108 protein-coding genes, 1 tRNA gene and 3 pseudogenes are annotated in these 110,724 nt (G+C 63.6%); 62 read left to right on the top strand and 50 right to left on the bottom strand.

Annotation, left to right across the window (positions count from 1 at the left end; translation table 11 throughout):
* Positions 1-86: 86 nt before the first annotated feature.
* Both uvrB and CK222_RS20805 read right to left on the bottom strand, forming a co-directional pair.
* On the bottom strand, positions 87-3,164 hold the full coding sequence (gene uvrB / locus CK222_RS20810) for an excinuclease ABC subunit UvrB (protein ID WP_095801653.1): 3,078 nt from the start codon (positions 3,162-3,164) through the stop codon (positions 87-89).
* A 118-nt stretch (positions 3,165-3,282) separates the two neighbouring features.
* Entirely contained in the window at positions 3,283-4,536 is a 1,254-nt protein-coding gene (locus CK222_RS20805) for a hypothetical protein (protein ID WP_095801652.1), read from the bottom strand.
* A gap of 118 nt (positions 4,537-4,654) precedes the next feature.
* On the opposite strand from CK222_RS20805, the gene CK222_RS20800 reads away from it, so the two are divergent.
* Positions 4,655-5,698 carry a CapA family protein gene (locus CK222_RS20800; protein ID WP_095801651.1) on the top strand — a complete coding sequence of 348 codons (1,044 nt, stop codon included), beginning with the start codon at positions 4,655-4,657 and terminating at the stop codon, positions 5,696-5,698.
* A gap of 75 nt (positions 5,699-5,773) precedes the next feature.
* On the opposite strand, the gene CK222_RS20795 is transcribed toward CK222_RS20800, so the two are convergent.
* Complete coding sequence (locus tag CK222_RS20795; protein WP_095801829.1) at positions 5,774-6,265, bottom strand: DUF2314 domain-containing protein; 492 nt, start codon at positions 6,263-6,265, stop codon at positions 5,774-5,776.
* Between the two features lie 282 nt (positions 6,266-6,547).
* Here CK222_RS20795 and CK222_RS20790 point away from each other — a divergent pair, with 282 nt between their 5' ends.
* Positions 6,548-7,036, top strand: coding sequence for a hypothetical protein (locus CK222_RS20790; RefSeq protein WP_245433111.1), 489 nt, complete (start codon positions 6,548-6,550; stop codon positions 7,034-7,036).
* Between the two features lie 56 nt (positions 7,037-7,092).
* On the opposite strand, the gene CK222_RS20785 is transcribed toward CK222_RS20790, so the two are convergent.
* On the bottom strand, positions 7,093-7,614 hold the full coding sequence (locus tag CK222_RS20785; RefSeq protein WP_095801650.1) for a hypothetical protein: 522 nt from the start codon (positions 7,612-7,614) through the stop codon (positions 7,093-7,095).
* An 831-nt stretch (positions 7,615-8,445) separates the two neighbouring features.
* Here CK222_RS20785 and CK222_RS20780 point away from each other — a divergent pair.
* On the top strand, positions 8,446-9,384 hold the full coding sequence (locus CK222_RS20780; RefSeq protein WP_066994447.1) for a diacylglycerol kinase family protein: 939 nt from the start codon (positions 8,446-8,448) through the stop codon (positions 9,382-9,384).
* 72 nt (positions 9,385-9,456) lie between these two features.
* Here CK222_RS20780 and CK222_RS20775 read toward each other — a convergent pair whose 3' ends face one another.
* Genes CK222_RS20775 through CK222_RS20765 form a run of 3 tightly spaced genes read right to left on the bottom strand, consistent with a single transcriptional unit; the run spans position 9,457 to position 13,201 of the window.
* Positions 9,457-10,380: an NAD(P)-dependent oxidoreductase gene (locus tag CK222_RS20775; protein WP_095801649.1), complete on the bottom strand. Its 924-nt coding sequence runs from the start codon at positions 10,378-10,380 to the stop codon at positions 9,457-9,459.
* The gene (locus CK222_RS20770; protein ID WP_095801648.1) at positions 10,377-11,588 is read right to left on the bottom strand and encodes a mandelate racemase/muconate lactonizing enzyme family protein; all 1,212 of its coding nucleotides are present in this window, start codon (positions 11,586-11,588) and stop codon (positions 10,377-10,379) included. The genes CK222_RS20775 and CK222_RS20770 overlap by 4 nt, the downstream gene beginning before the upstream one ends.
* Positions 11,585-13,201 (bottom strand): GMC family oxidoreductase N-terminal domain-containing protein, encoded by a 1,617-nt coding sequence (locus tag CK222_RS20765; RefSeq protein ID WP_095801647.1) that lies wholly within the window; start codon positions 13,199-13,201, stop codon positions 11,585-11,587. The genes CK222_RS20770 and CK222_RS20765 overlap by 4 nt, the downstream gene beginning before the upstream one ends.
* Positions 13,202-13,388: 187 nt before the next feature.
* On the opposite strand from CK222_RS20765, the gene CK222_RS20760 reads away from it, so the two are divergent.
* Positions 13,389-13,784 (top strand): acyl-CoA thioesterase, encoded by a 396-nt coding sequence (locus tag CK222_RS20760; protein ID WP_095801646.1) that lies wholly within the window; start codon positions 13,389-13,391, stop codon positions 13,782-13,784.
* Positions 13,785-14,262: 478 nt separating this feature from the next.
* Here the strand turns inward: CK222_RS20760 and CK222_RS20750 are convergent, their stop codons facing one another.
* Complete coding sequence (locus CK222_RS20750) at positions 14,263-14,631, bottom strand: helix-turn-helix domain-containing protein (protein WP_095801645.1); 369 nt, start codon at positions 14,629-14,631, stop codon at positions 14,263-14,265.
* Positions 14,632-14,723: 92 nt separating this feature from the next.
* On the opposite strand from CK222_RS20750, the gene CK222_RS20745 reads away from it, so the two are divergent.
* On the top strand, positions 14,724-15,329 hold the full coding sequence (locus CK222_RS20745) for an NADPH-dependent FMN reductase (RefSeq protein WP_067326641.1): 606 nt from the start codon (positions 14,724-14,726) through the stop codon (positions 15,327-15,329).
* Between the two features lie 175 nt (positions 15,330-15,504).
* Here CK222_RS20745 and CK222_RS20740 read toward each other — a convergent pair whose 3' ends face one another.
* Positions 15,505-15,915, bottom strand: coding sequence for a gamma-glutamylcyclotransferase family protein (locus CK222_RS20740; protein WP_066994922.1), 411 nt, complete (start codon positions 15,913-15,915; stop codon positions 15,505-15,507).
* A gap of 69 nt (positions 15,916-15,984) precedes the next feature.
* Here CK222_RS20740 and CK222_RS33395 point away from each other — a divergent pair, with 69 nt between their 5' ends.
* Positions 15,985-16,407 carry a GNAT family N-acetyltransferase gene (locus CK222_RS33395; protein WP_095801643.1) on the top strand — a complete coding sequence of 141 codons (423 nt, stop codon included), beginning with the start codon at positions 15,985-15,987 and terminating at the stop codon, positions 16,405-16,407.
* Positions 16,408-16,442: 35 nt separating this feature from the next.
* Here the strand turns inward: CK222_RS33395 and CK222_RS20730 are convergent, their stop codons facing one another.
* From CK222_RS20730 to CK222_RS20710, 5 genes are all read right to left on the bottom strand, one after another.
* Entirely contained in the window at positions 16,443-17,756 is a 1,314-nt protein-coding gene (locus CK222_RS20730) for a hemolysin family protein (RefSeq protein ID WP_095801642.1), read from the bottom strand.
* A 94-nt stretch (positions 17,757-17,850) separates the two neighbouring features.
* The gene (locus CK222_RS20725; RefSeq protein WP_095801641.1) at positions 17,851-18,558 is read right to left on the bottom strand and encodes an LssY C-terminal domain-containing protein; all 708 of its coding nucleotides are present in this window, start codon (positions 18,556-18,558) and stop codon (positions 17,851-17,853) included.
* A 72-nt stretch (positions 18,559-18,630) separates the two neighbouring features.
* Positions 18,631-19,383, bottom strand: a complete 753-nt coding sequence (locus CK222_RS20720; RefSeq protein ID WP_245433161.1) for an extensin family protein — start codon at positions 19,381-19,383, stop codon at positions 18,631-18,633.
* Positions 19,384-19,568: 185 nt separating this feature from the next.
* A complete protein-coding gene (locus CK222_RS20715; RefSeq protein ID WP_095801828.1) occupies positions 19,569-20,603 on the bottom strand; it encodes an extensin family protein in 1,035 nt (344 codons plus the stop codon).
* A gap of 193 nt (positions 20,604-20,796) precedes the next feature.
* Positions 20,797-21,222 carry a DUF3775 domain-containing protein gene (locus tag CK222_RS20710; RefSeq protein ID WP_067326696.1) on the bottom strand — a complete coding sequence of 142 codons (426 nt, stop codon included), beginning with the start codon at positions 21,220-21,222 and terminating at the stop codon, positions 20,797-20,799.
* Between the two features lie 179 nt (positions 21,223-21,401).
* Between CK222_RS20710 and CK222_RS20705 the strand changes: the two genes are divergently transcribed.
* Positions 21,402-21,941, top strand: coding sequence for a tetratricopeptide repeat protein (locus tag CK222_RS20705; RefSeq protein ID WP_095781311.1), 540 nt, complete (start codon positions 21,402-21,404; stop codon positions 21,939-21,941).
* Between the two features lie 276 nt (positions 21,942-22,217).
* Positions 22,218-22,691, top strand: a complete 474-nt coding sequence (greA, locus tag CK222_RS20700) for a transcription elongation factor GreA (protein ID WP_027168132.1) — start codon at positions 22,218-22,220, stop codon at positions 22,689-22,691.
* A 3-nt stretch (positions 22,692-22,694) separates the two neighbouring features.
* On the opposite strand, the gene waaC is transcribed toward greA, so the two are convergent.
* The 3 genes from waaC to rfaD are packed head-to-tail and all read right to left on the bottom strand — an operon-like array spanning position 22,695 to position 25,596.
* Positions 22,695-23,669: a lipopolysaccharide heptosyltransferase I gene (gene waaC / locus CK222_RS20695; RefSeq protein WP_095801639.1), complete on the bottom strand. Its 975-nt coding sequence runs from the start codon at positions 23,667-23,669 to the stop codon at positions 22,695-22,697.
* Positions 23,666-24,673 carry a lipopolysaccharide heptosyltransferase II gene (gene waaF / locus CK222_RS20690; RefSeq protein WP_095801638.1) on the bottom strand — a complete coding sequence of 336 codons (1,008 nt, stop codon included), beginning with the start codon at positions 24,671-24,673 and terminating at the stop codon, positions 23,666-23,668. The genes waaC and waaF overlap by 4 nt, the downstream gene beginning before the upstream one ends.
* The gene (gene rfaD, locus CK222_RS20685; RefSeq protein WP_095801637.1) at positions 24,646-25,596 is read right to left on the bottom strand and encodes an ADP-glyceromanno-heptose 6-epimerase; all 951 of its coding nucleotides are present in this window, start codon (positions 25,594-25,596) and stop codon (positions 24,646-24,648) included. Before rfaD ends, waaF begins: the two co-directional genes overlap by 28 nt.
* A 316-nt stretch (positions 25,597-25,912) precedes the next feature.
* Here rfaD and CK222_RS20680 point away from each other — a divergent pair, with 316 nt between their 5' ends.
* The 5 genes from CK222_RS20680 (at position 25,913) to CK222_RS20660 (ending at position 29,796) form a co-directional block, all read left to right on the top strand.
* Positions 25,913-26,272: a thioesterase family protein gene (locus CK222_RS20680; RefSeq protein ID WP_210201936.1), complete on the top strand. Its 360-nt coding sequence runs from the start codon at positions 25,913-25,915 to the stop codon at positions 26,270-26,272.
* Between the two features lie 47 nt (positions 26,273-26,319).
* The gene (locus CK222_RS20675) at positions 26,320-26,952 is read left to right on the top strand and encodes a LysE family translocator (protein ID WP_095801635.1); all 633 of its coding nucleotides are present in this window, start codon (positions 26,320-26,322) and stop codon (positions 26,950-26,952) included.
* 148 nt (positions 26,953-27,100) lie between these two features.
* A complete protein-coding gene (gene rfaE1, locus CK222_RS20670) occupies positions 27,101-28,591 on the top strand; it encodes a D-glycero-beta-D-manno-heptose-7-phosphate kinase (protein WP_095801634.1) in 1,491 nt (496 codons plus the stop codon).
* A 7-nt stretch (positions 28,592-28,598) separates the two neighbouring features.
* Complete coding sequence (locus tag CK222_RS20665; protein ID WP_067326675.1) at positions 28,599-29,171, top strand: SIS domain-containing protein; 573 nt, start codon at positions 28,599-28,601, stop codon at positions 29,169-29,171.
* Positions 29,164-29,796: an HAD family hydrolase gene (locus CK222_RS20660; protein ID WP_095801633.1), complete on the top strand. Its 633-nt coding sequence runs from the start codon at positions 29,164-29,166 to the stop codon at positions 29,794-29,796. The genes CK222_RS20665 and CK222_RS20660 overlap by 8 nt, the downstream gene beginning before the upstream one ends.
* A gap of 68 nt (positions 29,797-29,864) precedes the next feature.
* On the opposite strand, the gene CK222_RS20655 is transcribed toward CK222_RS20660, so the two are convergent.
* A complete protein-coding gene (locus tag CK222_RS20655; protein WP_066994506.1) occupies positions 29,865-30,341 on the bottom strand; it encodes an Lrp/AsnC family transcriptional regulator in 477 nt (158 codons plus the stop codon).
* 220 nt (positions 30,342-30,561) lie between these two features.
* Between CK222_RS20655 and trxB the strand changes: the two genes are divergently transcribed.
* Together trxB and CK222_RS20645 are read left to right on the top strand one after the other, a co-directional pair.
* Positions 30,562-31,536, top strand: coding sequence for a thioredoxin-disulfide reductase (gene trxB, locus CK222_RS20650; protein WP_095801632.1), 975 nt, complete (start codon positions 30,562-30,564; stop codon positions 31,534-31,536).
* Positions 31,537-31,608: 72 nt separating this feature from the next.
* On the top strand, positions 31,609-32,505 hold the full coding sequence (locus CK222_RS20645) for a LysR family transcriptional regulator (protein WP_095777339.1): 897 nt from the start codon (positions 31,609-31,611) through the stop codon (positions 32,503-32,505).
* A gap of 821 nt (positions 32,506-33,326) precedes the next feature.
* Here the strand turns inward: CK222_RS20645 and CK222_RS20640 are convergent.
* Positions 33,327-35,378, bottom strand: coding sequence for an elongation factor G (locus tag CK222_RS20640; protein WP_067326663.1), 2,052 nt, complete (start codon positions 35,376-35,378; stop codon positions 33,327-33,329).
* Positions 35,379-35,651: 273 nt separating this feature from the next.
* Here CK222_RS20640 and CK222_RS20635 point away from each other — a divergent pair, with 273 nt between their 5' ends.
* The gene (locus tag CK222_RS20635) at positions 35,652-36,047 is read left to right on the top strand and encodes a cupin domain-containing protein (RefSeq protein WP_095801631.1); all 396 of its coding nucleotides are present in this window, start codon (positions 35,652-35,654) and stop codon (positions 36,045-36,047) included.
* A 61-nt stretch (positions 36,048-36,108) separates the two neighbouring features.
* Here the strand turns inward: CK222_RS20635 and CK222_RS20630 are convergent, their stop codons facing one another.
* Positions 36,109-37,311 carry a pyridoxal phosphate-dependent aminotransferase gene (locus tag CK222_RS20630; protein WP_095801630.1) on the bottom strand — a complete coding sequence of 401 codons (1,203 nt, stop codon included), beginning with the start codon at positions 37,309-37,311 and terminating at the stop codon, positions 36,109-36,111.
* A gap of 205 nt (positions 37,312-37,516) precedes the next feature.
* On the opposite strand from CK222_RS20630, the gene CK222_RS20625 reads away from it, so the two are divergent.
* The 3 genes from CK222_RS20625 to CK222_RS20615 all read left to right on the top strand — a co-directional run bounded on the left by CK222_RS20625 (position 37,517) and on the right by CK222_RS20615 (position 39,984).
* A complete protein-coding gene (locus CK222_RS20625) occupies positions 37,517-38,416 on the top strand; it encodes an EAL domain-containing protein (protein ID WP_067326657.1) in 900 nt (299 codons plus the stop codon).
* Entirely contained in the window at positions 38,413-39,288 is an 876-nt protein-coding gene (locus CK222_RS20620) for an EAL domain-containing protein (RefSeq protein ID WP_095801629.1), read from the top strand. The genes CK222_RS20625 and CK222_RS20620 overlap by 4 nt, the downstream gene beginning before the upstream one ends.
* Before the next feature lie 87 nt (positions 39,289-39,375).
* A complete protein-coding gene (locus CK222_RS20615) occupies positions 39,376-39,984 on the top strand; it encodes a glutathione S-transferase family protein (protein WP_095801628.1) in 609 nt (202 codons plus the stop codon).
* Positions 39,985-40,542: 558 nt separating this feature from the next.
* On the opposite strand, the gene CK222_RS20610 is transcribed toward CK222_RS20615, so the two are convergent.
* A complete protein-coding gene (locus CK222_RS20610; protein ID WP_066994534.1) occupies positions 40,543-40,755 on the bottom strand; it encodes a cold-shock protein in 213 nt (70 codons plus the stop codon).
* Positions 40,756-41,028: 273 nt separating this feature from the next.
* Here CK222_RS20610 and CK222_RS20605 point away from each other — a divergent pair, with 273 nt between their 5' ends.
* Positions 41,029-41,358 (top strand): hypothetical protein, encoded by a 330-nt coding sequence (locus CK222_RS20605; RefSeq protein WP_067327152.1) that lies wholly within the window; start codon positions 41,029-41,031, stop codon positions 41,356-41,358.
* Between the two features lie 20 nt (positions 41,359-41,378).
* Here the strand turns inward: CK222_RS20605 and CK222_RS20600 are convergent, their stop codons facing one another.
* Complete coding sequence (locus CK222_RS20600) at positions 41,379-41,948, bottom strand: methylated-DNA--[protein]-cysteine S-methyltransferase (protein ID WP_066994936.1); 570 nt, start codon at positions 41,946-41,948, stop codon at positions 41,379-41,381.
* A 176-nt stretch (positions 41,949-42,124) separates the two neighbouring features.
* Here CK222_RS20600 and CK222_RS20595 point away from each other — a divergent pair, with 176 nt between their 5' ends.
* From CK222_RS20595 to CK222_RS20570, 6 genes are all read left to right on the top strand, one after another.
* Positions 42,125-43,099, top strand: a complete 975-nt coding sequence (locus CK222_RS20595; RefSeq protein WP_067326652.1) for a lytic transglycosylase domain-containing protein — start codon at positions 42,125-42,127, stop codon at positions 43,097-43,099.
* A gap of 45 nt (positions 43,100-43,144) precedes the next feature.
* The gene (locus tag CK222_RS20590; protein WP_095801627.1) at positions 43,145-43,642 is read left to right on the top strand and encodes an N-acetyltransferase; all 498 of its coding nucleotides are present in this window, start codon (positions 43,145-43,147) and stop codon (positions 43,640-43,642) included.
* 399 nt (positions 43,643-44,041) lie between these two features.
* Entirely contained in the window at positions 44,042-45,310 is a 1,269-nt protein-coding gene (locus CK222_RS20585; protein WP_095801626.1) for an ABC transporter substrate-binding protein, read from the top strand.
* A 5-nt stretch (positions 45,311-45,315) separates the two neighbouring features.
* Positions 45,316-46,254: a sugar ABC transporter permease gene (locus tag CK222_RS20580; RefSeq protein WP_095801826.1), complete on the top strand. Its 939-nt coding sequence runs from the start codon at positions 45,316-45,318 to the stop codon at positions 46,252-46,254.
* A 1-nt stretch (position 46,255) separates the two neighbouring features.
* Complete coding sequence (locus CK222_RS20575; RefSeq protein ID WP_095801625.1) at positions 46,256-47,080, top strand: carbohydrate ABC transporter permease; 825 nt, start codon at positions 46,256-46,258, stop codon at positions 47,078-47,080.
* A gap of 208 nt (positions 47,081-47,288) precedes the next feature.
* Positions 47,289-47,846 carry a DUF4142 domain-containing protein gene (locus CK222_RS20570; protein ID WP_095801624.1) on the top strand — a complete coding sequence of 186 codons (558 nt, stop codon included), beginning with the start codon at positions 47,289-47,291 and terminating at the stop codon, positions 47,844-47,846.
* Between the two features lie 29 nt (positions 47,847-47,875).
* Here the strand turns inward: CK222_RS20570 and CK222_RS20565 are convergent, their stop codons facing one another.
* The gene (locus CK222_RS20565) at positions 47,876-48,196 is read right to left on the bottom strand and encodes a DUF1476 domain-containing protein (protein WP_066994550.1); all 321 of its coding nucleotides are present in this window, start codon (positions 48,194-48,196) and stop codon (positions 47,876-47,878) included.
* Between the two features lie 224 nt (positions 48,197-48,420).
* On the opposite strand from CK222_RS20565, the gene CK222_RS20560 reads away from it, so the two are divergent.
* On the top strand, positions 48,421-48,810 hold the full coding sequence (locus CK222_RS20560; protein ID WP_067326721.1) for a DUF6152 family protein: 390 nt from the start codon (positions 48,421-48,423) through the stop codon (positions 48,808-48,810).
* Positions 48,811-49,278, top strand: a complete 468-nt coding sequence (locus tag CK222_RS20555) for a hypothetical protein (RefSeq protein ID WP_067326725.1) — start codon at positions 48,811-48,813, stop codon at positions 49,276-49,278.
* A gap of 28 nt (positions 49,279-49,306) precedes the next feature.
* Here CK222_RS20555 and CK222_RS20550 read toward each other — a convergent pair whose 3' ends face one another.
* The 5 genes from CK222_RS20550 to CK222_RS20530 form a co-directional block, all read right to left on the bottom strand.
* The gene (locus CK222_RS20550) at positions 49,307-49,642 is read right to left on the bottom strand and encodes a hypothetical protein (RefSeq protein ID WP_095801825.1); all 336 of its coding nucleotides are present in this window, start codon (positions 49,640-49,642) and stop codon (positions 49,307-49,309) included.
* Between the two features lie 315 nt (positions 49,643-49,957).
* Positions 49,958-53,449 carry a carbamoyl-phosphate synthase large subunit gene (gene carB, locus CK222_RS20545; RefSeq protein WP_095801623.1) on the bottom strand — a complete coding sequence of 1,164 codons (3,492 nt, stop codon included), beginning with the start codon at positions 53,447-53,449 and terminating at the stop codon, positions 49,958-49,960.
* Between the two features lie 380 nt (positions 53,450-53,829).
* Positions 53,830-54,618, bottom strand: coding sequence for an SH3 domain-containing protein (locus CK222_RS20540; RefSeq protein WP_348628812.1), 789 nt, complete (start codon positions 54,616-54,618; stop codon positions 53,830-53,832).
* Positions 54,619-54,801: 183 nt separating this feature from the next.
* On the bottom strand, positions 54,802-55,014 hold the full coding sequence (locus CK222_RS20535; RefSeq protein WP_245307585.1) for a hypothetical protein: 213 nt from the start codon (positions 55,012-55,014) through the stop codon (positions 54,802-54,804).
* Positions 55,014-55,370, bottom strand: coding sequence for a helix-turn-helix transcriptional regulator (locus CK222_RS20530; RefSeq protein WP_067326737.1), 357 nt, complete (start codon positions 55,368-55,370; stop codon positions 55,014-55,016). The genes CK222_RS20535 and CK222_RS20530 overlap by 1 nt, the downstream gene beginning before the upstream one ends.
* Positions 55,371-55,563: 193 nt before the next feature.
* On the opposite strand from CK222_RS20530, the gene CK222_RS20525 reads away from it, so the two are divergent.
* The gene (locus tag CK222_RS20525; protein WP_095801622.1) at positions 55,564-56,742 is read left to right on the top strand and encodes an MFS transporter; all 1,179 of its coding nucleotides are present in this window, start codon (positions 55,564-55,566) and stop codon (positions 56,740-56,742) included.
* Positions 56,743-56,771: 29 nt separating this feature from the next.
* Here CK222_RS20525 and CK222_RS20520 read toward each other — a convergent pair whose 3' ends face one another.
* A complete protein-coding gene (locus CK222_RS20520; RefSeq protein WP_066994945.1) occupies positions 56,772-57,371 on the bottom strand; it encodes a LysE family translocator in 600 nt (199 codons plus the stop codon).
* Between the two features lie 100 nt (positions 57,372-57,471).
* Between CK222_RS20520 and CK222_RS20515 the strand changes: the two genes are divergently transcribed.
* Complete coding sequence (locus CK222_RS20515; protein WP_095801621.1) at positions 57,472-58,338, top strand: LysR substrate-binding domain-containing protein; 867 nt, start codon at positions 57,472-57,474, stop codon at positions 58,336-58,338.
* Positions 58,339-58,387: 49 nt separating this feature from the next.
* Here the strand turns inward: CK222_RS20515 and CK222_RS20510 are convergent, their stop codons facing one another.
* The 3 genes from CK222_RS20510 to CK222_RS20500 all read right to left on the bottom strand — a co-directional run bounded on the left by CK222_RS20510 (position 58,388) and on the right by CK222_RS20500 (position 61,373).
* Entirely contained in the window at positions 58,388-59,038 is a 651-nt protein-coding gene (locus CK222_RS20510) for a dihydrofolate reductase family protein (protein ID WP_095801620.1), read from the bottom strand.
* Between the two features lie 97 nt (positions 59,039-59,135).
* Positions 59,136-59,978 carry a methyltransferase domain-containing protein gene (locus CK222_RS20505; protein WP_095801619.1) on the bottom strand — a complete coding sequence of 281 codons (843 nt, stop codon included), beginning with the start codon at positions 59,976-59,978 and terminating at the stop codon, positions 59,136-59,138.
* Between the two features lie 45 nt (positions 59,979-60,023).
* Positions 60,024-61,373, bottom strand: coding sequence for an Nramp family divalent metal transporter (locus CK222_RS20500; protein ID WP_095801618.1), 1,350 nt, complete (start codon positions 61,371-61,373; stop codon positions 60,024-60,026).
* A gap of 228 nt (positions 61,374-61,601) precedes the next feature.
* Here CK222_RS20500 and mntR point away from each other — a divergent pair, with 228 nt between their 5' ends.
* The 3 genes from mntR (at position 61,602) to CK222_RS20485 (ending at position 64,747) form a co-directional block, all read left to right on the top strand.
* Positions 61,602-62,054, top strand: a complete 453-nt coding sequence (mntR, locus tag CK222_RS20495; protein ID WP_066994948.1) for a manganese-binding transcriptional regulator MntR — start codon at positions 61,602-61,604, stop codon at positions 62,052-62,054.
* 365 nt (positions 62,055-62,419) lie between these two features.
* Positions 62,420-63,334 carry a neutral zinc metallopeptidase gene (locus CK222_RS20490; protein ID WP_095801617.1) on the top strand — a complete coding sequence of 305 codons (915 nt, stop codon included), beginning with the start codon at positions 62,420-62,422 and terminating at the stop codon, positions 63,332-63,334.
* Between the two features lie 144 nt (positions 63,335-63,478).
* Complete coding sequence (locus tag CK222_RS20485) at positions 63,479-64,747, top strand: TCR/Tet family MFS transporter (RefSeq protein WP_095801616.1); 1,269 nt, start codon at positions 63,479-63,481, stop codon at positions 64,745-64,747.
* 189 nt (positions 64,748-64,936) lie between these two features.
* Here the strand turns inward: CK222_RS20485 and carA are convergent, their stop codons facing one another.
* On the bottom strand, positions 64,937-66,139 hold the full coding sequence (gene carA, locus CK222_RS20480; protein ID WP_095801615.1) for a glutamine-hydrolyzing carbamoyl-phosphate synthase small subunit: 1,203 nt from the start codon (positions 66,137-66,139) through the stop codon (positions 64,937-64,939).
* A gap of 269 nt (positions 66,140-66,408) precedes the next feature.
* Here carA and CK222_RS20475 point away from each other — a divergent pair, with 269 nt between their 5' ends.
* Positions 66,409-66,858 carry a GatB/YqeY domain-containing protein gene (locus CK222_RS20475; RefSeq protein ID WP_067326768.1) on the top strand — a complete coding sequence of 150 codons (450 nt, stop codon included), beginning with the start codon at positions 66,409-66,411 and terminating at the stop codon, positions 66,856-66,858.
* A 9-nt stretch (positions 66,859-66,867) separates the two neighbouring features.
* Here the strand turns inward: CK222_RS20475 and CK222_RS20470 are convergent, their stop codons facing one another.
* Positions 66,868-67,857 (bottom strand): hypothetical protein, encoded by a 990-nt coding sequence (locus tag CK222_RS20470; RefSeq protein WP_095801614.1) that lies wholly within the window; start codon positions 67,855-67,857, stop codon positions 66,868-66,870.
* A 291-nt stretch (positions 67,858-68,148) separates the two neighbouring features.
* Between CK222_RS20470 and CK222_RS20465 the strand changes: the two genes are divergently transcribed.
* Both CK222_RS20465 and CK222_RS20460 read left to right on the top strand, forming a co-directional pair.
* Complete coding sequence (locus CK222_RS20465) at positions 68,149-68,859, top strand: DNA helicase (protein ID WP_095801613.1); 711 nt, start codon at positions 68,149-68,151, stop codon at positions 68,857-68,859.
* Between the two features lie 51 nt (positions 68,860-68,910).
* On the top strand, positions 68,911-69,468 hold the full coding sequence (locus CK222_RS20460; RefSeq protein WP_095801612.1) for a GNAT family N-acetyltransferase: 558 nt from the start codon (positions 68,911-68,913) through the stop codon (positions 69,466-69,468).
* 27 nt (positions 69,469-69,495) lie between these two features.
* On the opposite strand, the gene CK222_RS20455 is transcribed toward CK222_RS20460, so the two are convergent.
* The gene (locus CK222_RS20455; protein ID WP_245322256.1) at positions 69,496-69,885 is read right to left on the bottom strand and encodes a DUF983 domain-containing protein; all 390 of its coding nucleotides are present in this window, start codon (positions 69,883-69,885) and stop codon (positions 69,496-69,498) included.
* A 105-nt stretch (positions 69,886-69,990) separates the two neighbouring features.
* On the opposite strand from CK222_RS20455, the gene CK222_RS20450 reads away from it, so the two are divergent.
* On the top strand, positions 69,991-71,367 hold the full coding sequence (locus CK222_RS20450) for a PLP-dependent aminotransferase family protein (protein ID WP_176477686.1): 1,377 nt from the start codon (positions 69,991-69,993) through the stop codon (positions 71,365-71,367).
* A 25-nt stretch (positions 71,368-71,392) separates the two neighbouring features.
* Here CK222_RS20450 and CK222_RS20445 read toward each other — a convergent pair whose 3' ends face one another.
* A complete protein-coding gene (locus tag CK222_RS20445) occupies positions 71,393-72,574 on the bottom strand; it encodes an MFS transporter (RefSeq protein ID WP_095801610.1) in 1,182 nt (393 codons plus the stop codon).
* Between the two features lie 257 nt (positions 72,575-72,831).
* Complete coding sequence (locus CK222_RS20440) at positions 72,832-74,496, bottom strand: Na/Pi cotransporter family protein (RefSeq protein ID WP_095801609.1); 1,665 nt, start codon at positions 74,494-74,496, stop codon at positions 72,832-72,834.
* 362 nt (positions 74,497-74,858) lie between these two features.
* On the opposite strand from CK222_RS20440, the gene CK222_RS20435 reads away from it, so the two are divergent.
* The 4 genes from CK222_RS20435 (at position 74,859) to CK222_RS20420 (ending at position 80,262) form a co-directional block, all read left to right on the top strand.
* Positions 74,859-75,221 carry an RcnB family protein gene (locus tag CK222_RS20435; protein WP_066994606.1) on the top strand — a complete coding sequence of 121 codons (363 nt, stop codon included), beginning with the start codon at positions 74,859-74,861 and terminating at the stop codon, positions 75,219-75,221.
* 138 nt (positions 75,222-75,359) lie between these two features.
* Positions 75,360-77,312: a DNA primase gene (gene dnaG, locus CK222_RS20430; protein ID WP_095801608.1), complete on the top strand. Its 1,953-nt coding sequence runs from the start codon at positions 75,360-75,362 to the stop codon at positions 77,310-77,312.
* 422 nt (positions 77,313-77,734) lie between these two features.
* Entirely contained in the window at positions 77,735-79,765 is a 2,031-nt protein-coding gene (gene rpoD, locus CK222_RS20425; RefSeq protein ID WP_066994612.1) for an RNA polymerase sigma factor RpoD, read from the top strand.
* Between the two features lie 203 nt (positions 79,766-79,968).
* A complete protein-coding gene (locus CK222_RS20420; RefSeq protein WP_066994615.1) occupies positions 79,969-80,262 on the top strand; it encodes a GYD domain-containing protein in 294 nt (97 codons plus the stop codon).
* Here CK222_RS20420 and CK222_RS32960 read toward each other — a convergent pair.
* The gene (locus CK222_RS32960) at positions 80,246-80,470 is read right to left on the bottom strand and encodes a hypothetical protein (RefSeq protein WP_245433169.1); all 225 of its coding nucleotides are present in this window, start codon (positions 80,468-80,470) and stop codon (positions 80,246-80,248) included. The two genes, CK222_RS20420 and CK222_RS32960, sit on opposite strands and share 17 nt — an antisense overlap.
* Between CK222_RS32960 and CK222_RS20415 the strand changes: the two are divergent.
* From CK222_RS20415 to CK222_RS20405, 3 genes and pseudogenes are all read left to right on the top strand, one after another.
* A pseudogene (locus tag CK222_RS20415) lies at positions 80,390-80,711 on the top strand (DCC1-like thiol-disulfide oxidoreductase family protein). The gene CK222_RS32960 and the pseudogene CK222_RS20415 sit on opposite strands and share 81 nt — an antisense overlap.
* Before the next feature lie 140 nt (positions 80,712-80,851).
* Complete coding sequence (locus CK222_RS20410) at positions 80,852-81,523, top strand: PadR family transcriptional regulator (RefSeq protein WP_095801607.1); 672 nt, start codon at positions 80,852-80,854, stop codon at positions 81,521-81,523.
* A 204-nt stretch (positions 81,524-81,727) separates the two neighbouring features.
* On the top strand, positions 81,728-82,021 hold the full coding sequence (locus CK222_RS20405; protein WP_067326794.1) for an HlyU family transcriptional regulator: 294 nt from the start codon (positions 81,728-81,730) through the stop codon (positions 82,019-82,021).
* Between the two features lie 31 nt (positions 82,022-82,052).
* Here the strand turns inward: CK222_RS20405 and CK222_RS20400 are convergent, their stop codons facing one another.
* Positions 82,053-82,985 carry a 3-keto-5-aminohexanoate cleavage protein gene (locus CK222_RS20400; RefSeq protein WP_095801822.1) on the bottom strand — a complete coding sequence of 311 codons (933 nt, stop codon included), beginning with the start codon at positions 82,983-82,985 and terminating at the stop codon, positions 82,053-82,055.
* 362 nt (positions 82,986-83,347) lie between these two features.
* Complete coding sequence (locus tag CK222_RS20395; protein WP_095801606.1) at positions 83,348-83,992, bottom strand: FMN-dependent NADH-azoreductase; 645 nt, start codon at positions 83,990-83,992, stop codon at positions 83,348-83,350.
* A gap of 109 nt (positions 83,993-84,101) precedes the next feature.
* Here CK222_RS20395 and CK222_RS20390 point away from each other — a divergent pair, with 109 nt between their 5' ends.
* On the top strand, positions 84,102-85,049 hold the full coding sequence (locus CK222_RS20390; RefSeq protein ID WP_067326806.1) for a LysR family transcriptional regulator: 948 nt from the start codon (positions 84,102-84,104) through the stop codon (positions 85,047-85,049).
* On the opposite strand, the gene CK222_RS20385 is transcribed toward CK222_RS20390, so the two are convergent.
* Positions 84,991-85,617 (bottom strand): TetR/AcrR family transcriptional regulator, encoded by a 627-nt coding sequence (locus tag CK222_RS20385; protein ID WP_095801605.1) that lies wholly within the window; start codon positions 85,615-85,617, stop codon positions 84,991-84,993. The genes CK222_RS20390 and CK222_RS20385 overlap by 59 nt on opposite strands.
* A 66-nt stretch (positions 85,618-85,683) precedes the next feature.
* Here CK222_RS20385 and CK222_RS20380 point away from each other — a divergent pair, with 66 nt between their 5' ends.
* Positions 85,684-86,109 (top strand): VOC family protein, encoded by a 426-nt coding sequence (locus CK222_RS20380; protein WP_095801821.1) that lies wholly within the window; start codon positions 85,684-85,686, stop codon positions 86,107-86,109.
* 15 nt (positions 86,110-86,124) lie between these two features.
* On the opposite strand, the pseudogene CK222_RS20375 reads toward CK222_RS20380, so the two are convergent.
* Positions 86,125-87,055: pseudogene (locus CK222_RS20375) on the bottom strand (trypsin-like peptidase domain-containing protein).
* A 171-nt stretch (positions 87,056-87,226) separates the two neighbouring features.
* Between CK222_RS20375 and CK222_RS20370 the strand changes: the two are divergent.
* The 3 genes from CK222_RS20370 (at position 87,227) to CK222_RS20360 (ending at position 89,719) form a co-directional block, all read left to right on the top strand.
* On the top strand, positions 87,227-88,099 hold the full coding sequence (locus CK222_RS20370; protein WP_067326816.1) for a S1C family serine protease: 873 nt from the start codon (positions 87,227-87,229) through the stop codon (positions 88,097-88,099).
* Between the two features lie 7 nt (positions 88,100-88,106).
* A complete protein-coding gene (locus CK222_RS20365; protein WP_095801604.1) occupies positions 88,107-88,748 on the top strand; it encodes a LuxR C-terminal-related transcriptional regulator in 642 nt (213 codons plus the stop codon).
* Between the two features lie 104 nt (positions 88,749-88,852).
* Positions 88,853-89,719, top strand: coding sequence for an NAD(P)-dependent oxidoreductase (locus CK222_RS20360; RefSeq protein WP_095801603.1), 867 nt, complete (start codon positions 88,853-88,855; stop codon positions 89,717-89,719).
* A gap of 422 nt (positions 89,720-90,141) precedes the next feature.
* Here CK222_RS20360 and CK222_RS20355 read toward each other — a convergent pair whose 3' ends face one another.
* The gene (locus tag CK222_RS20355; RefSeq protein ID WP_095801602.1) at positions 90,142-92,361 is read right to left on the bottom strand and encodes an OmpA family protein; all 2,220 of its coding nucleotides are present in this window, start codon (positions 92,359-92,361) and stop codon (positions 90,142-90,144) included.
* A gap of 194 nt (positions 92,362-92,555) precedes the next feature.
* Here CK222_RS20355 and CK222_RS20350 point away from each other — a divergent pair, with 194 nt between their 5' ends.
* Together CK222_RS20350 and CK222_RS20345 are read left to right on the top strand one after the other, a co-directional pair.
* Positions 92,556-93,002 (top strand): YcgN family cysteine cluster protein, encoded by a 447-nt coding sequence (locus CK222_RS20350; RefSeq protein WP_066994651.1) that lies wholly within the window; start codon positions 92,556-92,558, stop codon positions 93,000-93,002.
* Positions 93,003-93,223: 221 nt separating this feature from the next.
* Positions 93,224-93,574: a hypothetical protein gene (locus CK222_RS20345; RefSeq protein ID WP_095779689.1), complete on the top strand. Its 351-nt coding sequence runs from the start codon at positions 93,224-93,226 to the stop codon at positions 93,572-93,574.
* Positions 93,575-93,785: 211 nt separating this feature from the next.
* Here CK222_RS20345 and CK222_RS20340 read toward each other — a convergent pair whose 3' ends face one another.
* Entirely contained in the window at positions 93,786-94,496 is a 711-nt protein-coding gene (locus tag CK222_RS20340) for an SIMPL domain-containing protein (protein WP_095801601.1), read from the bottom strand.
* Positions 94,497-94,709: 213 nt separating this feature from the next.
* On the opposite strand from CK222_RS20340, the gene CK222_RS20335 reads away from it, so the two are divergent.
* Positions 94,710-94,785: transfer RNA gene (locus CK222_RS20335), tRNA-Ile, on the top strand.
* Positions 94,786-94,986: 201 nt separating this feature from the next.
* On the opposite strand, the gene CK222_RS20330 is transcribed toward CK222_RS20335, so the two are convergent.
* The 3 genes from CK222_RS20330 to CK222_RS20320 are packed head-to-tail and all read right to left on the bottom strand — an operon-like array spanning position 94,987 to position 97,591.
* A complete protein-coding gene (locus CK222_RS20330) occupies positions 94,987-96,681 on the bottom strand; it encodes a recombinase family protein (RefSeq protein ID WP_095801600.1) in 1,695 nt (564 codons plus the stop codon).
* Complete coding sequence (locus CK222_RS20325; protein WP_210201935.1) at positions 96,678-97,157, bottom strand: DUF2924 domain-containing protein; 480 nt, start codon at positions 97,155-97,157, stop codon at positions 96,678-96,680. Before CK222_RS20325 ends, CK222_RS20330 begins: the two co-directional genes overlap by 4 nt.
* The gene (locus CK222_RS20320) at positions 97,157-97,591 is read right to left on the bottom strand and encodes a DUF3489 domain-containing protein (protein ID WP_095801599.1); all 435 of its coding nucleotides are present in this window, start codon (positions 97,589-97,591) and stop codon (positions 97,157-97,159) included. The genes CK222_RS20325 and CK222_RS20320 overlap by 1 nt, the downstream gene beginning before the upstream one ends.
* 735 nt (positions 97,592-98,326) lie before the next feature.
* On the opposite strand from CK222_RS20320, the gene CK222_RS20310 reads away from it, so the two are divergent.
* The 5 genes from CK222_RS20310 (at position 98,327) to msuE (ending at position 102,833) form a co-directional block, all read left to right on the top strand.
* Positions 98,327-99,277, top strand: a complete 951-nt coding sequence (locus tag CK222_RS20310) for an ABC transporter substrate-binding protein (protein ID WP_245433158.1) — start codon at positions 98,327-98,329, stop codon at positions 99,275-99,277.
* A gap of 60 nt (positions 99,278-99,337) precedes the next feature.
* Positions 99,338-100,132 carry an ABC transporter ATP-binding protein gene (locus tag CK222_RS20305; protein ID WP_095801596.1) on the top strand — a complete coding sequence of 265 codons (795 nt, stop codon included), beginning with the start codon at positions 99,338-99,340 and terminating at the stop codon, positions 100,130-100,132.
* Positions 100,129-100,977: an ABC transporter permease subunit gene (locus CK222_RS20300; protein ID WP_095801595.1), complete on the top strand. Its 849-nt coding sequence runs from the start codon at positions 100,129-100,131 to the stop codon at positions 100,975-100,977. The genes CK222_RS20305 and CK222_RS20300 overlap by 4 nt, the downstream gene beginning before the upstream one ends.
* A gap of 45 nt (positions 100,978-101,022) precedes the next feature.
* Entirely contained in the window at positions 101,023-102,183 is a 1,161-nt protein-coding gene (gene ssuD, locus CK222_RS20295) for an FMNH2-dependent alkanesulfonate monooxygenase (protein WP_095801594.1), read from the top strand.
* 89 nt (positions 102,184-102,272) lie between these two features.
* Positions 102,273-102,833, top strand: a complete 561-nt coding sequence (msuE, locus tag CK222_RS20290) for an FMN reductase (protein ID WP_095801593.1) — start codon at positions 102,273-102,275, stop codon at positions 102,831-102,833.
* Positions 102,834-102,941: 108 nt separating this feature from the next.
* Here msuE and CK222_RS20285 read toward each other — a convergent pair whose 3' ends face one another.
* Together CK222_RS20285 and CK222_RS20280 are read right to left on the bottom strand one after the other, a co-directional pair.
* Positions 102,942-103,169, bottom strand: a complete 228-nt coding sequence (locus CK222_RS20285) for a polymerase (RefSeq protein ID WP_095801592.1) — start codon at positions 103,167-103,169, stop codon at positions 102,942-102,944.
* Between the two features lie 1,374 nt (positions 103,170-104,543).
* On the bottom strand, positions 104,544-104,891 hold the full coding sequence (locus tag CK222_RS20280) for a hypothetical protein (protein ID WP_095801591.1): 348 nt from the start codon (positions 104,889-104,891) through the stop codon (positions 104,544-104,546).
* Between the two features lie 276 nt (positions 104,892-105,167).
* Here CK222_RS20280 and CK222_RS20275 point away from each other — a divergent pair, with 276 nt between their 5' ends.
* From CK222_RS20275 to CK222_RS20255, 5 genes are all read left to right on the top strand, one after another.
* The gene (locus CK222_RS20275; protein ID WP_095801819.1) at positions 105,168-105,389 is read left to right on the top strand and encodes a hypothetical protein; all 222 of its coding nucleotides are present in this window, start codon (positions 105,168-105,170) and stop codon (positions 105,387-105,389) included.
* A gap of 747 nt (positions 105,390-106,136) precedes the next feature.
* Positions 106,137-106,616 (top strand): Hsp20 family protein, encoded by a 480-nt coding sequence (locus tag CK222_RS20270; protein WP_095801590.1) that lies wholly within the window; start codon positions 106,137-106,139, stop codon positions 106,614-106,616.
* Positions 106,617-106,707: 91 nt separating this feature from the next.
* A complete protein-coding gene (locus CK222_RS20265; protein WP_095801589.1) occupies positions 106,708-107,214 on the top strand; it encodes an Hsp20/alpha crystallin family protein in 507 nt (168 codons plus the stop codon).
* A 72-nt stretch (positions 107,215-107,286) separates the two neighbouring features.
* Positions 107,287-108,027 (top strand): ETC complex I subunit, encoded by a 741-nt coding sequence (locus tag CK222_RS20260; RefSeq protein ID WP_176477685.1) that lies wholly within the window; start codon positions 107,287-107,289, stop codon positions 108,025-108,027.
* A 148-nt stretch (positions 108,028-108,175) separates the two neighbouring features.
* The gene (locus tag CK222_RS20255) at positions 108,176-109,501 is read left to right on the top strand and encodes a DegQ family serine endoprotease (protein ID WP_245433155.1); all 1,326 of its coding nucleotides are present in this window, start codon (positions 108,176-108,178) and stop codon (positions 109,499-109,501) included.
* An 833-nt stretch (positions 109,502-110,334) separates the two neighbouring features.
* Here CK222_RS20255 and CK222_RS32705 read toward each other — a convergent pair.
* Positions 110,335-110,724 (bottom strand): annotated as a pseudogene (locus CK222_RS32705) (DUF2243 domain-containing protein); the annotation flags it as partial.

Here is a 110,724-nt window from a genome sequence, read left to right as displayed (position 1 = left end):
CCTCTTGTGGGCAAATTGTGGGGGAGATGTCCGGCAGGACAGAGCGCTGTCCCGCCGGCATGTCAACATATCAATCTCTTCAGAAATCAGTGCCCCGGCCGCCCAGTCTTGCTCGGCCGGCGCTTTTGACGGCGCTCATCGGCTGGGTCTTCGTAAGAGCCGATGCCAGAGCGCTGGCGGACGATGGGTTTATCGTCGCGTTCCTTCGCGCCCCCCTCTGTCCTGCCGGACATCTCCCCCACAAGGGGGGAGATTGGCCGTGGCTTCGTAGGCACCGTTCCTTCGACGGGTTTTTCGGTCCGGCGCACCGTCATCTCGTCGAGCGAGTTCTTGCGGAACAGCGACCCGGTGCGATCGCCCGGGGTGCCGAAGTCGGAGCCATGCGCTTCCTGCGCCGACTGCTTCTTAAACAGCGAGCGCGAGACCGCGCCAGCGGGTGTTGCCATATCGGTGCCCGGTCCCATGTCGTCGATCGAGGGCTTGGCGAAAAGAGGCTTCTTCACCGGCACCGCGCCGTCCGCGCCCATCTCATCGAGATCCGGCTTGCGGAACAGGCCCTTGCCGTCGTCATCGACGGTACGGTGCACCGCACGTCCCTTGTTGTGCTTGCCTTTCTCGCGGCCGGAAACCGGGCTTTCCATGTCGGCGTAGCGGGCGAGCGGATCGTCCGAGATGGACAGCTCCATTTCCCGCAGTCGCTTGATCTCGTCGCGGATGCGGGCGGCCTTCTCGAAGTCGAGATTGGCGGCGGCATCGCGCATCTGCTTGTCCAGCGCCTCGAGATGGGTTTTTAGATTGTTGCCGATCATGGCGCCGGCATCGTCGGTGAACTGCGATATGTCGGCGCGCACGTGGTCCTTCTCGTAGACGGAATCGAGGATGTCGGCGATGCGCGACTTGACCGATTCCGGCGTGATGCCGTTGGCCGCGTTCCACTCCATCTGCTTCTCGCGGCGGCGGTTGGTCTCCGCCATCGCCCGTTCCATCGAGCCGGTGATCTGGTCGGCGTAGAGGATAACCTTGCCGTCGACGTTGCGCGCGGCGCGGCCGATCGTCTGGATCAGCGAGGTCTCGGAGCGCAAAAAACCTTCCTTGTCAGCGTCGAGGATGGCGACGAAACCGCATTCGGGAATGTCGAGGCCTTCGCGGAGCAGGTTGATGCCGACCAGCACGTCGAAGGCGCCGAGGCGCAGGTCGCGCAGGATCTCGATGCGCTCCAGCGTGTCGATATCGGAGTGCATGTAGCGGACTCGAATGCCGTTCTCATGCAGATATTCGGTGAGGTCTTCGGCCATGCGCTTGGTGAGAACCGTGACCAGCGTACGGTAGCCCAGCCTGGTCGTCTCACGGATTTCGCCGACGACATCGTCGACCTGGCTCTTGGCGGGGCGCACCTCGACCGGCGGGTCGATCAGGCCGGTCGGGCGGATGACCTGCTCGGCGAAGACGCCGCCGGACTGGTCGAGCTCCCAGCCGCCCGGCGTCGCCGAGACGGCGATCGACAGCGGGCGCATGGCGTCCCATTCCTCGAAGCGCAGCGGCCGGTTGTCCATGCAGGAGGGCAGGCGGAAGCCATACTCGGCCAGCGTCGCCTTGCGGCGGAAGTCGCCGCGATACATGCCGCCGATCTGCGGCACTGTGACGTGGCTCTCGTCGATGAAGATCAGCGCATTGTCCGGCACATATTCGAACAGGGTCGGCGGCGGCTCGCCCGGCTGGCGACCGGTGAGATAGCGCGAATAATTCTCGATGCCGGCGCAGGAACCGGTCGCCTCGAGCATCTCGAGGTCGAAGCGCGTGCGCTGCTCGAGACGTTGCGCTTCAAGCAGACGGCCAGCCTTTTCAAGCTCTTGCAGGCGGTATTGCAGCTCTTCCTTGATCGACTTGATAGCCTGATTCAAGGTCGGCCGCGGCGTCACATAGTGCGAATTGGCGTAGATCTTGACGCTCTTCAGCTCGCCGGTCTTCTGGCCGGTCAGCGGATCGAACTCGGTGATCGCCTCGATCTCGTCGCCGAACATCGAGATGCGCCAGGCGCGGTCTTCGAGGTGGGCCGGAAAGATCTCGATCGTGTCGCCGCGCACGCGGAACGAGCCGCGCACGAAGTTGATGTCCTGGCGCTTGTATTGCTGGGCGACGAGGTCGGCAAGCAAGGCGCGCTGGTCGAGCCGGTCACCGACCTGCATCTGGAAGGTCATCGCCGTGTAGGTCTCGACCGAGCCGATACCGTAGATGCAGGAGACGGAGGCGACGATGATGACGTCATCACGCTCCAGCAGCGAGCGCGTCGCCGAGTGGCGCATGCGGTCGATCTGCTCGTTGATCGAGGATTCCTTCTCGATATAGGTGTCGGTACGCGGGACGTAGGCTTCCGGCTGGTAGTAGTCGTAATAGGAGACGAAATACTCGACCGCGTTTTCGGGGAAGAATTTCTTGAACTCGGCATAGAGCTGCGCGGCCAGCGTCTTGTTCGGCGCCAGGATCAGGGCAGGGCGCTGCGTTTCCTCGATCACCTTGGCCATGGTGAAGGTCTTGCCGGAGCCGGTCACGCCGAGCAGCACCTGGGTGCGGTCGCTTTGCTCGACACCCTCGACAAGGTCCTTGATGGCGGTCGGCTGGTCGCCGGCGGGCTCGAAATCCGACACCATCTTGATGGCGATGCCGCCTTCCGATTTTTCCGGCCGGGCAGGCCGGTGCGGCGTCCAAAGCTGGCCATCCTTGTGCAGCGGATTGCCGGATTCGATGAGTTTCGACAGCGCGGCGACGGTCGCAGTCACACCGCTCGAGGAAACCTCCTCGGCGTCCTCCAGGCTGATGTCGAGGCCGGCCACCGGGTTGAGGCCGGCGGCGGCGCGTTCCTTCGCCGACGCCGCGCCGCCCATCGAGGTGCCGCGCGCCGTGCGCCCGGGCGCAGCAGAGCGCTCGGGGATTTTCTTCGGCGCTTTGGCCTTCGGCTGCTTTTGCGCCTCGCGCTCGATCTGTCCGGCCCAATCGGAGATCGAACCGGTGAGAGGCGCGCCGGAGAACTCGCTTTGCGGCGCTTCGGCGAAGCCGCCGCGCTCCAGGGGCTCGGCGGCGTCGAGGAATTCGGTCAGCGGACTGCGCCGTTTCGGCGCGCCCTCTTGCGCCGGCGAGGGCGTTTTCTTGTCGGTGCGTTTGGCCATGGCCCGAATATGGGAGGACTCGGCCGAAATGGAAAGAGCGGAGTGAAATGGCGGGTGCGCGCTGCCGAGCCTGCTGACAGAAGGCTGTCAGGAGGCATGTCGCACGCGCCGTTTCGTTTCAGTTGAACCACAGCGCGAATATCAGGAAGCCGGCGCCGCCGAACTCGCGCTGAATCTGATTGAAATCGTCGCTGGTGAGGATTTTTCCACTTTCGAGATAGGGCGCGATGGCCGGGCCGGTGATCGACAGGACGAGGTCGAAAGGTTTCGGCTCGTCGAAGAAGCGCTTCATGTTGATGCCTTTGCCGATGATGCGGAAATGCGGCAGCAGCACGCGGCCTTCAAGAAGGTCCTCTGCCATGGTCAGGGCGGCAAGCCATGCCTGCACTTGCGCCTCGCCGACCTCGAGGCCGGTGAGCGGGTTGACGCCCTTCTGCTGCGGTCCGGGCAGCCATTCGCGGTCATTGTCGGTTTCGGCGCGTATCGCTTTCCAGTCATCGCGCGAAAGCCGGATCATCTCCAGCAGGTGACTGCGCGCCGCCTTCCGGCGCTCCGGCTCGATCACCGGCCAGTTGACGAGATGCACCAGCGAGATGAAGTCGGCAAAGCGCCATTCCGAGGCGAAGATGCTGCCGCTCATGCCGCCATCCGGCGGGACCAGCGCGTCCTGCAACGGCAGTTTCGCGTGCGGAAACAGCATGTGGAAAGAGCCGTCGAACATGGCTTTGAAATCATGCGCCAGCCAGAAATCGGCCTGCGCCATCAGGAACTCGGCGTAACCTTGCAGCCAGAAGCCGTCGGCGCGGTCGAAGCGGAAGGCAAGCGAAGGGGCGGCATCGCTTGTGTCGACGCCGCCGCGTGACAGCGAGGCCATGATCGCGGCGATGCTTTCGTCCGGCGCGATGTTGCCGTCCTCGTTGAGATCGATGGCGGCATGGGCGAGGTCGACCACCATGCCGATATCGGCGTCGGCGGGCACCGAGCCCAGCGTGGCGGCGGATTTCTCCAGACGGTCGCGGAAAGCGATCAGGATGGCGCGGAACTTTTCATAGGTCAGCGGCTCGGGACTGGGATTGTCCGGCACGGGCAGCCGCATCAGCGGCAGCATGAAGGATTGCGGGCTCTCGAAACCGTGCCGATGCAGACGGCTGGCCAGGATTTCCAGCGCGGTAAAGAATTCGCCGGCGCCGGCGGCATAGGCCGATGCCGGATCGCCCGGTGCCGCCGCCTCCAGTGCCGCCAAGGCAGTATTCCGATCCGCTACGGTCTTCGCCTCGAACAGGGCGGCCGGGTCGGGGCTAGCCGCTTTGGCGTAAGCAAACGGCAGGAGCAGCAAGAGTGTGAGTGCCAAAAGGCCCGACAGTCGCTTCACGATGGATCCTCCCGTCCCAATCCCGCCAGCCACAATATACGGATTTGCGGCGCTTCGCCTGCAGCTTTCTCCTGTCGCGTAGACGGTCTACACACGATGGCAAACGGTTGGGCATCGCGTGTCGAATTATCCGCTCTCCTACAAATTGTCGTGGCTGCCGCGTTTTCTGAAGCCGTCGCTTGGCGGCGACAGAAACGGTTTCGCGGCGCCGGCAGCGACGCTGATGGTGCCGGGGCCAACGCAAACTGTGCGGCTTGCCTTCATCGGCGACCTGTCGGCGGTCGCCAATCGCAGGGTGCCGGAATGCGACCCTGCGATCGCGGCGCTGCTCGCTTCGGCCGATCTCGTGGTCGGCAATTGCGAAAGCCCGATCGTCGAGCGGCCGAGCGCGGTGGCGGGCACGCGGCTTGGCACGCATCACGCGATGAGCGAACGCTTCCTGGCGGATTCGCTGGCAGCCGTCGGCATTGCCCGTGACAGTCTCGTGCTGTCGCTCGCCAACAATCATGTCCTCGACCAGGGCGTTGCCGGCTTCGACGAGACGGTCGCGGCGCTGAAGCGGCTCGGCATCCGCACCATCGGCACCGCGGCCGGCGGCCCGGTCCAACACCAGGCCGCCGGGTCGCTGACGATCGGCTTCGCCGCGTTCACGCTTTGGCGCAACGCTGACGAGGCCGAATTTCGGGCGCGGATTTCCATGGCGGGCGATCCGGCCGAATGGCCGCTCGGGATCCTCGCGGACGTCGACTTGCTCTGTGCGGTGCCGCATTGGGACTGGGAGTTCCGACATTTTCCGAGACCTGCGACGCGGGCACTGGCGCGACGGCTGGCGGGTCGCGGCGTCCGGCTGATTGCCGGCCACCACGCCCATGTCGTACAGCCGCTCGAGCGCATCGGCGATGCGCTCGTCGCCTACGGTCTTGGCGACTTCCTCGGCACGGCTTTTGCCAGGCAGCCATGGCCCGGCCGCATCGGTTCGATCCTGGTCGTCGACGTCCGCACGGACGCAGCCGCGCGAGGCAAGATTGCCGCTTACAAACTGCATTTCTTCATGCGCCTCGCCAAAGGCAGCCATGAGCGGCTGGTGCCGGTGGAGGCGCTGGAGGAGGGATTGTTGAAGCGGAAGGTTACCGAACGCCTAAGCGCGATCTTTTCCGGCTGACAGCCGACTTCTGACCCGGACCGACTGGCCGCGGCGAGCTTGCCGCAAAGGCAGCTGTAATGCCTTGGATGCAGTTCAGCAGTCGAAGCCGTATTGGGTGCGCATGTAATCCGCTTCTTCCTTGGACATTTTCTTGAACATCACGCAGACGGTGAAGCTGCCGACCTGATGGCCGTCCCTGGTGTATCCCCAGTCGGAGATATCGTCCTTGGAGAATTCGATGTTCTGGCCGAATACCACGTTGCGGACGAGTTTAGGCTCGTTCGCCAATATGCCGACAAAGGCGGTGGCGGTCCGCTTGAAGGGGAGCCAGAAATGCTCCGTCGCATGTCCGTCGACCACCATGACCTTCAGCTTGAACCTGCCGGTTCCCGGCGGCGGCGCGTCGGACAAAGCCAGGAAGTCGTCCAGGCTGGATCGTGCCTTTGCAATCGCCGCCGCCATTTCGGCATCGTCCGGGGCTACCATCACCGTTTTGTCGTCACCCTGATCGGTGTCCTGCGCTCGAACAGGCAAGGGCGCGAGTGCCAGTAACAAGCTTAGTGTGGCGCGAACGGCAAAGGTCATGAAGCCCCCAACTCCAGGTAGGCGCTCATCTTCCCGCATCGTGCCGGCATTATCAATCAGGCACTGCATTGTTCCGACGCGCCAGCGGCGGCCTTCGTCTGCAGCGTTCCGGTACCCCTATGGTTTTTGCCGGGTGTGGTCAGTCTATCCGTCACGAGCGGATGGTAACGGGAACGGAAGCGCTCTCGGTCGTCAAAGAGTCGAAAGCGCCGACCGCCGGAGAGGACAGGACATGCGAATGAAACTTGGTGCCACGGCGATGATCCCGGCAAGGATGCAGACGTGACCTTGCCCGGCGGTAAGAGGGCCAGGGTGCGGCTCGGCCGCAACGACTTCGACACTTTGTCCGGCGGCAGGTTTTCCTTTGTTCATCCGAGCAGCATTTCCGTCACCAAGACGGATCTCGGCGAGAGCATCACCCAATACCTCGCTGCCTCGGCCCTCGGCACCGTCGTCGTGGTGCAGGAATACGGCAAGATGAATCCGGTGTCGCTCAATCAGCTGATGCTGCAAGAGATGACCAAGGAGTCGGTTCAGGCGGGCGGCACGCTGATACAGGAGCCGACGACCCGCAAGCTCGCCGACGGCAAGCAGTTGACCGGCATCAAAGCCACGGTGAAGACGCGTACCGACAAGGCCGATTTCGAGATCGTCGGCTTCGGTCTTGCCGATCAGGGGCTGCTGTTCATCACGCGCATCGGCGATCAGGACACCGCAACCGAGCAACCGATGATCGACAAATTCTGGCAGACGCTGAAGGTCAAACTGTAAGGCGCGCTGATATTCAAGTGCCTGGAATACCGGTTTCGTGCGCTTCCGGTGCTGGATTACAGCCCGCTCGGCACGAGTCCCGCCAGCCAGTTCGCCGATCGCTTTGCCATGTCCACCGTCGCGTTGGCCGCGCGGCCGAGATCGGTCTTGACCACGGCATAACTAGCCTTGGTGCGATAGAGCACGGCGCTGCCGCCGTCGACCGCGGCCTCGAAGGCAACAGGCCGCGCGGCTTCCGTCTCGCTCGCCGTCACCGTCGTGCCGACCGGGACGCTCGGCCGACGGCTGAGCTCGGGCGGCAATGGGGCAATGGGTTCGACGACGCGGTTCGGCGGCCTCAGCTCCGGCCTTGACGCTTTGGCTGCGAGCTCCGAAGTCGATGCCGACCCTTTGGTGCGGCAGATGCCGGAAACCAGCGGATAATTGAAATTGCGCTGATGCAGCATCTGGCTCTTCATCGCCGCTTCGCAGTCGGCAATCGTCGCCCATTTGGCGGGAGTCTCGCCGATATACTCGCAGAGCTTGGCGTCGCAGTCGCAGCCGACAATGGTCATGGCGACAAGGGCGGTCTTGATCACGGTCTTGTCCCTTTGAACTTCGTTCCCAGGCGATCAATCGCCGGGGAACAAGGCGGGATTTGGCCGCGATTGTGAATTGAGCGTGTCTGCGCGTTGCTTGGCTTGCGACTGTGGCGGGGAAGCATCAGTGGCAGATGCTGGGGAGGTGCAGGACGCTGGGAAAAGGGCCGGTGAAAGGGGCAGCCCAAAAAAACAGTCGGCGCTGGGATTGCTCCCAGCGCCTCCCTGTCAGATCAGGAACCGGTTACGGCAGCAACTTCCGTAAAGTCGTCGCGCCAGGCCGGCCTTGATTTTGACGGTCCTGCCAGTCGCCACCCGAAGGCAGCGTCCGTTCCAGACCACGCCGATCTCCACCCTTGCGGGCTTTGCCGGCGCACCATCGAAGGTTTCACCCGCCTTCATGGCAGCATCGGTCCGCCGTCGGCGTTCGCACGCTTTCCGCGGCACCCGTAGGTCTCGGCATCCGTCCCTCCAGCAGGCGAACCTGCTCTCGTTCTGGGCCGTACGGGCCTCAGGAAATCCGCCTTGCGCTTCTGCCTTTCGGCCGGGGCGTTCGGTAGCCGCCTGAGATGGGTTCAATGTATGCCGGGTAAGGAATTTGCGGAATAGACGCGGACCTGTGGATAGCGGGATTATCGGGGACCGATGCGACAAGTCTCGGAATTTGCGGGCCGAACGCCTTAGACAGCCTGTCCCCATTTTCCGCGGTCCTTTCGACGATGAGCCTTGCCCCGCCAGTCGGCCCGCGTTTGAATGCCGGCAAAGTGCTGTGGCGCTGCATCAGCCGAGTCGCCTTGCGCTTCCACGCAATATGCCTCGGGGGAGATCAGGTTGAAGGTCGGGGTGGTTCTCAATCCGATAGCGGGAGGGGGCAAGCTCAAGCGGCATTGGTCCGAAGCCGCCGCATCGCTCAAGAGGCATTTCGGAGATTTCGAGCTGCGCGAGACGCAGACCAGCGGCGACGCCGAGCGATTGGCAATCGACCTCGCGGCCAGCGGGTGCGATCTGGTGATCGCGGCCGGCGGCGACGGCACCGCCAGCGAGGTGGCGGACGGGCTGCTGCAGGCAGAGCATGAGACCGGCCGGACCAGCGCGCTCGGCCTTTTGCCCTGCGGCACCGGTATCGATTTCGCCAGAGGGCTCGGCCTGCCCGACGAAATCGAGGAAGCACTGGCGCGTATCGCCGGCGCCGGCGCGCGCAAGGTCGATGCCGGCCGCGTCTGCTACATCGACGACCACGGCGCGCTCGCCAGCCGTCACTTCATCAACATCGCCAGCCTCGGCCTCTCCGGCGCCACCGATCGCGCGGTCAATGCGGACAAGCGCAAGGGCAGGGTCTCGGCCAAAGCGCTTTTCTTCTGGCGCACAGTGCTGGAATTCATCCGCTATCGCTTCCAGGAGGTCAGGATCACCATAGACGACGGCGAGCCGGTCGAGGCGCGCATGGCGCTGGTGGCGGTAGCCAACGGGAAATTCTTCGGTGGCGGCATGATGATTGCGCCGGACGCCGATCTGTCCGACGGCCAGTTCGATGTCGTCATCCTGCGCGCCGCCGGCAAGCTTGGGCTGATCCGCGACATCCGTCTCCTCTATGGCGGGCGCCACCGCAACCATCCGGCGATCACCATCCTGCGCGGTCGCAAGGTGCTGGTCGAACCGCTAGGCGACGTTGAGAAGAACGGAGCGCTAGTCGACATAGACGGCGAGTCGCCAGGTCGGATTCCGGCAACTTTCGAGATATTGCCCGGCGCATTGACGCTCAGGTGTTGAATCGCCTGCCTGAAGGTTTGATTCCGCCGGTGTGATTAGGCGATTGAAATAGCTGGCTAAAGTTTTGGCGGATTACAGTTCGAGCTTGGCCGGGAAGCCTGGCGCGCGAAGCTCCGTGCCGACCGCATCCTCCAGAAGCTTGACGATCTGGGTCGACCAGGCGCCACCGCCATACTTCTGCCTGCCGACCTCGAAAATCTGGTTGACGAGTGGTGCCAGTTGCAGCGGCACGCGAAAATCCCTGGCCATGCACAACGCGAAACCGAGATCCTTCAAAGCCAGGTCCATGGTGAAGCCGATGTCGTAGGAGCCGTTCAGGATGAGCTGGCTTTCGGTCTCGTGGACGAAGCTGTTGCCGGAAGAGGCGACGATGGCGTGATAGGCCTGGGCGAGGTCGAGCCCGCCCTGGTTGGCGAGCATCAATGCCTCGCCGGCGGCGACCAGATGGATGAAGGCCAGCATGTTGGTGATGACCTTGATCACCGCCCCCGAGCCGACCGGTCCCATCAGGAACGATTTGGCGCACATTGCCTGGATCGCCGGCCGGTGGCGCTCGTAGAGCGCGGCGTCCCCTCCTACCAGCGCGGTGATCTTTCCTGCCGCCGCCAAGTGCACGCCGCCGGTGACCGGACATTCCAGCGTCTCGACACCTTTCGCCGAAGCAAGTGCGGCCAGCCGCAGGATCTCGTCGCGGCCATTGGTCGACATTTCGATCCAGGTGCCGCCGGCGGCCAGGCCGTCCAGCAATCCGTCAGAACCGGCGAGCACAGCTTCGCTCACTTTCGGCGAGGGCAGGCAGGTGATCGCATTGCCGGCGCGGGTCGCGGCATCCGCCGGGCTCGCCGCCGCCGTAGCGCCGAGCGCGACCAAACGCGCAACCGCCGCTGGGTCACGATCGAAAACGGCAACAGCGAAGCCGTGGCGCAGCAGGCTGGCGGCAAGGTTGCCGCCGAGATGACCAAGGCCGATGAAGGCGTAGGCGAGGCGCGCGGTCACGGCATCAGCGGCGTCTGCATCATCTGCAGATGCAGGTCCTTGCCGCTATAGGGGTGCGCCTCGCAGATTTCCTCGTTGAGCTCGACACCGAGGCCTGGCTCCTTCGATGGGATGACGTGGCCATCCTGCCATTCGATCTTCTTCTTGAGCAGCGTGGCGTGAAAACCGTCCCACTGCTTCAACGATTCCAGGATGAGGAAGTTGGGCAGAGTCACCGCAAGCTGGATGTTGGCGGCGCCGACGATCGGCCCGCAATAGCAATGCGGCGCGACCTGGATGTGGTAGGCCTCGGCCATGGCGGCGATCTTCTTGGTTTCGAGAATGCCGCCGGAGCGGCCGAGATCCGGCTGCAGGATGGTCGCGGCGCGGTTCTCGATGACGCGCGCGAATTCGAATTTTGTCGTCAGCCGCTCGCCGGTGGCGATAGGAATCGAGGTGCCGCGAGCGACCTGCGCCATCACCTCGGGCATGTCCGGCGGCACCGGCTCCTCGAACCACAGCGGATCGTAGGGCTCGATTGCACGGGCCATACGAAGCGCACCGGAGGCGGTGAACTGGCCATGGGTTCCGAACAGGATGTCCGCCCTGGTGCCTACCGCCTCGCGGATCGCCTTGATCATGCGCGCCGAGAGGTCGATGTCGATCAGGCGCGGCTGATGGCCGTCATAGGCCGTGTAAGGCCCGGCCGGGTCGAGCTTGACGGCGTTAAATCCCTGCTCGACATATTCCAGAGCGCAGGCCGCGGCCATGTCGGGATCGTTGTAGACGTTCTGGCCGCGGGCGTCTTCCGAATGGACGCTGCCGGTGTGCGGATAGAGATAGGTGTAGGAGCGCAGCGTCTCGTGCACCTGGCCGCCGAGCAGCTTGTAGGCCGGCTTGCCGGCCTCCTTGCCGATGATGTCCCAGCAGGCCATTTCGAGTGCCGAAAAGCAGCCCATCCCGGAAACGTCGGGACGCTGGGTGAAGCCGGAGGAATAGACGCGGCGGAAGATGTTCTCGATATCGTGCGGATCGCGGCCGATGAGGTAGCGCTCGGCCATATCCTCGATCATCTTGGCAGTGACATGCGCCGAGAAGGTGGCGTTGTAGGCCTCGCCATAGCCGACCACGCCGCCATCGGTGGTGAGCTTGACGAAGATGAAATACTTGCCGCCGATGCCGGGCGGCGGGTTGCCGACAACCCAGGTCTTGACGTCGGTGACTTTCATTTCTGATCCTCCAGAACCCGCTCGGCGCCTTTCCATCCGGTGAGGATTGCGGCGGCGTTGGTGTTGCCCGTGATGTTGTCGGGAAAGATCGATGCGTCGATCACACGCAAGCCCTCGAGCCCATGCACCCGAAGCCGGGGATCGACGACGGCGCGCGAAGCGTCCGGACCCATGCGACAGGTCGAGACGGGATGGTAGACGGTGCCCGAGCGCTTCCTGAAATCCTGAATCAGATCGGCATCGGAAGTAATTGACGGACCAGGCAAAACTTCTTCCTCGATGATCTCGGCCATCGCCGGCATCGAGGCGATCTTGCGCACGAACTTCACCGCCGCCAGCATCTCGTCGACATCGGCGTTGGTGGAATAGGCGTTCGCCGTGATCTTCGGATAGTCGCGCGGATCCTTCGAGCGGATCATGATCTCGCCGCGACTCGACGGCCGGCAATTGGAAAGTCCGATGGAGAAGCCCGGCCACGGATCGGGCGTAAGGATCGGGCGCTCGCCGCTCTTGGGGATGACGGTGGAGAAGGCCTGGAAATAGAGCTGCATGTTCGGCCGCGCCATCGACGGGTCGGTGCGGAAGAAGCCGCCGGCATTGTTCATCGACAACGACAGCGGACCGGAACGCAGCAGGATGTACTGCATGCCCACCAGCAGCTTGCCCCACCATGGCCGCAGGATCTGGTTCAGCGTCGGCAGCTTGCCCTTGAAGGTGTAGTTGATGCCGACATGGTCTTGCAGGTTGGCCCCGACATTGTCGTTGGCGTGGACGACCGGGATGCCGAGATCGCCGAGCAGCGCCGACGGGCCCACACCGGAGAGCTGCAGCAGTTGCGGCGAGTTGACCGAGCCGCCGGAGAGGATCACCTCGCGGCCCGCGCGAACCCTCTTGGTTTCGCCGTTTTGCTGGTACTCGACGCCGACGGCGCGCTTGCCCTCGAACAGGATTTTCGTCGCCAGCGCGTTGGTCTCGACGCGCACATTGTTACGTTTCATCGCCGGGCGCAGGAACGCGCGGGCGGCGGACATGCGGCGGCCGTTCCTGGTGGTGATCTGGTAGACGCCGACGCCCTCCTGGGAGGCGCCGTTAAAATCCGGATTTAACGGCAGTCCGGCCTGCTGGGCGGCCGCCAGATAGCGCTTGGTCAGCGGATGCACCGCATTCGAGCAATCGGTGATGTGCAAGGGGCCGCCGACCCCGCGCCATTGGTCGGCGCCGGCCTCGTTGTCCTCCAACGCTTTGAAAGCGGGGAGCAGGTCGTCAAAGCTCCAGCCCGCATTGCCGGCGGCGGCCCAGGCATCGAAGTCCTCGCGCGCGCCGCGAATGAAGACCATGGCGTTGATCGAGCTCGAGCCGCCGAGCAGCTTGCCGCGCGGCCAGTGGTCGGCATTGTTGCCGAGGCCGGGATCGGGATCGGCCTTGTAGTTCCAGTTGACGGCCGGATCGAAGAAGGTCTTCCCGTAGCCGAGCGGCATTTGGACATAGAAACGGCGGTCGGTTCCGCCTGCCTCCAGCACCAGTACCGAAAAGCGACCGGAAGCCGAGAGCCTTTCCGCGACCACCGAACCGGACGAGCCGGAGCCGACGATGATGAAATCATAAGTCTGCATGATGCACGGGCGGGCTCCGAAATTCGGGCTTACCCTAGACATTGCCGGCTCACGTCGTCGCCGGGGCTTCCGGCATGGCTTGTGAAAAAAGCGACCGGGCGGCGGCGCCGCTTTCGCCTTCAGCAAAGCTTGCGACATCGTGATGGCGTTGGTACGGCTTCAGGAAGCAGCGGCTGGAGGACCCCTCATGGTGCACTACGCAGACGGAAAGCCGCTCGGCGACCTGACATTGAGGACGCTCGCCATGCCGTCGGATGCCAATGCCGCCGGCGACATTTTTGGCGGCTGGGTGATGGCGCAGATGGACCTAGCCTGCGGCATCCGCGCGGCCGAGCGCGCCAAGGGTCGCGTGGTGACGGCGGCAGTGAAGGAGATGTCCTTCGCCAAGCCGATGAAGATCGGCGACACGCTCTGCATCTACACCCATGTTGAACGCGTCGGCCGCACCTCGATGACGCTCAAGGTCGAGGCCTGGGCGCAGCGCCATCTCACCGACCTGATGGAGAAGGTCACCCATGCCGATTTCGTCATGGTGGCGCTCGACGGCGACGGCAAGCCGAAACAGATCCCAGCCGAAAGCTGACGGCGAACGCTTTTCCGGATAGGCAAATTTGTAACAACTCTTGCGCGGGACGTGCGTCCGGCGACATCCGATGGTTGCTTCCGCGCCCGACGGTGCGTGCCGCTGGAGGAAAGACAATGCGTCAACATATGCTGAACGGCTGGCTCGTGGCAGCCCTTCTCGCACTTACCTGCTTGCTCGGCATAACTGCCTATGCAGAAGTGAAAAAAGAGCTCCCGCGCACCGCGTGGGTGCATGGTTTCGGGGCGGACCAGAGTCAGGGAGCGATGTGCGCAGTCTGCTCCTTGGCGCCCCGTGGCAGTACCACGTCAAAAGCCTGAGCGCTCCTCTCAGGCGCGACCAAAGCCGTCAGGGTCGGGCGGGCATCAAGGTTGATGTGCCCTCGAATACGACAAGTCAAAAAGACACAACTGCAGACTCCTTGCTCAGTCAGCAACGCTGCGGAGCGATGCTCGCAACACGTTGCGCTTCAAGGCCTTCAGGGATGGTCGCCATCGAATTTCGCGCGCGCCGCGCGTACTCGATTGGTATTCTTTCGTGCCCATTCGCCGAGCGCGCCAACCGGCACCAGCAACTCGTGGCCGAGCTCGGTCAGCTCGTAATCGACGCGCGGCGGAATGGTCGGGAAAACCTTGCGCGTGACAAAGCCGTCGCGCTCCAGACCGCGCAAGGTGATGGTCAGCATCTTTTGTGAGATGCCGCCGACGGCCGTGCGCAATTCATTGAAGCGCATCGGTCCGCCGCCCAGCTTGCCGACCACCAGAACGGTCCATTTGTCGCCGACCCGTTGCAGGATTTCCGATACGGCCCGGCAGTCCTCAGTGTTGTACGGGTGCCTCGGTAACAAAAATGTGCCTCCTTGCGCGCCACTTTGTCAGTATCACATATAGCGCCGGTATCCAAACGATACCGAAATTCCCCCGCAAGGAGAGCCCCCTTATGTCCAAACCCAAAATCGCCATTGTCGTCGGTTCGACGCGCGCCGCCCGCTTCGCCGACGTCCCGACGCAGTGGATCGCCAAGATTGCCAAGACGCATGCCGATATCGACGTCGAAGTCGTTGATTTGCGCGACTGGCCGCTGCCGTTCTTCGATGAGGTCGCATCCTCGGCCTGGGCGCCGTCGCAGAACGAGGTGGCGCAGCGCTGGCAGAAGAAGGTCGCCGAGTTCGACGGCTTCATCTTCACCGCGGCCGAATACAATCACGCGCCGACCGCCGTCTTGAAGAACGCCATCGATTACGCCGCCAATGAATGGAACAAGAAGCCGGCTGGTTTCGTCGGCTATGGCAGCGTCGGCGGCGCGCGCGCCGTCGAGCAGCTTCGCCTGATCGCCGTCGAGCTACAAATGGCGCCGGTCAAGTCGGCAGTGCACATCGCCTGGGGCGATTTCCTTGCGGTCCGCCAGGGCGACAAGAAGCTGGAAGAGATCGAACATCTGAACCAGGCGGCGGCGGCGCTCATCAATGACGTTGCCTGGTGGGCGAAGGTGCTGAAGGCGGCGCGCGCCGCCGACGCGATCGCCAGTGAAGCCCAGGCGGCTTAAGCCGCTTCATCCTCCCAAAATATCATCTACGGGCGGCGCTTGCGCCGCCCCTTTTATTTGCGGAAGCCTCGGTCGTTCGACAGAGGATCGCTCAAGGATTTCGCTCTGCTGCCGCTTTTATGTCAGGCATACTGGAGAAAGTCGGATTTCAATTGGGCATCCTTCGGGCGCAACCTTAGGCGTTCGCGTGAAGTTTGAAACGCCGATCGTCGTAGAAATCCAGATATCCCGAATGGACGGGATCCGCGAGACGGCGGGATTTCATGTAAGCCTGCGCCAGGACATGCGGACCGCCTTCAATGGGCTCAACCTCGATCGGGACGCGCAGGTTGCCGGGCTTGCCAACGGATTCGATCCGGTCAAGCCCGGCCAGGGCGCGGTCGTCGACCGCGTAGAGCTCGCCCCTGACGTGGAAGCCGAGACCCGGTTCATTGAACATCATCGGAGCGAAGCGAGGTCCGGCAATCAGCATCGGGAAACGCTCACGGGTCCTGCAGGCACCGATGCACGCGGCCCCGGACAAACCCGCCTTGTGAAGAGGAAACCCTCTCTTCAAGGTTCCGAACACGAAGAGGTTGACGAGCATTCTCCGGAACGCCGGCCGAAGCTGGAAGTTCATCCGTTTTCGCCATGTTCAGGGCAGGTGCAAATCCGCATGACTCAAGAATTCTCAATTATCCTGTCTGCGGACGAAGCCGCGAAAGCCGAGGCCGCCGCGGCGCTCTACCGCTATAACGTCGCCATCACAGGGACGGACGACCGCATTCCCATAGGCGCCGTATTGTGTGCTGGCTCGGGCAAAGCTTTGGGCGGCCTATGGGGAAGGACCGAACTCGGCCTTCTGTTCTTGGACATGTTTTTCGTGCCCGCGCATTTGCGCGGTCTGTCTTACGGGGGCCAGCTGCTCGCCGCCGTCGAAGAAGAGGCAAAGGCGCGGGGCTGCAGACGCGCCGTCGTGGAGACAAGCAGCTTTCAGGCGCCTGGATTCTACATCCGCCACGGTTATGTGGAGTTCGGCCGCGTTCCGTTCGGCTTCGATCGGCAGGCCCGCGTCTTTCTTCGCAAGGAACTGGCCTGAATGGACGTTGGGAAAACCCGGCAGATCCAGGCTCGCTATCGGCGCGCCATCGGACGGTGGCCGTCGGGCAGGCGGGTGGCGATCAGCTTGTCGATACGCCGGCCGTCGAGGTCGACCACCTCGAAGCGCCAGCCTTGCGCGTCCACGCATTCGCCGGTAGCGGGAAGGTGGTGCAGATGCGACAGCACATAGCCGGCCACCGTCTCGTAGTCGCGGTTCTCCGGCAAGTCGATGCCCAGCACCTCGGCCATCTCGTCAGCCTGCATGTAGCCGGCAAGCAGCCATGAGCCGTCCTCGCGTTTGACCGCGTTCTCTTCCTCGCCGGCGTCGAGGTCCGAGCGGAAGACGCCGGTGATCGCTTCCAGGATGTCGGCCGGCGTGACGATGCCTTCGAAATGGCCGTATTCGTCATGGACGAGCGCCATGGGCACGTCCGATTCCCGCAGCCTTTGCAGCACGTCGAGCGCGTCGGCCTGATCATGGACGATTGGCGCGGTGCGGACATGCTGGCGCGGATCCAACACTCTGCCGGCAAGAAGGGCGGCCAGCACGTCGCGCGTCTGGATGACCCCTATCATGGCATCGACATTGCCGTCGCCCGCAGGCAGGCGCGAATGCTGGCTCTCCATCAGAAGCCGCTTGATGGCCGCCTCGTCGGATTGCAGGTTGATCCAGTCGACCTCGGTGCGCGGCGTCATCACGGCGCGCACGGCGCGGTCGCCAAGGCGCATGACGCCGGCGATCATGCGGCGCTCGTCGGATTCGATGGTGCCGTGATGCTCGGCCTCGGCGACCAGCATCTTGATCTCCTCGTCCGTGACCTTCTCTTCCGCCTCGCCGGCCTGGCCGAGCAACCACAAAACCGCGCGGCCGGAAATGTCGAGCAGAAAGACGAGCGGCGCCGATACCTTGGCGAGAATGGTCATCGCCGGTGCGGCGCGGACTGCGACGCGCTCAGGATCCCTGAGCGCGATCTGCTTCGGCACGAGCTCGCCGACGATCAGCGAGGCGTAGGTGATGACCGCGACGACAATGCCGACGCCGATGGGGTCGGCGATGTTCTCGCGGATGCCGGTCGAGGCCAAGTATTGAGCCAGTCGCTCGCCGAGCGTGGCGCCGGAAAAGGCGCCGGAAAGGACGCCGACCAGAGTGATGCCGATCTGCACCGAGGACAGAAACTTGCCGGGATTGGAGCCGAGCGCCAGCGCGAGGCCGGCACCCCTGACATTGCGGTCGATCATCGCCTTGAGGCGGGCCGGCCGCGACGAGACGATAGCCAGCTCCGACATGGCCAAAAGGCCGTTCACCAGGATGAGGGCGGCCACAACGGCGATTTCGAGGTATAGCATGCGGCGTCAATAGCATTGCTGCGGTGCATTCGAAAATAGCGGGTTGGGCGTTTTTCGAATTGCGCGGTTTGCTGCTTCGAGAATACCGGATGCGCTAGGGCAATTGCTTCAACACGCCAACCACCGCCATACCGTCGGTGAAATAGGGATCGCCGCCGCCGTTCCTGCCGTTTTTCGTCGCGCCGATCCCCGGGATCTCGCTGGTCGATGTCAGCATGCCTGCGGTGCTGAGGTCGCCGATCAGGAAGTTGCGCTCGGCGTCGATGTCCGGGCCGATATGATGGGTGATGGCACCGGTGTCGTGGCTCAGGCCGACGCCGCGGTCGAAGCTGGCGGCACCCAGCCAGAGCGGGCGGCCGTCGTCGCCGACGGTATTTGTCTGCCAGAAGCGGACGTGGTGGCGCCGGTCGGCGCTGTCGCCGACGGGCTTTTCGAAAACGAGGTCCTGGGCGCGGCCTTCAAACAGCAGGCGGCTGATCGGCGCATCGGGATAGGGTCGGGAGAACAAGACGCTCTCGCCGATGTCGATCACTGTCCTGAGCGTGACGGCGTCGGCCGTGTCCCAGCCGGCCACGGCAAAGGCGCGGACCATCTCCTTCTCGGTGCCGACAAGTCCGACATTGATCGGGTCGCCGGGAATGCCCTGCGGCGTGTGCGTCACCATCTCGAAGCGCTGCGTGCGGAAGCCGCGCTCCCGCCACGTCCAGAATTCCGGCGCGGCAAGGTAGGCAAAGCCAAGATAGAAAGCACAGAAAGCCACCAGCCAGATCGCCGCGCGTCGCCTAAGGCTTCGCTCACCCACGAGAGACCACTCCCAAGCCTGTGCCCGGCCCACTCTATGCGGTGTTGGGCCGGTTGGGCAGTAGGCCGAAGGTCAGCGGCAGGCGCGGTAGCCGTTCTTGCGATTCTTGACGTCGAAGTGAAAGTGGTTGCGGTGGTCGTAATTGTAGCCCGGGCCGAGGACCGTGTTGAAATATTGGCAGCCGTCGGCGCGAACATTGTTGAGGAAGCCGCGGGTGCGGAACGCAAACAGGCCAGGCTTGCGAACGTCGATGTCGTTGCCATTGTTGAGCTCGATGCTCATGACGTCGAGCGCATTGCCCTTGCCGTGCTCCGACAAGACGCCCTCGCCGGCGATCTTGCGGCACGAATAGCTCGAGCCCTGGTGGATCGCCCTGACGCCGGAGAAATAGCGCCAGCGGGCTGCCGGCACGAGCTCGTTCCTGGTCCAGGCGGCGAAGGTCGCGGCCATGTTGCAGGTCAGTGTCGCTGCCGGTTTCATCTCGACGCTGCCGATGGCTGAAACTTTCACCGGGAAGTCGATGCCGCACTGGCCTTCGTGGATAGGCTGGATGTCCTGGTAAACGACGCCAAGCCGTTTCAATTCATTGCGGCAGTCGATCTCGCCGGCCGGCATCTGCTCGGGCGCAGACAAGGGCTCATCCATGCGCGGATAGGCTGCCTGGGTCAGGTAGGGATCGGACGGAACAAGCCTCTGCATGCCGGAATATTGCGGAGCCTCGGGCATGGCGGAGGTCTGGCTGCCGACGTCGACGGCCGGCTGCAGCGAAAAGACATCGCCGGTGGTGCAGGCCGAGACCGCTGTGATTGCGAGCCCCGTTGTCATTCTGACGGCAACGGAGCGCGCACGAGTGCTTGGTCGCGCCAAGGCGAGGCTGGCGCCAAATATTGCGGCCATCGAAAGGCATCCTGTCCCCGGATGGCACAAGTCTAGTCGGCAAGAGTAAAGGAAAGATCAGCGCCGGCATTCACGCCTGGGGCCGAATTGCGGCATCTGTTCTTCGCACCCACTCATTGGCAGAACGTTCCGCCATTCCGTCTCGGTTCGAGGTCGAAGTGGAAGTGCAGCGCATGGTCCGGATCGCTGCCTGGGCCGAGCACCGTCTTGAACGGCCCGCAGGCGGCCTTGCGGATCGTGTTCAGGAAGTTTGCATCTTTTTCGGGCGGCACCGGGCCGACCTCGATCGTCCTGCCGTCGGAGAGTGTGAAGGACGCAATGTCCAGCGCATTGCCGAAGGCGTGCTCCGAAAGCTTTCCACCACCGTTGCGCTGGCGGCAAACAAAGGCGGAGGCCTGGCCGATCGATTTGAGATCGGCGCCAAATTCGGCCTTCGCGGCGGGTTGGATGACTTCGACGGCAAATCGTGCCGCAGCCTCCGCCATTTGGCAGTTGAGTTCGGCTCCGGCGCCGATACTGATCGATTTTCCTAATGTTTTCATGACGATGGGATAGGGAATGGAGCAGCCGATCTCGGCGTCGTGCTCGGCCTTGTGCTCCTCGAATTCGACGCCGAGCGTCTTGAGGCGCTCACGGCAGGCAACCTCCTCCGCCGGCATCTTGTCGGCTGGCAGCTCAGCGGAGCGCGGATCGGGCAGTATTTTGTTGTCGTGGGTATCAGCCGGCTTTTCAGGTGGCTTCGGTGCGGCAGCGGGCGGCTTCGGTTCCGCGATGTCGGGTCGTTGCGTCGGAATCGGCACCGCAGACGGCGCCTCAGGTTCGCCTTCCGTGTCGGTTGACGGCTCGGTGGCCGAAGGCTCGGGATGCTGCCGCTTTCCCTCACGAGACTTTTCCTGATTGATCGGGTCAGATGCGTCAGCGTCCTTTGGACCGGCAGCCTTCTGCTCTTCCAGCGTTGCGGTGCCGGCCTTTTGCGCTTCCGCGGGCCGTGGTTCTGGCACCAGAGCATCGGCGGGCAAGATCGGCTGGTCCTGCGTTTGCTGTTGCGCCAGCTTTGGCGCGACTTGCTGCTTGCCGCGCGGTCTCACGCGGTGCTTGCTCCTCGGCCGCAGTGGTTGATCCGCCCGCTGCGTCAACGGCTGCTCCATGCGCGGTGTCAGCGGCTGCCTGTGACGATGCTTGGCATCGGCCGGCGTGACCAGCAAAATCCCCGCCGCCAAAGGCAGCGCCAGTCTGCAAAATCCGTAAAAGCTCAGCCTCGCCATCGGCCGGAAACGGGCCCGGCATCGCAAGGTTGCCTTGGACGCTGCGGCGCTGCGATCAAAATCGGTTACCGGTTCGTTACGCGCCGATCGCCTCCAGGCCTTCCTCCAGCCAATCGGCGAGCTGCGGCAGTCCGAGCAGGTACTTTGCGGTGCGCTTGTTGGCGCGCTCGCGCGCGGCCGCCACCGCGTCGACCCATTCGGAAGCTTCGTAGTCGCCGCGGCCCACCCAGGCCAACGCTACGAGCTCGGCCGCTTCATCGACATTGAGGTCGTTGATAAGCTCGCGGAATTCCTCCTCGGTGAGGTCTTCCGATGCCTCCTCGACAAGGCCGTCGTGATGATGATTGTCGTGCCTGTCGCCATCGAACTCGACCTCGTGCTCGGCGCCGTCGTCGTAGTCCTCGTTGACGGCTGCGCTCAGCGCCTTGGCCTTCAGGATGAACAGGCGCACGGTATCCGGGTCGATGGAAAGCTCCCATTCCTTCTCGAGGCGCTGCTGCACTGGCCTTTCTCCTCGTCGTGCGCTCGACTGATGATAGCGGATTTGCGGCCCGCGTCACATCCGTTCGCAGAGGCGATGCGCTGCCTGACCTCCAAATAGTTTGGCTTTTGACAGGTTTTCGGGATGAAACCGCATCGAAGCGGCGTTAATCTGCCGTTGTCACGCTCAAGGAGGCTCCGATGCGCAGACGTTTGCTTGTTCAGGTCTTGGCTGCTGCCGTTAGCCTGCCGCTGTTCGCGGCGCCTGCATTCACCGCCGGCGAGGGCGGTGGCGGTGGCAGCCAGACTACCACTCAATGCAAGAAGGGTCAGGTCTGGGACAAGAAAAAGAAGAAATGCGTCGTGCCGCAGTACGGCATGCTGGATGACGACAGCATCTACGAGGCAGGCCACGATCTGGCGATGGCCGGGCGCTACGACGAGGCGATCTCGGTGCTGACGCTCGCCGCCAACAAGCAGGATCCGCGCATTCTCAACTATCTCGGCTATTCGCATCGCCATTCCGGCCGTGTCACGGTCGGCCTCGGCTATTACGAGGAAGCGCTGCGCATCGACCCCGACTACACGCTGGTGCGCGAATATCTCGGCGAGGCCCATCTGCAAATCGGCGATCTTGCCGGCGCGCAGGAGCAGCTCAAGGAAATCGAGAAGCGGACCGGCAAAGGCTCGCGCGAATACGGCATGTTGTCAGAACAGATCGAGCGTTTCCTGAGGAGCTGATTCTTCTCAGATGCTTTTCGAGGCCGGCTGCGAGCAATCGCAGCCGGTTTTTTGCTGCCGGCATTGCGGATTTAGCGCCGGATGGCCTTGCGAAAGCGGTGGTGATTTTACTGAACTTCATTTTTGAGCGTGAAAATCGCGCGGAGATCGCTATATTCAGGGAAATTGTGGTGAAACGGTTCCGTTAGCCCGAGGCTGCCGGACCGTTTTCTTTTTGTACCCAACGACAAGGCTATTCCCGAAAAGCGGGGGTAGTGGCAGGAAAGGTCAGGCATCATGATCAAGGTCCCGATGACAGGCGAGGGGTTCGCGTCATTGAAGGAAGAACTGCGCTGGCGCCAGCAGGAAGAGCGTCCACGCATCATCGAGGCGATCTCCGAAGCGCGCTCGCATGGCGACCTGTCCGAAAATGCCGAGTACCACGCGGCTAAAGAGTCGCAGAGCCACAATGAGGGCCGTATCAACGAGCTCGAGGACTTGATCGCGCGCGCCGAGGTGATCGATGTCTCGAAGCTCAGCGGCGACAAGGTGAAGTTCGGCGCCACGGTCGTGCTGGTCGACGAGGACACCGAGGAAAAGAAGACCTATCAAATCGTCGGCGACCAGGAAGCGGACGTGAAGTCCGGCCGTATCTCGATCTCCTCGCCGATCGCGCGCGCGTTGATCGGCAAAGAAGTCGGCGATGCCATCGAGGTCAACGCCCCGGGCGGCGCACGGGGTTACGAGATCGTCCAGGTGCAATTTATTTGAGGCCTAGACTGGCGTTTCCGATCTGAGCGCCAGCAGCCGCTCCGCTTCAGCCATCACTTCAGCCGGCGTAACTTTGCCGCCGGCGGGCGCCAGCAGTGTCGATGAATAGGGCCCGCGCGGGCCGGTCAGGCCGGGCTCCGTCGCCAGGAATATGGCGACGGTCGGCAGGCCGAAAGCGCTGGCGAGATGGGTGAGGCCGGTGTCGGCGCCGATGACGAGCGTCGACCGGCCGAGGATCGCAGCGACATCCGCTAGCGGCGATTTCGGAACCAGCACCGTTTCCGGCACGGCGCCGGCGATCGCCTCGGCAACACGCTTCTCCGCTTCGTTCGACCAGGTGACGATCGGTGTAAATTGCTGCGACACCAATCGGCGCGCAGTCTCGACCCAGTCTTCGACCGGCCATTTCTTGTCTTCGCGGCTGGTGCCGTGCAGCAGGAAAGCCGTTTTACCTTCGACGCCGGAAAGTCCGCCTGCCGGCGGCACTATGCCGGAGCTGAGCGTCGAGAGGTCCGCCTGATACCCCAGCGCCAGGCCGAACAGGCGTCTGGTGCGCTCGATGGCGTGCAACTCGCGCGGCACGGCGTATTTGCGCTCGTAAAGCAGCGTCGCCGAGGGCTCGCGGGCGCTGGAGCGGTCGAAGCCGGCGATCGGCGCGCCGGATTGCTTGGCGACCACGGCCGATTTCAACAGCCCCTGTGCATCGATAACCAGGTCATAGCGGCGCGAGCGAAGCGCACGTCGCAGGCCGGCCATCTCGCGCCATGTGCCGCCGTCGAACGGCTTCTTGCGCCAGCGCCGGAGCGCCACCTTGTGGATGGTTCCGATCGCCGGATGCAAGGCGACGACGGCGGCAAAGGCCTCTTCCACGCACCAGTCGAAGCTTATGTCCGGGCGATTGCGGAGCGCGTCCTCGACGGCCGGGAAGGTGTGGATGACATCGCCCATCGATGATGTCTTGACGATGAGAACCCTCATGCGGTCGCAGGAATTTCAAGCAACCGGTCGGCGGCGGCGGCGACCCGCGCGACATCGAGCGTCTTAAGGCAGTTGAGATGGCCGAGCGGGCAGACCTTGCTGTGGCAGGGCGAGCAGGAGAGGTGCAGCCAGATCAGTTCCGAACGATCGGTCAGCGGCGGCGTGTTTTCGGGCGAGGTCGAGCCATAGACGGCGACGATTGGCGTGTCGACGGCGGCGGCCACATGCATAAGCCCGCTGTCGTTCGAGACGGCTAGCTTCGCCGCGGCGATCAGGTCGATGGCATCCTCCAGCTTCGTCCTGCCGGCAAGGTCGACGGCGCCCGGCGCAAGCCTCGCGATCTCGCCGGTAACCTCAGCGTCGTTCTTCGAGCCGAGCAAGGCGACGCCCAGGCCTTTTGCCATCATCCCGCGGGCTAGCTCGGCATAGTATTCGCTCGGCCAGCGCTTTGCCGGGCCGAACTCGGCGCCCGGCAACAGGGTGACGAATTCTTTTGCGCTGAGCCCGAACCGCGCCAGCAGATCGGCCTGATTGGTGAGATCGACGGTGAGCTTCGGCGGGCGAAAAGTGCCGCCGCGCGCCAGGCCGAAATAGGCCCGTGCCGTGCGCCGCTTCACCGCATCGGGCAGCGGGACGATGTCGGTCAGCAGGCCGTAGCGCATTTCCCTCAGATGGCCGACGCGGCGCGGAATTCGGGCGAAGAACGGGATCAGCGCCGATTTCCAGCTCCCCGGCAGCACATAGGCCATGTCGTAGCGGCCGCGCAGCAGGCGGCCGAAGCGCCTGCGGCTGCGGAATTCGAGCGTGCCGGGCATCAGTGGAAAGTCGATCTGGGAGCGTATTTCGGACATGCGCTTGACCAGGGGCGCTGCCCAAGCCGGCGCGAGCACGTCGATCGCGGCATTCGGATGCTTTTCCTTCAGCGCCGCGAACAGGCACTGGGCCATGACCATGTCACCCACCCAGCGTGGGCCGATCACGAGGATCGTTGGGCTTTCAGCCATTGGACATAGTCTCTGACGCCGGTTTCGACGGTGCGGAATTGGCCATTGTAGCCGGCCGTGCGTAAGCGGGACATATCCGCCTCGGTAAAACTCTGGTAGCTGCCCTTCAGGTGTTCGGGGAAGGGAATGAACTCGATCTCACCCTTGCCGAGCGTGTCGATTACCGTCTCGGCGATGGCGCGGAACGGCTGGGCGCGGCCGGTGCCGCAGTTGAAGATGCCGCTTGAGCCCCGCTTCCATAGCCACAGATTGACGTCGGCGACGTCGCCGACATGGATGAAGTCGCGGCTCTGCTCGCCGGGGCCGAACCCGCCATAGGCGCCGAACAGCTTCGGGTTCTGGCCCTGCTCGACCTGGTTGAACAAATGGAAGGCGACCGAGGCCATGGCGCCCTTATGCGCCTCGCGCGGCCCGTAGACGTTGAAATAGCGCAGGCCGGCCACCTGCGAGTGATCGGTGTCGAAGACATTGCGGCGGACATAGTCGTCGAACAGCTTCTTCGAATAGGCGTAGACGTTGAGTGGCCGTTCGAATTCGGGCTCTTCGCGAAACTCGCTGCCGCCGCCATAGACCGAAGCCGAGGAGGCATAGAGGAAGGGCACCCGCAGCGCCAGGCAGGCGTGCAGCAGGCGCTTCGAATAAGCGTAGTTCACGTCCATCATGAACTTGCCGTTCCATTCGGTGGTGGTCGAGCAGGCGCCCTGATGGAAGACGGCGTCGATGCGGCCCAGCCCGCCATCCTCGAGCCGGGCCGGAAGCTCGTCCTTGTCGAGATAGTCAGCAATGCGGAGATCGGCCAGATTGGCGATCTTGTGGCCGTCGGTCAGATCGTCGACGACCAAGATATCGTCATGGCCTTCGGCATTCAGCGCGGCGACGATGTTGGAGCCGATCATGCCGGCGCCGCCCGTGACGATGATCATCCTTGTGAGCCTTGTTTCGTTGCCGATTCCGGCCCTTATAGGGGAGGCGCGAGCAGGTGTCGATAAAAGGTCCCCGGCTGTGGAGCATCGGCTACGACGAATGTAGGGATGGATCGGCAGAACGGCTCGCGAGATAAGCTCTGGCGCGCCGAACGGTACGTCTTCGATCGAAGCAAGCTATGGTGCCATTGAGGGCTGTGGCATGAGCCGTCGGTGTGCGTTCTTGCCGTTGGTATCAGCCATGACATCCGATTTAAAGCCAGGCCTTCACCACGTTCAAACCCTGCGGGTCGACGACTCCCTGACGGTTCCGGCCATGACAACGGCCTTTGCGGGTTTCGGCGACATGCCACCGGTTTTCGCCACCGCCTTCATGGTCGGCTTCATCGAATGGGCATGCGTCGAGGCATTGCGTCCGTTCCTGAGCAGCCATGAGAGAACCGTCGGCACCGATGTCGACGTCAGCCATGTCGCCGCGACGCCCGTCGGCATGACCGTCACCGCCGATGTCGAGCTTGTCGCGGTGCAGGGGCGAAAGCTGCGCTTCAAGGTATCGTGCAGCCACGAGAATGGATTGATCGGCGAAGGTTTCCACGAGCGCGCGGTCATCGACCATGACAAGTTCATGGCGCGTGTTCTTGCCAAATCAGGGCAGACCGGTTCGTCGCCACAGTGAGGCCGCAAAGCTCCCGCTTCAGTCGGCTCCTATCGTGAGGGATCAAGATGCCGTCGACCGAACTGCTTATCGCCTTTTCCGTCACCACGGCTATCTTCGCCTACATTCCCGGACCGGCCATGCTCTATGCCGCCGCGCAGACCATGGCGCGCGGGCGTTGGTCGGGGCTGACGGCGGCGCTCGGCATCCATCTCGGCGGCTATGTCCATGTCCTTGCCGCCGCAACCGGACTGTCGGTGTTGTTCCACGCCGTGCCGCCGCTTTACATGGCGGTCAAACTTGTCGGCGCGCTGTACCTGATCTGGCTCGGTGTTTCGCTGTTCCGCGCCAAGATCCAGGGAAACGGAACGCTTCCGGCCATCGAGCGAAAATCGGCGCGTCGCGCCTTTTTCGAAAGCATCACGGTCGAGGTGCTCAATCCCAAGACAGCAATCTTCTTCATGGCATTCCTGCCGCAGTTCATCGATGCCTCGGCGACCTTGCCGGTTTGGCTGCAGTTCGTAGTGCTGGGAACCGTCGTCAACCTGATGTTCTCGTCGGCCGACATCGTTTGCGTCTTTCTCGCCGGCGCCATGATTGCGCGCCTGCGGCGCTCCGGTCGCGCGCAGCGCCTTATGCAGCGCGCAGGTGGCGCCGTGCTTGTCGGTCTCGGCGTCCATGTCGCCTTGCAGAAGAGCTGATCCGTCCGGCGCCTTGGCCGTGCGCGATACGGCCGCCGTTGCGCTGGCCCCGATTGCGGTATATCGGCATCGCGAAGAATGAAGAGCGCCGGTTTTCCGGCGCTGCAACCCCGATCAAGAACCGCCGTTTTCGGCGCGTGCCAGTGAGATGATCAAGCACCATCTGCCTTCCCCGGAGCCCTTGCATCGCACCATCGCCCACTTCGGCGAGGTCACGGTGCTGGTGGTCGGCGATTTCATCCTCGATCGTTTCGTCAACGGCGTCATCGAGCGGATCTCGCCTGAAGCGCCGATCCCGGTGCTGCATGGGCGGGGCGAGGTGGTGGCCCTGGGCGGCGCCGGCAATGTCGTTTCCAACATCGTTTCACTGGGCGGCGCCGCGATCCCGGTGTCCGTCATCGGCGCCGACCAGGCCGGCGACAATCTCATGCGCATGCTCGGCGATCTTGGCGCCGATACGGACGGCCTTGCACAGCGGCAGGACCGCATGACCTCGTCGAAGAGCCGCTTCAGCGCGCTTAACCAGCAGGTGCTGCGTTTCGACGAGGAGGAAATCAAACCGTTGTCCAGTGGCGAGCGGGCGACGCTTGTCGAGCATTTCCAGGCTGCCCTTGCGCGCGCCGATATCGTCATCCTGTCCGACTACGGCAAGGGCATCCTGCTCGACGGCGTGGCGGCCGAACTGATCGCGATCTGCCGCGATGCCGGAAAACCGGTGCTGATCGACCCGAAGGGCCGCGACTATGCGCGCTATGCCGGGGCGACGGCGGTCACGCCCAACCGCAAGGAACTCGCCGAGGCGGTCGGACGCCCGGTCTTCGGCGATGACGAGATCGTCGCTGCGGCACGCGACCTGATTGCCGCGCATGACTTCGAGTTCATCGTCGCGACGCGCAGCGAAAAGGGCATGAGCGTGGTCACCGCGGAGGATGCCCGCCATATCTCCACGCAGGCGCGCGAAGTGTTCGACGTCTCCGGCGCCGGCGACACGGTCATCGCCACCTTCGCGCTGTCGCTCGCCGCGGGCGCCGACCGGGTGCAGGCTGCTACAATCGCCAATGCCGCCGGCGGCGTGGTCGTTGGCAAGCGCGGCACGGCGCGGCTGACAGTGGAGGAGCTTTCCGGCGCGCTGTTCCGCTCGCATGGACCGGTCGACCACAAGGACGCCATTCTCGACGCCAATGCGGCGGCCAGGATGGTGGCGGCCTGGAAAGAGGAGGGGCTGTCGGTTGGCTTCACCAATGGCTGCTTCGACATTCTGCATGCCGGCCATGTCAGCCTGCTGCACGCCGCGCGCAGCCGATGCGACCGGCTGGTGCTCGGCTTGAACAGCGACGCCTCGGTGCGCCGGCTGAAAGGGCCCGGACGTCCGGTCAACGACCAGCACGACCGCGCCTGCGTGCTCGCGGCGCTCGCCTCGGTCGATGCCGTTGTCGTCTTCGAGGAAGACACGCCGCTCAAGCTGATCGAGGCGCTTCTGCCCGACATCCTGGTCAAGGGCGCGGATTACACGATCGAGACCGTGGTCGGCGCCGACGTGGTGCAGAACGCGGGCGGGCGTGTGGTGCTGGTCGACCTCGTCGCCGGCAAGAGTACCACCAAAACCATCGGCAAGCTGCGCGCCGGCGGCGCGAATTGAGGGTTTCATGTCCGAGCTGAACGACTATCTGGTCCGCTCCGCGGCGGCGATCTCGGCAATGGTCGAGCGCGATCTCACCGGCGAGATGGAGCGCGCGGTGAGCGCGGTCGTGAAGGCGCTGTCACACGGCAAGGCGCTGCTGATCTGCGGCAATGGCGGCTCGGCGAGCGACGCCATCCACATCGCCGGCGAACTGGTCGGCCGGTTCCTTAAAGAGCGCAAGGCCTACAATGTCATCGCGCTGCCGGCCAATGCGGCGGTGCTGACCGCCTGGGGCAACGACTACGGCTTCGACACCGTCTTCTCACGCCAGGTCGAGGCGCATGGGTCGGAAGGCGCGGTATTGCTCGCCATCTCCACCAGCGGCAATTCGCCGAGCATCCTTGCCGCCGCCGAGCAGGCGCGGGCCATGGGCATGACGGTGATCAGCCTCACCGGCGACACCGGCGGCAAGCTCAAGCCGCTCACGGACATCTTGCTCAGCGTGCCGTCGACCTCGACGCCGATCATCCAGCAGGGGCATCTCTGCCTCTATCACCATCTGTGCGAGGCGGTCGAAGCGCGTCTCAGCAATGGCTGACCGCGACGGGGATTTTCCGCTCGTCGAGCCTGGCCAGTGGATCGAGCGGATTGGCGCCAAGGCGTTTCCGGCTGGCCTGCCGGCACTGTTTCTAGACCGTGACGGCACCATCAATATCGATACCGGCTATCCTGACGATCCGGACGCCATGGTGCTGCGCGACGGTATCGCGCCTGCCATAGAAGCCGCGAATCGGCGCGGCATCCCGGTCGTCGTCATCACCAACCAGTCCGGTATCGCGCGCGGCTATTTTGGCTGGAATGCTTTCGCCCGGGTCAATCAGCGGGTTCTCGACCTGCTTGCCGAGAAGAACGCAGCCGTCGACATGGTGCTGGCCTGCGCCTACCACGAAGCCGGTTCGGGGCCGCTGGCGATCGCCGATCATCCGATGCGCAAGCCCAATCCGGGCATGCTGCTCGAGGCAGGGCGCCGCCTCGGCCTCGATCTCAAGCGATCGCTGATCGTCGGCGACAAGCCGGCCGACATGGAAGCAGGCCAGCGCGCCGGCCTCGAGCGCGGCTGGCTTGTCGATGGCGAAGCCACACCGATGGGCGGCTTTTCCGTTTTGCCGCTGCGCGATGTGCGGGACCTGGAAGGTCTGCTCACCGCGATACGATCGCAATGATCGCGGATTGATTCAAAATTGAGCGCCAAACCGCTGTTTTTCCAGCGGCTTCACCGGAAGCCGGCGCATTAAGCCGGAAAGGCGACCAGCCCCTCATCCTTGACCCGGCGGATGGTCAGCGCGGTGCGCACCGTGTCGACATTGGGCGCCGAGGCGAGCTCCTCGATGACGAAGGTCTGGAAGGTGCCAAGGTCGCTTGCCACGCAATGCAGCAGGAAATCGGACTCGCCCGACACCATCCAGGCATCGCGAACGATCGGCCAGCCCCTCGTCCGCTCGGCAAAAGCCTTGAGCTCGGCGTCGGCCTGATGGTGCAGGCCGATCAGGCAGAAGGCGACGACATCCATGCCGAGCGCCGGCGCATTGAGGAGCGCACGGTAACCGCGGATGATGCCGGCCTCTTCCAGTCGCCTGACGCGGCGCAGGCAAGGCGGTGCCGAGATGCCGACGCGGCCGGACAACTCGACATTGGTCATACGACCGTCACTCTGCAGCTCTCGCAGGATCTTCCAATCGATGGCGTCGAGATCGGCTTTGAGCGGCATGATTGGCTTTCGCGCAAGAATCTTTCGCGATTTTGTAATTTGGTTTCGCGCACGAGGCCATCCCTTTGCGATGATTTTTCTGCAACTGGCTGCGATAAGGCCCTGTATACCGCTATGAAGCTTTCCGGGGACGAAGGCCAAGCTGCCTTGCTGGCTTGGCGGGCAGCACTTACATTACCGGCAACAAAACCACGGCCCTCGCGCCGCAGGGGACTTTTTCATGAACACCAAACACGCGCCCGTTCTCATCATCGGCTCCGGGCCGGCCGGCTACACCGCGGCGATCTATGCCGCCCGCGCCATGCTGAAGCCGATGCTTGTCGCCGGCCTGCAGCAGGGCGGTCAGTTGATGATCACCACCGACGTCGAAAACTATCCGGGCTTCGCCGATCCGATCCAGGGCCCCTGGCTGATGGAGGAGATGCTCAAGCAGGCCGAGCATGTCGGCACCGAGATCGTCAACGACATCATCACCGAGGTCGACCTCAATGTGCGGCCGTTTCGCGCCACCGGCGATTCCGGCACCGTCTACACCGCCGACGCTTTGATCATCGCCACCGGCGCGCAAGCCAAGTGGCTGGGTATCCCGTCCGAGCAGACGTTCATGGGCTTCGGCGTCTCGGCCTGCGCCACCTGCGACGGCTTCTTCTATCGCGGCAAGGATGTCGCCGTGGTCGGCGGCGGCAATTCGGCGGTGGAGGAGGCGCTCTACCTCGCCAACCTCGCCAGGAGCGTCACCGTGATTCACCGCCGCAACGATTTCCGCGCCGAGCGTATCCTGCGCGAGCGGCTGTTCAAGAAGGACAATGTCCGCATCATCTGGGATACCGTCGTCGACGAGATCACCGGGCAGCCGGGCAAGGCACCGCTGCCGCCTTCGGTCGACGGCTTGAAGCTGCGCAATGTGGTGACGGGCGAAGTGTCGCGGCTGCAGGTCGATGGCGTCTTTGTCGCGATCGGCCATGCGCCGGCGGTCGAGCTTTTCATCGGCAAGCTGAAGCAGAAGCCGAACGGCTATCTGTGGACGGCGCCCGATTCGACCCGTACCGACGTTCCCGGCGTTTTCGCCGCCGGCGACGTCACCGACGATGTCTACCGGCAAGCGGTTACAGCTGCCGGGCTCGGTTGCATGGCCGCGCTCGAGGCGGAGAAATATCTGGCGGGGATCGAGGTTCACCGCGAAGCGGCGGAATAATCGATCGGCTGAAAAAAGCCGTTTAAAAGCCTGATTTTTCATTCAGACGCCAAAGGCAACACGAGGGGAATCATGGCGCTGGACTGGGACAAGCTACGCGTGTTTCACGCTGCGGCGGAGGCTGGGTCGTTTACCCATGCCGCCGAAACGCTGCATCTGTCGCAGTCGGCGATCTCGCGGCAGGTCAGCGCACTGGAGCACGACGTCGGCGTGGCGCTGTTCCATCGCCACGCGCGTGGCCTCGTGTTGACCGAGCAGGGCGAGATGCTGTTCCGCACGGCACATGACGTGCTGATGAAGCTGGAGACGATCAAGTCGCGGCTGACCGAGACAAAGGATCGCCCGTCCGGCGTGCTGAGGGTCACGACAACGGTGGGGCTCGGGGCCGGCTGGCTGACCGAGCGCGTGCAGGAATTCATCGAGCTCTACCCCGAGATCAGCCTGCAGCTCATCCTCGCCAACGAGGAGCTCGACCTCACCATGCGCCAAGCCGATTGCGCCATCCGCCTGCGCCAGCCGCAGCAGCCGGATCTTATCCAGCGCCGGCTGTTTACGGTGCATTTCCACCTTTATGCGTCGCCTTCCTACGTGGCGAAGTTCGGCAAGCCCGCCTCGATCGCCGAGCTCAGGAACCACCGGATCGTCACCTTCGGCGTGCCGGTGCCTTCGCATCTGTCGGAGCTGAACTGGCTGGAGACGGTCGGCGATTTCGAGGGCGGGCAAAGAGTGCCGACGCTGCAGATCAACGACATCCTGTCGATCAAGCGCGCGGTCCAGGGCGGCGCCGGCATCGCCATGCTGCCCGACTACGTCATCAACAAGGACTCGAACCTCGTCCAGTTGCTGCCCGAAACCGAGGTGCCGTCCTTCGACACCTATTTCGCCTATCCCGACGCGATGAAGAACCAGGCGAAGCTGCACGTGTTCCGCGATTTCATCATCGCCAAGGCGCGCAGTTGGTCCTACTAGCAGGACCTGCCGATATTCGGGTGGTGCCGGCCTGACCTGGCCCACGACAGGGACTTAAGCGCGCCATGGCGTGGGGCAGCCAGCCGGCGACAGCGCGCCCGGGGCGGAGACAAAGAACAAGGCGCTGCCGGCAATTGCCGAAAAAGTTCGCATCGGGCTCTCCTGCCGCAGAAATAAACGCGACCAGCCCAAGTTCGCATCATTGTGAATTTAGCGTATTTCGGCACCGGAATCTGACCCGGTTTGCATATCAGCGATCGCTTTCAGTCCGGAACGGCTCTGGATTCGGCGATTTTTTCTGGTCCTATCGGTTCTCGCGACGGATTAGACCACAGCCTACCTCTTTTTGCATGCGTGTGTTGCAAAATAGATGCTTGTTTCTTGAGCATGATGAGCACATATATAGTTCATCTCCAGGGCGCGTTCTCCTCCCATTAGCGCCCTCGAGTGTTCCCCTCTGGAGGTTAGCCCTAATCGGCACTTCCAATCAAACTCAGCCGGATCTTTATTGATCCGGCTTTTTTGTTGCGCCGAAGTCACGCCGACACCAGAAATGCGTGCGCGCGGCCCGCGTAACAGTGACATGTAACATCGGGTAACATGTCGCAGACGCACTCTATCGATTAGGTAGATCATAGGACGCGGTTGGTCGGTCCGGGAGATGGGGGCATCACTCGGACAGGCCGGGCTCAGGCAGCTACCGCGTCCGATCCATTTCCTGATGCGGCGGACCTGCCGTTGCCTCCCAAGGAAGACAGTCCGCAATAAGAACGGCGCCCGGACGATCCGGGCGCCGTTTTCGCGTCTTCAACAAGATCCGATCAGGCGGCCTTGCCGTTGGCGTTCATCGCCTCGTCGGCGAGGCGCCCGGTCAGCTCGGCCATATGGTCGAAGACGGCCTTGTAGCTGGCGACGCCTGCCGTCGCCGAGCGCAGCTCGATGATCAGGTCGCCGATCTCGGCCTGGGGCATGGTCGCTTCGACCACGTCCCAGCCCGGCCAGCCGGGCCGCGCGTCATAGCCAAGGATCTGGCCGCGCCGCTGCGGGATCAAAGCGATAATCCTCGAGGTCGCATCTGAAGGCGTGACGATCTCGACCTTCATGATCGGTTCCAGCAGAACCGGCGAACAGGCCGCCATGCCTTCCTTCATCGCCAGCTTGGCCGCCATCTGGAAGGCCATGTCGGACGAGTCGACCGCATGATAGGAGCCATCCGAAAGGTTGACGGCGACATCGACCACCGGGAAGCCGAGCGGACCGGATTTCAGATAGTCGCGGATGCCGGTCTCCACCGACTGGATGTAGGTTTTTGGCACGACGCCGCCGGTGATGGTGTCGGTGAACTGGAAACCCGTGCCGCGCGGCAGCGGCTTGATCTCGATCACCACGTCGCCGAACTGGCCGTGGCCGCCCGACTGTTTCTTGTGGCGGCCGCGCTGCTGCGCGGATTTGCGGATCGTCTCGCGATAGGGAACGGCCGGCGAATGGCCATCGATCGGGATCTGGTTCTTGCCTTCAAGCCGCTCGCGCACGACGCGCAGGTGCATCTCGCCATGGCCCGACAATACGGTCTCCGCGGAGTCCTGGTTGTGGTGCAGGCTGAGCGAGGGGTCTTCCTCGGCTAGCCTCTGGATCGCTGCCGACATCTTGACTTCGTCCTTGCGCTCCTTGGGGCGCAAAGCGAATGCGAACACCGGTTGCGGGGGCTCCAGGGCGATCAGCGGCTTGATGCCGCCCTTGGCCGAACTCAGCGTTTGGCCGGTCCTGACATTGTCGAGCTTGCCGAGCGCGACGGTATCGCCAGCCTTGGCCGACGGCAGCTTCAACTGGTCTTTGCCAAGCATCTTGTAGATGCCGGAGACCTTCGTCGTGTCGCCGCTGGAGAGGAAGAGTTCGGCCGCGTCGGCCACCTGGCCGGAAAGCACACGCGAAATAGACAGTTTGCCGCCATGCGCGGTGTGGATGGTCTTCATCACCTGCACGACCGTCTGGCTGCCATCAGGCGCGCCAAGGCGCTTGCGCGTCGCCTCGACGTCAGGCGCGTCGTGGCGGATAGCTTTCAACAGGCGCAGCACACCGTTGCCCTTCTCGGCGGTACCGATCAGCACCGGCGTCACCGAGCCGGCGCGCAGGTCAGCGGCAAGGTCATCGAAGATCGCGTCCTTCGGCGGCTCGATCTCCTCCAGCAACTGCTCCATCAGCTGGTCGTCATGGTCGGCCAGCGTCTCCAGCATCGAGAACCGTGCCTCGAGCTCGCGCGCCTTGTCGTCGTCCGGAATCTCGGCGACCTGGCTTTCGGCATATTCGCGGTAGACATAGGCGCGCTCCAAGGCCAGATCGATCGAGCCGATGACGACACCATCCTTGCGCAATGGAATCTGGCGCAGCAGCAGCGGCGCCGAGCTGGCCGGCTGCAGCATCTTTAGCGTCTCGCGCACGCCGGCGACCGCCTTGTCCACCTTGTTGAGGAACAGGATGCGCGGCACGCCGAGATCGTCGAGCTTGCGCATGATGAGCTGAAGCGCGGGTATCTTCTTTTCGTCCGCTTCGGCCACGACCACGGCGACATCGCAGGCGGCAAGCACCGGCTCCGCCTCGAAGGCGAACTCGATTGAACCGGGGCAATCGACGAAGGTGAACTGCTCGCCCATGAATTCCGTCGTGGCAAAGGTCGCCTCGACGCTCATGGCGTGGGCGCGGGCTTCTGGCGAATGATCGGAAACCGTGTTGCCCGATGAGACGGGATTCTGGCGGGGAATGGCGCCCGTGCGGGCGAGGATAGCTTCGAGAAGTGTCGTCTTACCGCTTGCGAAGGGACCGACTATGGCGATGCATTTCGGTCCCGTGCGTCGTCCTCCGGCGCGATTACCCATGGCTGACCTCCACTCAGGCGTTTCCCTGGGAGCGGCGGCCGGCCTGTTCAGCCGTCGCGGGCGGGGTTGTTGCTCACCACCTGCCAAGGCCATCGTCACACGGGTTAGCGGAGAGGGCAAGGAAAATAGGAAATGCGCCGGCTTTGGTTTTGTGCTCGGTTTCGAACAGCCCGGTGGCTCAAGCGCTCAAAGGCGATTGCGTCGGTCGCCATATAGCAAGAAACTGACCTCCCGCTGCGGCGGACGGTCCCTAACGATTTGAGAGTTTCTACGATGAGGATCATTGCGTGCGGCAGCGTGCCGACGATCATCGCGCCTGAAAAGTATTTCACCGGCAAGGTGCTGCAGACGCCGATCATCGAGAAGGAGGCGCCGGCGCGGCTGAGGGCGACCCTGGTCAGTTTCGAACCGGGCGCCCGCACGCATTGGCACACGCACCCGCTCGGCCAGACGCTCTATGTCACCGCCGGCGCCGGGCTTGCGCAAACGTGGGGCGGGCCGATCGAGGTGATCAGGGCCGGCGACGTCATCTCCTTCGCGCCGGGCGAAAAGCACTGGCACGGCGCCGGGCCGAAGACCACGATGACGCATGTCGCCATGCAGGAAGCGCTGGACGGCGTCCATGCCGAGTGGCTCGAGGCGGTCTCCGACGAACAGTATGGCGGCTGATTGCCGTCCAACAAAAACCCGGCGCGAAGCCGGGTGGTTTTGTGGATGGCGGCGTTGCCGATCAGGTCAGCGACGCAGTGAAGCGCTGGATGCGGGTGCAGGCTTCCTCCAGCAGCGCCTCCGATGTTGCGTAGGAGATGCGGAAGTTCGGGCCGAGGCCGAAGGCCGATCCGAACACAACGGCAACGCCTTCGGCGTCGAGCAGCTCCGAGCAGAGGGCTTCGTCATTGTCGATGACCTTGCCGGCCTTCGTCTTCTTGCCGATCAGCTCAGCGCAGGACGGATAGACGTAGAAGGCGCCTTCCGGCGATGGGCACGAGATGCCGCGCGCCTGGTTGAGCATCGACACGACGAGGTCGCGCCGGCCCTGGAAGATCGCCTTGTTCTTGGCGATGAAGTCCTGCGGGCCGTTGAGCGCCTCGACGGACGCCCATTGCGCGATGGTGCAGGCGCCGGAAGTCTGCTGGCCCTGGATCATGTCCATTGCCTTGATCAGCGGCACCGGGCCGGCGGCGTAGCCGATACGCCAGCCGGTCATGGCATAGGCCTTCGACACGCCGTTCATGGTCAGCGTGCGCTCGTAGAGGCTCGGTTCGACCTCGGCGATGGTCTTGAAGAAGAAGTCGCCATAGGTCAGGTGCTCATACATGTCGTCGGTCAGCGTCCAGACATGCGGGTGCTTGAGCAGCACGTCGGCCAGGGCCCTGAGTTCACGCTCGGTGTAAGCGGCGCCCGATGGGTTGGACGGCGAGTTCATCAGCAGCCATTTCGTCTTCGGCGTGATCGCCCTTTCCAGCACCTCAGCCGTTAGCTTGAAGCCGTTGTCGATCGAGGTGTCGGCAAAGACGGACGTGCCGCCACAGATCGCCACCATTTCCGGGTAGCTCACCCAATAGGGGCGCGGGATGATGACCTCGTCGCCGGGGTTCAGCGTCGCCATGAAGGCGTTGAACAGGATCTGCTTGCCGCCGGTGCCGACGATGGTCTGCTCCGGTCGGTAGTCGAGATTGTTCTCCCGCTTGAATTTTTTCGCGATCGCCTCGCGCAGCGGCGCGATGCCGGAGACCGGCGGGTACTTGGTCTCGCCACGCCGGATCGCCTCGATCGCCGCGTTCTTGATGTTATCGGGCGTGTCGAAGTCCGGCTCGCCGGCGCCGAGGCCGATGACGTCACGGCCGGCATTTTTCAGCTCACGCGCTTTCTGCGTCACCGCGATGGTCGCGGAAGGCTTCACGCGGGAAAGGGCGTCGGCAAGAAAGGCCATGACAGAGCGTCTCCAAGAGAGGGGCGCGGCCAGGAGCGGCCGCGGCGCCTCTCATGTCGCATCATCGGGCCAAGCGCAAGCATTGTCGGGTGATCCAGAGGTCAAGGTGGCGTGAGCGGCAACTATAAATTCATCAACGAGCGGTAAACCCTTGGCTGGCAGGATGGCAGATCGAATTCCGCTTATTCTGCGGAGCGAGGGACCTTTGTCGCGCAGCATCGGGCTTGCCCATATCATCCGTCATGATGACGGCACCTCAAGCGGTGTCTGGGGAATCTACACGCTGCAGAGCGCCTTCCAGCCAATCTTCGCCTTCGATGGAGGCAAGCTTTCGCTCGTCGCCTTCGAGGGGCTTATCCGCCCGTTCCGCGACGGTGAGCCGCAATCGCCGATGAGCTTCTTCGGCACTTGCCCCGCAGGCGACCGGCTGCATATCGAGGCGCTGACCAGGACGCTGCATCTGCTCAACGCCGGCGGCTGTCTGCCGCAAGAGGCGTCGATTTTCGTCAATTTCGATCCGTCGGTGTTCACCGACCGCGCCATCGTCGACAAGGCGCTGCGCGACATGCGGCTGGTGCTGCACGAGGCCGGCATCGACCCGCGCCGTATCGTGTGCGAGGTCACCGAGCAGAAATCGGCTTCGCAGGAAACGCTCTACAGCTTCGTCGAGGCGCTGCGCGCCAACGGGTTCCGCATCGCCGTCGACGATTACGGCGCCGACGAATCCGACATCAACCGCATAAAGGAATTGCGGCCGGACATCGTCAAATTCGACGCCAACTGGATCACGCAGCTGATGGAGTCCGGAGCCGGATTCGCGCTGCTGACGACGATGGTGACGAGCTTCGAAAATCAGGGCATCCGCACGGTTTTCGAAGGCATCGAGGAAGGCTGGCAGCTCGAGCTCGCCGAGAAATCCGGGGCGTCAATGGTGCAAGGCTATGTGCTTGCCCGGCCGGAGCTGGCCTCGACCAGTCTTCGCGTCTTCGGCAAGAGTGTGCAGGCGCCCGCGGCCGGGCAGGGCAAGACGACAGCGGCCGCCAGTCCCGCTCCGGTGGCGTCAGCTCGCCCAACCAAGGCGTTTGGGCGCAAGGTGACGCCATGATCGGGCGGCCCGACAGGCAGCGCCCCGAAAGGCGGCGAAGTGTCGCCGAAGCGATCTTCGAAGACGAGATCGGCCTTCAATTCGGCGTCTATGGCGGGTTCCGGCTGTGGAGCGCCTACCAGCCGATCTTCGCGCCGCGTGGCAGATCGCTGCAACCCGTCGCCGTCGAGGCGCTGATCGAGCCGCGGCGCGTCGCGACGCCGGTTGCGCCGCAAGTTTTCTTCGACAGCGTTGCGGCAAAGGACCGGCTGTTCGTCGAGACGATGTGCCGGATGCTGCATCTCGGCAACTACCGCAACATCGGCGTCGATGGCCTTACCCTGTTCTTCAACTACAATCCGATGATCAACGATCATCTCGGACGGGCGCTCGCCGAGATCCGGCTGATGGCCAGGCATCTCGGCGATTTCGGCCTCGAGCCGGCCATGCTGGTCTGCGAGATCACCGAGCAGGCAGCCGACGAGCATGTGCTCGCCCGCCTCGTGCGCGAGATGAGGCGTGGCGGTGTCCGCATCGCCATCGATGACTTCGGCACCGGACATTCGACCGAAGCGCGCATCGGCCTGCTGTCGCCCGACATCGTCAAGATCGACGGCGGCTGGTTCGCCGAGTTCTGCCGCCATGCCGCCGCCGAGCGGTTCTTCCGGCCGCTGGTTTCGACGCTGCACGACCGCGGCGCCAAGGTGCTGGTCGAGGGCATCGAGCATGCCACGCATCTGCGCGTCGCGCTCGATGGCGGCGTCGACCTCCTGCAAGGATATCACCTCGCCCGCCCGGCGCTCGCCGGCACCATCTTCAACGAAGAGCCGCTGGCGATCGATGCGCTGCTCGGCATGGACAACAAGGTAGTGCCTTTGCATCAGCGCCGCTGATGCTTTCACTCAAAAACAAATCACTGGATGAACTCCGCACAGGCGAGTTAGAGGCTGCCGATCGTTCGTCGCGCGCGGAGAGGGGCCATGATCCTTTATGACATGATCGACAGCGGCAATTGCTACAAGCCGCGTCTGTTGATGGCAAAGCTCGGCATTCCCTTCACCCGCATCGAAGTGAGCTCGCACACCGGCGAGACGCGCAAGGCCGACTATGTCGCCAAGAACCCCAACGCGATGGTGCCGCTGCTCGAGCTCGACGACGGCCGACGCATCGCTGAATCCAACGCCATTCTGCTCTATCTCGCCGAAGGCACGCGCTTCCTGCCGGCCGACAGATATGAGCGGGCGCTGGCGTATCAGTGGCTGTTCTTCGAGCAGTACAGCCACGAGCCCTATATCGCGGTGCGCAAGGCGCTGCTCACATTTCCCGAGAGGGCGAAGGATGCGACGCCGGAACGGTTGGCGCTGACCTTGGAGCGCGGCAACAAGGCGCTCGGCGTGATGAACAAGCATCTGGAGCAGAACGCCTTTTTTGCCGGCGCCAGCTACAGCGTCGCCGACATTGCGCTCTATGCCTACACTCACACCGCCGAGATGGGCGGTTTCCAGCTCGACGCCTATCCGGCCGTGGTGGAGTGGCTGAAGCGGGTCGAGACGGACAAGGGGCACGTGCCGATCGAGTGGGTGGGGTAGTCTGTTTCTATGCCGCAGCATTTTGCAGCCGCCGAATGCTGGCTATTTGATGAGACGATCGTATTCGGCATGGGGTGCCGATCCAGATCCAGTCGAAGCATCAGCGCTTTCGAGGGCCAAGGCCCGATAAGTGTCGTTTATCCTCGCCGACCAAAGCTCTCCCACCTTTTGAAATGGAGGGATGGATGTCGCGGATTGGTCTCATCGAAGTGAAGTTCTTGTCGGCCGGTACGGCGAACGGCCTTTGGTCACGCAGTTTGCCGGCAGCAAAGTGGGACCACAAGCGCGGGCGGCGGCTTGCCAATTCAGGCAACAAAAAAGGCGGGACAATGCCCGCCTTCCTATGCTGGTAGCCTGATCGGAAGCGTTGGGGCCGGGCCGGCAGCTATCTGCTGTTCCAGCTTGTCGGGTCCTTTCGCTCCGGCGCGCTTATCGCACGACCGTCAGTACATCCGTGACTTGCCGCCCGCTCCAGGCTCTCGCCCGGTGCGCGTCGCTAACTAGGCGCATTGTGCAATGCCAGGCGATCACGCCCGGCTGCAAAATGCCAGCGCCAAATCAGGCTGCCTTGCTCAGAGACCCAGCAGCGGACTTGCCGGTGCGGCGGTCCTGCTCGATCTCGAAGCTGATCTTCTGGCCTTCAACGAGGGTGGTCATGCCAGCGCGCTCGACGGCGGAGATGTGGACGAAAACGTCCGCGCCGCCATTGTCGGGCTGGATGAAGCCGTAGCCCTTGGTGGCGTTGAACCACTTAACCGTACCAGTTGCCATGTAGAGTCCTTCACATTTGCTTCGTTTGACCGGACCAAAGCCCGGCCGGTGGTATCGAAATTTTGGAGATAGACGTCAGCAAACGCGAAGATCGCGGCCCGATCGATCGGCCAAATTCAATGCGCCGGATATAGTATGGTTCGCGAACGAAAACAAGATGGCGTTACCGGCATGTGCCGCGATAGCGTCCAACGGAGCCCACTGCGCTTGGAAGGTTTGCAGCCGGGGATGCGTTGTGGAGGGAAGATGCGCTTGCTGTTGCGGGAGAAGATCATGAGGACAATTCTGCTTGCCGCCTGCCTGATGTTGGTGGCCGCCGAGGCGCAGGCCGTCTCGCGCTACGACCCGACGCGCATGAGCTGCGACCGCGTGCGGGCGACGATCGCCAGGCAGGGCGCGGTCATCCTGCGCTATCAGTCGACGCGCGTGCCGGGACTGCCGCTTTATGACCGCTATGTGCGGGACGAGCGCTTCTGCAACATGGGCGAGGTGAGAGCGCGGGCCTATGTGCCGAGCGCCGATACTAAATCCTGCCCCGTCTATATCTGCAAACGGCCGGACTTCGACCGGCATTTCCGACGGCGGATCTTCCCACGCCATTAGAGTCCTTTCGGCAAGCTGTGTCAGAACGCGAATGATGCCTGAGCGGCCGGCGGCGGACCGACCCGCACGCCTTCCATGGCCAGCATCTTCTCCTTGGTGGCCGAGCCGCCAGTAGCCGAGAAGCCGCCGATCTTGCCCCCCGCGGCAAGGATGCGGTGGCAGGGAATGACCAGCGGCACCGGATTGGCGCCGAGGGCTGCACCGGTTTCGCGGGCAAGCCCGGCATGGCCGGCCCGCTTGGCCAGTTCGCCATAGGTGGTGGTCTCGCCGAAGCCGAGCTTGCGCGCAGCGTCATAGATGGCGAGGCGGAAATCGTCGACGCCGTCGAGATCGACCGGCACGCCGGAGAAATCGACATCCTCCCCGGCCGCATAGGCCTTGATCGAGGCGATCAGTTCGACCACCCATTGCGGCTGTTCGGTGGAGGTAGAGACGCCGGCATGGCGAAACAGGCGGCGCTCGACCGCTTCGCGGCTACGCTCGGGCAGGCAGAGCCGGATCAGGCCCTTTTCGCTCCAGGCGATGCCCATGAAGCCGATCACTGTTTCTAACACTGCGTGGCCGGCCGTGATCGGCAATGCGTTTTCCATGGGTGCGCTCCTTTCCGCAAACTGCGAAAAACGGGTACATCCCCAGTACAGATGGGGAACAATATCGCAGTTTGCTTCGAGTCTCGCCACCCGAAAGCTGCACACTGGCCCTGATTGCCCGGTTGGAATCGCTGGTGTAAGGACTTTTCAACAACGGACAATCGGACCTGCAGGGCTTGGCAGCGAAAATCATCCTCACCGCGATCGGCGTGCTCGTTGCCGCTGCCGGCCTCAGCGGCTGTACCTCGACCTCACAGATGAAACCCTCGCCGGCGCTTGCGGCGGCATCGACGCCGGCCGCCGAGGACGACACACCAACCATCGCGCTGCCCGAAACCGTTGCTGTGCTGCCGGAGCCTTCCGGCCTCGCTCAGGTGCAAACGGCGGCGCTGACCGGCGATGCCGTGGCCCTGACGACGGCACCTGGGGCGACGGCGCCTGGCGCGACGACGGCTGGCGCGCCGTTGCCGCCGCCCGCGCAGCCCGGCGCCGCGCTCCCGCCGCCGGCGCAACCTGCCGCGTTCGCCGGCTCGACACCCGTGGCCGGGCAGTTTCCGCCGCCGCCCGTGCTGATGGCCGGCGCATCGCCGACCGGCCCCGGTGCGCTCAAGCAGGCCGCCGTCTACCGGACTGCCGCTGTTGCCATGCCGGTCACCGGCCAATCTGCGAAGGTGGTTCCCATGCCGGGCGTGCAGCAGGTCGCCTATGTGATGCCGCAGAACCCGGCGCTGCTTGCCCAACCGGGCCCCCAACAGGATGCCACGGGTCCGCGCGCCGAGATCGAGCGGCTGATCGAGAAATATTCGGCGATCTACGAAGTGCCGGTCGATCTGGTGCGCCATGTCGTCAACCGTGAGAGCACCTTCAATCCGAAGGCCTATAATCACGGTCATTGGGGGCTGATGCAGATCAAGCACGCGACGGCACGCGGCATGGGCTATGACGGGCCGGCAGCCGGCCTGTTCGACGCCGAGACCAATCTCAAATACGCTGTCAAATATCTGCGCGGCGCCTGGCTGGTCTCGGGCGGCAACGCCAAGCGGGCCGACCAGCTCTATCAGACGGGCTATTATTACGACGCCAAGCGCAAGGGCCTGCTCGATCAAACGGGTCTCGGCGTCGACCGCCGCCGCCTGCAGCCAGGCGCCTGAGCGCCGGCAACGAGGCGCGTCCCATCGGTCTTTTGGGGCAGTTGCATGCGTGACACTGACAGTCGCCGGCCGCCGACCCCCAACGATGTCCACCTTCGCAAGCTTCTCGACGATGCGCTGACCGCGCCGCATTGGCCGGAAGGCTTCGTCATGCGCCCGTTCGAGCACAGGGATGCGCAGGCCCTGCACGCACTGCTGGAAGAGGCATTCGACGACGGCGCCGAAGGTCCGTTCGACGAATGGTGGCCGCGCATCTCAGACGATGCCGAGTTCGATCCGGACCTCTGTTTCCTCGTCATCGACGGCAAGGGGCTGCTGGCGGGCGCCGCGCTTTGCTGGGCGTCGGGCTTCGTCAAGGATCTGGCGGTTCATCCGGACTCGCGAAGGCACGGCATCGGCGAGGCGCTGATGCGGCACGTGTTCCTGACTTTCCGCGACAGGGGTGCAGCCCATGTCGACCTCAAGACCAACACGGTGAAGAACCCCGCCGCCTTCAGGCTTTACGAGCGGCTCGACATGCTCCCAGTGGCGTGGGAAGGGTAACGCTTCGCGGCATTTGCCTGCGGCGGCACAACCGAATGCGGGGCGCATTGTGAACCGCTTCACACAAGCTGACGTTAGGGCATGCTAATGCGTCGTGGTGCAGGGCGGCCGATCGGCGGATCGACGCTGGCAAGGCGTCGGAGGGGCTGTGCCGGCATGCGTCAGCCACTCCAAGGCGGGCTCCGGGGCGGCGGGTTTCGGAGCCCGCCCGCTTTGGGCGTGCGGCCAATCGCGAGATCTCCCTTAACCGAGTGACTCGGGTCAGTCCCCTCGCGGCCCGTCCCCGATGGCCATGTCGGGAACCCCGAAGCGTCGCTCCGCATTCAATGCGGGCGGAGGGTCATCATCAGCCGACGCGGCAAGGTCCGCGTGGACGGTTCCGAGGCGAGGCCCACCAGCATGAAATTTTACCGCGCATTCCTCGCACTTGCCGTCGGCGCGATGCTCGCGGTGGCGCCGGCTCGCGCGGTCGAGCTGTCGATCGTGTCGGGCGACACGGGCAACGGCATCAAGGTCTTGCGCGAGATACTCGACCGCTACCAGAAGCGGAGCGGCAACAAGGTCGACATCGTGGTGATACCGCCGTCGGGCACCGACCAGTTCGGTCAGTTCAGATTGTGGCTCGCGGCGGGAAACAGCGACATCGACGTCTACCAGACCGACGTGATCTGGGCGCCGCAGCTTGCCAGCCAACTCGTCGATCTCACCGCGGCGACCAGGGATATCGTGGCCGAGCACTTCCCGTCGATCATCCAGTCGCAGACCGTGAACGGAAAGCTGGTGGCGCTGCCGATCTTCACCGACGCGCCGGCGCTCTATTACCGCAAGGATCTGCTCGACAAATATGGCGCCAAGGTGCCGACCACCTGGCAGGAACTGGCCGACTCCGCCAAGCTCGTCATGGACAAGGAGCGCACCGCCGGCAACAAGGACCTGTGGGGTTTCGTCTTCCAGGGCAACGCCTATGAGGGGCTGACCTGCGATGCGCTCGAATGGGTGATGTCGAATGGCGGCGGCCAGATCATCGAGCCCAACGGCACGGTCTCCATCAACAATCGACAAGCCGCGGCCGCGCTCGACATGGTCAAGGGCTGGATCGGCACCATTGCGCCGCCGGGCGTGCTCGCCTACCAGGAAGAGGAATCGCGCGGCGTCTGGCAGACCGGCAATGCCGTCTTCATGCGCAACTGGCCCTATGCCTATGCGCTCGGCAACAGCGAGACCTCACCGATCAAGGGCAAGTTCGATGTGGCGCCGCTGCCGGCAGGAACCGGCGAAGACGCCCGGCCGACGGCAACGCTCGGCGGCTGGAACCTCGCGGTTTCCAAATATTCCAAGCACCAGGACGCGGCGATCGATCTGGTGAAGTTCATCGCCTCGCCCGAGATGCAGAAATATCGGACGCTGAGGACGTCCAACCTGCCCACCATCAAGGCGCTCTATGACGATCCCGATATCGCCAGGGAACAGCCGATCGTCCCGCGATGGAAGCAGATATTTCTGAACGCGGCGCCGCGCCCTTCGGCGGTCGCCAAAATCAAGTACAACGAAGCCTCGAGCCAGTTCTGGACGGCCGTCCACAACACCATGTCGGGCGACGGCAGCGCCGCCGACAATCTGGCCGATCTCGAAGCCAGGCTGACCAGGCTGAAGGGCAAGGGCTGGTGAGGGCGATGCCTGTGAGCCGCTCGCGCCTGATGCGGCAACGCGTGCGCTCGGCCTGGCTGTTTCTGGCGCCGATGCTTCTGGTCCTTGCCGCCGTCGCCGGCTGGCCGCTCCTGCGCACCTTCTACTACAGCTTCACCGACGCCTCATTGGCCGATCTCGACGCCCGCCAATGGGTCGGCTTCGACAATTATTTCTCGATGCTCAGCATGCCGAGCGGCCGCGTGCTCTATGACGGGCTGCTCGCCGATCCGGTCTGGTGGCGCGCCGTCTGGAACACGCTGCTCTTCGCCGTAGTCTCGGTGGGCTGTGAAACGGTCCTCGGCATGATCGTGGCGCTCGTTCTCAACGCCGATTTCAGAGGCCGCGGCATCGTCAGGGCGGCGATCCTCATTCCATGGGCGATCCCGACCATCGTCTCGGCCAAGATGTGGCAGTGGATGCTCAACGACCAGTTCGGCATCATCAATGCGGTGCTGCTCAACCTTGGCCTGATCGACGCGAAAATCGCCTGGACCGCGAGCACCGACACGGCGATGATCGCGGTGCTGATCGTCGACATCTGGAAGACGACACCGTTCATGGCGCTGCTTTTCCTGGCCGCGCTGCAGATGCTGCCGCGCGATGTTATCGAGGTCGCCAGGCTCGACGGCGCCAATCCGTGGCAGATCTTCTGGAAGGTGACCTTGCCGCTCATCCGCCCGGCGGTCATGGTTGCGGTGATCTTCCGCGCGCTCGACGCGCTACGCATCTTCGACCTGATCTACGTGCTGACGCCCAACAACGTGCACACCAAATCGATGTCGGTGTTCGTGCGCGAGAACCTGTTCGAGTTCGACAAGTTCGCCTATGGCTCGGCCGCCTCGACGCTGCTTTTCCTGATCGTCGCCCTGCTCACCATTTGCTACATCCGCATCGGCCGGATAGAGCTGGAAGGAGGCCGCTGAGATGGCGATGTTGAAGCGCCTGGGCTTCTTCCTGCTGGTGGGGGCAATCGTCTTCGTCGCGGTGTTTCCGCTCTATTACGCCATCGTCACCAGCCTGAAATCCGGCACAGAGTTGTTCGAGGCGAGCCTTTGGCCGCAGGCGTTAAGCCTCGCCAACTACAGGAACGTGCTGGTCGAAGGTCCCTTCCTGCGCAATCTCCTGAATTCGCTGGTCGTCTCGGGCGCCGTCGTGCTCATCTCGCTGCTGCTCGGCGTGACCTCCGCCTATGCGCTGGCACGCGTCCAGTTTCGCGGCCGTTCGGCGCTGATGCTTGCCATATTGTCGGTGTCGATGTTTCCGCAGGTCGCGGTGCTGGCCGGCCTGTTCGAGATCATCCGCGCCTTTGGCCTCTACAATTCGCTCATCGCACTGATCTTCTCCTACATGATCTTCACGCTGCCGTTCACCGTCTGGGTGCTCACCGCCTTCTTGCGCGACCTGCCGGTCGAAATCGAGGAAGCGGCGATCCTCGACGGCGCGACGCCATGGATCATCGTCACTCGCGTCTTCCTGCCGCTGATGTGGCCCGCATTGGCGACTACAGGGCTGCTCGCCTTCATCGGCGCATGGAACGAGTTCCTGTTTGCGCTGACCTTCACCTCCAACAACGCGCAGCGCACGGTGCCGGTGGCGATCGCGCTGCTTTCCGGCAACTCGCAGTTCGAGATCCCCTGGGGCAACATCATGGCCGCTTCGGTGATCGTCACGGTGCCGCTGGTGGTGCTGGTGCTCATCTTCCAACGCAAGATCGTTTCCGGCCTAACCGCCGGCGGCGTGAAGGGATAGGCCGTGCTGATGTTCAGGTGATGCCGGGCTGCAAATGGCGGTGTCCTGCGCTTCGGTGTTCACGTACTTCAAGCACGCTCCGGTATTCTCGGTACGATCATCCTCGGCTCGGCCTGACCCTGACTCAACACGGCCTCCTTCACGCCCTCAACGCAACCGGCAGCGCCATTTCGCGTTGGAAGTGCAAGGGGCTGATCGGAGATTCCAGATGAAAACGCTTCTGACCGCGGCCACCATGGCGCTCCTTGCCGGCGCGCCGGCCACCCTTGCTCAGTCGAGCGACAGCGACGATGTCGCGCCAATGGCGGCAGACAACAAGGTCGACACGCAGACTTTCGTCACCACCATACCCAATGCCAATGAGTTCGAAATCCAGGCGAGCAGGCTGGCCGAGGAGAAGTCGCAGTCGGACGAAGTCAAGGCTTTTGCCAACGAGATGGTCAGGGACCACACCAAGGCAGGGGAGGATTTCAAGGCGGCGATGAGCCAGGGCCAGACGACGGCTTCTATCAAGTCGGCCGGCCCCGCTCTGGGGCCTAAGGAACAGCAGATGCTAGGCGAGCTGAAGCAGGCGAGCGGCACGGAGTTCGACCGGAAGTATATCAAGATGCAGATGGATGCGCACAGGGACGCGGTCGCGCTGTTCAGCACCTATGCCAATTCCGGCGACGACCCGGCGCTGAAGGAATTCGCCAAGAAGACTCTGCCGGTGCTGAAAATGCACGAGAAGCATGTGAAGGAACTGGCGGTGGCGCATCACGGGTGAGGGGTGGTTTCTGCCCCCGCAGCGGGTCCTCAGCTCGCCTTGATCTGCTCGACCGCCGTTGCCAGCAACTCGTCCATGGCCTGGCGAATCTGGGCATCCGACTGGACGACGCCCGCCGCGTCGAAGTCGGCACGGACCTTGCGGAACACGTCGTTGTCGCCCGCTTCCTCGAAATCCGCGCGCACCACCTCTTTCGCATAGGCGTCGGCATCCACGCCGGATTTGCCGAGCTTTTCGGCGGCCCACAGGCCGAGCAGCTTGTTCCGGCGCGCCACGGCCTTGAACTTCGTCTCCTCGTCCATTGCGAATTTCTTTTCGAAGCCTTCCTGACGGTCCCTCATGCTGCTCATGGTTTGCCTCGCTCAGACGTGAGTTCGACCGCCTCCGATGCATGCGAAGAGCGGCCAGGAGAAGCGAAAATGGGGAGCATGAAGGCCTGTAGCAAGGCCTGATCGTGGTGTGGACGCCGCGGACCCGAAATTCGTGCCATGCCGGGCCGAAGCTCCGATGTGATTTGACCTGGCCGGGCCGTAGCCTACTTTCGACCTGGCAGGAGGAGTGGAGGAGACGGGCGATGAAGTCACCGTTGAACCATATGCAGGGCGTCGTGCTGACTGCGGCGTTGATGTTTGCTGCCGGCACTGCCGCCTATGCCCATCACGGCTGGTCGTGGACGCAGGACGACTTCTTCGAGCTCAAGGGCAAGATCGCGGCGATCTATATCGGCAATCCGCATGCGACGCTGGACGTCGATGCGAAGGGGGAGGTGTGGCGGGTGGAGATGGCGCCGCCGGCCCGCACCATCGCCGCCGGCTTCACCGAGGAGGTCGCCAAGGTCGGCGACGCGGTGACCGCGATTGGCCATCGCTCGCGCGAGGAGGCGGAAAAGCGCATGAAGGCGGTGCGCATCATCGTCGGCGGCAAGCGCTACGACGTCTATCCCGACCGACTGCCGCCGGCCTAGATGGCGGAGTTTCTGGCCGGCATCGAGCAGCTTGCCTTGGTGCGCGGGCTGAAAGCCTCCTTCGTCGCCTATCCGATCGTCAATGCGCTGCACATCATGGCGGTCGGCGCGCTGCTCACCAGCGTCGGCCTCATGGATTTCAGCGTCCTTGGCGCCTTCCGCTCGCTGCCCCACGCGCCGTTCGTCGCGCTGCTGCGCCGCGTAGCCCTTGGGGCGTTTGGCGGCGCGATCATCACCGGGGCGCTGCTGTTTTCGGTAAAGGCGGGCACCTATGCGGCGATGCCGATCTTCGTTGCCAAGATAACACTGATCCTGCTGGCGGGGGCCAATTTCCTCGCCTTCACGCGCTTGACCCGCACGAGCGGGGTGGCCGAGTCGGCCGGGGGTATCGCGGCCGTCCTGGCCGTGATTTCGCTCGGCCTGTGGACCTGCGTGCTTTTCGCCGGGCGGTTCATAGGGTTTTTGTGAAGCAGTTCCACGAAGAGCCGGCTGCTGCTCAGATGTCCGGCGCGTTGCCGACTTTCTTCTTCATCTCCAGCGCCCAGGCGCGGCCTTCGTCGCCGCCCCACAGCAGCCAGGCGATGTAGCCGGCAGAGGGATTTTCCTCGTTGCCGTAGTTCTTGCCGCGCTTGTCGACCTCATGGCGGGCGAAATAGCTGACCATGCGGCGGATGGTCGAGGGTGAAAGGTTCTTGCGGTTCTTCAACTCCGTCGCCCTCGCGACGCCGATCTCGGTGCCGCCGCGGCCAAACTGCTTGCGCAGGCGCAGCCCCTTGGCGGCGTTGTCGGCGACCACCTGCGGGCAGCACAGGTCGATTTCGTCTTCGGACATGTCATTCATCGCAGATTTTTAGTCTACGAGCAGAATGCGGGGAAGCAGAGTTCCGAAGTTGCTAATCGGTGCCGGTACCAATGCCCTGAGATGAAAGGGCACGAAGTCGCGCTCTACGGCGCAATCCTAAGCAGGCGAAACGGGCGCTCAGTCGATAGGCCAGCGGTTGCGGCAACGGTTCATTAATAGTCAGTCAATCGCTGGAATGGGCCGCCCGAATGAGCGTTGCCTTGTCGCCTGCCGCCGAAGATTGGCAAGACCGTTCATTAGACAGAGATTGCACCGTGGCTGGTGCGCTTCGTAGCGCCAATAGCCTTACCCAAAATATTCCTGCAGCGGCCGGACCTCGAGGTTCCCCGCCCTTAGCGCCGCGATCGCCTCGGCCACGGCCGCAGCACCCGACAGCGTGGTGTAATACGGCACCTTCTGCATCAGCGTCGCGCGGCGGAGCGACTTCGAGTCCGACACGGCTTTCTGGCCGTCGGTGGTGTTGAAGACGATCTGGACCTGGCGATTGCGGATGGCGTCCTCGATGTGGGGGCGGCCTTCGAGTACCTTGTTGATCTTTTCCGCCGTCACGCCGTTCTCGGCGAGGAAGCGGGCGGTGCCGGAAGTGGCAAGCACCTTGAAGCCCTGCTCGGCGAGGCGTTTTACGGCGGGCAGAATTCCCTTCTTGTCTTCGTCGCGCACCGAGACGAACAGCGTGCCCGCGCGGGGGAGATCAACACCCGCCCCTAGCTGGCTCTTGGCGAAGGCCAGCGCAAAGTCGCGGTCGAGGCCCATCACCTCGCCGGTCGAGCGCATTTCCGGCCCGAGCAATATGTCGACGCCGGGGAAGCGGGCGAAGGGGAAGACGGCTTCCTTGACCGCGATATGGCCGGGATTGCGCGCGTCAGGCATGGCGCCGTAATGCGCGAAGGCGTTTTCCAGCGTCTCGCCGGCCATGATGCGGGCGGCGATTTTCGCAATGGGACGGCCGATGGTCTTGGCGACGAAGGGCACGGTGCGCGAGGCGCGGGGATTCACCTCAAGCACATAGACCGTGCCGTCCTTGATGGCGTATTGCACGTTCATCAGGCCGCCGACATTGAGCGCCCGGGCAAGTGCGGCGGTCTGGCGTTCCAGCTCGTCGACGAGTTCCGGCTGCAGCGAATACACCGGCAGCGAGCAGGCGCTGTCGCCCGAATGGATGCCGGCCTCCTCGATGTGCTCCAGGATGCCGGAGACGAAGGTTTCCTTGCCGTCGCAGAGGCAGTCGACATCGACCTCGGTGGCGCCGGTCAGATAAGTGTCGAACAAAAGCGGGTTCTTGCCGAGCAGCGTGTTGATCTGGCCGGTCTTGTCGGCCGGGTATTTCTGCTTGATGTCCTCCGGCACCAGGCCGGGCACGGTGTCGAGCAGATAGGTCTGCAGCATGCCTTCGTTGTAGATGATCTGCATGGCGCGGCCGCCGAGCACATAGGACGGGCGCACCACCAGCGGAAAGCCGAGCTCGGCAGCGACGAGGCGCGCCTGCTCGACCGAATAGGCGATGCCGTTCTTCGGCTGGGTGAGCCCGAGCTTGTGCAACAGCTTCTGGAAACGGTCGCGGTCTTCCGCAAGGTCGATCATGTCGGGTGAAGTGCCGAGGATCGGGATGCCGGCCTTCTCCAGCGCGTCGGCCAATTTCAGCGGCGTCTGGCCGCCGAACTGGACGATGACGCCGACCAGCTCGCCGGAGGCCTGCTCGGCGCGCAGGATCTCCAGCACGTCCTCCGGCGTCAGCGGATCGAAATAGAGCCGGTCGGATGTGTCGTAGTCGGTCGACACGGTCTCCGGGTTGCAGTTGACCATGATCGCCTCGAAGCCGGCGTCGCGCAGCGCAAAGGCGGCATGGCAGCAGCAATAGTCGAACTCGATGCCCTGGCCGATGCGGTTCGGGCCGCCGCCGAGGATGACGACCTTCTTGCGCGACGAGACGCGCGCCTCGTTGGCGAGCTCGCCGGCGAAGGGCGTCTCATAGGTCGAATACATATAGGCGGTCGGCGAGGCGAACTCGGCGGCGCAGGTGTCGATGCGCTTATAGACCGGATGAACGCCGAGTTTTTGCCTGGTCTTTTGAATCACTTCCGCGTCGGTCCTGGTCAGCGACGCCAGGCGTGCGTCGGAAAAGCCCATCGCCTTCAGCATGCGCAGGTTCGCCGCGTCCTGCGGCAGGCCGTGCTCGCGGATGCGCTCTTCCATGGCGATGATGCCGGCGATCTGCTCGAGGAACCACGGGTCGATCTTGCACATGGCGTGCACGTCTTCGAGCGAGGTGCCCATGCGGATCGCCTGCGCCACCATGCGCAGCCGATCGGGGGTCGGCGTGCCGAGCGCGGCGCGGATGGCGTTGCGGTCGTCGACGTGGTCTGCCGAGCCAAGGCCGGGGATCTCGATCTCGTCGAGGCCGGTGAGGCCGGTTTCCAGTCCGCGCAGCGCCTTCTGCAGCGATTCCTGGAAGCTGCGGCCGATGGCCATCACCTCGCCCACCGACTTCATGGCGGTGGTCAGCACCGGCTCGGCGCCCGGGAATTTCTCGAAGGCGAAGCGCGGGATCTTGGTCACCACATAGTCGATCGAGGGCTCGAACGAGGCCGGCGTCGCGCCGCCGGTGATGTCGTTCTCCAGCTCGTCCAGCGTGTAGCCGACGGCAAGCTTTGCCGCGACCTTGGCAATCGGGAAGCCGGTCGCCTTCGAGGCGAGCGCGGACGAGCGCGAGACGCGCGGGTTCATCTCGATGACCACGAGGCGGCCGTCGGCCGGATTGACGGCGAACTGGACGTTGGAGCCGCCCGTCTCGACGCCGATCTCGCGCAGCACCGCGATCGAGGCGTTGCGCATCATCTGATACTCTTTGTCGGTCAGGGTCAGGGCCGGCGCGACGGTGATGGAATCGCCGGTGTGCACGCCCATCGGGTCGAGGTTCTCGATCGAGCAGATGATGATGCAGTTGTCCGCCTTGTCGCGGACCACTTCCATCTCATACTCCTTCCAGCCGAGCACGCTCTCCTCGATCAGCACCTCCGTGGTGGGCGAGGCGTCGAGGCCGGACTGAACGATGTCGTAGAATTCGGCGCGGTTGTAGGCGATGCCGCCGCCGGTGCCGCCCATGGTGAAGGAGGGGCGGATAATCGCCGGCAGGCCGACATGGTCGAGCGCTTGCGCCGCGATCGCCATGGCGTGGCTGATATAGCGCTGCTTGCGGTCGCCTTCGCCGAGATTCCAGCGCGTCTCCAAAGCATCGAGCGCGGCATCGAGGTTTTCGGGGTTCTCGGCTTTGAGCGCGGCGCGCTCGGCCTCGTGGATCTTGCGGTCGGCGTCCTTGACTTCTGTGGCGTTGGCCAGCATCGAGCGCGGCGTCTCCAGCCCGATCTTGCTCATCGCCTGGCGGAACAGCGCGCGGTCCTCGGCCTTGTCGATGGCATGCGCATCGGCGCCGATCATCTCGACATTGTAGCGGTCGAGCACGCCCATGCGGCGCAGCGACAGCGCGGTGTTGAGCGCCGTCTGGCCGCCCATGGTGGGCAGCAGCGCGTCGGGGCGCTCCTTGGCGATGATCTTCGCCACCACTTCCGGCGTGATCGGTTCGATATAGGTGGCGTCTGCCAGCTCCGGATCGGTCATGATCGTGGCCGGGTTGGAGTTGACCAGGATGACGCGGAAACCCTCTTCCTTCAGCGCCTTGCAGGCCTGGGTGCCGGAATAGTCGAACTCGCATGCCTGGCCGATGACGATGGGGCCGGCCCCGATGATCAGGATCGACTTGATGTCGGTGCGTCTTGGCATGGTCTATGGATTCCGTTCGGCGAGCGGCTTGCACGAAAAACCGGGCGGGGAGGACCCGGCCGGTTGTGCTTGCGATTCTGGTATCAGGCTAGGAGGGCCTTATAGGGAAGAGTTTTGGCGGATGTAACCCCGAAAATGAGGGTTTGCGGGTTGGCGTGACGGAACAAACCAGGCGTCTCATTCCTTCGCGCCCCCCTCTGCCCTGCCGGGCATCTCCCCCACGAGGGGGGAGATTGGACGTCACGACTGCTTTCGCCAATTTTCGACGGTGAAGAAAAAGCGAGGCGCCAAAACAGCCGATCTCCCCCCCAAGTGGGCCCAAGTGGGGAGATGTCCGGCAGGACAGAGGGGGGCGCTGTCCCGCCGGCGTCTTCAGCCTATCAATTCCCCAGGGCCAGCTGATCCGTGATCTCAAAGCGCTCCGAAACGCCGATGCGGATCATGTTCAGGCTGCCTTCGCGGGTGAAGCGGAATTCGTCGGAGGAGTCCGAGCCGGCCGGCTTGCCGTCATGGAAGTGGATGATGCGCGTGCCGCCGTCCGGCCAGGTCACGGTCACGACGCTGTCGCCGGCCTCATGTGCGACGCTGATCAGGCAGCGGGTCATCGGCTGGCCGATCCGGCGCGCGCAGGGGATGCCGTCGGCGGCGTCTGGGGCAGGGGTGTCGGACTCCGTGATCGCCGAGGCGGCGAAGGCGAGGGCGTAGGCATCCTGCATGGCGACGGCGCTGATATCGGCCGCGGATGGCGGATCGGCCGGCTCGCTGCGACCCAGGCGCGCGGCGATGTCCGGCTGCGGTTCTTCAGAGGGCTCGGGCGCGTTCGCTTCCTGTGGCGGGCCGGCGTCAGTTGCCGGCACGGCTGCATCCTCGGGCGCCGGGGCCGGGTTGTTGGGACTGAGATAGCGGGCCGGCGCCCATCCGACGATATGCGCGTCCTGCGTGTCCTCGACCTTGCACCAGGGATAGTTATTGACGGTCTTGCAGCCGTAATTCTTCACGGCTGCGCCGTTGGGCAGGCGCGCCGCGACCTTTCCATCTGGTGAAGCGGTGGCGCGGATGTTGAGGAGATCGTCCGGCGCAAGGCCGCCGATGATTGAAATGATCGTGGCTGGCGCGTCCTGGGCCAAAGCCGGCACGGCGGCCAGCAGCAAAGGAGCGGCGATCAGCAATGTCGATCGGAGCGTGACTTTACGCTTCATCCTTAATGCACTGCAATCCTGGCGTTTCCGCTCAATCAGATTATGAGCTTCGCTCAACCATGGATATGAGCTTCGCTCAATCTTTATAAATCCGGTCCGCGGCGCGTGCGCCCATTCCAGTCGTCCGCTTGTTCGGCCTGCTTTGCGGCAGCTTCATGGTCGTAGGCGATGGCGATCGCCTCGGAGCGGCCGGGAGGCATCCATCTCGACGATGCCGTAGCGCGCATGCCGGCTGTCCTGCTCAGAGACATGCGCCGGCGGGAATGCGGATGAGCTCGCTGCGATGGCTATTGCCGCACAACGCGATCCGGCAGGCTGGAGGGCCAGCACGTTGCCATGGATATCGGCCAGAACGGCAATGCGCATCAGGCGTCGATCTCCGCATCGGCGGTGCCGACCGCTGGAAGCGCCTTGTCCTCGCCGGCGGCCGCGATCACGCTGTCGAGCAGGCCGGGGAAGCGCCTGTCGAGGTCGTCGCGGCGCAGGGTGATCAGCCGGCTGGTGCCGACCGCTTCGGTGCGCGTCACGCCAGCCTCGCGCAGCTTGGCGAGGTGGTAGCTGAGATTGGTCTTGGAGGCGAGGTCGAGGAACTTGCCGCAGTTCATCGGCACGCCTTCCTTGCTGGCGAGAAAGCGCACGATTGCCAGCCGGGTCGGGTCGCCGAGCACGGCAAGCACGATCGGCAGGCTGATCTGATCGGCGGTCGGATGAGGCAAGGTCATGGTTGAGAATTAAGCGCAAACGGCACCAACTTCAACGCGTCTCCGCTTCTTGCTTGGTTACGCAGCTTCCCGGTTTCTACGCCGTCCTGACACAGAGCTGTCAGCAGGGTTCCGCTAATTTGCCCAAGTTCCGTTGACATCATGCCCCTTCATGTCCAATTGTTCAATAACTTTTGAACAAAGGACATATCCCATGGACAAGCGGATCTTCTGGCTTGCGCTCGGATCGTTTGCGATCTCGACCGAAGGCTTCGTCATCTCCAGCCTTCTTCCCGATATTGCCGCGGATGCCGGCATCTCCGTTCCGCTCGCCGGCTCGCTGATCACCGCCTTCGCGCTCGCCTATGCGATCGGCGCGCCGATCCTGGCGACGCTGACCGGCGAGTGGGACCGGCGGCGCGTCATCCTGTGGACGCTGGTGTTCTTCGTCATCGGCAATATCGTCGCGGCGCTAAGCTCGTCCTTCGAATTGCTGCTCATCGCACGCATCGTCATGGCGCTGTCGTCCGGCCTGTTCGCGGCAACTGCGCAAGGCACCGCCGTGGCGCTGGTCGACGACCATCACAGGGCCCGCGCCATCGCGGTTGTGGTCGGCGGCACCACGGTGGCGGTCGCGGTCGGCGCACCGCTCGGCGCGCTGGTGGCGGCGATTGCCGGCTGGCGCGGCACCTTCTTTGCCATTGCCGGCCTCGGCGCGCTTGCCGGCGCGATCCTGTGGTGGCGGCTGCCGCGCGGCATTGTCGGCACCAGGTTGCCGCTCAAGGCGCGGCTGGCGGCGGCGGTCCGTCCCGGCGTGTTGCCGATCCTGGTCACGACCGTGCTGGCGCTGGTCGGCGCCTTCACCGTCTTTGCCTTCATCGCGCCTCTGGCGATCGAGGGCGGCGGCCTCAGTCCGTTGGCGCTTCCCGGCATGCTGCTCGCATTCGGCGTTGGCGCCGTCATCGGCAACATCGCCGGCGGCCAGGCGGCGGACCGTTTCGGCGCGGCGCGCACGGTTTGCTGGTCGCTGGGGCTGAGCGCAGCGATGCTCGTTACCCTCTCGCTGATCCCGACCTTCCTGCCGCATTCGATCGCCGGGCCGGCGCTGATGGGCATGATGGTGCCGTGGGGCATCGTCGGCTGGGCCTTCCCGCCGGCCCAGGCGAGCCGGATCATCAAAATAGCGCCCGATGCCGCCCCGATCGTGCTCTCGCTCAACGCCTCGGCGCTCTATTTCGGCGTCGCCCTTGGCGCGGTGGTCGGGGGCGCGGTGCTGCGCTTCGGCGCGCCGGCCGATCTCGGTCTGGTCGCGGCTGTATTCCCGATCGTCGGGTTGGGTGTGGTGCTCGCGGGTCGCGCGCTCGCCCGCCCGGTCGCCATGCCGGCGGAATAGACTTCGCAAACCTGAAGGACTTGCCGGTCTCAGGCTGGCCGCCACATCTGCAGGATGGAGGCGGCCAGCAGCAGGCCAAGCACGATGTTGAGCGCGCGCCATTGCCGCTCGGTTCGGAGCAAACGTGCCAGCAGCGTGCCGGCTACGCACCAGAGCGACAGCGAGACGGCCGCGGCAAGGCCGAACACGGCGCCGAGCAGCAATGCCAACTGCAAGGGGCCGTCGGCAAGCGCCGCGAAGGAAGCGGCCGCACCCAGGCCCATTGCCCAACCCTTGGGATTCATCCACTGAATCCCGGCGCCGCCGAAGAAGCTGTTCGGCCTAGCCATGCTCACGTCGAGCTTGGGCGGGCCGCTGCGGCCGATCCTGATCGCCAGCCAGATCAGATAGAGCGAGCCGGCGATCTTCATCGCAAGCTGGAGCGAGGGGACGGCGGCGATCAGCCCGGCCAGGCCGGCAGCACCCGCCGCCGCTACTGACGCCAGTCCCGCGGCGCTGCCGGCCATCAGCGGCACCGATCGGCGAAAGCCGAACTGCGCCCCGGATGCCGTCGACAGCGTCGTGGCGATGCCGGGCGTCGAGGTCGAGATCAACGCGAACAGGACAAGGGGGATGATGGTTTCGGACACCCAAAGCCTCCACGGTGGAAGGAGCCTGCATGTTAGGCGCTGGGCGCTATCAGTAAATGCAATGTTTGATATGGTCTGCATTAGTGATTATAATGCAGCGATGTTCCGCGATCTCGACACCACACTTGTCCGCACCTTCGTGACGACGGCCGACAAAGCCAGCATGACGGCCGCGGCCAACGCCCTCAATCTGACCCAGGGCGCCGTCAGCCAGCAGATCAAGCGGCTGGAGGAGATCCTTGGCCGGACGTTGTTCGAGCGCGACCGCCGCGGCTTGAGACTGACGCGTTCGGGCGAACGGCTGCTCGACAAGGGCCGGCGTCTCTTGCGGCTCAATGACGAGATCCTGGCGGAGATAAGCGGCAAGGCGGTCGCCGGCGGGGTGCGGATCGGCGTGCCCTACGATCTTGTCGGCACATTGCTGCAACCTGTTTTGAAAACCTACGCTGAAGCCTATCCGCAGGTGGACATTTCGCTGGTCTGCGCCTCTTCGCCGGAACTCGCGGCGGCGCTGGCGGCAGGGACGATCGACCTTGCCGTCATCGAGGAGCGGGCCGGTCCGACGGCCGGCGAGTGCCTGGTGGTCGACCGGCTGGTCTGGGTCGGTGCCAGAGGCGGCTCGGCGCGCCTGAAGCGGCCTTTGCCGGTCTCCATGGTCGCGGATAGCTGCGCCTTCCGTCCCGCGGTGCTGGCGGCGCTCGGCACGCACGGGCTCGATTGGCGCACCGTGTTCGAGAACGGCAACATCGACGCAACGATGGCAACGGTACGGTCGGACCTTGCGGTGACCACCTGGCTCGCCTCGACGGTTCCGGCCGACCTCGACATCCTGTCCGACGCCGACTTACCGGCGCTGCCGAATTTTTCCGTCAACCTGCACCTGCCGAAGCATGCAGTGACGCGGACGGCAGAGGCATTCGCCACTCATATCCGCGAGGGTCTGGTGCGGCATCGCCGGGCAGCGTGAGCGACACCTTTCGTTCCCCGCCCCCGCTTTGGGGGCGAGGAACTTGGCGCTACTTCCAGTTCTTGCGCCGTTCGAGCTCGGCTTCCGAAGGCTGCTCTGTCGCAAAAGATCCGGTCTTGACGTCGCCGCCACGTTCATAGGCCGCCATGATGACACCCGTGCTGGTGGTTTGCGACTTGATGAGCTTGAAGGCGGCGGGCATCGCGTCATCGCCGAACAGGCGCTTGCCCTTGCCCAGCAACAGCGGGAAGATCATCAACCGGATCTCGTCGATCAGCCCATTGGCGAGCAGGGTCTGGATCAGATTGCCCGAACCCTGGATGAGCAGATCGGGTCCGTCTTCCTGCTTGAGCTGTCTGAGCCTGGCAACGACATCTGGTCCAAGCGGCTGCGTGCTCTGCCAGGTCAGGCTATCCGGCCGATGCGTCGCGACATATTTGGTCGCCGGGTTGAAGGCATCTGCGATCGGATCTTTCTGATACGGCCAGTACGCGGCGAAGATGTCATAGGTTCTGCGACCGAGCAGCAGGGCGAAGGGCTTGGAGAACAATTCGTCCATTGCCTCGCCCGCCACCTCGTCAAAGTAATGGAAGGTCCAGCCGCCGAATTGAAAGCCGCCGACCGGGTCTTCTTCCGGGCCGCCCGGCGCCTGCATGACCCCGTCGAGGCTGACGAATGTGGCGGCGATGATCTTGCGCATCTGTCTCCTCCCTTTTCGTGATCCGTGCCGTCGCGGCCGGATTTCGGCCTAAGGACGGGCGACGAGCCTGCGTTCCGACACAGACTCCCGCAGATTTCTATCGTTCGCTGTCGGCGCGCATGGCGCGGGACGAAAACCAGACATCGCCGAACACAGCGGTGGCGGTTCGATCGGGCGCCTTGTCTTCGGTCAGCCAGATCGAGCGCGTGCGGCTGGCGCGTTCGCGGGTTGGCACTTTTGCGTCCGGGCCGGCGAGGGAGGCGCCGACGCAAGGGATGAACCAGGAACCCATGAAGGGCCGGCAGGCGAACCCCGCCTGCATGCGGGCGACCAGCACGGCGAGGCCGATACGCTGCGCCGGCCGCCAGGGGAAGATCAGCCGGCCGCCGGGCCTGAGCGCCCTCAGCCACGCAGGGGGCGGGGCAATGACGGCAGCATTGACATAGATGATGTCGGAGGGCGGCAGCGGGCCGGCGACAGCGTCGCCGGCAACGACCTCGACATTGCCATAGGCCGCGAGGTTCACCTTGGCTTGCGCGGCGAGATCCGCTTCGATCTCGAAGGCGGTGACGCTGCCGCCGGGCTCGACCAGCCTTGCCAGCAGCGCGGTATAGTAGCCGGTGCCGGCGCCGATATGGGTGACGGCTTCGCCGGGTTTCGGTTCGACCTTGCCGATCCACATGGCGTGCAGAACCGGTTCGCCGTTGTTGATGCCCTTGTCGGCATCGAGCACCACCAGCACGTTCTGGTAGATGTAGCTTGGATCGGCAGTCGGGGTTTTGAACGCTCCGTCGCCGGCAAAGACTGTCCAAGGTCCAGGGCCGAGAAAGGCCTCGCGCGGCACGGAGGCGAACGCCTCCTCGATGCGGGGATCGGCGGAGCGCGCATGCGCGGCCATCAGTTTGGCGTAGAATTTTCGGGCGTCGTCCGAAACGGTCATGCTTTCAGAAGATAGCGCGGCCGGCCGGGATGTCGCGGCTCGAACTCAGCCGGCAAAAGTGTCGAAGAGCAGCTTGAAGTTGAGCACCAGGATGATCGCCGCGACTACCCAGGCGAGTGCGGCGACGCCGCGCGAGATGGCGAAACTGCCCATCTTCTTCTTATCCGAGACGAACTGCACCAGCGGCACAACGGCGAAGGGCAACTGCATCGACAGGATGACCTGGCTGAAGACCAGGAGCTGGGCCGTGCCCTTTTCGCCGTAGAGCGCGGTGACGATCACGACGGGGACGATGGCAAGGCCGCGCGTCAGCAGGCGGCGCGCCCATTGCGGAATGCGCAGACGCAGGAAGCCTTCCATCACGATCTGGCCGGCAAGCGTGGCGGTGACCGTCGAGTTGAGCCCGGAGGCGAGCAGCGCGACCGCGAACAGGATCGAGGCAATGCTCAAGCCCAACAGCGGCGACAGCAATTCGAAAGCCTGACCGATCTCGGCGACATCCTGGTGCCCGGTGCCGTGGAAGGCCACTGCCGCGACGATCAGGATGGACGCGTTGACAAACAGCGCCAGGATCAGCGCGATGGTCGAGTCCGTGGTCGCCCATTTGATGGCGTCGCGCTTGCCGGCATCGGTGCGCTCATAGGCGCGGGTCTGCACGATCGAGGAGTGCAGGTAGAGATTGTGCGGCATCACGGTGGCGCCGATGATGCCGATGGCGATGTAGAGCATCGTCGGGTTGGTGACGATCTGGGACGACGGCACGAACATCGAATGCAGGATTGTGCCTGCGGGCGGGGCGGCGACGAAGATCTGGATGGCGAAGCAGCCAAAGATGATGATCAGGAGCGCGACGACGAACGCCTCGAGATAACGGAAGCCCCTGTTCATGAGCAGCAGCACAAGGAAGGCGTCCAGCGCGGTGAGGACGGCGCCGCCGATCAGCGGGATGCCGAACAGGAGCTGCAGCGCAATCGCCGTGCCGATCACCTCGGCGAGGTCGCAGGCGATGATCGCCAGTTCGCAGGCGATCCAGAGCAGGAAATTTACCGGACGCGGATAATAGGCGCGACAGGCCTGCGCGAGGTCGCGGCCGGTGGCGATGCCGAGGCGGGCGGCCAGTGCCTGCAACAGGATCGCCATCAGGTTCGACAGCATGATGATGAAAAGCAGCGTGTAGCCGAACTGGGCGCCGCCGGCGAGGTCTGTCGCCCAGTTGCCCGGGTCCATATAGCCGACCGAGACCATATAGCCGGGACCCATGAAGGCGAACAGGCGGCGGAACCAGAGACCGGTGTCGGGCACCCTGATCGAGGCATTGACCTCGCGCAGACTGGGCTGCTCAGTCTCATCGGAGCGGGCAAATTGCCACGAGGGACGGGACACTGCTTCTGACATCGGGGGGTCCGCTGGAAGGGTATCGAGGATCGCCACTATGTATGCTAAGGCTGAACATTATGCAACAGGCTATACTTCATTGTTCAAGCTCTTGTGATGCACGCCGATAGGGCGCCGCGTGCAGCAGCAAACGCCGGGTTGCGCCGACCCGGGAATGCAAATAAACGGCCAGGGCACCACGGTCCGTGCTATGAGTGCGGAGCCGATTCAGCCATGAAGGAGCGCGTATTGGCGCTGAGGAACAGACCAGTTCGACGCGAAAAGCCGCTTCCTGATGCCGAAATCCATTCGGAAGGGTTCCGTCAGACCCGCGAAGCGCGTCGCAGCGCGCTTGTCGAGGACTATGTCGAGCTGATCGCCGATCTGATCGAGGACGGAAACGAGGCCCGTCAGGTCGATATCGCGGCCAGGCTTGGCGTCGCGCAACCCACCGTGGCAAAAATGCTGACAAGGCTCTGCGCCGACGGGCTGGTGTCCAGGAAACCCTATCGCGGGGTGTTTCTCACGGACGCCGGTCGCAAGGTGGCGCAGGAGAGCCGCATCCGTCACGAGACTGTCGAAGCCTTCCTGCGCTCGCTCGGTGTCAGCGCCGAGACGGCACGGATCGATGCCGAGGGCATCGAGCACCATGTCAGCGCCGAGACGCTGGATGCATTTCGCAGGGCGATGACGACACGCTGAGCCCCGCCAGCGTTAAACTTCTGGACCGACGAGTCGCTGGAACCGCCGAACGGTACGCACGTTGCTCCTGACGTTGCGCGATGATCGCGTGGAACGGAGGAAGCGACGGGCGTTGAACAGGCACCGACCACGAAGGGCAAGCCAGCGGCCAAAGGGTTGAGACACGCGGCGGCTCGTGACGAGCGCAAGACCGAGGCCGAAACCGGCTCGAAGCAAAAGCTCTGATTTCATCCCATCTGGAGCCGGACGCGCGGTCTTTTGGTCAGCAAAAATGCTGTGACTCGGCGTGACCGTTGCGATAATTGTCTGAAGGGGGCGGTCATAGGCCGGACCTTCCAGAACATCTGCATTGCGAGGAAGTTGCCATGCTTTGGAGAGGCCGCCGTCAGAGCGACAATATCGAGGACGAGCGCAGCGACAGCGGCGGGTTCGGCGGTGACAGTCCGCGGCAGTTCCGCGTTCCGATCGGGGGGCGAGCGGGCGGCGGCGGCAGCATCATCTTCGTCATTCTGGTGGTTCTCGCCGGATGGTATTTCGGCTTCGATCCATCGCAGATCCTGGGTGAAGGTGGTGGCCTCGTGCCGGGCGGCGGCGGCCAGATTACCGAAGACAGCAGTTCGCCGGACAGCGGCGCGCCCGCCTCGGACGAGATGAAACAGTTCGTGGCGACCGTGCTCGCCGAGACCGAGGACACATGGAGCGGTATCTTCAAGGCCAATGGCCTTACCTACGAGGACCCAAAGCTGGTGCTGTTCAGCAGCCAGATCCGGTCGGCTTGCGGCTTTGCCTCTTCGGCGGCGGGACCGTTCTATTGCCCGGGCGATCACAAGGTCTATCTCGACATGACCTTCTTCCAGCAGCTCGACCAGCAGTTCGGCGCCTCGGGTGAATTCGCCCGCGCCTACGTGATCGCGCATGAGGTCGGCCATCACGTGCAGAACCTCACCGGCATCATGTCGAAATTCAACCAGATGCGGCAGGGCATGGGCGAGGCCGAGGCCAATCAGATGTCGGTCCGGGTCGAGCTTCAGGCCGACTGCTTCGCCGGTGTCTGGGCGCACTATACCGCGCAGAAGGGCATTCTGGAGCAGGGCGACATGGAAAGCGCGCTGAATGCCGCCAAGCAGATCGGCGACGACACGCTGCAGAAAAAAATGCAGGGCTATGTGGTTCCGGAAAGCTTCAACCACGGCACGTCGGCGCAGCGGCAGACCTGGCTGGCGCGCGGCTACAAGAGCGGCAAGCTTTCGGACTGCGATACATTCAACAATCCGGTCTGAACAGCGACGCAGGGCTGCGGCACCGCGGCGGGCTGCCGGGAACTGATGTCAGGATGAGGCAGTTGCGGTCGTTCGCTTATTGTTCCGGCCGGCTGGCTCGCCTATAAGAGCCTCCCGTCCAAGGCGGCCGAGGAGCTTGTCACCATGATCGACCCCAAGACCGCCAAGCGGGGCCTTGCGCTCGTTTTCACGACGCTGCTGCTCGACGTCATCGGCTTCGGCATCATCATGCCGGTGCTGCCGGCCTATCTGCAGGAGCTGACCGGCGCCGGCGTAAGCGAGGCGGCTATCGAGGGCGGCTGGCTGTTCTTCGTCTATGCGGCGATGCAGTTCTTCTTCGCGCCTGTCATCGGCGGCTTAAGCGACCGTTTCGGGCGGCGGCCGATCCTGCTTGCCTCGGTGCTCACCTTCTCCATCGATAATCTGATCTGCGCCATCGCCTGGTCCTATCCGATGCTGTTCATCGGACGCGTGCTCGCCGGCATTTCGGGCGCCAGCTATTCGACGACGTCGGCCTTCATCGCCGACATCTCGAACGACGAGAACAGGGCCAAGAATTTCGGCCTGCTCGGCATTGCCTTCGGCGTCGGCTTCGTCATCGGTCCGGTGCTCGGCGGACTGCTCGGCACATTCGGGCCGCGCGTGCCGTTCTATTTCGCAGCCGGGCTCGCCTTCGTGAACTTCCTCATCGCGATGTTCTTGCTGCCGGAGACGCTGGACGAGCAGCATCGTCGCCGCTTCGAATGGAAACGTGCCAATCCGGTTGGCACGCTGATCCAGATGCGCAACTATCCCGGCATAGGCTGGATCGGGCTGGTCTTCTTCCTGATGACGCTCGGCCACATGATGTATCCGGCGGTCTGGTCCTTCGTTTCAAGCTACCGTTATGGCTGGAATGAGCAGCAGATCGGCTTCTCGCTCGGCGCCTTCGGTCTATGCGGCGCGATCGTCATGGCGACGGTGCTGCCGCGTGTCATCCCGAAGCTCGGCGAGTGGAGGACCGCGGCGATCGGCCTGACCTTCACCGCGCTCAGCGCCTTTGGCTACGCGTTTGCGACGCAGGGCTGGATGATCTACGCGGTGATCGTCGCCGGCTGCCTGGAAGCGCTCGCCGACCCGCCATTGAGGAGCCTTGCGGCCGCCAAGGTGCCGCCTTCGGCGCAAGGCGAATTGCAGGGCGCGATGACCTCGATCTTCTCGATCACCTCGATCATCACGCCGCTGCTTTATACGGCGATCTTTTCCTGGTTCACCGGCCCAAGCGCGCCGGTTGAGTTCGGCGGCGCGCCCTATGTGCTCGGCGCGGTTTTCCTGACATTGGCGGTGATCGTCTTCGTGACGAAGGTCGCCAAGCCGACACCGAAGGAGGTCGAGCGCATGCACGCGCAGGAAGCGGTGACCGACGCGGCTTAAGGCGTGTTGATATTCAGGTGGTGCTGGCCTGTAAATGACTGTTTCCTGCGCTTCCAGTGCGCACGACCAAAAAATACGATCCGCTCCGGTTCTCTGAACCCGGCCAGTTTGGTCGCTTCGCGCCCGTCTTCGACTCCGGCCCGGCCTGGCCCGAATCTCAATACGCCTTGGAGTGGGTTGCGCTTTGAGCTAGGCGCCCTCGGCCAGGGCCGGCGCGCCGCGCCGCTCGCGAATGAGATTGACGAAGCGGCGGAAGAGATAGTGCGAATCCTGCGGCCCGGGCGAGGCCTCGGGATGGTGCTGGACCGAGAACACCGGCCGGCCGGTCAGCGCGATGCCGCAATTCGAGCCGTCGAACAGCGAGACGTGGGTTTCCTCGACGCCTTCGGGCAGCGAGTCGGCGTCGACGGCGAAGCCATGGTTCATCGAGACGATCTCGACCTTGCCGGTTGTGTGGTCCTTCACCGGATGGTTGGCGCCGTGATGGCCCTGATGCATCTTCTCGGTCTTGCCGCCGAGCGCCAGCGCCAGCATCTGGTGGCCGAGGCAGATGCCGAACACCGGGAGATCGCTTTTCAGCAGGTCCTGGATGACCGGCACGGCATATTTGCCCGTCGCTTCCGGGTCGCCGGGACCGTTGGACAGGAAGATGCCGTCCGGCTGCATGGCCAGGATCTCTTCCGCGCCGGTTTTTGCCGGCACGACGGTGACCTTGGCGCCGAGGCCCGCAAGCAGGCGCAGTATGTTTCGCTTGACGCCATAATCGATGGCCACGACATGCAGCGACGACTCGTCCTGCTCGCCGAAGCCTTTGTTCCAGGCCCAGGGCGTCTCGCGCCAGACCGAGGATTGGCCCGAGGTGACCTCCTTGGCGAGGTCCAGCCCGATAAGGCCCGACCAGGCGGCGGCGCGCCGCTTCAGGTCGTCGAGGTCGAAAACGCCATCCGGTGCATGGGCGATCACGGCGTTGGGCATGCCTTTCTCGCGGATCAGCACGGTGAGAGCGCGAGTGTCGATCCCCGAGAGCGCGATGATGCCGCGCCTCTTCAACCATTGGTCGAGATGCCCGGCCGCCCGGTAGTTGGAGGGGTCGGTGACATTGGCCTTGAAGATCGCGCCGACGGCACCCGCGCGGGCAGCTGGATGCAAATCCTCGATATCCTCGCTGTTGGTGCCGACATTGCCGATATGCGGGAAGGTGAAGGTGACGATCTGGCCGGCATAGGAGGGGTCGGTAAGGATCTCTTCGTAGCCGGTCAGGGCGGTGTTGAAGCAGACTTCGGCGACCGCCGATCCGGTGGCGCCGAGGCCGCGGCCTTCGATCACCGTGCCGTCGGCGAGCACGAGAAGGGCGGTCGGCTTTTCGGTGGCCCAGGGGGCGGTCGTGGCCATGGCGGCACTCCTAGAGGCTGTTCCGGATCATCCCGTTGGAGGGACGACCCGCGCAGCAAACGACGCGCGGCGGCGAATTCGCGAGCCTGCGCGCAACCAAAGTTTCAGTTCATGCGAGGCTCAGTACATAGGGGATGGCGGCAAAGCGGTCAATGACGCTTCCTCCGAGCGGAATGGATTTATTTCGCCGAGCAAAATCAACGGTTTGCCTGGATTTGCCTTGAGCGTCCGGCGAAGCTATTGTCCGCCGCGATCGAAGGAGAAGCATCATGCGCGAGAAAATCGCCGAATCCATGAAGAGCGCGATGAAGGCACAGGACAAGCATCGGCTGCCGACGCTCAGGCTGATCCAGGCCGCCATCCACGACCGCGACATCGCCAATCGCGGCGCGGGCAAGCCGGCGGCGAGCGAGGAAGAGATCCTGCAGATCCTCTCCAAGATGGTGAAGCAGCGCGAGGAATCGGCCAAAGCCTTCGAGGACGGCAGGCGGCCGGAACTGGCGGCGCAGGAGCGCGGCGAGATGGAGATCATCCGCGAGTTCCTGCCGGCACAGCTCGACGATGTGGCGATCACGGCGGCGGCGCGCGAGGCGATCGCGGCGACGGGTGCCGCCAGCCAGAAGGACATGGGCAAGGTGATCGGCGCCCTGAAGCAGAAATATGCCGGCCAGATGGATTTCGCCAAGGCGAGCGCCATCATCAAGGGGCTGCTCCAGTAGAAGACCGGCTCAGTTCTTGCAGATCGGCACCGGCTGCGGCGGCGGCGCCGGATGGTCCTTCTTGTACTGCGCGATGATCGGCTCGAGGGTCTTCTTCGGCCAGAACTTCGGAGAGCCGATTTCCTTCAGGCAGGATGCGTTCCAATAGACGCCCGCAGCCGACAGCGCTTGGCCGGCGGCCTTTGCGCGCGCCACAGCGGCGATGTCGCGCGATTCAGGATAGATATAGAGCGTCGTCGGGTTGTTCTTCACCAACGGGATGATCTGCTCGGCATCGGCCGGCGACCAGCTGGTGCAGCCATTGCTGCGGCCGCCGGCATAATTCACCAGCTTGCCGAACGGGACGAAGCCGTCATGGTCGGCGTAGGAGCTGTTCGGCTCTTTCCGCAGGCACATGCCCCTGAGCAAGGCTGCCGGATGGCCGCCGATCACGCGCTGCCTGGCGTTCGCCGCTTCGCCTTCGCCATCGAACTGGATGAAGGTACGCATGAACACCGCGTTCTGCGCACCGACGCGATAATAGCCCTTGAAGGACGTCTTGGTCTCGGCGGTCATGTAGGCTCCGCCTGCCGTCAGCTCCGAATCCATCGCGTTGCCGAAGTTTTTCGCGCAACGCCTGCCATTGGAGAAATCGGCAACGCCTTTGAGATTGCGGCCGCCGCCATGGCCCGAAGAAACCGCTCGAAAGAGCTGCTTGGCCTCGCAGATGATATAGTAGCGTTGGCCAAGCACACTGTTGCCCAGGTCGCCGGGCCGCGTCGCATCCATGGCGAAGTAGCAGGGATTGCTGACCGAACCTTCTCTGACCTTCTTCTGGTAGAGGGCGCGCGCCCGCTCCAGCACGACCTGCGAGATCTGACCTTCGTTGTCGCCGACATGACGCTGCAGCCAGTCCGGAATGTTCGATGGGCGCAACGCCGCGAACGAGCCGACCGATGCCGTCAGAGCGGCGAGGACGAAGAGGACGGCGGCACCAAGCGGAACAGATATCAACCGCACCGGATTAATCCCCCCTCGAACTGGTATCGCTTGTGGTGAATCACCTGCGCCAATCATAAGAGCATAGCGCCGATGGGCGAAACACTTCTTGTCTAGTGCGCTCTGCCGAAGCTGGCGCATCTGCGATTTTCGACGGGCAAGAAGTTGGCTACTATCTGATTCCGGCGCGCCCACGCCTCCTCCCTCCGTTGGGAAAGCATCGTTCATGCAGGGCATTCGATCGCTAAACCGACTGTCGAGCATCGGCATAAGGAGGGATTGCGAAGACTGCTCGCAATAGGAGGTTTTTCGATGCGGCTTTCCGCACCCGTCTATCATCTGAAGCGCCAGGCGAGGTTGCTGTCGCGCAAGGAAAATGTTCCCCTTCATGAGGCGCTTGACCGCATGGCCTTCAAGGAAGGCTTTGGCAGCTGGAGCCTGCTTGCGGCGAAAGCCGCCGAGGCCGCACCCGCCGGGAGGCTGCTGGCGCAACTGATACCCGGCGACATGGTCCTCGTGGCGGCCCGGCCGGGTCAGGGCAAGACGCTGATGAGCCTCGAACTCGCCGTGGCGGCCATGAAGCAGGGCAGTCGCGCCGTATTCTTCACCCTGGAATGCATGCATGCCGACATCCTCGACCGGTTCCGCGACATCGGCGTCGACCCTGCCGTTTTTGACCATCTGTTCGAGTTCGACAATTCCGACGCCATCAGCGCCACCTACATCATCGAGGAGTTGGGGTCGGCGCCGCGCGGCACGCTGGCGGTGATCGACTATCTGCAACTGCTCGACCAGAAGCGCGAGGATCCCGAGCTCATGGTCCAGATACGCGCCTTGAGATCGTTTGCCCGGGAACGCGGGCTGGTGCTGGTCTTCATCTCCCAGGTCGACCGGTCATACGATGCGTCCAGGAAGCCGTTTCCGGACCTTGACGATGTCCGGCTGCCGAACCCACTCGATTTATCGCTCTTCGACAAGATGTGCTTCCTCAACAAGGGCGAAATCCGCTTTCAGTCAGCTTGAGGGCGATCCTGACCGGGGCTATGCCTCCGATCTCGCAAAGGACACGGCTTCATGGTCGAAATCGTCAAACCGGCGCTCGAGCATCTGCCATCCTACAAGGCGGCGCTGGAGCGCGGCTGGTCGCCGGACAATGTGCGGCTGCTGGAGGCTACGCGCGAGCAGCTTGAGGCCATTGAAGAAGATCCGGTGGCATTTCTCGCCGACCTGGACGACCCCGAGGCGAAAGGGTCGCCGATCGCGCTGCCGGACGGCACGACAGTGCCGCGCCTGCCGGGCTTCCGGCGCTGGATCTGGGACGGCGAGGCCGCCGGCTCGATCGGGCTTCGCTGGCAGAAGGGCACGTCGGCGCTGCCGCCGCACGTGCTCGGCCACATTGGCTATGCCGTGATGCCATGGAAGAAGGGGCGCGGCTATGCCACCGAAGCGCTGCGGCTGATGCTTCACGAGGCAAGGGCGGTCGGTCTCGACTATGTCGAGATCACCACCGATCTCGACAATCTTGCATCCCAGAAGGTGGTGCTCGCCAATGGCGGCATTCTCGTCGGGCGGTTCGCCAAAGTCGCCGCCTATGGTGGCGCGGAGAGCCTCAAGTACCGGATCGACCTTTAGGTCTCAAGGCAAGCGAACTTGAGAACCTTATTCGCCGGGCCTGGCCAGTCTTCCTTCTGCGGCCTTGTAGTAGAACTGGCTCGCGACAAGCCAGCCTTTCAGCGGCCTGAGCGGCGGAATGCAGGTCGCAAGGATGATCGGCACCGAAACGAAGGCGTGGAACCACATGGATGGCTCGAACGTCACCTGCGCCCAGACGGCGAACAGGACGGAGGGCACGCAGGCAAAGCAGATGACGAAGAAGGCGGGTCCGTCGGCCGGATCGGCAAAAGAATAGTCGAGCCCGCAGACTTCGCATTTCGGCGCCAGCTTCAGAAATCCGTCGAACAGCCGGCCCTCTCCGCAACGCGGGCATCGCCCGCGGATGCCGACCCGCCAGGGCTCGAGGTGGGGATAGTGCGCGTCGTGCATGGTCATCACTCCAGGACCTCGCATGCATTCGATCGGCCTTGAGGTCACGCATACATACTAATATGATTATTGTATGCATACAATGCGACAAAATGTATGGATGTCGGTGGCATGAACAGTGAAGGGGACCTCAGCTGGCTTTCTCCCTTGGCGGAAGACTCACGGCCGCTCTATCTCAAGATCGTCGAGGCGCTTGCGGCTGCCCGCTCGATCGGGCGGCTGCAACCGGGGGACAGGCTGCCGCCGCAGCGAGAGCTTGCCCGCTTCCTTGGCGTGGATCTGACCACGGTCACCCGGGCGTTCACCGAAGCCCGCCGCAGGAACCTGATCGATGCAACGGCCGGTCGCGGCACCTTCATCACGCCCGGCGAGCCGGAAGAGCCGATCCTCGATCTGAGCATGAACATTCCGCCGGCGCCTTCGGGCCTGAGCCTGCCGGCATTGATCCGGAGCGGCATCGAGGGACTGCTCAAACGTTTCAGCGCCGAAGCACTGCTTTCCTACCATCCCGGCCCGGGTTCTCCCGCGGAACGCGCCGCCGGCTCGTATTGGCTTGCCGCAGCCGGCGGCAGGTTGCCTGTCGAGCGCGTGGCTCTTGGTTCGGGGGCGCAGGCGCTGCTCGCCGCCGTCCTTCTGTCGCAAACCCGTGAGGGCGATACGATCCTCACCGATACGCTGACCTATCCCGGCCTGATCGCGCTGGCGCAGGCCACGGGGCGAAAGCTGGCTGGGGCGGGACGCGACGATGACGGCATGCGCCCCGACCATCTGGAGGAAGCGGCGCGACGATATGGCGCCCGCGTCCTCTATCTCAACCCGACACTTCACAATCCGACCACGCTCACCATGCCGGAGGGCCGGCGCCGGGATCTGGCTCGGATGGCGGGCAGGCTTGGCCTGGTGATCGTCGAGGACGATCCCTACAGTCCCCTGCAGACCGCTTCACCGCCAGCCTTCCTCAGCCTGGCGCCGGAGCGGACATTCCACCTGGCTACATTGGCGAAATGCATCTCGCCATTTCTGCGCACGGCGTTCCTGGCGGCGCCCGACGCGAAATCCGTCGAGCGGATCGCGGCGACAATCCGGGGCACCACCATGATGGCGCCGCCGCTGATGACGGGGCTCGCCTGCGAGTGGGTGCGAAGCGGCCTGGCCGGCGAGATCACTGCCGCGGTGCGTGCCGAAGCAGAGGCCAGGCAGACGATCGCGCGCAAGATCCTGCCGGCCGGTTTCGCCTCGACGGAATCAAGCCTGCATCTTTGGTATCCGCTGGATGCGCGATTGCGTTCATCGGATATCGCCGAGATCGCACGCCGTCGCGGATTGGCCCTCAGCCCGGCGGAAGAGTTCTCCGTCGTGCCCAGTGCCGCTGATGGCTTGCGGCTGGCGTTGGGTGCCGCATCCAGCCACGAAAGGCTGGAGGAGGGGCTTCACGGTTTGAAGTCGATCCTGTCGGGCGGCTCTGGCTCCTTGCGTCCTCAGGTCTGAGGCGGCAGAGCGGCACGCCAAGGCTCTATTCCGCCGCAGCCGGCAACGGCGGCGTCGCCCGGCTGCGCCATTCCCAAGCCTGCGAGGCAAGCGCGACCGCCAGGGCCACCAGCATGGCAAACGCGCCGGCGACCGGCAGGCTGCGATAGCCAAGACCGGCATTGAGCATCGCAGCGCCCAGCGAGGCGGCGAGCGCGATGCCGACATTGAAGCCCGAGGGAATCAGCGACGAGGCAAGGTTCGAGGCGTCTGCCGTCCAGGCCAGGATCCGGGTCTGGATCGGCGCGCCGATGGCGAAGTTGAGGCCGCCCCATATGACGATCGCGACGATCATCGGCACCGGGTAGGGACTGACCGCATAGATGACGCCAAGCATAACCGCCTGCAGGAAAAGCATGGCGATCAGCGACGGCATCAGCTTCCAGTCGGCAAGCTTGCCGCCCAAGAGAACGCCGATCGTCGCGCCGACGCCGTTGAGCAGCAGCACAAACGGGATCAGGCTTTCGTGGAGGCCGGTGACTTCGAGCAGCGTCGGCGTGATGTAGGTGAAGAGGCCGAACTGGCCGATCATCAACATCAGCATCAGGATGAGCGAGGTCCAGACCTGCTGGCGCCCCAAGACGCGCACCTCGCGCGCGAGGCCGGCGGGCCGGTTGGCGGCGCCTGCCGTGCGGGGCAGCAGCGCAAGCATGGCAACGATCGCGACGACGCCCAGCGCGCACATCACCGAGAAGGTCGCCCGCCAGCCCCAGAGACCGCCGATCGCGGTGCCGGCCGGAACGCCGATAACGTTGGAGACGGTCAATCCAGAGAGGATGACCGCGACCGCCCGGCCGCGCTGGTCCTCACGCACCAGGCCGACCGCGACCACCATGGCGACGCCGAAATAGCAGCCATGCGCCACTGCAGTGGCAATGCGCAGGAGAAGCATCGAGGTGAAATCGGGCGCCAGCGCGCAAGCGGCCTGGCCAAGAGTGAAGGCAATGGTCAGGGCGATGAGCAGCGACTTTCGCGAGACCGTGCTGGTTGCGAGCGCCAGGAGCGGACCACCAACGGCGATGCCGCAGGCATAGCCGGAGACGAGATAGCCGGCGGTGGGCACGGAAACACCCAGACCCTGCGCTACCTCCGGCAGCACGCCGGCGATGACGAACTCAGTCGTGCCGAAAGCGAAGGCGGCAATGAACAGGGCAATGAGGGGCAGCATGGCGCGGACAGCGATCCCGAATGAGCTGGCCTCAAACCATGGATGGGACGCTACGGGCAATGCAGAAATTGTCGATGCCGCTTTAGGTTTTCTTGACCGGGTTGGGCAGTGGTCTCGACTGGCCCTCTTCGTGCCGTACGGGCGCTCAGTCGGAGCCGTCATCAATCTCACCGTCACCTAGCCGACGGATGCGAGGATTGAACGAAGGCTAATTGTGTGCGGGCCGGTCGGTCGATGCTAGCTCGCCTTCAGCGATGCTAGCTCGCCTTCAGCCGCGAGCCGCCGAGCAGCCCGCGCTCCTCCAGCACCGGGTAGGCCATGGAGGCGAGCAGCGAATTGATCTGCTTGAGGTCGCGGATGGTGTCGAGATGGATCGAACTGGTCTCGACGCTTTTCGCGGTCCCGTCGCGCAGCCGCACGAAGTGGCTGGCGCTGGTCTCTTTCTCGCGCTCGCGCAGCAGGTCCTTCTCGAGCACCAACTGGCGGGCGGTTTCCGGGTCGCGCGAGACCAGCACGTTGAAGGCAAGCCGCGCATTGGCCAGAACCGAGGCATGGAAAGCGCAAAGCTCGCGCCAGCCCTCGGGCGTGAATTCCAGCCCGCGCTCCAGCTTCTTCCTGACATGCACAAGCATGTTGCGCACGATGATGTCGCCGACCTGCTCCAGCTTAACGCAGGCGCCGATCAGTTCCTGGCAGCGCAGCGCCTCGTCCTCGCTCAGGGGGTTCTTGGTGACCTTGGCCAGATAGAGCTTGATCGCGGCGTGCTTCTGGTCGACCCGGTCGTCGAGCGCGGCCAGCGCCTTGATCTTGCCGGCGTCGGCGCTCTCATAGAGCTCGATGATCCGCTTCAGCATGATCTCGACCGTCTCGCAGACCCGGACCACCTCGCGCGTGGCGTTGGCCAAGGCCTGGCTTGGCGTGTCGAGCGCGCTCTCGTTCAGCGCGGACAATTCGACCACGTCGAGCGCTGCCGCCGGTTCGGGCTTAGTACCGAGCGCCACGATCTTCTCCGAAGCGCGATAGACGAGGCCGGCGAGTGGCAGCCCGGCAAGCAGGATGATCACGTTGAACAGGATGTGGGCGTTGACGATCTGGCCGGAGGCCGTCGTGCCGAGGAAGGAGAAGTGCGGCCTGAAAATCATGAACAGGATCAGCATCACGAGCGAGCCAAGCCCGCGCATCAGAAGATTGCCGATCGGCACGATGCGGACTTCCGCCGCTGCCGAGCGGGTGAGCATCGGCGCGATGATCGAGGAACCGAGATTGACGCCCAGGATCAGGACGACGCCGAGCTCCGGAGTGATCAAACCCCGGCCGGCTAGCGTGGCCATGAGCAGGACCGCCGCGATGCTCGACTGGAACAGCCAGGTGATCAGTGCCGCCAGCAGGTAGGAGCTGATCGCATCGCCGGAGAAGTAGTCGATGATGACCGGCATGAGCTGGCTGTCGCGCAACGGCTCGGAAGCTTGGCCGATCATCTCCAGCGAAAGGATCAGAAGGCCGATGCCGACAAGGATGCGGCCGGTCTGACGCCAATCGCGGCGCTCGGTGGCCATGAACATGATGGTTCCTGCGACCAGGCACAACGGCACCACGAGCGACAGATCAAAGGTAAGAAGCTTCGCGACCAAGGCCGAGCCGATCTCGGCGCCGCGCACGGCAAGCTGCCCGGCGGCGCCCGACACGATGCCGGCGCCGGCGAAGGAGCCGACCAGCAGCGTGACGGCGGTTGAACTCTGCAGCGCGATCGCGAGGCCACAGCCGGCCAGCACCGCCATCAGCGGCTTGCGCATGGTGGCGCGCAGCCTGTGACGCAGCACATCGCCATAGGCGCGCTCGACACCGGTTTTTACCATGCGGGTGGCGAACAGCATCAGCGCCACTGCGCCGGCAAGGTGCAGAAGGACAACGGATCCGCTCATGCCGAGCCTCGCAACGAGGCGGCCAGGAAGCGGAAAAAGGTGCGAATCGCAAGCATTTCGAAGGTCGAGACTAAAGCAGTTTACATTAGCCGGATAATAAATTTTACCCGATTCGGCCGACATTCGGCACACGACGGCGTGTGTCGGAAATGGATAGAAGGTGCTTTGGTTGCAGATCGCGGTCGGACAGGCGGCAAATGTCGCGTCGACGCGAAGCCTGGGCTTGAACCGGTTTCTGTAAATTGGTGAACCTGCTTGCGTAACCAACGGAAATCATTACGGAATTGTAACCAAGGTGTTCAGTTTCGGTTCATGCCAGCCGGAATATCTCCTTGCCTATCGACAACCAAGGAGCACTGACCATGAAGCGTCTCATACTTTCCACCGTGACCGCCGCGATGCTGACCGCTTCGGCCTTTTCGGGCCAGGCGGCGCCGCTCGTTCAGCCGAGCGAGACGCAATCGACCTACACACAGGTCGACTGGCAGAAGCCGGGCCGGCATGTCGAGAAGCGCGTCGTGAAGAAGAAGGTCGTGGTGAAGCGCAGCCATTGGCGCAATGGGCAGAAGTATTCCAGCTGGAAGCGCCATCAGGCGGTTCGCGACTGGCACCGTTATGGGCTGCGCCGTCCCGGCCCCGGCCAGGAGTGGATTCGCGTCGGCAACGACTACCTTTTGGTCAGCATCGTCTCCGGTATCATCTTCGGCGCGATCGCCGCGCACTGAGCGGGGAATGGTCCGAAAGACGGGAAGGCGGCCGCGCGGCCGCCTTCTTTTTGTCTGTGAAAAGCGGGTACGATCGGGCTTATCGAGTCGTCGCGCCCAAGCGGCTTGATTATATGGAGGGTAAACGAGCCTTTCCCGATGCGCTTTCCACCCGCCTTCCTCGACGAGATACGCGACCGCGTGCCGATTTCTTCGGTGATCGGTCAACGCGTTTCCTGGGATAGGAAGAAGTCCAACGCATCGCGCGGCGATTATTGGGCGTGCTGCCCGTTTCACGGCGAAAAGAGCCCGTCGTTCCACTGCGAGGACAAGAAGGGGCGCTATCACTGTTTCGGCTGTTCGGTCTCGGGTGATCATTTCAAGTTCCTGACCGAGCTCGACGGCATGAGCTTTCCCGAAGCGGTCGAAAGGATCGCAGAGATGGCCGGCGTGCCGATGCCGGTGCGCGACGCCCAAGAAGAAAAGCGCGAGAAGGAACGCGCCAGCCTGACCGACGTCATGGAGATGGCGACGGTCTTCTTCCAGGAGCGCCTGCAGGGACCGGAAGGCGCCAAGGCCCGCGCCTATCTGCGCGACCGCGGTCTGACGCCGGCGACGCAGCAGTCCTTCCGGCTCGGCTATGCGCCGGACAGCCGCAACGCGCTCAAGGAATACCTCGCCGCCAAGGGGGTGCCGAAGGCCGATATCGAAGCCTGCGGACTGGTCCGGCATGGCGACGACATCCCGGTCTCCTATGACTGGTTCCGCGACCGCATCATGTTCCCGATCCCGGATTCGCGCGGCAGGATCATCGCCTTCGGCGGTCGGGCGCTGGCGCCGGACGCTTTGGCGAAATACATGAACTCGCCGGAGACCGAGCTCTTCCACAAGGGCAACGTGCTCTACAATTTCGCCCGCGCCCGCAAAGCGGTGGCCAAGGGCGGCACGGTGATCGCCGTCGAAGGCTATATGGATGTGATCGCGCTGGCACAGGCCGGCTTCGAGAATGCCGTGGCGCCTCTCGGCACGGCGCTCACCGAAAACCAGCTCGAGCTTTTGTGGCGCATGGCGCCGGAGCCGGTGCTTTGCTTCGACGGCGACCAGGCCGGGCTGAAGGCCGCCTGGCGCGCCGCCGACCTCGCGCTGCCGTCGGTGCAGCCCGGGCGCTCGGCACGCTTCGCGCTGCTGCCCGAAGGCAAGGACCCCGACGATCTGGTCAAAGCGGATGGGCCGGACGCGTTCCGCGCGGTGCTTTCGGAAGCGCGGCCGCTCGCCGATCTTCTGTGGATGCGCGAGACGGCCGGCGGCGTGTTCGATACGCCGGAGCGGCGGGCGGAGCTCGAGAAGACGCTGCGCGAGCTTACCGGCCGCATCCGCGACGAAAGCCTGCGCTACCACTATCAGCAGGAGATGCGCGAGCGCGTCCTAAGCTTCTTCGGCTCGCAGCGCGGCGCGCGGCAAGGCCTACACGGGGGACGCCAGGACGGCCGGCCAGGCGAGCGCGGCAGAGGTTCGGCGCCAGGCGGGGCGTTTGGCCGGAGCGCTGCGGGCGCGCGCACCGCCATCACCGAAAGCCTCGGCCGCTCGGCGCTGGTCAAGCGCACGGGCGAGGCCATGTCGGTACGCGAGGCGACGATCATCGTGGCGCTGGTCAACCATCCGCCGCTGATCGACGAGAATTTCGCGCATGTCGAATTCCTCGATCTTGCCAATTCGGATCTCAGGCGGCTGCATGCAGCCATCCTCGACGCGATGGCGCATGACGCGGCCGACGACCGCGACGCAGTCATCGCCACCATCGAGCGCGCCGGATGCGGCGACATCTGGGAACGCGCGGTGGCGCTGATCAAGCGGGCGCGGCAGTGGCCGGCGCTCGAAACCGCGGGACTTGACGATGCCCGGGACGCCTTCAACCAAGCGCTGCACTTGCAGCGCAGCGCGCGCACCTTACATAGGGAGCTGAAACAGGCGCAGGCGGCGCTCGATGCAGACCCGTCGGACGAAAACTTCCGGCATCTCGTCGAGATTCAAGCGCAATTCAACGATGTACAGGCAACGGAAGCGCTGATCGAAGGGTTCGGCGTTTCGTCGGGCAGGGCTGGGCGTGCTTAGGCCCAGGTCGGCCCGAAATGAAGTGGAAATGCTCAAGGCGCGTCGATTCGACGCCTCTAAGTCGGGCAATTGATTCGCTTTTTTCATGCGAATCATGCCAGAGGCGCTTGACCTTCTGGCAGATTGGCGGAATCAGGACGATTCGAAACGTTAACCGTGCCCGGCGTCGGTGGGAAATTTTGAGCGATGTAAGGTTCTGGCGACTGGACAGGCAAAAGGCCTGCCACAGATACCAGGGTTAATCTGGACTTAATGCATGTCGCCCAAAAGTGGAACCGGTTTTGGGGCAACGACAGGCAGCAAACAAAAGAGATGATGCGGTCACTGGCCCGGTAAGAAGCGTTCTGGGGCGAGCGCATCCGGTTTGACCGGTCCGGCAGTTTACGCGGCTTCGATATTCGGCCGCTTGGAGACGACAAAGAATGGCGACAAAGGAAAAGGAAGAGGTCGAGACCGAACGTGAAGGCGCCACCGATGGCCCGCTGCTCGACCTTTCCGATGATGCTGTCAAGAAGATGATCAAGGCCGCCAAGAAGCGCGGCTATGTGACCATGGACGAACTGAACTCGGTGCTGCCCTCGGAGGAAGTGACATCCGAGCAGATCGAGGACACGATGGCCATGCTGTCCGACATGGGCATCAACGTCGTCGAGGACGACGAGCAGGGCGAGGAGGCGGAAGGCGGCGACGCGGGCGCCGACTCCGAGGAAGACGCCAACGAGCTTGCCGAGCAGACCGGCACCGCCGTTGCCACCACGACCACCAAGAAAGAGCCGACCGACCGCACCGACGATCCGGTGCGCATGTATCTGCGCGAGATGGGCTCGGTCGAGCTTCTGTCGCGCGAGGGCGAAATCGCGATCGCCAAGCGCATCGAGGCCGGCCGCGAGACGATGATTGCGGGCCTGTGCGAGAGCCCGCTCACCTTCCAGGCGATCATCATCTGGCGCGACGAGCTCAACGAATCGAAGATCCTGCTCCGCGAGATCATCGACCTCGAGGCGACTTATGCCGGCCCCGAGGCCAAGCAGGCGCCGGTTGTCGAACGCGTCGAGGAAGCGCCCAAGGCCGAAGAGAAGCCGCGCGGCCGCTCGGCGGCGCGCGAGGAAGAAGACGACATCACCAATGTTGGCGGCGACACGCGCGGGCTGGAAGAAGAGGAAGACGACGAGGACGAGGCAAGCCTGTCGCTGGCCGCGATGGAAGCGGAACTGCGCCCGCAGGTGATGGAGACGCTCGACGTCATCGCCGACACTTACAAGAAGCTTCGCAAGCTGCAGGACCAGCAGGTCGAGAACCGGCTGGCGGCTGCCGGTACGCTTTCGCCCAGCCAGGATCGCCGGCTGAAGGAGCTCAAGGAGCAACTCATCAAGGCGGTGAAGTCGCTGTCGCTCAACACCGCGCGCATCGAAGCGCTGGTCGAGCAGCTCTACGACATCAACAAGCGCCTGGTGCAGAACGAGGGCAAGCTGCTTCGGCTCGCCGAAAGCTACGGCGTGCGCCGCGAGGAGTTCCTCAAGGAGTATCAGGGCTCGGAGCTCGATCCGAACTGGACCCGCTCGATCGCGAATCTCACCTCGCGCGGCTGGAAGGAGTTCACCAAGAACGAGAAGGACGCGATCAAGGAACTGCGCGCCGAGATCCAGAACCTCGCCACCGAGACGGCGATCTCGATCTTGGAATTCCGCAGGATCGTCAACCAGGTGCAGAAGGGCGAGCGCGAGGCCGCGATCGCCAAGAAGGAAATGGTGGAAGCGAACCTTCGGCTCGTCATCTCCATCGCCAAGAAGTATACCAATCGCGGCCTGCAGTTCCTGGACCTGATCCAAGAAGGCAATATCGGCCTGATGAAGGCGGTCGACAAATTCGAGTACCGCCGCGGCTACAAGTTCTCGACCTACGCGACATGGTGGATCCGGCAGGCGATCACCCGCTCGATCGCCGATCAGGCGCGCACCATCCGCATTCCGGTGCACATGATCGAGACGATCAACAAGATCGTGCGTACCTCGCGCCAGATGCTGCATGAGATCGGCCGCGAGCCGACGCCGGAAGAGCTGGCAGAGAAGCTCGCAATGCCGCTCGAAAAAGTGCGCAAGGTGCTGAAGATCGCCAAGGAGCCGATCTCGCTCGAAACGCCGGTCGGCGACGAGGAGGATTCGCATCTCGGCGACTTCATCGAGGACAAGATGGCGATCCTGCCGATCGACGCGGCGATCCAGGCCAATCTGCGCGAGACAACCACGCGCGTGCTGGCTTCGCTCACCCCGCGCGAGGAGCGTGTTCTGCGCATGCGCTTCGGCATCGGCATGAACACCGACCACACGCTGGAAGAGGTCGGCCAGCAGTTCTCGGTCACCCGCGAGCGTATCCGTCAGATCGAGGCCAAGGCGCTGCGCAAGCTCAAGCACCCGAGCCGCTCGCGGAAGCTGAGAAGCTTCCTGGACAGCTGAGCGGAAACGCAACATACGAAAACGGGCGCCTCGGCGTCCTTTTTCATTTCCACCTATTTGTTATGCCGCCTTGCCGGGCTTGCTCAACAGGAGGATAATTTCAGGGTCGGATGCATTTGTGGGCGACAAGCCGGATGCCCGCCCCGGACGCCGGCCGCAACTGCCAGGCGTTGCGCTCCGTGGCTCCCGGTGGGAGGTGTGCCATGACAACCTACATCGTGCTTATCAACTGGACCGAATTGGGCGCCAAGAACGTGCGGGAGTCGCCGAAGCGGCTCGATGCCGCCAAGAAGCTGCTCGGTGAAATGGGCGGATCGTTCAAGGCATTCTATCTGACGATGGGCGAATGCGACATGGTCGCCATTGTCGAAGCGCCGGACGATGCCGTGCTTGCCCGTTTCGCGCTGATGTTGTCGTCGGGCGGCAATGTCAGGACGCGGACGATGAAGGCGTTTCCGGAATTCGCCTACCGCGAGATCATCAGTTCGCTGGGGTAGAGCGCCGGAAACAGCCCGGCTCGATGCTGATATTGCGGTGCCGCGCTCGGTCGCCGATAGTCGCGCGATGCCTGAGCCGTTGCTGACTGTCTGGTACAACACACGCTGCCCGGTCTGCGATGCCGGCATCAACCGCCAGAAACGGCGGCTGATTGAAGCGGTCAAGTCCGGCCGCGTCGAATTCCGCGACATTGATTTCGAACCGCAAGCGCTTTCAGCCTTCGGCGCCTCGCTCGAGGATGTCCGCCCGGCGGCTGCATGCGACCGATGCCGAGGGCAAGCTGCTGGTCGGTGCCGATGTGGCGATCGCCGTCTGGCGGCTCACGCCTGGCGAGGGATGGCTCGCCACCCTGTTCGGCAATTCGGTCGTGCTGCGGCTGACGCGCTTTGTCTATGATCGGTTTGCCGATCTTCTCTACGCTTGGAACCGCCGCAAAGGCCGCTGGTAGGCTGTTTTCGCGGCGATCGCTGCGCATTCGACCGCCTCGCAGTTCGCCTTGCGTCAACCAAGATGCATCGTAAGATATATCTTGACTCCACCCGCCACCTAGCTAAGATATATCGTAAGATAGAACTCAAGGAGCGATCCATGCACAAGCATAATCCCTTCGGGCACAACCATTTCGGTCAGCGCATATTCATGCACATGGCCGGTCGTTTCGGTGGTCGCGGCGGCGGCTTTGGTCCCTTCGGCCAGGGCATGCGCGGCGGCGGCCGCGGCGGTCCGGGCGACATGTTCCGCGCCGGCCGCATGTTGGCCGACGGCGATCTCAAGCTGATCACGCTGTCGCTTCTGGTCGAGGCGCCGCGGCACGGCTATGACATCATCAAGGCGCTGGAGGAACGCACCAGCGGCATCTACAGCCCGAGCCCGGGCGTGGTCTATCCGACGCTGACTTTTCTCGAAGAGGCCGGCTATGCCGTCTCGTCAAGCGAAGGCAACAAGAAGGTGTTTTCAATCACCGAGGCGGGCAGGGCGCATCTCGAGCAAAATCGCGAGATGATCGATCACGTGCTCGACCATCTCGAGCGGTTCGGCCGCAAGATGGCCAAGGCGCGCGACTGGTTTGGCTGGAACGACGAGGGCGAGGACGTCGGCCGGCGCGGCCGTCACGAAAAGCGCGACCGGTTCCGCGCACTGCGCCACCGCCTACGCGCCGCGCTCAGCGATATCGTCGATGCGCCGGAGGACAAGCAGGCCGAGGCGATCAGCATTCTGGAAGACGCCGCCGCAGCGCTCGAGGCCCTCTCACGTCGCTGAGTCGCCCCGGCACTGAACGGGCTATTGCTGGCTCGACCGATGACCGTCAAAGCGGGATGGCTTCCAAAAAGTCATCCCCGTTTATCTTTGTGTGAGCATGATCTTCCCGAAAACCGCTGCACAGTTTTCGGGTTCATGCTGTAGTGAAAATCGTCCTGCGGCACGCTATGTGATGCAGGACGATTTGCCGTTGGAGGATGCGCTATGTCTTTTCTGAAACGTCTTTTCGGCGGCGGCGGTGGTGAAGCGACGGACACCGGAGCCGCGAAGCCGGCAAAGCAGGTCGAGCACAAGGGCTTCCTGATCAGCGCCACGCCCTACAAGGCGGACGGCCAGTACCAGACCTGCGGCGTCGTCTCCAAGGAAGTGGACGGCGTGATGAAGGAGCACCGCTTCATCCGCGCCGACCGTTTCGCCGGGCTGGACGATGCGGTCGACATCTCGATCAAGAAGGGCATCCAGCTCGTCGACGAGCAGGGCGAGCGGATGTTTGGATAGCCGTTGCCGCAGGGTTCTTTTTTTGCCGGGATCAGAACGCGACTTTGTCGCCGCCCTTCAGCTGCAGGATCTGCCGCGCCTCGTCGGGCGTGGCGATCGAGGCGCCGAGGCCCTCGATGATCTGGCGGACCTTCGTTACTTGTTCGGCGCTCGAGCGGGCAAGCTTGCCCTTGCCGATCCATAACGAGTCCTCCAGGCCAACCCGCACATTGCCGCCCAGCGCGATCGCCTGCGTGGCGATCGGCAGTTGGTGGCGGCCGGCGCCCAGCACCGACCAGTGATAGTCGTTGCCGAACAGCCGGTCGGCCGTGCGCTTCATATGGGCGACGTCCTCCGGATGCGTGCCGATGCCGCCGAGGATGCCGAACACGCTCTGGACGAAGAACGGTGCCTTCACCAGCCCGCGCTCGACGAAATGCGCCAGGGTATAGAGATGGCTGATGTCGTAGCACTCGATCTCGAAGCGAGTGCCGTTGTCGGCGCAGGTGCGCAATATGTGCTCGATATCGCCGAAAGTGTTGCGGAAGATCCGGTCGCGCGACGATTCGAGATAGGGCCGCTCCCACTCATGCTCGAACGTCTTGAAGCGCTCCAGCATCGGAAACAGCGCGAAGTTCATCGAGCCCATGTTGAGTGAAGCGATCTCGGGCGCGAAGACTTTCGCGGGCCTGACGCGTTCCTCCACGCTCATCGTCGCCGCACCACCGGTGGTGATGTTGACGACGCAGTTGGAGCGCTGCTTGATGACCTGCAGGAAAGGGGCGAACGCCTCGATCGACTGGTCGGGGCGTCCGTCGACCGGATTGCGGGCATGAAGGTGGACGATCGCGGCACCCGCCTCTGCCGCCTCGATAGCGGCGGTCGCGATCTCCTCGGCCGTGACCGGCAAGTGCGGCGACATTGACGGCGTGTGGATCGAGCCTGTGACCGCGCAGGTGATGATGATCTTGTTCTGACTTGCCACTTTTTGATGTCCTGATCTGATCTCTTCGCTGTTCGAGCGCGCCCTGTTCGAGCGCGCCCTGTCGACCGCGCCCTGTCGACCGCTTTGGGTGATGCCGGAAATGAACCGCTTCGACAGCACGACATAGAACAGGGTACTCGGCAGCGCCGCCAGTGTCAGCCCGGTGAACAGCTGGTCGGCGGTGAATCCGACGAACACCGTCAGCCCCTCGGGCAGTTTCCTCAAATTGTCGAAGGTGATCAGCACCAGCGGGAAGAAACAGTCGTTCCAGATCGGCACGGCTTGACGAACATGCAAAAAGGCAGGCGCCGATCGGCGCCCGCCTTTTCATTCTCAGGGTTTCTTCATTCTCAGCGCAATGATTACGCGGCCACGGCGATCCCGTCCGCGTTAGCAGCCGCGGCCGCGATCGCATCCACCTTGGCAGTCGCCTTGGCAAGCGCGGCGGTAACCGCGTCGGCGCCCATGCCGACGCCTTCGACGCGGATCACTTCGACGTCCGTCATGCCTAGGAAGGCAAGCACGCCGCGCAGGTAGGGGATGGCGTGATCCATCTGCACCGCGGCACCCTCGGAATAGATGCCGCCCGAAGCAAGCACGATATAGACCTTTTTGCCGGTGACCAGGCCCTTCGGGCCATTCTCACCATAAGCAAAGGTCCTGCCCGAGCGTGCGACGTGGTCGATCCACGACTTCAGCGTCGAGGAAATGTTGAAGTTGATGAAACCGGTGGCGAGGATAATTTTGTCGGCCGCGAACAGCTCGTCCAGCACTGCATCGGACACGCCGACCACCTCGGCCTGACGCGGGCTGCGCGCCTCGGCCGGGGTGTAGATGCCGGTGGCATAGTCAGGATCGATATGCGGCAGCGGATCGGCGACCAAGTCGCGCACGACAAGTGTGTTGGACGGATCGGCGGCAACCAGCTTCTGAGCAAGATCGGTGGCGACTCGGGTCGAGTGCGAGGCGGCGCCGCGCGGGCTGGAGGTAACAAGCAGTATGGACATGGCGGTGTCCCCTTTGGGTTGGATTGACTTTCCCGTCCAATATGGGGTTGCCGCTCTATCCGGAAACTGGTATTATTTGCATAGTATCCATCGAGAATGTGGATTGATCATGCAGCCAAATCCGACGCTCGACCAATTGCAGATCCTGGTGGCGGTGGCCGACACCGGCAGCTTCTCGGCCGCGGGGCGCAAGCTAAACAGGGCGCAGTCGGTGGTGAGCTACGGCATCGCCAACCTGGAAGCGCAACTGGGCCTGAAACTGTTCGAGCGCGAAGGCCTGCGCGAGCCGCAACTGACCGATGTCGGAAAGGCCATGCTGGAGGACGCGCGGCGCATGATCGGTGTGCTGCAGCGCATCCGCTCGCGCGCCGACGGCTACAGGCAAGGGCTGGAGGCGGAAGTAAACCTGTCGGTCGACGTGGCGCTGCCTTCGCCGGCGCTCGTGCGGGTGCTCAAGGCCTTCGAGGCTCAGTTCCCGGCGGTGATGCTGCGCCTCTATATCGGTTCGCTCGGCCTGATCGTCGATCAGGTCGTCAACGGCCAGTCGGACCTCGGCTTTGGCGGCCTGCAAGGCGATGCGGACGTCAATCTGCTGCGCATCGGCTTCATCTCGCTGGTGCCGGCTGCCGCACCCGACCATCCGCTGGCGAAACTGCCGAAGCCAATTGCGATCGAAGATCTGCGCGACCACATCCAGCTTGTCGTCTCCGACCAGTCGGAGCGGACGCGGGGCCGCGACTATGGCGTGTTTGCCTATCGCACCTGGCGGCTGACGGACGTGCGCACCAAGCATGCCCTGATGCGTGAGGGTCTCGGCTGGGGAGGCTTGCCGCGCTGGCTGATTGCCGACGACATCGCCAGCGGGCGGCTGGTCGAGCTCGATCTCGAGCCTTATCGCGAGGTGCGTGCGCCGATGTACGCGATGCACCGCAACGACCGAAGCCCCAAGCCGGCGGCGTCGTGGCTCATCGACGAGTTCAAGCGGCAGCTCGGCTGCTTCAACGAGCTGGAGCCGGGCGTTTGGACGGAGGAGGAGCCGGAGACAAGCCGACCATGAGCGCCATCAGCACGGCGCGATACTCCTCGGCCGATGCGCCGGCCTCGATGGCCAAAGCCGCGCGATCGAAGGCGGCGGCCAGCACCGCGGTCAGCGCCTCGGCCGGCAGCTTGACCATCGAGCGCGCGCGCATGGCTGCGATCAGGCCTTCGCGCAGCGAGCGGTTGCCGTGGCGGTTGTCGATCTCGTCCATCGCCGCGCGGCCAAGCACGGCCGGCCCATCGAGCAGCAAAAGCCGCGTGCGGCCGGGCGCGCGCATCGCGGCGAGATAGGCGCCGGAGCCGGAGATCAAGGCATCGCGGGCCGAGAGCGAGGCGGGCGAGGCGCGGTCGATCTCCGCTGCGACGGTCGCTGCCTCCTGTTCGACGACCGCGGCGAGCAACGCCTGCTTGTCGGCAAAATGATGATAGAGCGCCCCACGCGTCACGCCGGCGGCGGCCACGATCTCCGGCGTGCCCGTCTCCGCATAGGATTTTTCCGTGAACAATTTTCGCGCCGCGCGGATCAGATCGGCGCGCGTTGCCTCGGTGCGGTCGCGGTTGGAGCGGCGTCCAGACTCTGGTTGCATACATACAGCCTGTATGTTAATTGCACTTACATACAGACTGTATGTTGGATGGCAGGAGAAAGAAAGATGAAGACGACCAGCTATTATCCGGTGCTGATGACCGGCGACGTCGCCGCCACGGCGGCCTTTTATGTCGAGCATTTCCGCTTCAAGGCGGTGTTCGACAGCGACTGGTACGTCCATCTGCAGTCGGCCGAGGATCGCCGCGTCAATCTCGGCATCGTCGACGGGGACCATGAGACGATCCCTGAGGAGGGCCGGGGACGCACGTCCGGCCTGCTGATCAATTTCGAGGTCCGCGATCCCGACGCCGTCTATGAGCGCATCGTGGCCGCAGGCCTGCCGATCCTGCGCACCTTGCGCGACGAGCCCTTCGGCCAGCGCCATTTCATCACCAAGGACCCCAACGGCGTGCTGATCGACGTGATCAAGCCTATTGCGCCGAGCGAAGAATTCCTGGCGCAATACGCCAAAGGTGCGGCCGGGAGCTAGGCCGGACAGCGGGTCTCAGTTCGTCCGCGCCACCGGCGTCACGGCGACCTGGCTGACGCCGGTGCGGCGCACGACGGTGCAGAGCGTCTCGCGACCGATACGTTCGGCGTCGAGCATGCGCACGAGATCATCGACGCCGGTGACCGGTCGGCCGTCGAGAGCGGCGATGATGTCGCCTTCCTTCAGGCCAGCCCTCGCGGCGGGGCCGTTCTTCTCGACACTGCGCAGGCGCACGGCCGTGTTGGTCGTGACCTGCGAGAGAAGTGCGGCACGGCGCGGCAGGTTGGTCGTATCGGCAGAGACGCCGATGAAGGCGCGGCGCACGCGGCCGAAGCGGATGATCTCGGAAATGACGAAATTGGCGGTGTTGGAGGCGACCGCGAAGGCAATGCCTTGCGCGCCGTGGATCATGGCGGTGTTGACACCGACGACTTCGCCAGCCGACGACACCAGCGGTCCGCCGGAATTGCCGGGGTTGAGCGCGGCGTCCGTCTGAATGACGTCGTCGATCAGCCTGCCGGTCGAGGCGCGCATTGAGCGGCCGAGCGCCGAGACGACGCCGGCGGTGACGGTCCATTCGAAGCCGAGCGGATTGCCGATGGCGATCGCGATCTGGCCGCGCCTGAGGCGCTTGGAATCGCCGAGCGGGGCCGTCGGCGCGAACCAGCGCAATGTCGGTGTCGGGATCGCGGCCAAGCACGCGCCCCTCGCGCGAAGCGCCATCCGGCATCGTGACGCGAACGTCGCGGGCGTCGTTGACGGCGTGGAAATTGGTGACGACCAGCCCGTCCTGAGCGATCACGAAGCCCGAGCCATGGCCGCCGGCACCAATGCGCTCGATGCGGCACACGGCCGGCCCGATTCGGTCGACGGCGTCGGCGACAGTCGCCGAGTAGGCGTCGAGCAAGGCGTCATCGGATCGGAGTTTTTCGGCGGCGAAGGCCATGGGTGGGGCTCCCGTGTGATCTGGCGCAAACGATGCCTATATGTGCGGAGCGGCAGCAATTGCCGCGACCTGACCACATGGCCAGTCAGGCACTCGACTAGCCGTCAGGCGAGTATTCGCGGCGGGGCCATGGAGCGATATCTGGGTCACAGAACCCAGGAGACCATCGATATGAGCAACTTCAACCTTAGTGCCTTTTCCGATGCCGTTGCCGATGTCGCGGCGGCCGCCGCGCCGGCGCTGGCAAGCTTCGCTACGCATCACCACCGCACCGCGAGCGCCTTCCACTGGCGCGACGGCTTCTTTGTTACCGCGGAGGAAGCGGTCGAAGCCGGAGAGGAGATCGAACTGACGCTGGCCTCGGGCGAAACTGTGAAGGCCGAGCTTGCCGGCCGAGATCCTTCGACGGGCGTTGCCCTGCTGAAGCCGGCTTCCGCCGCCGGTCTGCCGCAACTGGCTGAGGCCGCTGCCGTGCGCCCCGGCAACGTGGCGATCGCCGTCGGCAATAGCGAAGGGGCAGCACTTGCGGTCTTTGGCACGGTCGGCGAGGTCGGGCCCGCCTGGCGCTCGATGCGCGGCGGCGCGATCGAACGGCGCATCAATCTGGCCATCAACGCCGGCGGCCGCTTCGAGGGCGGTCCGGTGCTCGATGCCAAGGGCGGCCTGATCGGCATGCTCTTGTTCGGGCCGCGCCGGCGGGCGCTGGTCATGCCTTACGAGACGATCGAGCGGGCGGTTGCGACGCTGCGCGAGAAGGGACATGTCGCGCGCGGCTATCTCGGTGCCGGGCTGCACCCGATCCGCAACAGCGACACCCACGGCGCCATGGTGATGAGCCTCGACGACAGCGGCCCGGCGAAAGCCGCCGGCCTGCATGTCGGCGACATCATCGTCACCTGGAATGGCGAGGCCGTGCATGGGCCGCGCGAGCTGATCCGCAAGCTCGGGCCGGACAGCGCCGGCACCACCGTGACGCTCGGTATCTTGAGCGGCGGCGCTGAGCGCGATGTTTCGATCACCATCGGCGAAAAGCCGTTGAGCTGAGAGGCCGATGGCAAGCAGCGCGATACAAACGATTGCTCGACCGGAGCCGGCAAGCACCCGGCTGACGGTGCTGATCGCGCTCGGCGACGCGGCCCGCGCCGAGCAACTGGTCGATGCGCTTGCGGCGAGCGAGGACCTGCTGCCGATCCTCGCCGGGAGCGGCATGGGTCAAACGGCGGATGTCGCCTTGGTCGATGAGGCTGCTTCGGAAAGCCGGGCCGTGAGCCCCGCAACGCCATGTGTGCTGCTCTCGCGTCGCGCCGGCCATGAAAGCGGCAATGTGTTTGCGATGCTGCCGGCCTCCGCCGACGGCCTGCTGATTGCCGCCGCCTTGCGCTTGGCGGCGTCCGGCTATCGCATCGGCCGGGCAGGACCGTCCGATCTTGGTGCACATGGCGAGTTCCACGCGGGGGTGTCCGAGGACGAGACGCCCGACGACAACCAGCCCCGCGCGGCGTTGTCGCCGCGCGAAGCTGAAGTGCTCGCGCTACTGGCGGAAGGCGCGCCCAACAAGGTAATCGCCCGGCGGCTCAACATCTCCGTCCACACGGCGAAATTCCACGTCGCCGCGATCCTGATCAAGCTCGGCGCCGCCAACCGCACCGATGCGATCGCCATCGCGATGCGGCAAGGGCTGGTGCTGGTCTAGACCCTTTCAGCACGACGCTGCGTAACCTCCGACCGGTGCGTTGGGCCTTGCGCCACGGCTGCCCGCCGCGCAAGTTGCCTCACTGTTGCAGAGGGAGCCGAGACATGTCGCTCAAGGGAAAGACGCTATTCATCTCGGGCGGATCGCGCGGGATTGGGTTGGCGATCGCGCTGCGCGCGGCGCGCGACGGCGCCAATGTAACGATTGCAGCCAAAACCGCCGAGCCGCATCCGAAGCTGCCGGGCACGATCTACAGCGCGGCCGAAGAAATCGAGCAGGCCGGCGGCAAGGCGCTGCCGGTGCTTTGCGACATCCGCGACGAGGCTCAGGTCGGCGAGGCGGTGGCAAAAACCGTCGAGCGGTTCGGCGGCATCGACATCTGCGTCAACAATGCCAGCGCCATCCAGCTTACCGGCACGCTGGAGACCGACATGAGGCGCTACGATCTGATGCACCAGATCAACACGCGCGGCACGTTCCTGGTGTCCAAAATGTGCATTCCACACCTGAAGTTGGCAAACAATCCTCACATCCTGAATCTGGCGCCGCCGCTCGACATGAAGGCCAAGTGGTTCAAGAACCACGTCGCCTACACGATGGCCAAGTTCGGCATGTCGATGTGCACGCTCGGCATGAGCGCCGAGTTCGCCAAAGACGGCATCGCCGTCAATTCCTTGTGGCCGATCTCGACCATCGACACGGCCGCCGTGCGCAATCTCCTGGGTGGCGCCACGGTGGCTGCGATGAGCCGCTCGCCCGACATCATGGCCGATGCCGCGTGCGCGATCTTCCTGCGGCCGGCGCGCGAGGCGACCGGCAATTTCTACATCGACGAAGAGGTGCTGCGGGCCGAGGGCGTCACGGACTTTTCGGTCTATGCGCCAGGCGCGGCGGATCAGCTTGCCGGCGATTTTTTCGTGCCGGACGAAGTGTTCGCCAACTCGCCGACGAAGGTCAGAAGGATCTACTGACAGCCCGCGGCCGCCTCATTCCGCGGCGCCCTTCCTGCCTTTCGACGGATTCGACGCGAGTTCGAGACGCTTCCTGAGATGTTCAGGGGCGGTTTCGTCCTGATCTACGCAAGTCCGAAAACCGCTGCGCATTCTCCTGGAATTGCTCTGTGGGGTTCCGCCGTATTTCGGGCAGGTGGACTTATTTTCAAGATAAAGCCCCGCCGGAGAGGGGCGCCGGCGGGGCTCATGTGTCCCGCTGGAGTCGGGACAGGGCAGGGAACGCCCTGACTGGAATCTGGGTGCCGCAATGCGGCGATTCAATGAGCACGGCGGGATGAGCGGGACAATTCTTCTTGAATTTCAAGAGAAAGGGCCCGTCCGGATCCGGACGGGCCCAATCTTGTCGCGCCGATTCCGAAAATCGGCTCAGGATCTTCAAGTCATTGCTCGTTGCTCGCCACAGGCGCCACCAGCGAGGTGATGCGGCGGATGGCGACACGACGGTTCTCGCGGTTCGGGCTAGACGTATTCACCTTGAGATATTCCTCGCCATAGCCCTGTGTCGTGAGGTTCTCGGCCGGGACGCCGAAAGCGTTGGTCAACGCTTCGGCGACCGCCTCGGCACGCCGATCCGACAGTGCGAGGTTCGCGTCAGGCGTACCGACGGCGTCGGTGTGGCCCTCGATCAGGAAGGTCTCGGCCGGGTTCTTCTTGAGAAGTTTGTCCATGGCGGTGGCCACGCCTTCGAGCTTCTGCACTTCGGTGTCGGAAAGAGTCGCCGAGCCGAAATCGAAGTTGAGCGTGTCGAGGTCGATACGACGGGCGATGTCGCGCACGCGGGCCGAGCGCTTGACCTCGTCGATCGAGTAGAGACGCTGCACCCTCTCTACCGGCGGCTGCTCGAGGAAGGTGTAATACTCGTCCGGATCCTCGACTTCTTCCGAATCCAGGATGTAGTCCCGACGCGATATGTCGAGACGCATCGGCGGCAGGTCGTCGCCTGGATCGCGCCAGTCGTCGACATCCTGGTAATAGCGCTCGTCGACATAGCTCAGCACATATTCGCGCCCGTCAGGCGTGATGCGCGAACGCTGGACGATGTCGCCATTGCGGTTGCGGATGGTGACGATCTTGACGCCATTCTCGCGCTCCACGGTCTCGCGGGTGCGGCCGCGCGGCAGATCCTCGTAATAGACATCCCTGGCGCCACGGGTGATGCGAGGAGCCTCGTTGCTTTCCACGAAAGTCTGGTTGTTGAACTGGAGGATCACGCGGTCGCCGAACTGCTTCACCACATCCGCGCCCTGGGGCCGGCGGCGCTCGCGGACCACCTGCTCGGGCGTAAGCTCGATCCGCTTGCCCTTTTCCTCGGTGACCGGAACAAGCTTCTCAGGCTTGATCGCCTGCTGGGCCGCCTTGTCGTCGGTGGGCGGCGGCCCCTGATCGACCGCGGCAGGCCGCTGCTCGGCCTGATTGCCGCCCTGCTGTCCAGCCTGGTTGCCGCCTTGCTCGACACCGGCCTGGCCATTCTCGTTCTGGCCGGCCGGCTGGCGGCCCTTGCGCTTGCGAACGACATCCTTCTGGCTGTCGAGGATGGGAGCCTCGTTCGCGTTGGCAGGGGCCTCGCCCTGTGCGGCAGCGCCGGCGTTCGTGCCGCCTTCAGCCGGCTGCTCACCGGTAGCGGGCCGGGTGGTTGCTTGGCCTTCGCTGGAGGGCTGCTTGGTCGAAGGTTGCTCTCCCGTCACCGCCTGACCGGTGCCGGGCTGCTCGCCGACCGTCTTTCTGCGCTTGGTCTTGTCCAGAGGCTGTTCGCCTTCGGCCGGTGCTGCTTGCTGATTGTTTTGCTGGGGCTCGGCCTGCTGTGCCTCGCCGGCAGGAGCTTCGGTCTTCGGCGCCTGCTCGGCCGGTGCGGTCTCGGTTTGCTGCTGATCCCGCTTCTTCCTGCGCAGCTTGTCCTGCGGCGTGTTGTCGTTGGCGGGCGCCGCCTGTTCGGCAGGCTGCTCGGCCGGTGCGGTTTCGGTTTGCTGCTGCTGGCGCTTCTTCCTGAGCGGCTGCTGTTCGTCGCTCGCCGGCGCCGCCTGTTCGGCGGGCTGCTCTGCCGGCGCCGTTTCGGTTTGCTGCTGCTGGCGCTTCTTCCTGCGCGGCTGCTGTTCGTCGCTCGCCGGCGCGGCCTGTTCGGCCGGCTGCTCGGCCGGTCCGGTTTCGGTCTGCTGCTGGCGCTTCTTCTTGCGCGGTTGCTGCTCGTCAGTCGCAGCCTGTCCGCCCTGATCGGCAGGGGCTGCCTCGATCTGCTGCTGTTGATCGCGTTTCTTGCGCGGTTTGAGCTGCTGCTCCGCCGGGGCCGCCTCTTCCGCCTGGCCGGACTGCTGCTGGTCCTGCCGCTTCCGGCGCGGCTTCTGCTCGGGCTCGGCGGACTGTTCGGTCGGCGCCGATTCCGTCTGCTGCTCGCGCTTCTTTTTCCTCGGCTGCTCGGCTTGCCCCTGCTGGCCTTGCGCACATTCCTCAGCCGATTGGCCTTCGGCGCAGTTCGACTGCGCTAGGATAAACGGCGTCCCCCGCGAAGGGCCGAGATCGGCCTGCAGCGGATACGCGCCCAACGGCGCGGATGCCATTAGCAGGCCGATTGCCGTACCTGCCAGAATCCGTGGTTGGCGTTTCATATCGATTTTCTCCTACTGGGGTCCCATCCCTGCCCAAACTTTCAACAGCATCAATTGGTTCCGCCGGGCATTGTTGTCAGCCAAGGATGCCCGGCCGGCCTTTTGAAGGCAATTTCGTGTTTTTCTAATGTTGATAATGGGTCCTGTGACAGCAGTGCTTGACCGACAGGTCCCGGAGGGCCAAATCCAGCGGCATGAATGCGCCATTTTGGAAAACCAAGACTCTCGAGGCCATGACCCCGGCCGAATGGGAATCACTATGTGACGGCTGCGGCAAATGCTGCCTGTCCAAGCTCGAGGACGAGGATACCGGCGAAATCTATTGGACGAGCGTCGGCTGCCGGCTGTTCGACGCCGAAAAATGCCTTTGCTCGGATTATGCCAACCGGCTGGCGCGCGTGCCCGATTGCGTCGGGCTGACACCGCAGAATGTGCGCACCATCACCTGGCTGCCCAAGACATGCGCCTACCGGCTCATCGCCGAGGGACACGACCTCTATTGGTGGCACAAACTGGTTTCGGGAAGCGCGGAGACTGTGCATGAGGCCGGGATTTCGATCCGCGGCCGGGTGAAGGCCAAGGAAACGGATCTCGCCGAGCCGGACGACTATTTTGATTATGTGCTTGATGACGAACCCTGACGGGTTCGCATCTTGAAACTTGAGGGAACTGGGGCCGCGGTGACGCGTTCCCCGCGTCAGATTTGGAAGTGCATTCGGGTGAGGGGTTTTGCCTTTCTTCCACATGAACCGGACATGAACGGCCGGTTCGCACAAAGTTCAGACACAAAAAGGCATTTTGTAATCATTGGTTCGCCAATCATCCGTTCAAGGGCGAGAGGCCCACAACAAGGAGAGAGACAATGTTCAACCAGATCAAGACGGCAGCCCTTTCGGCCCTTGTCGGGCTTGGCACGCTCGGCGCCATCCCGGCGGCGCATGCGGACAGCCTCTATCTCGGCTTCGGCAACAATCACGATCCGCGCTTCGGCGTCTACACCGGCGATGATGGCTATTACCGCCGCGATCGCGACTGGCGCCGCCGCGGCTGTTCGCCGGACCGCGCGCTCGACAAGGCCGAGCGTATGGGCCTGCACCGCGTCCGCATCGTCGACATCAGCCGGCGAACGGTGAAGGTGGCCGGCCGTCAGTATGGCGACCGCGTGGTGGTGGTCTTCGCCAACGAGCGTGGCTGCCCGATCATCTATCGCTGAGGCTTTTCTGGAGCCTGCGAGGACAGGTTGGGCATGATCCTCTGCAGGACCAGCTGACCTTCTGCGAGGTCGGGAGCAGGATGACTCTCGCCGATGTCACCTGTGAGTAGTGGAGCCCCTTCGGCCAGTGCTGAAGCGCGGCTCAGATAAACCCCGGAGGATCGGTCCTCCGGGGTTTTGTTTTTGTCGGATTACCAAAGCGGCGGGCAAGCTATTTCAGCTCGAACGTGACGGTCACCTGGACGGTGTAGGAATTCTCGCCGGCCTGCACCGGCACGGCGGCGCGGGCGGCATCGAAAGCCTTGGCGTTCAACGGCATCGGCGCCGGCGCGACGTTCTGGTCGGTGATCTCGATCACCTTGCCAAGGTTGACGCCGGCGGCCGCGGCGAGCGTCTTGGCCTTGGCGAGCGCGTCGGCAACCGCCTTCTTGCGCGCCTCGGTGATGGTGGCCTTCGGATCATCATTGGTGAAGGCGATGCCGCCGCCCTGGTTGACCCCGAGCGACACCGCCTTGTCGAGGATGTCGCCGGTCTTGTCGACGTCGCGCACGCGCACCGACAGTGTGTTCGTCACCTGGTAGGCAACGAGTTCGGCTTCCTGGCTGCCGTCCGCCTTGTTGGTGTAATTGTAGCGCGGATTGATCTGGATGCCGGCTGTCTGCAGGTCGCGATCGGCAATTCCGGCCGATTTCATCGCCGCGATCACGGCCGCCATGGCATCATTGTTGGCATCAAGCGCGGCGCGCGCGGTCTTTGCCTCACGCATGACGCTGAGCGTCAGGATCGCCATGTCCGGCGCGACAGTCGCTTCGCCTTCGCCCGAGACGACAATTCGCGGAGGCGGCTGGGTGTCGGCGGCGCTTGCCAGCGCCGGAAACGCGATCGCGGCAGCGAGCGCGACAGGCAAAAGATATTTGGTCATGAAAACTCCTCGAAATCTGCGATCCGGTATCACCTCTGCCCAGACTCGAAAAAGGCATCGATTCCCGGCGTTGCGGGCAGTCCGGACCAGTTCACGCGCCTGATGGCGCGCACACCGCTGTACGGAGCGAATATGAGCTGATTTTGGCATTTGCCGCCAGCGCTTTCGAAAGCCTTGTGCCGGGCGGCGAAAAACACTAAGCCAGCCCGCGTGGGGCCTGTAGCTCAATGGTTAGAGCCGGCGGCTCATAACCGCTTGGTTGGGGGTTCGAGTCCCTCCGGGCCCACCATTCAGTCCGCCAGTTTTGGCGTTCTTTCGAGCGTCTCAGAATAGTGTCGACATTTCCGCGGCTTAGCACCGCACTTGCCGCAACGCTTGGCTGAGACGCGGCTTTCTGAGCCCAGAATGCCCCGAATTCTGGGCTTCGTCTCTCGAGGCCCATTTCCTTAGCCAACTGTTTGGAAAAGCGATGCTCGGCCGATGGTCGGAATCAGAGGCCGAGCAGCGCAGACTGATCGGACCAGGCAAGGGGAAGGCCAGAGAGGCGCGACAGCCGATGGGCTGTAAGTTCGGTCGGCTGGCCGCCGGCGATGATCTTGGACACGATCTTGGGTGAGAGAAACGCCAGCGGCAGCAGCCTGCTCACTTCAGAGACCGTCGTCGCGTTCAAGGTAGCGATATCTGTCAGGCTTCGTTTTGAGCCATCTGTGAGTTGATGGAGATACCGCTGGGAGCGTTGAACTACGTCGATCAATCCGGCATCCGGCTCACCGACGTTGGATGTGCCATCGGTCAGAACAATGCGCATCTCGATACCGCGTCGCTTGATGTCGAATGGGCAATTCGTCGAAAGGGTGTCGGCACCGCCATCAGATGACAAAGCTCGATCGAGCAGATGTTCGGCGAGTGCCCGGCAATCGATGTCGATGATCAGTGCCTTATGGCTAAGCGCGATGCGCCGGATGAGTTTTTGCAGCAGCGAGCGCTTCGCGTCTGAGGTCTCGGTGGCCCAGGCACCCCGGACCTCGGCCGCGCGACGCATCGCGCTCCGGATTTCGCTAGGGGCTCCCCATCGCTGAATCAAATCAGCGATTTGGCTGTGATAGCTCAGAGTGCGAGTCAGCTGATGCTCAACGACTGATTCAACTGCATCGGCGGGAAGACGCCATCCATCGGAGTTGCCGCGTCGCTGATCAACAAACTGTTTTGAGACATAGTAGCGATAGCGAACGCCTCGCTTGTTGGCATGAACCGACCGAAGTTTCTCGCCATGTTCGTCAAAGAGTAGGCCGGTGAGAAGATGCTGCTGGGTGACGTTGGATGTGCTCCTGCGTCGCGGCGCCTGAGTGGCCAAAAGCGCCTGAGCCTTATCGAATACCGGACCTGCGATGATCGGTTCGTGCTCACCGTCGTAGACCTGATCCTTGTGCTTGGTCTTGCCGATGTAGATCAGGTTCGAGAGCAGGTGATAAAGATTGCCACGGCCGAATGGCATCGTGACGACGACGGTGCCATTCTGGCGTTCACGGGTCCGGGCCACGAAACCATCGCGCGCGGCCTCATCAGCAAGATCCCGCACTGACTTCAAAACGAGATAGCGTTCGAAAAGGTGTCGAACAACCTTCGCCTCGGCATCGTCGATCACAAGCTTACGGTGCTCCACGCGATAACCGAGCGGCACCACGCCACCCATCCACATGCCCTTTTTCTTGGATGCTGCGATCTTGTCGCGGATGCGCTCGGCTGTGACCTCTCGCTCGAACTGCGCGAAGGACAGAAGGACATTGAGTGTCAGCCGTCCCATCGAGGTGGTGGTATTGAACTGCTGGGTGACGGAGACGAATGACACCGAGCTGGCATCGAAGATCTCGACGATCTTTGAAAAGTCCATCAGCGAGCGAGTGAGGCGGTCGATCTTATAGACAACCACGACATCGACCTTCTTGTCGCGGATGTCCTGCAGCAGCCGCTGCAGGGCGGGGCGCTCCATCGTCCCACCTGAGATGCCGCCGTCGTCATAGCGACCCGGCACGAGCTTCCAACCAAGCCCAACCTGCGAGGCGATGAAGGCAACGCAGGCCTCGCGCTGGGCGTCGAGCGAGTTGAATTCCTGGTCGAGACCTTCCTCGCTCGATTTGCGAGTGTAGACGGCGCAGCGCAGGCGAGGTATCGAGTTGTTGCTCATAAGCCGAAGAACCTCGGACCGGACCAATGCGCGCCAGTGATCTTGCGTGCGATTGACGACAGTGAGGGATAGACCTTGGCCTCGAAGACGAAGCCATCCTCGACCACATCGACAATATGGGTCTTGCCGTTCCAGTCACGGACCAACCGAGCGCCTGGCAAAACTTGTTTGCGTTTTGGAGCGATCGTCACCTTGATGTCGTCGACAACGAGGTTAGCTTGGCTGTCGCGGTCGGCGATCTTCTTCTCGACCCGGTCTATGACGGACCTGAGCATGCGACGCGTCTCGGTGGAGAATCCACCGAGACGCTTTGCCTGAAGGTGCCAGGCTGCCGCCCTGATCAAAAGTTCACGCCTGACACCTTTTGGCGGGGCGCACCTGTAGATCCTCACCCATTGGGCTGTGAGCTCCTCGCGGGAGAGGTCACTTAAGGCGGCGACCTCTGCTTGGATATCGAACTTGGCACGCATGGCCATCAAGCAACGCCCTTGGCGCTGTCATCGATGCGGTAGCGGCGGACCCCATCCTTGCCGACGTCACTCGCCAGGTTGAGACCTAGCCTCTTTTTTACGGCCGCCGACAGGAAACCTCGCACCGAGTGGGCCTGCCAGCCGGTCGCTTCCATCAGCATCTCGATCGAAGCGCCCTTGGCCATGCGAAGCTTCTTCAGCACCAGGTCCGACTTGCTCTGCTTGGTCTCGTTGGCTCGAGGTGAGGCCTTTGATGATTTGGTAGCGGCGGCACTGATCTCGCGTGCCGGTGCGCCATCGCGTGCCTTCGACGCTTTCGTTGACTTTTTGCGCTTTGGCTTTGGCGCCTCGCCCGCCGTCGGCGTCGCCTCGGCCGCAGGCTGCAGATTGTCGCCGTCGTGAACTTCCTCGGTGCTCAGATTGCTGTTGAGGTGTACCATGATGGTTCTCCGTTCATGTTGCAGTGCCGGACAATCCGGCTCCTGTACTGACACGAGCCCGCAGTGCGGGCTGGAGAACGCTAAGGCCCGATATTTTCGGCCTTCAGCAATTGTAGCAATGCTTGCTTTGGCGCCGAAGTCCAGCAGAAGAACCGGTTTCGGTGGCCACTTTAGTCATTCTGAATAGCTGCGAAGGCTGTTTGCCACGCGCTGCCATCCTCTAATCGCTTGACCTCCAGGCGAACTCCCGCCAACTTCCTCATCGGGGGAGGAATCTTGACAAATTCAGCGTTATCTTCAGTGTCGAACGCGTCGCGTTCGCAACTCTTTGGCCAACTCGGCCTGGACATCTTCACAGTGTTCTCTGGTGGGAACCGACTGCTCTACGAGCGTGCAATCCTCGCCGTCTACAACGACCTCTACAAGCGGACACCGTCCGCCGCAAGGTGTTGTTGCGAATTTGAAGGGGTTTCGCTTCGCCGCGGAAGGTAAGAGAAAGCTCCATCAGCTCGCGATCACCCGTCGGACTGGGCTGCAATGAGAGCCAATTTTCCGCTCTGCCCTTGTCATTCGGAAAATCGTTCCTGTCTAATTCTATAAACTAAGTAGATTTTGAAGCCGACGCTCAGATGGAGCGGGCAATCGAGGGGTGGACCCTCCGCTCAAAGGATTGATCTCATGCGAAAACTGATTTCCGCCGCTCTGGTCGCGCTCGCAGCGGCGGCCACTTCTGGAATGGCTCATGGCGACGAGAAGAAGGTCGTCATTGCCTACCAAACCGGGGCTAATCCCTATAACCTTGGCATCGCCAACGGCGACCTTGCCAGGAAGACCGGCTGGAACATCGAATTCCGCCGTTTCAATTCAGGCGCCGACATCTTCGCGGCAATCGCATCCGGTGATGTCCAGATCGGCGATGTCGGGTCAAGCCCGTTCTCGGCTGCCGTCAGCAAGGGCATCGACGTGAAGGCGTTCTACATCTCGTCCGTCTCGCGTGACGGCGAGGCCCTGGTGGTGCGGCCAGAAATCAAGTCGCCGGCGGACCTGCGCGGCAAGAAGCTCGCTGCGGCGCCGGTCTCGACCGACCATTACCAGCTTCTCGCGGTGCTCAAGCAGGAAGGCATCTCCGAAAGGGAAACCCAGGTCATAGCCATCCCGCAGCCCGAGATCGTCGCGGCCTGGAAGCGCGGCGACATCGACGGCGGCTTCGTTTGGGATCCAGCGCTGTCCGAACTCAAGAAGAACGGCAGGGTCCTGCTCACGGCCGGCCAAGTTGCTGATCGCGGGGCGCCCACGTTCAGCGCGCTGGTCGTCACCGGCGCATTCGCCAAGGCCAATCCGGAGTTCCTCGGCCAGTATGTGAGGCTGATCGACGGCTACAACCAGGCTTATCTGAGCGACCCGGCCGCCTGGGGCCCGGACTCCGAGAGCGCCAAGCTGATCGCGAAATTACAAGGCGGAACGGCGGCTGAGAACTCGGAGCAATTGAAGACGACAGTCGTCCCGCCGCTCGACCAACAGGTCTCCGACAAATGGCTGGGTGGCGGTGAGAAGAGCGCGGTGGCGAAAATCCTCAAGGACACTGCGAGCTTCCTGAAGGACCAGCACAAGATCACGTCGGTCAAGGACAGCTATGCCGCCTTCGCCGATCCGCAATATGCGGCAGTGGCCAAGGCCTCGAACTAGCAATCCCTGAAGGAAACGCCGATCTGGCTGGCACGCCAGCCAGATCGCCTGGAGGCCACCATGCTTCGAATCCGCGATGCCAGCGTCACCTTTCCGGCTTCCGACGGCCAGCACGTGCATGCGCTCGATCACGTGTCGCTTGATATCGCTCCCGCCTCCATCGTTGTCGCGGTCGGCGCTTCCGGCTGCGGCAAGTCGACATTGCTGAATGCGATCGCCGGCTTCCTGCCGCTCACCGAAGGCTCGATCACGCTGGATGGACGCGAAATCGCGGCGCCGGGCGGCGATCGCGGCGTCGTGTTCCAGAAGGACACCCTGTTGCCGTGGGCCAATGTCCTGGACAACGTCGCGCTCGGCCTGAAGTACCGGGGCGTGCCGCGCGGCGAACGCTATGAGCGGTCGAGGCACCTTTTGGAACTGGTCGGGCTCATCGATTTCGCCGAAAAGCCACCCTACGAACTGTCGGGCGGCATGCGCCAGCGTGTCGGCATCGCCAGGGCGCTGGCCACCGATCCGAAAATCCTTCTGATGGACGAGCCGTTCGGTGCCCTCGACAGCCTGACGCGCGAGACGATGCAGCAGCTTCTGGCTTCGGTCTGGGCCAAGACCGGCAAGCAGATCCTGTTCATCTCTCATTCGATCGAGGAGGCGCTTACGCTCGGCACGACCATCGTTGTGATGTCGCCCCGGCCGGGCCGTATCGTCGCCCGTTTCGACGCCGACTTCGTGCGCGATTTCGCCGAAAGCGGCGATATCGGGCCGATCCAGTCCCGCCCGCGCTTCATCGAAATGCGACAGGAAATCCGCTCGCTCATCCACCAGCCGGAAGGCGCCCGCAGAGGAACCTTGCAATGACGCTTGCCGCCAATTCCCCAACTTCGTTCCCGGCCGGAACGGCCCAGCGAAGGCCGTCTCCCCGACCGCGCCGGTCCGCATCGGCCAGCAACGTCGGCATCAGCCTGGTGACGCTGACGGGGCTGATCGCATTGTGGTTCCTCGCCGCCCGCTTCGGCTGGGCATCGCCGCTCTTCCTGCCATCGCCGGCCGACGTATTGACCCAGTTCAACGCCGTGGCGGCGGACGGCTATGCCAATGGCACGCTGCTCGACCACACGCTGGCAAGCCTCGGCCGCATTGCCGCTGCTCTCGGCGTCGGCATTTTCGTCGGCATTCCGCTTGGCCTGCTCATGGGGCTCAATCGTTGGGTCAAGGGCATCTTCAGCGTGCCGATCGATCTCTATTGGGGCTTGCCGCCGCTGGCCTACCTGCCGCTGCTGATCATCTGGCTCGGTATCGGCGAAACCTCCAAGATCGTTCTGCTGTCGCTGTCGACGTTCGCCCCGATCTGCTTTGCGGCACAGGCGGGCGTGCGATCGGTGCCCGTCGAACGCCTCAACGCCGCGCTGTCCCTCGGCGCCAGCCGGCTGCAACTCTTCACCAGCATCATCCTGCCGTGCGCTCTGCCGGAAATCCTGACCGGCCTGAAGATCGCCATCGGCGCCGGACTGTCGACGCTGGTCGCGGCCGAGCTGATCGCAGCCCAGTCCGGGCTCGGCTACATGATCATGTCGGCGGCCAATTTCCTGGCGACCGACGTCGTGTTCGTCGGCCTCATCGTCATCGCCGTGCTCGCCTTCGCCTTCACCAGCGGCATGCGCTGGCTGGAACATCGCCTGATCCCCTGGAAAGGCAAGCTCTGAGGCTTGCCTCCCATAGATTCCACAATCATTGAAGGAAACAATCCGATGTCCGGCAACAGCACCCGCCCGCTCGATATCTACTGGTACCTGCCGGCCCATGGCGACGGCCCCTATCTCGGCACCGACGAGCGTCACCGGCCGGCAACCTTCGGCTATCTCAAGGAGATCGCGCAGGCCGCCGACCGGCTTGGCTTCAAGGGCGTGCTCCTGCCAACCGGAACACGGTGTGAGGACGCCTGGATCGTGGCCGCCGGGCTGATCCCGCTCACCGAACGGCTGAAATTCCTGGTGGCGCTGCGGCCGGGCAGCGGGACGCCGGCCCTGTTCGCGCGCCATGCGGCCACGCTGGACCGCATTTCCGGCGGCCGGGTGCTGCTCAACGTCGTCACCGGCGCTGATCCGGCCGACCTTGCCGGCGACGGCAACAAGCTCGGTCATGACGAGCGCTATGCCCAGACTGATGAATTCCTCACGATCTGGCGCCGTATCCTGTCCGGAGAGCCGGCGGACTTCGAGGGTAAGTATCTATCTGCTCACGGCATCGACATATCTTTCCCGCCGGTCCAGCAACCCTATCCGCCACTTTGGTTCGGCGGGTCTTCGGAGGCGGGCATCGAGGTCGCCGCCAAACACACGGACGTCTATCTGAGTTGGGGTGAACCCGTCGAGCAGGTGAAGGAGAAGTTCGATAGAGTCAGGGCACGAGCGGCGGCTCAAGGTCGCAAAATCCGCTTCGGATTGCGCATAAACCTGATCGTGCGTGAAACGGAGGAGGAGGCCTGGGCGGCGGCGGATCGACTGATCAGCCGCGTCACCGACGACGTGATCGCTGAAGCCCAGCATCAATTCACCAAGGTTTCGGAGTCGGTCGGGCAAAAGCGCATCTCCGCTCTGCACCAGGGACGCCGCGACAAGCTGGTTATAGCTCCCAATCTATGGGCCGGATTGGGTCTCGTCCGAGGGGGTGCCGGCACCGCGCTTGTCGGGAGTGCGGAAAGCGTTGCTGCCCGCATTCGCGAATATCAAGAGATAGGGGTGGAGACGGTTATTGCCTCGGCCTATCCGCATCTGGAGGAAGCTTTCAATGTTGCCGAGCTGCTGTTTCCACGGCTCGGACTGCAGGGTGAATTGCCCCTTAAGGAGCGCGGCTGGGATCTGGAGTTTGGGCGCGGCCGGGGCGCGGGCGTCCGAGTAGCGGCGTCTTAGGCAGGTCGAGGAGAGAAGTGGTGCGCGCAGCATCGCTGGTGCCGTGCCAGGCCCGCTTACATCTGAGTTTGACCATCGGAGTTCGGCTTATGTCAAATCCATCAATCGTCGGTTTTTCGGGGAACTTCAGCCGACCCTCGAAGACCCGCGCTTTCGTCGACCTCGTCGTTCAGAACATCGCAGGCCGCCACCACCTTTCCCATCGAACCTATGATGTCGAGGATGTCGGTCCCTCGCTGGGGGCCGCCAAATCGCAGCGCGACCTCGACGCGCAAGCCCAAACCGTAGTTGCAGATGTTGTCGCCGCGGACGTGCTCGTCGTCGGCTCTCCGACATACAAGGGTAGCTATACCGGGCTGTTCAAGCATTTTTTCGACTTGCTCGATCCAACGGCCTTGAGAGGTAAGCCCGTGCTTCTCACAGCCACCGGGGGCGGCGAGCGCCATGCCCTTGTCGTTGAGCATCAACTCAGGCCGCTATTTGGCTTCTTCGAGGCCTTCGCGCTGCCCACAGCCGTGTACGCGACCGACAAAGACTTCACCGATGGTGTGCTTCGGTCCGAACTGATCCTGAAGCGAGCGGCGCAGGCGGTTGATGAAACCGCGGTTCTGCTAGCCACCAAATCCGGTCTCAGAATAGCCGCCGAATAGATCCATGCCGCGGTGCTTCAGCGGGAAGTGTAGCGTCTCGCCTTCCGGGTCGCGGCAAGCGGGCGCGGCGGCGCGGGCTTCTCCCGAGACTGCGCTCGCCCAGGGGCGCTAATCGGGCCTTGGCTCTACCAGACCGGCATCGACGTGATCAGGTAGACGCGCGTGCGTTGGCCTCGCGACTGACGCGGTCGTCATGGCGTCCGGCGGCAGGAGGATCACCATCTTCGCCCCTTCATCAGGCCAGAGAGGCTTGCCTGCCAGCAGGAACACAGTGGCGACAAGGCACATCAGGAGGATGGCGGCGCAGAGGTTGGCAATCATCTCGCCCAGTTGCACAGCGGTTTCTCCCAATGAAACACCCGCCGCTTCGCAGGTCGCGGCGGGTGGTTGATCACAACAACTGACTGACGATGAAGGGACATGTTACTCGCCAGTCCCGACTCCAATGGCATAGCTGGCAATATGTTTCGTCGATGCGACCTTTGAGTTGGAAGGTTGGACGTTGGTCTTACACGGCGGAGCTAAACCTCTAAGCCCCACGGGGCGCGCACCAGCAACTCATTGGCGCCTGGAGACCAAGTGAGCGCGTAGGCGCATCGCGCTATCGCCAGAGCTATCGCCACGGCGAAAGAAGACAGGTTGTTCCTCGCCAGCACTATTTAGGATCACCAGCCCTCGAACCGCCGTGGGCTCCGCCGCCGTAGCTGTGCCGTGCAAGGCTGGAACCTTCCAACGTCGATCAGACGAGTTGCGGCCCGGTAGCCTTTGGGTGCGGCGTTTGGGTGCGGCCACCGGGCCTTGGCCGGCAGGAGACATAGATGGCCGGCGCGCGAATATATGCGCATCTGCTAATACATGGAAATTCAGCCGAAAGGTCGAACCTACCTTGAACCACCAACATGACGGCCGGACGCTGCAAGGACGCATCGACGTGGGCATGGCTGTTACCGGTGGCTGCCTCGATTGCCATCGCCATCAGAGGCTCGATCCGCCGGCGCTGCGCGACCGCTTCGGCCCTGACGCTCCCGCAATGACGTGGGACTTGAGGCCGAAAATGAAATGCGCGGTCTGCGGCGGCAAGCGGATCACGCTGACCTATTCGCCCGGCCCCAGCCCGAAAAAACCTCAACAAATGACCTCAGACGCCTACGCCGTCGGCGAGGGCAGGTCGGCTGACGAGCGGGCAACGAGACGGAGCTGGGCAGTTTGTAGCTCAGGGCTGCGGGGAATTGAGCCAGCTTGAGTAGCCCGCCGGCTCCGGTCGGCGGGCATCTTGTCGACCCATGGAATTGAGCAATGCGGCGATGACCTCGGCCGGAGGTTGAACGCCTATGAAGCTGCGAACAAGCCCATTTGCACGGCTTTCCCAGTCTTGTCTCGGAAGACAATCCTCTACGACCGAACGCCGGAAGACTTCTCGGATGATCTCAAATTCAAAAGCGGAAATGAAATTAGCAGAGCGCCTGGTCACGGCTCTCTCCCTGTGGAGTTGAATTGACTTCAGCGCCCGTGTCCGGTCGATACTGCGGGCGGGCGACAACAGAAGCCTTATATCCGCTCCCATGCCCTCGTCGCTCACAATTGTTGCAATGCTCTTAAAGATGAGGACGAACGCGAGCGGGGCAGTCCGAGCCGGATACGGTGCGGTCGCCCGACTCGGAGCCCTTCTTGCCTATAGCGGGTTCCCGCTGACGGCAGCACGCGATCGCCTCACGCGCTCAGCCGGTCGACCAGCTGCCGGTGGTCCTCATCGCCGGAGCCGTCAGGCAGCGGGGCAGCCGCGTCGAGCCGGCGCAGCGCATCCATGATGTCGTCGAAGGAGACCGGCCGCTCGGTGCCCGGCGGCTGGCGCAGCGCCGGCATGGATTCCACGGCGCAAGCGTCGGATGCCCACGACGACAGGATCGCCCGCTTTTCCCATATATCTAGTGAGCCGTCCTCCAGCACATCCTGCGGGTGCTGAAAATGCCTGGCCGGCGACAGCAACCGGTCGAGCGAAAGGTCTGATATTTCGGGAGCAAGGGAAGGAATGATCGGCGAAAGTGTCTGTCGGTCCATTTCTGTCCTCCGTATCAAAAACTCCTTGTTTCGGGTGCCAATTTCTCAACTGTCCCGGCGGCGCCGACAGCCGTTAATTTTGTTAAGCTCAATCGCGAATTCAAGGCCCTCGCGATCGAATTACCGCATGTTTTCAGCGCACTAGCACTCTACGATCGAGAGCGCCAAAATTTGCGGCACCCTCTTGAAATTGGAAGAAGGCAAAATTAGCTCGAGATGCGCAAGATCGCGAGCCCCGCTCCGGGAGTGGGTCTCAGGAAAGATTGGGAGGCCATCATGGATGTGATGAGCGGCACCGGTCCAGTCCCGACGCCGACACATGTGCCGAGCGAGTTCCTCGCATATGAGGCGGAGTGCCGAGAAGCGCTGCAGCCGCTGCTTGCTGGACTGCTCGACGCGGCCGAAACCGCCGGCTGGAGACGCCGCACCGCCGCCTCGACACTGATGTTCCTGGCGGCGCAGCAGGTATCGGCAGCGGCTACGCCGGCCAAGGGCTGAACCGAAAGCTCGCCAAGCAGGCGAAATCATTTCAGATCCCGCGCTGCATCGACGAGCCGCCGATGCAGATGAGGGTCGTGTGATTGCGGGGCGATTGCGAGAATGCATGAAGGTGGTGGGATGCAGCCGACCTGGCTGAGGAACTCAGTCTTGCCCCGGCCGATGTGGCGCACTGGCTCAACGGTCGCGCCCCGGTGCCGCTTGCCGTTGCCGCCTGGAGGCGTTGGTCAAAGCCCACAAGGCGCTTCCGCCGGCGAGCCTGAGCCGGACCGAAGTGTCAGCGCCGACCGGTTGCGCGCCGCCCGCGGCTCGCCCCGAGGCCGTTGCCGCCGCGACAACTGGCCAACAGCATGATCGAGGAGAAAAGCAGCGCCGCGTTGCAGCGCTATCGGCGGCCTGCTTGCAGCCTGATTCTCGCAGAGCTCAAGCTTGTGCGCTGGTTTCATAGGAAGCGGGCAAAAGGCTATTCGGCTCCCTGGATGGGAGCAAACGGTGGCCCCAAAGCGACCGAGCCGCGCAGGCTACGAACTCACCATACGCGGAAAGCCAAACCGGAAAGGCGCGTCTCCTATTGATGTCGGCACCCCTCCGGATTGGCACCTTCTGCCAGGCCACTTGAACACGGACACCGCCGAACTAAATCGTACTCCGCCGGAGGCCCATCTTGGGGGCCGGCGTGTCGGGCGGATGCAACAGCATCCGCCGACGTCAGTCTTGTACCCATGTTGCTCAGAGGAGGATGTGGCTATGAGAACCACTCTCGATTTCACCCCACTTTTCCGGTCGGGCATCGGCTTCGACCGAATGCTGAACGCGCTTGAGGCCGCGAGCCGCGGCGAAACCATCGACAGCTGGCCTCCATATGACATCGCCAAGCTCGGCGAGGACGATTACCGCATCACCATGGCGGTAGCTGGCTTCAGCCAGGACGATCTGACCCTAACCCAGGAGCAGAACACGCTCATGGCGTCCGGTCACAAGGCGGGCGAGGAGAATGGCCAGTATCTTCATCGAGGCATTGCCAGTCGCGCGTTCCAGCGCCGTTTCGAGCTGGCCGACCACGTGAAGGTGGTGAACGCCAGCCTGGTCAGCGGTTTGCTGACGATCGATCTCAAGCGCGAAGTTCCTGAAGAGATGAAGCCGCGCCAGATCGAAATCGCGACGAGCGGCAAGGCGACGCCGAACTCCTCGCCGAACCAGATCGAGGCTGAGAAGCCGGCCGCCTAAGGCATTCCGCGAGCGCACTCGCGCGCGGGCGCCGGGTCATGAGCCCGGCGCCGAATGGTGCATTGTCACAACGAACGAAAGGAGAAGAAAAATGAGCGTTCGAGATCTGATCCCTTGGGGCCGCGACAACGGCAATCAGGCGACCTTATTCCGCGCTGGCGACCGTGATCCGTTGCTGGCGCTGCATCGTGAGGTGAACCGGCTGTTCGATGATGTCTTCCGCAGCTTCGGTTCGACCCTACCGGCCTTCAGTGGCGCTTCCGCCTTCGGCGGCAGTTGGCCAAGCGTCGAGATTTCCGACGGCGAGACGGAGGTCAAGGTGACGGCCGAGGTGCCCGGTCTTGAGGAGAAGGACATCGAAGTCCTGCTCGACGACGGCGTGCTGACGCTGAAGGGCGAGAAGCGTTCCGAAACGGAGGACAGGGACAGGCAGTTCTCCGAGCGCTTCTATGGCCGCTTCGAGCGCCGTATCCCGCTCGGCTACGAGGTCAAGGAAGACAAGGTCGATGCCCGCTTCAGCAATGGTGTGCTGACCGTGACCTTGCCCAAGAGCGAGAAGGCGCAGTCGCAGGGAAAGCGCATCGCCATCAAGAGCTGACGCGTGGCAGGCGCCGGCTGGATGCTGCCGGCCGCCGCCGGCAGCATCCTTGCCACACAGGGAGGATGAACGATGGAGAGACAGGTTGACAGACCAAACAGAACACCAATCCCGCAGGGGCGGTCGTCGAACGACAACCGGCAGAAGCCCCTTTCGACGGGACGCTCGACCTTCCCGGGCGACGCCGTCGCACGGATCTATAAGCCGTCCCGCGCGGCGACGACTTCCGGCAGGGCCCGCACGCGCGGTTGGCGTCTCGTTTTCGAGCGGCGCACCGCGCCCTTTATAGAGCCGCTAATGGGCTACACCGGGAGCCGCGACACGCTGACCCAGGTTGAGTTGAACTTCCCGACGCTGGAGTCGGCCGTTCGCTACGCAGAGCGACAGGGATTGTCCTATGTCGTTCAGAATGCGACGGAGCAGGCTGATGATGGGGCGACCAGGCCTGCCAAGCCCGGAAGGTCGACCTACGGCTTTTCCAACATGACACTCGACCGGCTCGGACTTGGCGCGCTTCAGGAGAGCTACGGGTGCGCCCTCGACGGCGCTGCAAACCGCAACGATCCATCCGGTCCGGAAAGCTGGACGTCGCCGATGGGCGTGGCCCGCGATCCGAAGCTGACGCTGGAGGCCAAGCGCTCGATCCTGATGAACTGGGCTTGGACGGAGTATCTGATCGATCTGGCGACCAATGAGGGCATGCCTGAAAACGACCGCCCCTCGCGCCTCGACGAGGTCCAGCAGGCGCTGCTCGCGCTCGAACGGGAGGTTGCGGCTGACCAAGCCAATTCAGGCATGCGCAAGGCGGCATGAGGTGTGCCTACGAGCGGGTCTGGAGCAAGTTCCGGGCCCGCTTTTTCAACCCCGCGGGCGTAGCCCCGCAGACAGGAGTGACAACACCAGGTCAGGGAGGCAAACAATGCTCGCTCTCACACCGAACCTCCGCGTCGTCGCCGTTGCGATGGGGGCCATTTTCTTCAGCCTCGCTCCCGTTGCTGCGCAAACGGCGGCACCGGCTGAAGCATCCAGCCTGCCGACGCTTGCGCCCATGCTGGAGCGCGTCACACCGGCCGTCGTCAATATCGCGGTCGTTTCCAAAGCCCCCAAGGAAGACAATCCGCTTTACAGCGACCCCAATTACCGGCGCTTCTTCGGGCCGGAGCAGCTGCCGCAGGCCAGGATGAGCGCCGGCTCTGGCGTCATCGTCGATCCGGCGAAGGGCTATGTCCTGACCAACAATCACGTCGCTGGGGACGGCAGCGAAATCTCGGTCACCCTCAAGGACGGCCGGCAATTCCCGGCGAAGCTGATCGGCAGCGACAAGGACACCGATATCGCACTGCTTCAGATCGACGCTAAAAACCTCACGGCGATAGAGACAGGCGATTCAGACGCCCTGAAGGTCGGCGACTATGTCGTGGCGATTGGCAATCCCTTCGGTCTTGGCCAGACCGTGACCTCCGGCATCGTCAGCGCGCTTGGCCGCAGTGGACTCAACATCGAAGGTTACGAGGATTTCATCCAGACCGACGCCTCGATCAATCCGGGCAATTCCGGCGGCGCCCTGGTTACTCTGGACGGCAAGCTGATCGGCATCAACACGGCTATCCTCAGTCCAGCCGGCGGCAATGTCGGCATCGGCTTCGCCGTGCCGAGTAACATGGTTGTTTCCGTGATGAAGCAGTTGATCGCCCACGGCGAGGTGCGGCGCGGAAAGGTGGGGATCGGCATCCAGGATTTGACGCCGGACCTCGCAAAGGCGCTGCAGCTCGGAGACCTCCGCGGCGCTGTGATCGCCAATGTCGAACCCGGCTCGTCGGCAGAGAAGGCTGGATTGCAGGTCGGCGATGTCGTCACCGCAATCGACGGACATCCCGTGCAAGGCACGACCGACCTCAGAAACCGGATCGGCCTCACCCCTGCCGGAAGCACTGTCAAATTTGCCGTCAAACGCGCTAATGGCGAAGTCACGATCGACGTGACGATCGCTGCACAGGAAAGCGCGTCGGAGACGCTGGCAGGCACCCTCCTGCAGGGCGCCAAGATGAGTGACGCTTCGGCCGAGGAAGCCCAGCGGGCAGGCGCGGACGGGGTCGTCATCGAGAGCATCGAACCCGCTAGCCCGGCGGCGAGAGCGGGGTTGCGGACCGGCGACATGATCGTGGCGGTCAACCGCAAGCCGGTCTCTTCCGTGTCCGATTTGCGCAGTGCGATCGCTGGCCAGCGCGCAATACTGGCCTTGGAGCTGGTCCGTGACGGGGGGCGTCTTCTGCTGGTTGTGCGATAAACTCCGGAGCCCGCTCGACCTTCCCTCGAGAGCGGGCTCTTCCAATTTCTGGCCGTCGGGATGTTCGCTGCCTACATCACCGAGCATGGGGTGATGACGGACGGCGAGTCCCTTCGACCAACGCTCTCGCCATCAAGCGCGTTGGGAACCGGCAAGTAGGCGTTCGCCATCAGCGATCCCCCGCTAACGGAACGCTTGACGCCGTTCTCCTGCTCGATTCCCCTGATCGAGCGCAGCGATCATGTCGAAGGCAACCAAAAGAACGGCCCACCCCTGATGCCATGCAGGAGCGGGCCTGCGGAGGATAGGGGCTCCGCGCGGCAGCGCACGGCAAACAGCGGAGGGCATAGCGCCGCCGGGCCCCAAACTTACCCGAATGCGAGGTGTTCCTCGGCGTCGGAACATTTTCTTTGTGATCCGGTTTCTCGGGCAGGACCGCCCCCGTTTGAGGTCGCATGGCGTAGCGTGTGCTCGCCAACTTCACCTGGCCCGTAATGTCTCAGGCAGCACACATCATCGCGAAGACGCTCGGCACAGGCCGCCGGGCAGCGTTGGGAACGTCGTGCCGGCTATCCGCGCCATGATTGCTGCACCGGGCTTCCCGGGCTCTCGCTTGACGCCCAGCGGTTCGAGTCGCATTCCCAGCATGTAGTCTAGGCAGCGGCGGCGGCAAATAGCTTCTTCGTCACGCGATTGCGAATGGCGCCTTAGTTCGAGTATGCGATGGAATCCTTGTTTTTTACGGGGGCGGGCGCATGCTTACCGCCTCTTTCTCGACCGCCACGAAATGATTGGCGCCTCATCCTTTTCTACTCGCCGAGCTGCGCCCCGCATCAGACCTTGACGGCAGACCAGGCCAGGCAGCCCGCGGCGACCGGCGTTGTGCTGACGAGAACGGCTCCTTCCGCGTGAAGCGTTATGAGGCCGGCCCAAGAGACCTCGTCGACCACCCAGATTGTCCCACCTTTATCTGTCGATTTTAGGTTCGTCCGCGCCTCGAGTACGGCTCGCACCATTTGGGCCGGGCTTAGACCTTCCCGGAAGACGACGATCGTGTGGGTTGCACCCTCGAAGCGCTGGCCTGCGCCCGCAGTCAGCCCAGCTAGCATGGCAACGCTCATCAAAGCAGCCGCCGCGCCCCGTGCTGGTCCTCCCCGATTGGGCATCAGGAGAACGAGCACCAAAGGCAAGATGCCAAAAATAACCAGCCATCCGATGTCCCA

It is taken from the genome of Mesorhizobium sp. WSM3866 (genome assembly GCF_002294795.1).
Lineage (GTDB): Bacteria > Pseudomonadota > Alphaproteobacteria > Rhizobiales > Rhizobiaceae > Mesorhizobium.
The sequence above is the reverse complement of the archived record's forward strand: the minus strand, read 5'-3'. Positions and strand labels throughout refer to the sequence as shown.

What these genes read in the sequence shown, in the direction of transcription:
- uvrB (WP_095801653.1), bottom strand. Translation starts at nt 3,164, where the DNA reads ATGGCCAAACGCACCGACAAGAAAACGCCCTCGCCGGCGCAAGAGGGC.
- CK222_RS20795 (WP_095801829.1), bottom strand. Translation starts at nt 6,265, where the DNA reads ATGACCTTTGCCGTTCGCGCCACACTAAGCTTGTTACTGGCACTCGCG.
- CK222_RS20770 (WP_095801648.1), bottom strand. Translation starts at nt 11,588, where the DNA reads ATGAAAGTCACCGACGTCAAGACCTGGGTTGTCGGCAACCCGCCGCCC.
- CK222_RS20765 (WP_095801647.1), bottom strand. Translation starts at nt 13,201, where the DNA reads ATGCAGACTTATGATTTCATCATCGTCGGCTCCGGCTCGTCCGGTTCG.
- CK222_RS20760 (WP_095801646.1), top strand. Translation starts at nt 13,389, where the DNA reads ATGGTGCACTACGCAGACGGAAAGCCGCTCGGCGACCTGACATTGAGG.
- CK222_RS20745 (WP_067326641.1), top strand. Translation starts at nt 14,724, where the DNA reads ATGTCCAAACCCAAAATCGCCATTGTCGTCGGTTCGACGCGCGCCGCC.
- CK222_RS20740 (WP_066994922.1), bottom strand. Translation starts at nt 15,915, where the DNA reads ATGCTCGTCAACCTCTTCGTGTTCGGAACCTTGAAGAGAGGGTTTCCT.
- CK222_RS33395 (WP_095801643.1), top strand. Translation starts at nt 15,985, where the DNA reads ATGACTCAAGAATTCTCAATTATCCTGTCTGCGGACGAAGCCGCGAAA.
- CK222_RS20730 (WP_095801642.1), bottom strand. Translation starts at nt 17,756, where the DNA reads ATGCTATACCTCGAAATCGCCGTTGTGGCCGCCCTCATCCTGGTGAAC.
- CK222_RS20720 (WP_245433161.1), bottom strand. Translation starts at nt 19,383, where the DNA reads ATGACAACGGGGCTCGCAATCACAGCGGTCTCGGCCTGCACCACCGGC.
- CK222_RS20715 (WP_095801828.1), bottom strand. Translation starts at nt 20,603, where the DNA reads ATGGAGCAGCCGTTGACGCAGCGGGCGGATCAACCACTGCGGCCGAGG.
- CK222_RS20705 (WP_095781311.1), top strand. Translation starts at nt 21,402, where the DNA reads ATGCGCAGACGTTTGCTTGTTCAGGTCTTGGCTGCTGCCGTTAGCCTG.
- greA (WP_027168132.1), top strand. Translation starts at nt 22,218, where the DNA reads ATGATCAAGGTCCCGATGACAGGCGAGGGGTTCGCGTCATTGAAGGAA.
- waaC (WP_095801639.1), bottom strand. Translation starts at nt 23,669, where the DNA reads ATGAGGGTTCTCATCGTCAAGACATCATCGATGGGCGATGTCATCCAC.
- waaF (WP_095801638.1), bottom strand. Translation starts at nt 24,673, where the DNA reads ATGGCTGAAAGCCCAACGATCCTCGTGATCGGCCCACGCTGGGTGGGT.
- rfaD (WP_095801637.1), bottom strand. Translation starts at nt 25,596, where the DNA reads ATGATCATCGTCACGGGCGGCGCCGGCATGATCGGCTCCAACATCGTC.
- CK222_RS20680 (WP_210201936.1), top strand. Translation starts at nt 25,913, where the DNA reads ATGACAACGGCCTTTGCGGGTTTCGGCGACATGCCACCGGTTTTCGCC.
- CK222_RS20675 (WP_095801635.1), top strand. Translation starts at nt 26,320, where the DNA reads ATGCCGTCGACCGAACTGCTTATCGCCTTTTCCGTCACCACGGCTATC.
- rfaE1 (WP_095801634.1), top strand. Translation starts at nt 27,101, where the DNA reads ATGATCAAGCACCATCTGCCTTCCCCGGAGCCCTTGCATCGCACCATC.
- CK222_RS20665 (WP_067326675.1), top strand. Translation starts at nt 28,599, where the DNA reads ATGTCCGAGCTGAACGACTATCTGGTCCGCTCCGCGGCGGCGATCTCG.
- CK222_RS20660 (WP_095801633.1), top strand. Translation starts at nt 29,164, where the DNA reads ATGGCTGACCGCGACGGGGATTTTCCGCTCGTCGAGCCTGGCCAGTGG.
- CK222_RS20655 (WP_066994506.1), bottom strand. Translation starts at nt 30,341, where the DNA reads ATGCCGCTCAAAGCCGATCTCGACGCCATCGATTGGAAGATCCTGCGA.
- trxB (WP_095801632.1), top strand. Translation starts at nt 30,562, where the DNA reads ATGAACACCAAACACGCGCCCGTTCTCATCATCGGCTCCGGGCCGGCC.
- CK222_RS20645 (WP_095777339.1), top strand. Translation starts at nt 31,609, where the DNA reads ATGGCGCTGGACTGGGACAAGCTACGCGTGTTTCACGCTGCGGCGGAG.
- CK222_RS20640 (WP_067326663.1), bottom strand. Translation starts at nt 35,378, where the DNA reads ATGGGTAATCGCGCCGGAGGACGACGCACGGGACCGAAATGCATCGCC.
- CK222_RS20635 (WP_095801631.1), top strand. Translation starts at nt 35,652, where the DNA reads ATGAGGATCATTGCGTGCGGCAGCGTGCCGACGATCATCGCGCCTGAA.
- CK222_RS20630 (WP_095801630.1), bottom strand. Translation starts at nt 37,311, where the DNA reads ATGGCCTTTCTTGCCGACGCCCTTTCCCGCGTGAAGCCTTCCGCGACC.
- CK222_RS20620 (WP_095801629.1), top strand. Translation starts at nt 38,413, where the DNA reads ATGATCGGGCGGCCCGACAGGCAGCGCCCCGAAAGGCGGCGAAGTGTC.
- CK222_RS20615 (WP_095801628.1), top strand. Translation starts at nt 39,376, where the DNA reads ATGATCCTTTATGACATGATCGACAGCGGCAATTGCTACAAGCCGCGT.
- CK222_RS20610 (WP_066994534.1), bottom strand. Translation starts at nt 40,755, where the DNA reads ATGGCAACTGGTACGGTTAAGTGGTTCAACGCCACCAAGGGCTACGGC.
- CK222_RS20605 (WP_067327152.1), top strand. Translation starts at nt 41,029, where the DNA reads ATGAGGACAATTCTGCTTGCCGCCTGCCTGATGTTGGTGGCCGCCGAG.
- CK222_RS20600 (WP_066994936.1), bottom strand. Translation starts at nt 41,948, where the DNA reads ATGGAAAACGCATTGCCGATCACGGCCGGCCACGCAGTGTTAGAAACA.
- CK222_RS20590 (WP_095801627.1), top strand. Translation starts at nt 43,145, where the DNA reads ATGCGTGACACTGACAGTCGCCGGCCGCCGACCCCCAACGATGTCCAC.
- CK222_RS20585 (WP_095801626.1), top strand. Translation starts at nt 44,042, where the DNA reads ATGAAATTTTACCGCGCATTCCTCGCACTTGCCGTCGGCGCGATGCTC.
- CK222_RS20580 (WP_095801826.1), top strand. Translation starts at nt 45,316, where the DNA reads ATGCCTGTGAGCCGCTCGCGCCTGATGCGGCAACGCGTGCGCTCGGCC.
- CK222_RS20575 (WP_095801625.1), top strand. Translation starts at nt 46,256, where the DNA reads ATGGCGATGTTGAAGCGCCTGGGCTTCTTCCTGCTGGTGGGGGCAATC.
- CK222_RS20570 (WP_095801624.1), top strand. Translation starts at nt 47,289, where the DNA reads ATGAAAACGCTTCTGACCGCGGCCACCATGGCGCTCCTTGCCGGCGCG.
- CK222_RS20565 (WP_066994550.1), bottom strand. Translation starts at nt 48,196, where the DNA reads ATGAGCAGCATGAGGGACCGTCAGGAAGGCTTCGAAAAGAAATTCGCA.
- CK222_RS20560 (WP_067326721.1), top strand. Translation starts at nt 48,421, where the DNA reads ATGAAGTCACCGTTGAACCATATGCAGGGCGTCGTGCTGACTGCGGCG.
- CK222_RS20555 (WP_067326725.1), top strand. Translation starts at nt 48,811, where the DNA reads ATGGCGGAGTTTCTGGCCGGCATCGAGCAGCTTGCCTTGGTGCGCGGG.
- CK222_RS20550 (WP_095801825.1), bottom strand. Translation starts at nt 49,642, where the DNA reads ATGTCCGAAGACGAAATCGACCTGTGCTGCCCGCAGGTGGTCGCCGAC.
- carB (WP_095801623.1), bottom strand. Translation starts at nt 53,449, where the DNA reads ATGCCAAGACGCACCGACATCAAGTCGATCCTGATCATCGGGGCCGGC.
- CK222_RS20535 (WP_245307585.1), bottom strand. Translation starts at nt 55,014, where the DNA reads ATGCGCATTGCCGTTCTGGCCGATATCCATGGCAACGTGCTGGCCCTC.
- CK222_RS20530 (WP_067326737.1), bottom strand. Translation starts at nt 55,370, where the DNA reads ATGACCTTGCCTCATCCGACCGCCGATCAGATCAGCCTGCCGATCGTG.
- CK222_RS20525 (WP_095801622.1), top strand. Translation starts at nt 55,564, where the DNA reads ATGGACAAGCGGATCTTCTGGCTTGCGCTCGGATCGTTTGCGATCTCG.
- CK222_RS20515 (WP_095801621.1), top strand. Translation starts at nt 57,472, where the DNA reads ATGTTCCGCGATCTCGACACCACACTTGTCCGCACCTTCGTGACGACG.
- CK222_RS20510 (WP_095801620.1), bottom strand. Translation starts at nt 59,038, where the DNA reads ATGCGCAAGATCATCGCCGCCACATTCGTCAGCCTCGACGGGGTCATG.
- CK222_RS20505 (WP_095801619.1), bottom strand. Translation starts at nt 59,978, where the DNA reads ATGACCGTTTCGGACGACGCCCGAAAATTCTACGCCAAACTGATGGCC.
- CK222_RS20500 (WP_095801618.1), bottom strand. Translation starts at nt 61,373, where the DNA reads ATGTCAGAAGCAGTGTCCCGTCCCTCGTGGCAATTTGCCCGCTCCGAT.
- CK222_RS20490 (WP_095801617.1), top strand. Translation starts at nt 62,420, where the DNA reads ATGCTTTGGAGAGGCCGCCGTCAGAGCGACAATATCGAGGACGAGCGC.
- CK222_RS20485 (WP_095801616.1), top strand. Translation starts at nt 63,479, where the DNA reads ATGATCGACCCCAAGACCGCCAAGCGGGGCCTTGCGCTCGTTTTCACG.
- carA (WP_095801615.1), bottom strand. Translation starts at nt 66,139, where the DNA reads ATGGCCACGACCGCCCCCTGGGCCACCGAAAAGCCGACCGCCCTTCTC.
- CK222_RS20475 (WP_067326768.1), top strand. Translation starts at nt 66,409, where the DNA reads ATGCGCGAGAAAATCGCCGAATCCATGAAGAGCGCGATGAAGGCACAG.
- CK222_RS20465 (WP_095801613.1), top strand. Translation starts at nt 68,149, where the DNA reads ATGCGGCTTTCCGCACCCGTCTATCATCTGAAGCGCCAGGCGAGGTTG.
- CK222_RS20460 (WP_095801612.1), top strand. Translation starts at nt 68,911, where the DNA reads ATGGTCGAAATCGTCAAACCGGCGCTCGAGCATCTGCCATCCTACAAG.
- CK222_RS20455 (WP_245322256.1), bottom strand. Translation starts at nt 69,885, where the DNA reads ATGACCATGCACGACGCGCACTATCCCCACCTCGAGCCCTGGCGGGTC.
- CK222_RS20450 (WP_176477686.1), top strand. Translation starts at nt 69,991, where the DNA reads ATGAACAGTGAAGGGGACCTCAGCTGGCTTTCTCCCTTGGCGGAAGAC.
- CK222_RS20445 (WP_095801610.1), bottom strand. Translation starts at nt 72,574, where the DNA reads ATGCTGCCCCTCATTGCCCTGTTCATTGCCGCCTTCGCTTTCGGCACG.
- CK222_RS20440 (WP_095801609.1), bottom strand. Translation starts at nt 74,496, where the DNA reads ATGAGCGGATCCGTTGTCCTTCTGCACCTTGCCGGCGCAGTGGCGCTG.
- CK222_RS20435 (WP_066994606.1), top strand. Translation starts at nt 74,859, where the DNA reads ATGAAGCGTCTCATACTTTCCACCGTGACCGCCGCGATGCTGACCGCT.
- dnaG (WP_095801608.1), top strand. Translation starts at nt 75,360, where the DNA reads ATGCGCTTTCCACCCGCCTTCCTCGACGAGATACGCGACCGCGTGCCG.
- rpoD (WP_066994612.1), top strand. Translation starts at nt 77,735, where the DNA reads ATGGCGACAAAGGAAAAGGAAGAGGTCGAGACCGAACGTGAAGGCGCC.
- CK222_RS20420 (WP_066994615.1), top strand. Translation starts at nt 79,969, where the DNA reads ATGACAACCTACATCGTGCTTATCAACTGGACCGAATTGGGCGCCAAG.
- CK222_RS20410 (WP_095801607.1), top strand. Translation starts at nt 80,852, where the DNA reads ATGCACAAGCATAATCCCTTCGGGCACAACCATTTCGGTCAGCGCATA.
- CK222_RS20405 (WP_067326794.1), top strand. Translation starts at nt 81,728, where the DNA reads ATGTCTTTTCTGAAACGTCTTTTCGGCGGCGGCGGTGGTGAAGCGACG.
- CK222_RS20395 (WP_095801606.1), bottom strand. Translation starts at nt 83,992, where the DNA reads ATGTCCATACTGCTTGTTACCTCCAGCCCGCGCGGCGCCGCCTCGCAC.
- CK222_RS20390 (WP_067326806.1), top strand. Translation starts at nt 84,102, where the DNA reads ATGCAGCCAAATCCGACGCTCGACCAATTGCAGATCCTGGTGGCGGTG.
- CK222_RS20385 (WP_095801605.1), bottom strand. Translation starts at nt 85,617, where the DNA reads ATGCAACCAGAGTCTGGACGCCGCTCCAACCGCGACCGCACCGAGGCA.
- CK222_RS20380 (WP_095801821.1), top strand. Translation starts at nt 85,684, where the DNA reads ATGAAGACGACCAGCTATTATCCGGTGCTGATGACCGGCGACGTCGCC.
- CK222_RS20370 (WP_067326816.1), top strand. Translation starts at nt 87,227, where the DNA reads ATGAGCAACTTCAACCTTAGTGCCTTTTCCGATGCCGTTGCCGATGTC.
- CK222_RS20365 (WP_095801604.1), top strand. Translation starts at nt 88,107, where the DNA reads ATGGCAAGCAGCGCGATACAAACGATTGCTCGACCGGAGCCGGCAAGC.
- CK222_RS20360 (WP_095801603.1), top strand. Translation starts at nt 88,853, where the DNA reads ATGTCGCTCAAGGGAAAGACGCTATTCATCTCGGGCGGATCGCGCGGG.
- CK222_RS20355 (WP_095801602.1), bottom strand. Translation starts at nt 92,361, where the DNA reads ATGAAACGCCAACCACGGATTCTGGCAGGTACGGCAATCGGCCTGCTA.
- CK222_RS20350 (WP_066994651.1), top strand. Translation starts at nt 92,556, where the DNA reads ATGAATGCGCCATTTTGGAAAACCAAGACTCTCGAGGCCATGACCCCG.
- CK222_RS20345 (WP_095779689.1), top strand. Translation starts at nt 93,224, where the DNA reads ATGTTCAACCAGATCAAGACGGCAGCCCTTTCGGCCCTTGTCGGGCTT.
- CK222_RS20340 (WP_095801601.1), bottom strand. Translation starts at nt 94,496, where the DNA reads ATGACCAAATATCTTTTGCCTGTCGCGCTCGCTGCCGCGATCGCGTTT.
- CK222_RS20330 (WP_095801600.1), bottom strand. Translation starts at nt 96,681, where the DNA reads ATGAGCAACAACTCGATACCTCGCCTGCGCTGCGCCGTCTACACTCGC.
- CK222_RS20325 (WP_210201935.1), bottom strand. Translation starts at nt 97,157, where the DNA reads ATGGCCATGCGTGCCAAGTTCGATATCCAAGCAGAGGTCGCCGCCTTA.
- CK222_RS20320 (WP_095801599.1), bottom strand. Translation starts at nt 97,591, where the DNA reads ATGGTACACCTCAACAGCAATCTGAGCACCGAGGAAGTTCACGACGGC.
- CK222_RS20310 (WP_245433158.1), top strand. Translation starts at nt 98,327, where the DNA reads ATGGCTCATGGCGACGAGAAGAAGGTCGTCATTGCCTACCAAACCGGG.
- CK222_RS20305 (WP_095801596.1), top strand. Translation starts at nt 99,338, where the DNA reads ATGCTTCGAATCCGCGATGCCAGCGTCACCTTTCCGGCTTCCGACGGC.
- CK222_RS20300 (WP_095801595.1), top strand. Translation starts at nt 100,129, where the DNA reads ATGACGCTTGCCGCCAATTCCCCAACTTCGTTCCCGGCCGGAACGGCC.
- ssuD (WP_095801594.1), top strand. Translation starts at nt 101,023, where the DNA reads ATGTCCGGCAACAGCACCCGCCCGCTCGATATCTACTGGTACCTGCCG.
- msuE (WP_095801593.1), top strand. Translation starts at nt 102,273, where the DNA reads ATGTCAAATCCATCAATCGTCGGTTTTTCGGGGAACTTCAGCCGACCC.
- CK222_RS20280 (WP_095801591.1), bottom strand. Translation starts at nt 104,891, where the DNA reads ATGGACCGACAGACACTTTCGCCGATCATTCCTTCCCTTGCTCCCGAA.
- CK222_RS20275 (WP_095801819.1), top strand. Translation starts at nt 105,168, where the DNA reads ATGGATGTGATGAGCGGCACCGGTCCAGTCCCGACGCCGACACATGTG.
- CK222_RS20270 (WP_095801590.1), top strand. Translation starts at nt 106,137, where the DNA reads ATGAGAACCACTCTCGATTTCACCCCACTTTTCCGGTCGGGCATCGGC.
- CK222_RS20265 (WP_095801589.1), top strand. Translation starts at nt 106,708, where the DNA reads ATGAGCGTTCGAGATCTGATCCCTTGGGGCCGCGACAACGGCAATCAG.
- CK222_RS20260 (WP_176477685.1), top strand. Translation starts at nt 107,287, where the DNA reads ATGGAGAGACAGGTTGACAGACCAAACAGAACACCAATCCCGCAGGGG.
- CK222_RS20255 (WP_245433155.1), top strand. Translation starts at nt 108,176, where the DNA reads ATGGGGGCCATTTTCTTCAGCCTCGCTCCCGTTGCTGCGCAAACGGCG.